The sequence below is a fragment of the Haloglomus irregulare genome, from assembly GCF_007421925.1.
Lineage (GTDB): Archaea > Halobacteriota > Halobacteria > Halobacteriales > Haloarculaceae > Haloglomus > Haloglomus irregulare.
Genome location: NZ_QMDX01000003.1, coordinates 111439 through 199975, shown reverse-complemented (window position 1 = coordinate 199975; position 88537 = coordinate 111439). Strand labels below are relative to the sequence as shown.

The following is an 88537-nucleotide window of genomic DNA, read 5'->3' as shown; positions in this document are numbered from 1 at the left end:
ACCGCGAACAGGTTGAGCGCGCCGCGGAACTGGACGAGCAGATCGAACGCACCGATGAGTTGATCGACGAGATCGTCTACGACCTGTATGACCTGACCGACGAGGAGATCGCCATCGTCGAGGCGACCGTCGGGGACTGACTGCATCCGCCCGAGCGCGACGGGCGGTTTCAGGCCCAGTCGGAGAGGAACTCGACGACATCGTCGAGCGCCGGATACGCGCGTTCCACCCGCTCGATGCTCCGGCGGACCGCCCGCGGTGACATGGTCTCCTCGGCGATGCAGACGCCGGCGTGGTCGGTCACGTCGGCGAAGTCCGTCCGGTCGTAGGTGAGGACGACACGATCCGATTCGTGCGCCGCGTCGAGGACGGCCGTGTCGCTGGCCCCCGTGTCGAGCAGGTCGCGGACGCGTTTCACGTCGTGGCCGGCGGCGGAAAGCGCCGAGACGTGAGCCGGTATCACGTTCTCGTCGGCGAGCAGTCGCATCTACGCCCGTTCTTTGAACTCCTCCGGGTCGACAGGGCGGTTCTCACGGATCCGATCGACCGCTTCGCGTGCGCTGGCCTCGATAGCCCGGATCTCGTCGGCGTTCTCGAACGCGTAGGCGAGCGCCGCGTGGACGTCCGCGACCGTCACCCCGTCGTAGCTGGCGGCGACCTCCTCCGGCGTCTCACCGTCCTCGTACCGTCGGTAGATGTGAACGACGCCGATGCGAGTCCCCTCCAGTCGCGGGTCACCATCCAGTACGTCGCCCTCGGAGACGACCGGTTTCATACCTACAGCTGGAGCGCCTCAACTGATAAGTTCGAGGGTGCGTGAGGCCGTATCCGGCGCCGAGGACGAATCGTGGCGACCGGGAGGAACGCAGTTCATGCGGCGAGCGCCTCCACGCGGGGGAAGACGGCTGGAGCGTGATGAACGACAACGCGACGAGCACCATCCCCTCGCTGGACCGGCGGGACGCTCACCCTGCCCGCACTCGCGGACGTGCGCGATGGCCTCCGCGAACAGGTTGAGCGCGCCGCGGAACTGGACGAGCAGATCGAACGCACCGATGAGTTGATCGACGAGATCGTCTACGACCTGTATGACCTGACCGACGAGGAGATCGCCATCGTCAAACCGGCCGTCGGGGACTGACTGCATCGCGCCAGCCGACGGGGGCGCCGCGGAAGAGCACGGCCCGTTCTCCGGCTGGACTCGACACCGCGCGACACGATTTTATCCGCGGGAGACGACGTCCCGGTATGACGGGTGGGAGAGGCGACACCGACGACGCCGAACCGGAGGAGATCGCCCGGGAGTTCGAGCGCCGGGTGATGCAGCTGGAGTCGACGGTGCGGGAGGCCCACGGGGAACTGTTCGAGAGGCTCCAGGAGCGCGACGAGGAGCTGGAGCTGCGGGAGCAGCGCATCGAGACGATGGAGCGCGAGCTCCGGACCGTCGAGGAGCGGGTGCAGGAGCTGGAGGACGAGCTGGAGGCGCTACAGGGGGGGTCCTGAGTCCGGGGCCTCACCAGCCCTTGCAGTCCGAGCAGACCAGCCCCGCCTCGTCCCGCCAGCGCCGTTCGACGGTCGCGCCGCACGCGGCACAGTCGGCACCCGCCGGCGACCATGCGTAGGTCGACCGCGCGGGCGTGACCGCATCGGCATCGGGCGACGGCCACCCCGGGTCCTCGGACGCCGTGGTGTCCTCGTCATCTGCCGGTTCGGCCGACCCGTCGGGTACGTCCGTGGGGGACTCGTCGGCGTCGCCCGGACTCTCCGTCGCGTCTGCGTCCGGCTCCGTGTCCTCCTCGGCCGCGTCCCCGCCTCCGAGGAACTCGTCGAGCGAGGCGTCACGGGTCATACCTGTCCGCGGGGCGCCGGCGAGTTAGCCCTGGCGGTGCGAGCGCCGGCAACGGACAGACTGAAGACGCGAGCGGCGAACGTTCCGGCATGGTAGAGTCCGGTATCTCGCCCGCGGAGGCGCTCGACCTCGTCGTGACGAACGTCCTGAGCGACCCCGTCACGCTCGTGCTCGTCCTGTTCGGCGCGGCGTTCGTCGGGGGAGCCTCGGCGGTGCTCGGCTACCTCTCGCTGGGCGCCGCCGTCGAACAGGTCGCGGCGCTCGTCCCGCGGCGCGGGTCGGCGTCGGGGCCGAACGAGGAGAACTGACCGCGGGTCGGTCACACCGGTTCGTTGCCGCGCCGCCGTCTCACGCCTCGATGCCCGCCTCCTGAGCCGCCCGGCCGGCCAGCTCGATGGCGGTGTCGAGGTCCGGGCCCAGCGGCGAGCCGACCACCAGCGAGTCGGCGTGGTCGAGCACCGCGGCCATCCGCTCGGCGACGGTCTCGGGCGTGCCGGCCATACAGAAGGCGTCCACCATGGCGGGCGTGACGCGGTCGAAGGCGGCGGTGAAGTCGCCCGCGGAGAGGTCGTCGCCGATGGCCGCGGCGCGGTCGGCGTCCAGCCCGTGCCGGTCGAGCACGGGCGGCGCGGCACCGGCGGCGATGAAGGCGACGGGCTGGCGGGCGAGCTCCCTGGCGGCGTCGGCATCGGCGGCGACCGAGACGCTGGCGTACGCCGCGAGGTCGGGGGCGTCGCGGTCGTCCGGACGGTCGGCGGCGCCCTCGTCGATGCGGTCGCGCGCCCACGCGAGGTCGTCCGGATGGGAGCCGTTGAACAGCAGCCCGGTGGCGTGCTTGCCGGCCATCCGACACATGTTGGGCCCCTCGCCGCCGACGTAGACCGGGATGTCCGCACCCTGCGGTGGTTCGAACTTCAGCTCGGCACCGCTGGCCTCGAAGGTGCCGTCGTGGTCGACCGTCCCGCCGGCCCAGAGGTCACGGGCGACCGAGAACGCCTCCAGCACGGAGCGCAAGCCCCGCTCGTCGGCGAGGCCGAGCGACTCGAGTGCGGAGGGGTCCCCCGGGCCGATACCGTAGACGGCGCGGCCGTCGCTGGCCTCGTCCAGGCTGGCGACACGGCTCGCGAGCGTCACCGGGTGGGTCTCGTACGGGTTGATGACGCCCGGGCCGACCCGGAGGTCGGTGGCGCGGGCCAGGCGGTCGCACGCGACGAACGGGTCGCGGTTGAAGAAGTGCGAGGAGACGAAGGCGGTGTCGAACCCGGCGTCCGCCGCGTGGACGCCGAGGTCGGCGATACGGCCGACAGGGTGTTCCGGCGTGAGTTCGATTCCGAGCATGGTTTCGTTGTAATCCGTGGTTTCGTTACGCTATCTCCGATGTTCGCTGTGAGATCGGGTGGTTCCGTGACTCAGGCGTCCGTCTCGTGGCTATCGCCGCCGAAGGTCCACTCGCGGAGCGCCTGCCTGACGACGTCGTCGTCGGCGCTCCGGAACAGGTTCTCCGAGCCGGCGTGGTCGCCGAACTCGAAGTCGCGGACGACGGCGACCGGCGTCCCGCCCGCGCCCTCGCCGGTGACGAGGTTGGCGGCCGCGGCGAGTTCGTCGACGACGGACTGGACCGTTGCCTCCAGCTCCCGGCCGTCGCGGTCGTGCTCGCCGCGCCAGTCCCGCGAGGCGGGGAGCCCGGCCCAGCCGACGGCGACCCCGCGTTGCCCGTAGCGGAACGGCCGCCCCGACGTGTCCGTGACGACGACGCGGTCGGCCGGCAGCGACTCGCACAGGGCGGCCGCGCTCGCGCTCGGGGCCTCCGGCAGCAGCAGGAGGTCCGCGTCCGGGACGTTCGAGCGGTCGATACCCGCGTTCACCGTGATGTGGCCGAACCGGGTCACTGCGAGGATGAACGGCGCCTCCAGCAGCAGTGCCTCGCTCTCGGCCAGCACCGCCTGCGCGAAGCGGGGGTCCTTCTCCTCGCCCTGGATGGCGCCGAGGCGGTCGGCGATGCGGCGGGCGCGCTCGCCCGCCGGGAAGTCGTCGAACGACGCGGTCCGGCCCTCGGCCTTGGAGACGACCGTGCTGGCGACACAGACCACGTCGTCCGGGCGGAGGTCGACCTGCTCGGCGACGAGCCGGGCGAGGTCGTCGCCCTCGCGGACCTCCGGCAGTCCCTCGACCGCGAACACCTCCATACCACGGGTCGGGGACGGACGCATATAAGGGGCGTCGATAGCGGCCAGTCGGTCACCCGTGGGGTGGCTGGACCCGGCTCGACACCACCCACCCCGGCTACGCGCCGGCCAGCTCCCGGACGCGCTCGATGTCCCAGGCGAAGCTCCGGCCGTCCTCGGTGGGCGTCTCCAGCACGAGCGGTACGTCCGCGATCGCGTCGTGGGTGACGAACGCCCGCATCCCCGTCTCGCCGATCTCCCCCTCGCCGATGTGGGCGTGCTCGTCCTTGTTGGTGCCACGGGCGTGTTTCGAATCGTTGAGGTGGACGCAGGCGAGCCGATCCAGCCCGACGGTGGCGTCGAACTCGGCGAGCGTCTCGTCCACGCCCTCGGGGGTCGAGAGGTCGTAGCCCGCGGCGAAGGCGTGGGCCGTGTCGAGACAGACCGCCAGGTCGTGGCGGGACTCGTCGCAGACGTGCGCGAGATGCTCGAACTCGTCGCCGAGCTTGGTACCCGAGCCCGCGTCGGACTCGACCAGTATCGTCACCTCGTCGGGGACCGCCAGTTCGTCCAGCGACGCGACCGCGTTCGCGAGGCCGCCCGCCACGCCGGCGCCGGTGTGGGCCCCGAGGTGGACGTTGACGTAGTCGATGCCGAGGCGGTCGGCGACCTCGAGTTCGGTCTGCATCGACGCGACGGACTTCTCGTGGAGGTCGTCCTTCGGCGTGCAGAGGTTGACGAGGTAGGAGGAGTGGATGACCCACGGCCCGACGTCGTGGTCGGCCGCGCGCTCGCGGAACGCGGCCGCGTCGCCGTCGTCGATGGACGGGTCGGCCCAGACCTGTGGGGAGTGGCTGAAGATCTGCCCGCAGTTGCCCTCGTACTCCAGCTGTTCGTCGACCGCGTTCTGGACGCCACCCGCGATGGAGGTGTGTGCGCCGACCCTGAGCATGGCTGATGGTGCGAGTGCGGAGCCGTAGTGTCTTCCGGTCGGGGGCGGCCGGCGGGCGCGACCGACGCCGGGTGCCGGGGCCACGATGGTGACCCACGGCGGCGAGCGACCGCCCTGTCACTCCGTGACCTGGTCGCTGAACCCCCACTCCTCGGCCCGCCGCTCGGCCTCCGCCCGGGCCTCGGTCTTGACCCGCTCGATGCGCTCGGTGTCGTCCAGGAACGCCTCGACGGCGCCGAGGTCACCCGCGTCCGGGTCGGTCCGGCAGTCGGGCGCCAGCCGGCGGGTCCGTTCGGCCAGCTCGGGGACGCCGGCGAGCCGCTCTGCGGGCACGCCCGGCGGCACCCGCCACGCGGCGACGTCGTGAGCCTCGGCCAGGCCCGACGCCCCGCAGGCGAGCAGTTCGACGCGCCACGGCGCCCGGACGAGGTCCGCCAGCGCGGACTCGCCGCCGCGGCCGGTGCGCTCGTGATAGGCGACGACGGGCACGCCGTCCGCGAAGGTGAGCAGGCCACGACCCCGAACGTCGAGCAGGAGCGCGTCGCCGGGGACGACCGTCGCGTAGCCGGTCAGGCGGCGGTCCAGCGCGTCCTCCAGCAGGTCGCCGGGGTCGGGAACGACGCGTGACCGGAGCAGTTCCCCGCGCGGGAGGCGGGGGCCGTCGCCGGGCGGGTCGCTCATGGCGGGTCCGGGATGACGGCGCTGCGGAACCGGTCGGCGACGCGGGCGGCCGCCCCCGGCTTCGGGTCGAGCCGTCCGGCCGCCGACCGGAACGCCCGGGCGGCGGACGAATCGGGCGCGTGTGCGAGCAGCGGTTCGCCGGCACGGCGCGCCTCGCGGGCGGGCTCCGAGGCCGGCACCTGCCCGAGGGTCGGGCCGTCGAAGTAGCGGCCCGTCTTCTCGACGACGGCGTCAGCGTCGCCGCGCACCTTGTTGAACAGCACGCCCGCCACGTCGGTCCCGTAGGCGGCCGCGTACTCGCCGACCTTCAGGCCGTCCGACAGCGCGGGGATGGTGGGTTCGAGGACCACGACGGTTCGGTCGGCCAGGACGACCGGGAGCACCGCGCTCTTCGAGCCGAGCGTCGCCGGGGAGTCCAGCAGGAGCACGTCCGTCCCGCGGGCGAGCGTGGCGACGGCCTCGCGCAGCCGCTCGGGGTCGGCCGCCTCGAAGGCCGCCAGCGAGGTACCACACGGGACCACCCGCATCCCGAACCGGTCGTACGTCGCGGCGGCGACGGGCGCCTCCCCCAGCAACACGTCGTGCAGCGTCGTGTCGGCGTCACCGAGCCCGGCGTGGAACAGCAGGTTCGCCATCCCGGTGTCCGCGTCGACGACCGTCACGTCGTGCTCCTCGGCCAGCGCCATCCCCAGCGCGAGCGTCGTCGTCTTGCCCGTGCCGCCCTTGCCACTCGCGACGGCGACCGCCTCGACCATTACGCTCGTTTGCAGGGTTCCCACTGATAAAATTTGGGAGCGCGACCGCCAGGCCGCGCGAACGCTCCGCGTGACGTGTTCACGTGACAATGCTTAAGAGCCGGGGGCCCACAGGGTAATGCAAGCCTTTATTTCACGCGTGCGATATCAAATCCTTTTATATAATTTCAATATAACATGCAATGATATTAGTGTGTGATGGATTCAGAAAACGCGAAGCGATCGGCTGCAGCGTACCTCAAGGAACACCCGCGGATGTCCGGCGTGCTGTTCACCGTCCTGCTGCTGCTGACGCAGGCAGGGAGCGTGGCCGCGAACGGCGCCTCCGGCGCGGGACCCTGATCAGACGAAATCCGGATCGTCGGTCCAGCGGAGATCCCCCTCGAAGCTGATCGGTGGCACTCCGTAGCTGAAGAACCTGGAGAGTTCCTCGCGTGAAAGCTCGTAACTGCCGATCATGCCGGAGGAGAGGGAGTAGGTGTTCTCGACACGGTCGAGGAACGGCATGAACTCCGTCCCGAGGCCGTGGGTCGGAGTGGGAAAGCCGTTGAGCGTCAGTTCGAAGCGGTTCTCGCCGAGCCGTTCGAGTTCGCACAGCAGCGCCGTCCCCGTGTTGGCCTGCATCACCGACATGCTCCCGTCACCGACCACGACGTAGCGCTGGCCGACGGGATGGTGGTCCCGGGCGAGGTCGAGCGCCGACCGGAACGGGAAACCGTGCTCCAGTAGCCGGGCCATCGTCCGGCCGAGGTCGACGGCGCCGGCGTTCGTCACCGTGCCGTGGCTGCCGACGCCGGCCACGGCACCCCCCTCGACGAGCGCCCGGGCCTGCTCGTACGAGCGGCAGGCGTTGAGGAAGAAGGTCTCGACCCCGGTCGTCGCCAGCGACCCGCAGTCCAACTTCCCGTCCTCGCAGACCAGTCCATCCGGTTCGGCGTGGCCGATGTAGTGGAAGTAGTCGTGGTCGGCGGCGAGCAGGGCGGCCAGTTCGTCGGTCGAGCGGTCGTGGTGGAGGCTGACGTCGAACGGGAGCCGGTCGCGCTGGCGGTAGACGGTCTCGACGTCCGTCTCCTCGTCCATGGCGGCCTCGTTGCAGACGACCGTGATGTCGATCTCCCCGTCGCCGGGGTCGCGACCGAGCCGGTTGTGGTATGCCGTCAGGAGGGCCTTGCTGGCCCGGAACGGCACTCCGTCGCCGACCCAGACCCGCTCCAGCGCGTCGGCCGGCCCCGGGGTGACGAACTCGGAGGCGTCGGGCACGTCGGCCCCGCCACGGGCCGGCAGCGCATCGGGGGACGGGCCCTGAGGGGGCGTGTCGCCGCGCCGGGTCCCCCCGTCCGGCACCGACTCGTCGGAGAGGAAGGAGTCGACCGCGTCGGCCTGTGCCGACCCGGCGTCGGTCGACGAGGGGGGCTCGCGCGTCGCCCGCCTCGTCCGGACGATGGCGAGGTCGTCGACCAGGAAGGGGAGCATCCTGACCGACGCGGCGGTCGGCCGGGCGGTCGCCGCGACTTTCCACTGTGGGAGGTGGGGCTCGATCGTCCCGTAGGGAACCGTCAGGTAGCGCCGGACGCGCTCGGGGTGGGTGGCGTCGTACAGCGCCGGGAGGTCGACGTCCAGGCGGTCGGCGAGCCGTTCGCGCTCAGCGAGCCGGCGGCCGGACCCGTACGCGCCGTCGTAGCGGACGAGACAGTCCATGAAGAACACCGTCCGTAGCGTCCGTTCGACGGCCCGCTCGAACCCCCCGTCGCCGGCCAGCGAGTGGGCGGTCCCGTCGGTGACCAGTCGGGGCTCCGCCGCGGGGCGGACGGGCGCCCCGAGGTAGTACGCCAGCGGCGCCCCGGCGAGGGCGGCAGCCGTCGTCTCCGGCAGTTCGAGCCGGAGGTCAGTCGCCGGCGGGGTGAGCCCGCTGGTGTCGAGTTCGTCGCCGAGTTCGACCGCGGGCGGGTGGCCCCGGAGGCTCGGGTAGGACCGTTCGGGCCGGGTCGTGCCCAGCGCCGCGCCGAACGTCGAGACCGTCGCCAGCAGGTCCGCCGGGTCCGTCGTCGTCGTCACCGTCGTCGCCGGCCGGGTGCGCCGGGAGCGCGCCCCCACGACGACCGTCGGGCGGCCCGCGAACTCGATGCGGGTCTCGGTGAGGTCGGCCTCGATGTCCACGGCCGACTCGACAAGGAGGTAGCATTTCACCGTCGACAGCAGTTCCAGCGTGTACTGCCCGTGGTCGAGCGTCGCCGATTCGAGATGCTCCACGCTCGCCGCCAGCGACCCCCGCTCGTCGCGGGCGTAGACGGGCACCTGCGAGGAGAGGGTGATGGCTCCCGTCTCGACGGCCGCCGCGGCGTCGACCGGGTAGGGGAACCGGTCGGCCGCGGCGGCCGTCGGCGTGACCGGGTCGGACGTGTCGAGCCGGTACTGATGGTTGTCGACGGGGTCGAGGACCCGCAGTCCCGGCGGGCCCTCGGTCGCGACGAACGAGACCCCGGCGCCGTCGTCGGGCGTCATCCGCCGCCCGCCCCGGTCCCGGGGCCATCACCCCGTGTCCCCGAACGCGTCAGCAGCAGGGCCGACGGTATCCACCGGCCGTGGCTCGGGCCGGCGACGGACACGCACGGTCGCCGGGCCGACGGGCGACCCCGCGGCTCGCCCTGCACGTCCAACCACATCTACTGGCACCGTTCGCCCGAGCCGGGTAAAAACGTTCGTCCACCTGTACGCACGGGGAGTCGGGTCCGGGACGGCCGCCCGACAGACGCCCGTCCAGTCGCGCCCGGGCGCATGGTCGGTCGGACTCCCACGGCCCACAGTATCGGACGTTCGTCTATATCAGCGGAACGCGGTGACAGTTCGTCGAATATCTCCCCGGCATCGACCCGTCGAGCCCGACGAATATCGGGTTCCGTTGCCGGCGACCGGCACGGTTGGTGCAAGGATTGCCGGGACTGACAGGAAAGAACATGAAGGTTTATACAGTACCGACGAGCATGATGGACTGAGGACAGCGCCCCTGTCCACATACCGACCATGACGGACCGCCACACCCACGAGATCGAACCGATGGTTCCGGAGATGCCGCGACAGTCCAGCGAGGAGACGCCCACGCTCGCCCAGGACGGCGGTCGTGTACTCACCCGTGACGAGGAGGCCGGCGCTCCCCTCGTCCCGAAGCTCAACTGAACGGCCCGTTCACCGCCGAGTTCTCCGACCGACTACACCCCGGAGCGGCGCGACCGTCGCGTCGACCCCGGGTCGCTTTTATCCGCCCACACCCTCGCGGGACGTGATGCGACGGTTCGGCGCCGACTACCTCCGGGAGACACGCCGCGGGATGTGGGCCGACTCGCGCGACGCCCTCGCCGACCTGCGGCTGTCCGAGGCCGGCAGCGTCCTCGACGTCGGCTGCGGGACCGGCGAGCTGACCGCCGTCCTCCGCGAGGAGTGTGCCGGGCGAGTGGTCGGACTGGACCGCGACCCCGGGCTGCTGGCCCACGTCGCCGGGCCCGTCCTTCGGGGCGACGCCCGGGCGCTCCCCCTCCCCGACGACGCCGTCGACGTGGTCGTCTGCCAGGCGCTGCTGGTGAACCTCCCGGACCCCGACGCCGTCGTCGCGGAGTTCGCCCGCGTCGCCCGCGAGCGCGTGGCCGTCATCGAACCCGACAACGCCGCCGTCACGGTCGACTCCACCGTCGACGCCGAGGCCGCGCTCGCCCGGCGGGCTCGACAGCGCTACCTCGACGGCGCCGCGACGGACGTGGCGCTGGGCGCCGGCGCCCGCGAGGCGTTCGCCGCCGCCGGCCTGACTGATATCAGTGTCCGCCGGTACGACCACGAGCGCGTCGTCGCGCCGCCGTACGCCGCGAGGGAGGTCGAGGCGGCGACCCGGAAGGCCAGTGGCGCCGACCTCCGCGAGCGCCGCGACACCATGAGCGGCAGCGAGGAGGAGCTCGACGCCCTCCGGGAGTCCTGGCGCGCGATGGGGCGGGACGTGCTCCGGCAGGTCCGGGCGGGCACGTACAAGCGCCGTGAGACCGTCCCCTTCCACGTCGTCGTCGGCGGGGCCGACACCGACCGTGGCTGACCGCAGCGGCCGGACGCTCCCGCAGTGACCACGGACGGGACCGGAAACCCCTAACCACCCGCGGGAGACGGTCCCACGAGACCCTCGATGGAGAAGGCGCTCTGGTATCTGATCGCCGGGACGCGTGGCGGAGCGAACCGTGCCCGCATCATCCGACTCCTCGACGAGCGCCCGCGGAACGCCAACCAGCTCGCCGACGAACTCGACGTCGACTACAACACGGCCCGACACCACCTGGACAAGCTCGCCGACCACGACGTCATCGAGTCCGGCGGCGGCGACTACGGCACGCTCTACTTCCTCACCGACCGCTTCGAGCGCAACCGCGAGACCTTCGAGGAGATCACCCAGCACCTATGACCGGCATGAACAACACCGTCGTCCTGGCGACCGCCCTCTCCGTACTGAACGGGCTCGCGCTCGCCGGCCTGCTGACCGTCTGGCTCCGCAACTACCGCGCCTTCCGCACGTCGATGACGTTCGGGCTGGTCGCGTTCGCCGCCGTCCTGCTCGTCGAGAACGCCGTCGCCGTCTACGTCTTCTTCTCGATGAACGCCCTGTTCGCGATGTCGCCCCCCGCCGAGACGGCCGTCCTCGCCATGCGGGGGCTGCAGCTCCTCGCGCTCGCGTTCCTGAGCTACGTCACGATGCAGTGACAACCGGGGAGACCGAGCGAACTCGGGGACGACACGGAGCTTCAAGTACCATCCCGGGTGGAGGACCCGACACGCCTATGCCCGGTGACGCCCGACGCGAGTCCGTGACCGACGGGGCCGACGTTTCGACCGACGGCGCCGGGACGAGTGGCGACGCGGGCGGGGACGCGACCCGTGACGAGCCCTGGCGGGACGTGTTCGGCCACGACGAGCCGTACGACGACCAGGTCGACGGTATCGAGACGGCCATCGGGACCGCCGAGAGCGGCGGCTTCCTCGCGCTGGAGGGGGCCTGCGGCACCGGGAAGACCCACATCGCGCTCACCGCGGGCATCCAGCTGGTCCGGGACCCCGACACGAAGTACGAGCGCGTGTTCGCGCTGACGAGCGTCAAGCAGCAGCTCCGCCAGTTCGAGGCGGACCTGCGGATCATCAACGACGACCTCCCCGAGGACTGGCGGCCGGTGTCGGGCCTGACGCTGGTGGGGAAGGCCGACGTCTGCGCGTACAACGTCGCGGGGACGGGCGGCATCGACGACCGGAACGTGTACGAGCGGTGCGAGGGGCTACGCGAGCGGACGCGGGTGCTGGCCGACGAGACGAGTCCGGGCGGCCTGGCGAGCCGGGCGCGCTCCCAGCAGGTCGGGCTGGCCGACTCCGGCGACAGGGGCGGGCCGGACTACCTCGAGGCGGCGGGCGGGATGGCCCCCTACCCCGAGGGGACGCCCGAGGACGGCGACGTGGAGTACTGCCCGTTCTACGCGCAGTTCCTGGACGACCTGCCCGAGGACGGCGAGGTGTCGGAGGCGGTCCCCTTCGACTGGACGGAGACGGGCCACATCGACGCCCAGGAGCTGACGCGGCTGTCCGTCGACGCGGGGACCTGCCCCCACTCCGTCATGGGGGCGCTGTTGCCCGAGGTCGAGGTCGTCGTCGGGAACTACTACCACGCGTTCGACCCGACGACGGTGGAGACGTTCACCGGCGCCCTGCTCGACGAGGAGACGTTCGTGGTCTGCGACGAGGCCCACATGCTGGAGCCGCGGGTGCGGGACCTCCTCAGCGACGGCATCGCGGACGTCTCGCTGCGGGACGCCGAGTCCGAACTGGCGCAGGTGGTCCAGCCACTGACGATGACCGACGAGACCGGGCGGGAGACGGGACCCGTCGAGGAGATCCGCACCGAACTGGCCGACGCGACCGTCGACCTGGACGACCTCCAGCGGACCCGGCAGTTCCTGCGGGACCTCCGCGAGGAGCTCGGCCGGCGCGTGGAGGCGTACCTCGACCGCGAACACCGGGGTTGGCGGGCGACCCTCGACGACCTACCCGACGGCGAGATCCCCCTGCGCGACCCGGAGGAACCACGGACGGACGACCTGACGCGGTGGGCCGAGGACGAGGGCTACACGGAGCGGGACTGGGTGCGGGCCGAGAGCGCGTGTGCCGTGGCGGCCCGCATCCTGAACGCCGTCGAGGAGGAGGACGGAGGGGCGCGGAGCGCCCCGGGGGAGTCGAGCGGCGAGCGGAGCGAGCCGCGAGACAGCAAGCGGACCGCGCCCGCGGTCGGCCGTGCGCTGGGGGCGTGGTGCCGGGCGGGCCACCTCGACCACTTCCGGGAGATCGAGCTGGAGCGGACCTGGGACGAGGCCCAGCCGAACGACGCCTGGCGGCGGGCATACAACGCCCGGTTCACGCTCCACAACTGCCTGCCGGGCGACGTCATCGCCGAGCGGCTGGCGGAGTTCGGCGGCGGCGTGCTGATGAGCGCGACGCTGGAGCCGCTGGAGGCGTTCGCGGAGGTGACCGGGCTGAACCACCTCGAAGACGAGGCGGACCGGCCCGTCGTCGCCCGGAGCTACGGACTCGACTTCCCGGTCGAGAACCGCGAGTCGTTCGCCGTCGCGGCGCCACCGTTCACCTTCGAGAACCGTGGCACACCGGGCGAGGAGACGGAGGCCCGGCGCATCCACGCGGGAGCGCTCCGGGAGGTGGCGACCGTCCCGGGCAACGTCCTCGTCGGGATGCCCAACTACGCCGAGGCGGAGTGGGCCGCCGACCACCTCCGCGGCGCCGTCGACAAGCCGGTGTTGCTGGACGAGTCCTCCGCGGACGACGTGACGGAGGCGCTCAAGCGGGAGTTCTTCGACGGGCCGGGGAAGGTGCTCGTGACCTCGCTGCGCGGCACCCTGACGGAGGGCGTCGACTACCGGGGGGACCGGCTGGCGGCGGCCGTCGTCTGTGGCGTCCCGCTGATCAACACTGCCAGTGCCCGGACCCGGGCGCTGCGGACCGCATACGACCGGCGGTTCGGCGACGGCTTCGAGTACGCCCTGACGGTCCCGGCGGTCCGGAAGGCCCGGCAGGCCGTCGGCCGGGTCATCCGCGGCCCCGAGGAGGTCGGCGTCCGGGTGCTGCTGGACGAGCGCTACGCCCGCGATGTCTGGAACGGCGTCCGCGAGTATCTCGGCCCGGACCGCGAGGAGTTCCAGCCCGTCTCGCCGGATATGCTGTCGCTCGGCCTCGACCGGTTCCGGGAGCGGATGGGCGACTGACCGGCGGCGCCGGCCCCGTCGCAGACCCACGACACCGGCGGGCGGATCCGGGCGTGGACGGGCGATATCGGGGTGTACGTTTTTGTCCTCCCATCCGGAACCGGTGAGCGTGTCCCTCGCTCGCCGCCGCCGCCGGCTGCTCGCGGCGCTCGTCGTCGGGCTCCTGCTCCTCTGCGGGGTGGTCCTGTTCAGCGTGCTGCAGACGGTCTTCTTCGCCATCACGGTCGCGTACGTCCTCTACCCGTTCCAGCAGCGGCTCGTGAAGCGGGGGCTCCCGGCCTACTGGGCCAGCGCGGTCATCACCGGAGCCGCCTTCGGGGCCGTGCTCGTCGTTATCGGGGCGCTCGCGCTGGTGCTGTACAACCAGCGGGAGTCGCTGTTCACGCTGCTCCGGACCATCCCGGAGACGGTGCCGATACCGCTCGGCGAGTTCACCTACACCCTCGACACCACGACGGCCCTGGCGACCGTCCGAACCGCGTTGCAGCGGCTCGCCGTCGACTTCGCGACCGCGGCGCCGGTCATCGCGCTGAAGCTGTTCCTCTTCGCCATCCTGCTGTTCGGACTGCTGGTCCGGCCCCGCTCCGTGGGGCGGACCGCCTTCTCCGTGACGCCGCCGGCCTATCACGACGTGCTGGTGGCGCTCGACCGACGGGTCCGCCAGACGCTGTACGGCATCTACGTCCTCCAGGCCGCGACCGCCGCCGGCACGTTCGCGGTCGCCCTGGTCGTGTTCACGGCGCTCGGCTACAGCGCCTCGTTCACGCTGGCGGTCATCGCCGGGGTGCTCCAGTTCGTCCCCGTCGTCGGGCCGGGGGTGCTGGTGGCCGTGCTGGCGGGCGCCGACCTCATCGGCGGGCTGACGACACGGGCCCTGCTCGTGGCGGTCCTCGGGGCCGTGCTCATCGGACTCGCGCCGGACGCCACCATCCGGCCGCGGCTGGCGAGCCGGGCGGCCCACCTTCCGACCTCGCTGTACTTCATCGGCTTCACCGGCGGGCTGCTGACGGTCGGGGCCATCGGCTTCATCGCTGGACCGCTGGTGGTGGCGCTGCTGGCCGAGGCGGTCGACCTGCTCTCGGAGAGCGCGGAGGGGCAACAGACGCGGTTGAGCGCCGTCGGCGCGGCCGATGATATGGGTCAGGACCCGCGGCCGAGCGCCGTCGCGGGGGCGGACGACGACGCCCCGGACGACTGAGCGGGCCCTCAGCCGGTCTCCAGTTCGTTGCCCTCGGCTTCCCATTCGGTCAGCGACCCCTCGTAGAACGCCAGGTTCGGGAAGCCGAGATGTCGCAGGACGGTGTAGGTGTGGCTGATGCGGCGGGCGGTGTTGCAGTAGAGCAGCACCCGCTCGCCGGGGTGGATACCCCGGTCGGCGAGCAGCGTCCGGAGTTCATCGCCGGGGCGGACCCCGCGGGTGTCGGCGTCGACCAGCTCCTGCCAGTCCAGCCGCACCGCGCCGGGGATGTGGCCCTCCTCGTACTCCCACTCCTCGCGCGTGTCGACGATAACGGTCCCGGGGTCGTCGAGCGCGGCCTCGACGGTCGCCAGCGACACCAGCGGCCCCCGCTCCTCGTAGGTCGCGCGGTAGTCCGTCGACTCGATAGCCGTCGCCTCGCCCGTCGTCTCATGCTCGAGGGTGTACGCCGAGAAGTCACCGTCGAGCAGGTGGAGCCGGCCGGGGTCGTGGCCGTACAACTCGGCCGTGACGAGCAGGCGTGCGGCGAACACCCCGTTCGTGTCGTCGTACGCGACGATGCGGTCGTCGTTTGCGACGCCGGCCTCGCTCATGCGGTCGGCAAAGGCCCGCGACCCGGGGAGCATCCCGGCCTCGGCCTCGCCGTGTTCGGTCGCGCGGAACGCGTCGAACGGGACGTTCACCGCCCCGGGGACGTGTCCGATGCCGTCGAACTCCCAGGCATCGCGGACGTCGATGACGGCCACGTCCGGGTCCTCGCGGTGCGCGGCCAGCCACTCCGTCCCGACCAGGACCGGTACCTCGTCGTGGGCCATGCGCCCCTCGCGGAGCCAGTCGACCTCGGGCTCGTCCTCCAGGCTCACGGCGGTCGGGTCCGCGTCGTCGCCGTCGTCGGTCATACAGTCCCCTCCCAGCCGACCGGGCATCAACCCCGCGGGGACGGCGAACGGGGCCCGGGGTACTGGATAGCGGCCAAAATTGCTGTTTTCGTGGCGGCTATTCCGACTACAATTCGACCCGTCGCCCGGAAACGGGGTAGGGAGCGTCAACTGGTCGGCACGTGGAGGTTCGGCCGATACCGATAGGCGGTAATTCCTTCCGGTAACAGGCATGTGCGGTCGGTGCTGCCGGTGGTCGTACGGTTATCTCGCCGGTCCGTCTATGTGTGGATGAATCATGGTCGAAGATAGCTACGCGAAGGACGTACTCGTCTCCGCCGACTGGGTGGAGGCACGTCTCGATGAGTTCCAGAGCGACGACCCCGAGCATCGGCTCGTGGAGGTCGACGTTGACACCGACGCCTACGACGAGGGCCACGCCCCCGGCGCCATCGGGTTCAACTGGGAGACCCAGCTCCAGGACCAGACCGAGCGCGACATCCTCTCGAAGGCGGACTTCGAGGACCTCCTCGGCTCCCATGGCATCTCCGAGGACTCCACGGTCGTCCTCTACGGTGACAACTCCAACTGGTTCGCGGCCTACACCTACTGGCAGTTCAAATACTACGGCCACGACGACGTCCGCCTGATGGACGGTGGCCGCGACTACTGGCTCGAGAACGACTATCCGCTCACCGATGAGGCGCCCGACTTCTCCGCCGTCGACTACGAGGCGGGTGGTCCGTTCGAGACCATCCGGGCCTACCGTGACGACGTGGAGAACGCCATCGAGAAGGGCATCCCGCTGGTCGACGTCCGCTCGCCCGAGGAGTTCTCCGGCGAGATCCTCGCGCCCCCGGGACTGCAGGAGACCGCCCAGCGCGGCGGCCACATCCCCGGTGCCGAGAACATCTCATGGGCCGCGACCACCAACGACGACGGGACGTTCAAGTCCAAGGACGAGCTCGAGGAGCTGTACAACTCCGAGGGGATCGACGACTCGCAGTCGGTCGTCGCCTACTGCCGGATCGGCGAGCGCTCCTCCGTTGCCTGGTTCGCGCTTCACGAACTGCTGGGCTATGACGACTGTGTTAACTACGACGGCTCCTGGACCGAGTGGGGCAACCTCGTTGGCGCCCCGGTCGAGACGGGCCAGGCGGACGACTGAGTAGCTCGTCGCTACCACCCGTTCTCTCTTCTGCGACGGTCGACAGCTCCAGCTGGATCCCGGAAGGAGGGGTAGACGGGAACGGTGACCCGATATCACCGATCGACCGGGCCTATCATCGTGTAACGACGCCCGGAGAGCCGCTCACTCCCCGTCCGGCCGCGTGTACCACCAGGCCCAGAGGACGAGGACGCCCTGGAGCGGGAGGCGGGCCCACAGCATCCAGTCGGCGGGCTCGTAGGGCACCCCCTGGACCTCCACGTCCCGAACGGCCATGCTGATGTTCGCCGGGAAGACGGCCGTCAGAAGCCCGATGAGCCCCCAGGCGGAGAGCCGGCGGGTCCGCGGAACCACGACGCCGAGGCCGAGCAGTATCTCGGCGACCCCGGAGAGGTAGACGAGGGCCATCGGTCGGGGGAACTCCGGGGGGACGACATCCGCGAACGGTCGCGGCGCCACGAAGTGCATGACCCCCGCGACGACGAAGACGGCACCGAGCAGGTAGTTGAGCGGGCGCTTGTACGCGGCGGGTCGGCCGGCGGTGGCATCGGGCATCCGGCCGGCACGTCGATGCGCGGCTCAAAGAGCGTTCCTCTCCGGGGCGCGGGCGCGGCGGGGGAATCCGCGGGTTTCTTGCGTTCGTGCGGTCTGGAGCGGATATGAGTGAGTCGGCCGACTCCGCCCCGGGCACGGACGGCCACGCGGACGGCAACGTGCTGTTCGTGGTGCTTGACACGGTGCGGAAGGACCATCTGACGCCGTACGGGTACGAGCGCCCGACGACGCCCGCCCTGGAGCGCTTCGCCGAGGAGGCCCGCGTCTACGAGCACGCCGTCGCGCAGGCGCCGTGGACGCTGCCCGTCCACGCCTCCATGTTCACCGGTCGCTACCCGAGCGAGCACGCGGCCACCCAGGAGGACCCCTACCTGGCCGACGGGATCGGCACGCTGGCCGAGGCCGTCCGCGCGAGCGGTCGGGCGACGGCCTGCTACTCGTCGAACGCCTGGATAACGCCGTACACCCGTCTCACCGCGGGGTTCGACCGGCAGGACAACTTCTTCGAGGTGATGCCCGGCGACGTGCTCTCGGACACGCTGGCGGACCTCTGGCAGCGGGTCAACGACAGCGACCGGCTCCGGGCGGTCGCGGACCGGCTCGTCGAACTGGGCAACACCGCCCACGAGTACCTCGCGGGCGGCGAGGGGGCCGACACCAAGACGCCCGCGGTCATCGACCGGACCATCGATTTCGTCGACGACGCCGACGGCTGGTTCGCGTTCATCAACCTGATGGACGCCCATCTCCCCGTCTATCCCCCCGAGGAGTACGCCGCGGAGTTCGCGCCCGGCGTCGACGCGACCGCGGTCTGTCAGAACTCCAAGGAGTACAACGCCGGCGCGCGCGACATCAGCGAGGCGGAGTTCGACGACATCCGCGGGCTGTACGACGCCGAGATACGGCATATGGACGCCCAGCTGGAGCGGCTGTTCGACCACCTCAAGCGGACGGACCAGTGGGCGGACACGACGGTCATCGTCTGTGCGGACCACGGGGAGCTCCACGGCGAGCACGGGCTGTACGGCCACGAGTTCTGCATCTACGACCCCCTGGTCAACGTCCCGCTCATGGTGAGGTCGCCGGGGCTGGAGCCGGGCCGCGAGGCGGGGACCGTCGAACTGCTGGACCTCTACCACACGGTGCTCGACGCGGCCGGCGCGGTCGGTGCGGCGGGCACGCCGAGCCACGGCGGGGAGTCGTTCGACCCGACCCGGTCGCTCCTGCGCCCGGAGGCTCGGGCGTTCGAGGGCGGCGACTACGGCTTCGTCGAGTACCACCGGCCCGTGGTGGAGCTGAACCAGCTGGAGACGAAGGCGGCCGAGGCCGGCATCGAGCTGGACCGGGGCTCACGGTACTACTCCCGGATGCGGGCGGCCCGACGGCCGGACGGGAAGTACATCCGCAACGAGCGCATCGATGACGAGGGCTACCGGCTGGACACGGACCCGGACGAGGCCGAGCCGGTCGGGACCGACGATCCGGTGGTCGCCGAGACGGCGGCGGTCCTCCGCGAGTTCGAGGCGTCGGTCGGGGGCGAGTGGGACGACGTGGCCGACGACGACGTGCTGGCGGGGATGAGCGACGATGCCAGGGCCCGCCTGCAGGACCTGGGCTACATGGAGTAGCCGGGACCGCGGCGTCGGCGCCCGGCGGACCTGAACGAACCGACGCCCGCGAGGCCGGTTCGGCTCGACGACGCGGTCGGGATGGACCGGTTCGTCGACACCCACGACCACGCGCTGGTGGTCCGCTTCGGGAGCGGCGAGCCGGTCCGGCGGTTCGCCGACGGCTTCGTCGGCACCGAGACCGTACTGGCGTTCGTGGACCACCCCGGGGCGCGGCCTGGACCCCCGGCGGTGGCAGGATTCGGCGGCAGCGTAACGGATTTCCGACTCGCGTGTGAGCGGTTCGCACGATGTCGACACGGCGGACGACGGTTCGGGGGACGATCCGGGGGATGGGCGAGCAAGCGAACCCGGCCTTCGCGGCCGGCGCGGTGGCCGTCCCGGTGCTGGCGCTCGCGTACGCCGCCACCGTGGGGTCGGTCCAGCAGCACACCTACGTCCACGTGATGGCGGGGGTGCTGTGGAATACGGTTCCTCCCGTGCATACTGAAGATTGGGACATGAGGTCCTCACGAGCCTGAAACACCGAGTTCCGGAACGACAGAGGAGAATCTGATGTCTCGTGGTTATCGGATTGCCTCGTCGGTCCTCCGTGGCTGACGGCCATCGGCGCGATTGACACATCGGCGCGATGGAACTAGAAAGTGGTGGGACTCCGGGAGCTACGTGCCCGAGTCGATCCGGACAGCGCCCCGGTCGGCTCCGCGCAGTCGACGGGACCACTCGTCGGGATCGATCACACCGACCGTGCCGACGCGAACGGGTGTCTCGCGGTCGCCCAGTGCCTCGGTTCGGTCGCAAAGATCCCGGGTCGCACGGCGTCGGGCCGACGGCGAGAGGGATCGGTCGACCAGCACCAGGATCCCCTCTTCACCTCCCTCGCCGGCACGGTAGATCGTCGTCTCGTCGGGCCCGAACACGTCGCTGACGACTTCTCGGACAGTTTCATTGTCTACTTTGACAAACGCTGACATGGTTTTGAAAACGGTGTGGTGAGAGTTGACAGTTACGCCGGGAGTCCAGCGTGACGCCGAGGGCGCTGACTATGCTCTTCGACCGGCAGGTCGGCTCGGCCCGCGAGGAAGCACGCGAAGCACGGGAAGTCTCCACTTAGGTCGTGACACGTGCAGTCTGGGTGATGATGGACCCGGTCGGCAAGCGGTCGGTCGTCAGCGATACTGTCTTGTCGCTGCGTGGTTGAGTCGGTCATGGTTGTCTGAGTCCAGGCAACCGGCTCGGCTGTCTTCAGCAGCCGGGCGTTTTCAGTCCGTCACGCCCCGAGGAGCCGTGTCTGCCTTCATTCAGTGGTATAGTCCGACACACCATAAAGCTATCGGCATTTTGTCATGTTGCAATCCGGGCGACGACGGGACCACCGTCCGGGACGATCCGGGTGTCGACGGGCCTCATGGCTGACCTGACGGTGATCGCCGGTCGTCGGACCCAGTACTTTCGGTCGGCCGACGATGGTCACATATCGGCGAACAGAGGGGACGTGTCGGACGAGACACGGTCGTCGTCGGGTCGGACCGGACCGTCTATAGACGGGGTTTTATATATGCGCCCGACCGGGGCAGCGGATCCGCCGGACGGCTTACGCGCGAGAACTTTCGGTTTTCTCAACCTAGGAACGGGGTCTGAGTCGACTCGACTCCCGGGTCGCAGTCTACCCGTACCGAACTCGTACTTATGTCGAAGCGCCTGATTATCGTATATGTTGGAAGCAGCGGGTGAGTCCGATCCCGCGATTCGTCCGTCAGACCGGTCGATAGCCGTCGAACGGACTCAAAGGCTGTTCTCAATCTGTGCGCGCGCGAGTCGCAATGGTCGATACTGACAAGGAGCGGACCAAGATTGAAGTAGACACGTCAGTGAAAGAAACGTTGGATCGGATCCGCCGAGAACGAGCGCCGGACCTGGATCTCAGTTACAGGCAGATGCTCGCACGCCTCGTCACCGAGGAGGCGGACCGGATCGGCGTCGAGCACGATCTCCGGACCGACGAGTAGTGTCATTCGGCGCGAGCGAGAGACGGTATTGCGAAGGTCTGGAGGAACCACATGGACGTTTGTCGCGGAACGCGAGGGCCCGGCGACTGGCATCGCCGGGTCCCGGAGCCGGCCGGACGCCATGTCCGGTCAATTGTCGCGCGAGTGAGGCGTCCCGGGCGACCCGGACTGAGTCGCTATGTCGAGCAATGTCGAGGTCTTTACCGACCAGCGTGGATATACGAAGATCAAAGACCCAGAGTCTGGGAGCATCGTATATCTACATCACTTGAACGCGATTGTCGACCATAGCATCAAAGAGATAGCTCGGGACGACGTGGAGGTCCATCACGACCTCGGCTTCCCGAGCGACGCGGGAGTCCGTGTCGACGCGCCCGACACACTCACACCCGTTCATCGAACGATTCACCGCCGTTTACACGCCGACGACGACGCGTCGGTCGATCCCGGCGACGCGTTCACCAAGACGGCGCCCGTCTCCGGAGACTGACAACTCACCAGGGGACTATGAGTGTCGCGTCCGAACCACACAGTAAGTACTCAGCGTCTCGAAAACAAGAGGTTGAGGCCTCTTGACAGCAGTGATGGATGCGGATATAGTTAGCAGTCGGTCGATGGTAAGCCTTCCGTGTCAGTCGGTCGAAACACGGGTCGGCAGCGACGGCGCCGGCCTCGTCCGGGATCATTATCGACTGTCAACCGACCCGAACGCCGTCGTCGCCGACGAGCTACGAGGCGTCACGGTCGGCGACGCCGAAGACGCCTACATCGGCCGACGGCGCGGGGAGGCGAACGGACCCTACTCGTCAGGAACGATGCGGGAGCGCGCCCGGCGGACATACGGCAGAGTACTCGCCGTCGACCGGGAGGCGCGCAGTCGGTTGTCGAATCCAGTTGCCGGGTTGGTGACGCTGGTCCTCCGTCCGACGGGATCCATCGACCGCGATCCCGTCGAGGCCGTCGACAGCGTCCGGGCGGGGATGTCAGCCTGTTCCCGGCGGATCGTGGAGCGAGTCGGGAGAGACAACGTGGCCGTCGTCGGTGTCCGCGAGTTCGATTCCGACGGCCTGCCACACGCTCACCTCTACATTGTCGGCGACGGGGACCATGTCGACAGTCTGGATTTGAAGGCCGGAGTTGATGCCTTTGTCCGGTCAACCCCTGGGACCGTCGCCGACGATCACGGCTTTCAGGAGGCCGTTCGCTGGGATCCGGATCCGGAGCGGACCGCCCGAAAGTCGACGGGAGACGACGACGAGTATGGTGCCGTCCATCCATTCGCTCGGTACTGCGCGACGGGGCTCCCGCATCTAGAAAAGCCGGGGGAGCTTGCGTCACACCGTATCCGACAGGGAGCGATGGAGTGGGCGTCAGGCTCATCGGCGACGTTGTTTTCTGGCGTCGCCCGGGACGCGAGTGTCGGGCCGGAACACGGAGAAGAGCCGGATGAGCCGGACGATGATGAATCCAGTCAACGGGAAGACGACGGATTCGTTGAACCGAGTGTTCCTGACACGATGTCAAATCTCGACCGGCGAGCTTGTCTTGTCTGCAGGCGTGCGGTCTGGGTTGGTCGTCGTTGCTGCCCATCGTGCCGATCCACCCTCGGTCTGGACTCGAAGCTCGGGCGTCTGGGCGCTCTCGATCAGGCCGTACGCCCAGCCCGTGACCTCGCCATCGGGACTGACGAATGGTCCGTTTCCAGCACCGGGAGTCGGGTAGAGTGGCAGCGTACGGTCGTACGTGACGACTCGCTCGTGGGCGCTTTGGAACTCAAGATCCGGTAGTACAGCGCCCTCATCGTCCCCGTAGACACGGATGTCGTTCACTCCGGCGATGTAGATTTTGTCCGGGTCCTTCTTTATCGTGCCATAATTCTGGGTATTGAACGCTGGGCCTTCATGCTCGTCGATATCGGAGTTCGTGATCGAGAGCCGGAACAGCGCAAGTTTCGCTCCACTGGGTGCTTCCCACTGCTCGCTCGTACGTCCCGCGATGAAGGTCGCTGCCTGGGTCGTGGCGAAATCAGTTATCGTTATCTCAAGCGGACCAATCGTCGCCGTCTCGCCGACCGAGCGGGGACCCTCCGGCGTGGTAGACGAGATCGGGTCACTGATGAACGGAGGTAGGTTGTCGGTCGCGAACGCCCAGCCTCCGACTCCACCAGCTCCCAGCAGTCCAAGTCCACCCAGAAGTTCCCGACGGCCGACCATACCGTCCAGACCGTCTGTCCGCACAAAGTAGTTATTCCTTGCTCGGCGTCACTCCCAGTCCAGTCGAGATGAGTCCGGAAACTTGGGTAAGCCGGACGATGTCGGGTCCGCTGAACCGGTCGAAATCGAGGGGCTGAGTGTGGGCCGACCGTGCCGACTCGACAAGTATTCTACCCCGGTCTGTCGCATGTCGATTCTCGATCTGCCTGATGATGTGGTGGACACGACCGACCGTGTGGCAGTCGTCGTAGTTGACGCATTGCGATTCGATGAGTCCGACCCGTTCCGCGAGATCTATCCAGACGGTCGCTGGTTCCGGTCCGTCGCTCCGTCGACCACGACACCGCAGTCCGTGACGAGCATATTCACTGGCGACCGACCCGAGACGCACGGCGTCGACGGAACCGGCATGTCCGCCAGCAGTCGGACGTTGCTGTCGGCGACGGACAGTGTCTCACTGTCTCACGGCACGGCGTTGCGGATCGGAGGACGGATCCTGACGGCACTGCTGTCAAACGAACAAGCGACGCTGGGATTCCATAACTTGATACTGGAGCTACGACGACCGGGCGCACGAGTCGAGAGCGACGGTGAAGACTGGATGCCGTCCACCGAGTTGGATCCACAAGCCGACGCCGATCCGGCAGTCGTCGGCGACCACGATCTCGCCTTCGTCCACGACATGATCGTGCACAACTGCGCGCCGATGGTGTCCGCACCGGCCGACTGGCTGCCGTCGTGGGATCCGAACGACGAGCCACGAGCGGACTACCGAACAGCAGTCCGTCTGTCGAGAAGCGCGCATCGGATCTTCCTCGATCGACTGCGGGACATCGGCGTCTTCGAGGACACGCTGTTCATCGTCGTCGCCGATCATGGCGAGTCGCTAACGACTCCGCACGACGGTCCGCCGGGACACGACGGAACCGTCCCGGCCGACAGCGTCGCACGTGTTCCCGTGGAGCTCTGTCACACGGCCGTCGACGGGACCCGCGTCGACACAGACATGAATCCACGGCTGCTCGATGTGACACCGACCATTCTCGGGATCATGAAACACGCCGGGCTCCAGTTGTCAATATTTTTCTCCTGTCTTATCCTCCCACTGTCGCACTATCGCTTGTCGAGCTTTGTTCATCGAGTCGGACTGACCGATGTTGTCGGTGTACCCGTCTATCGCCTTGATAATCAGCCCCAGTTCATCCGTGGTTAGTTCTGAAACCGTATCCACTGTCTCGAACCTTCTTTTGATGTCATTGACCGCTTGGCTGCGATCAGACACCGTCTCATACCAGGCCAGAGCTTCCTGCACAGCATAATTCATTTTATCGGCTTGCTCATCTCGAACTCCCTGGCTCCCGCTTGACAGAACCTCTTCGTCGGCACGTACTCCCTCCATGCCCCGCTGAACGCCATCGGCGATTACCTTGTACACTGAACCGATAACAGCAGCGTAAACTATTGTTATCGCAACAAGTACACTCAGCCCCGCCAACGCGTCTCCTGCGTTTATTCCGACTACAATGATTACTGCGACCGAGAGTGCGATTGTAATTCCAAAAGCTATTAACGAGAATCCGTAGCGAACTGCCTCAGATGTCGTGACTCGTGCCATGGATATTAATTGAAATCATCTGAAGTAGTTCTGATGGATAGAGTAACCGCTGTTTCCTGCAGGTATTCCCGTCTCTGTTCCATTTTTCTCCCTCCGCCATCTGGTTGTGGTTCCGTTCGAGAACCTGCTGCGACACGTCACAGCGATCCGAGATTACAGTCGGTTCAGTACCCTCCCTGCGGTACTCTGTGAGCCGTCCCGGCCGACGGCGTCACACGGTTCCCGTGGGACTCTGTCACACGGCCGTCGACGGGATCCGCGTCGACACCGACGCGAATCCACGGCTGCTCGACGTGGCGCCGACCATCGTCGGGATCATGCGCGACGCCGGTCTCGGAATCGACGGCGGGATCGGCGAGACCGATGGCGTCGATCTACGGGCGCATGACGGCCCACTGACAGGAGTGTGTCGGCAGTCGTACGCGAGCCCTCTTCGGGAGCCGGACGAGACTGTGAAGGCCGTTGTCCGGTCTGACGGGCTCGATCTCCGACCGGCGGAGTGACCACGCTCGCTCTTCCTCAGGTTGGGTTTCGGGAGTCGGCTCGATCCGAAACGGAGGGATCAGCCGATGAGGTTGTCCCGATGTCGCTCGTACTTTTCCTTCGCGTCGGCTCGATCGTAGACTTGTTTCAAGGTCGGGACGGAGGTGCCAACCCGATGCGACAGCGACTCCGGAGTCAGATTCGTGTCGGGATCAGACATCCGGTTGAACGCGTGAGTGATGGCACCGTGGCGCACGGCGTGGGGACCGCGCGAGTTTTCGCATTTGGACGCTACCTTGCGACTCAACCGTCCCTCCCGATCCCGGCAGAACGAACAGTAGCACTCTTCAGCGTACGTCGCCGGCGACGTAACCCAGCAGATCTCCCGGTACAGCGGAGATCCGTGTCCGTTCGCCGACTTCATCCGGGCCGACTGCTTCGTCTGTAGCAACCCGCGGAGGCCGAACTGGTCGGATTCGTCGGCTCGACCTCGCTCCTCCCGATAGGACTGGATCGCGTTGAACGTCTCCGAGCGGAGCGGGATATACCGATCGTCCGGCTCGCTATCGCCTCGCTTCTTCAGTGGTAGTCCGTCGCTGTCGGGTCCACCCAACTCGGGACGGTTCCGAAGCCGGAGGTGGTGTCCGTCGATGTCGTGCGGGCAGTCGCAGTGTTGGGCGTTGCCATCATAGTGTAGATGCCCGTCGTCGAGAGCTAGACAAGCAGACTTCCGGAGCCCGAGCCGGAAGGTCAGGATGAAGGCGACGTGTTCTCGGGTGCCTTTCCGCTCGCTCTCCAGCCACTCCATGATTTCGACACCACGGTCGGCATCGAGATACTCGTCACGCTGGAGATCCTCGGACGAGAGGTCCGGGTACAACTGCTGCCAGTCGTCGCCGTCGATCTCGTCGGTGACGTAGTCGCGGACCTGGCACCAGTCGATGAACTGCTTGGTGTTTTCCATGTTGCCATTGACCGTCACATCGTCTCCGGGGATGTAGGACTTGTAGGACGCGATGTCAGAGGTTCCGATATCGGAGAGGTGGTCATTCGGCGACTGACGGAACCACGATCGGAACGTGTCCCATGACTTGCGGTGATCCCGTTCGGAGCTGGATCGGTAGCCGGCATCGTCAAGGAAGTCATGGAATACGTCATCGTCCGGTCGTTGGGGCTCCAGATCCTCGCCGAGTTCGTCACGAACGGTCCCGGATACTCTGTCGGCTACTTTGTCCGCTACGGCGTCTACGACCCCTTCATTGAGGTCGTCAAGTGAGTCGCTTTCGTTGTCTGTACGAGTCTCGCTGTCGGGTTCAGTTGACATTGCGACGTAGCTCCGCGCCGACACCCGCCGGCCGGCCGGAGGACCAGGCACCGCCCCGGTCTATCGGAACTGGGGTCGGGAGACATATAACCACGTGGGAAGATTCGCCCCCATTTGTACCGGAATCATAGTATTTCAGGCTTGCCCAAACTATTTGTAGGGGAATCGCGATATGCCACAGGACGGCGGGGGTGCTGTGGACGGGTATCGACCTGTTCATGGCCGCGGTCCTGGGACCGGTCCTGGGTGGTCTGGACCCCGAGGCACGGGCCGACGTGTTCCGGCGGTTCACGCCGAAGATGACCTTCCTGATGCCGGTACTGGCCCTGGTGACCATCGTCGGCGGCATCACCCTGGCGCTGCGGCTGGGCTACTTCCCGAACGCCGACCCGTGGCTAGCGCTGCTGAACGTCGCCATCGTCGTGCCCGCCCTGCTGCTCATCGGGCACCAGTTCCGGGCGTTCGGCGACCGGCGCTGGCAGGCCGTCTTCGGGGTCGCCACGGCCGGGAGCGTCGCCTACCTCGCCACCACGCTCCCCGCGTTCGCCATGACGACGCCGGTCGTCGCGGTGTCGCTGGCTATCATCGTCGTGCTGAGCGTGCTCGGCTTCGGCGTCCTGCTGCCGGGGGAGGTGCTGATGTACAGGGAGATGACCTCGCCGGAGCCGGACACGGAGCGGATCGGCGCCATCGGGCTGCGCAACGCGAAGCTGGCGGGTGTCCAGGGTCTGTTCCAGTTGAGTATCATCGTCGTGATGGTGTACATGCGCTGGGGCGGGTTCTGAGCCGGGCCGGTCACTCCTCGGGCGACCGCCACCGCAGGTCCGGCGTCCACACCGCCGCGGCGGGACCGGGCGCTCCCGTCCGCCACCGGACCCACAGCGCGATGGCCGCGGTCCCGACGAGGATGGCGGCGACGCCCAGCAACCCCGCCTCCGGGCCGAACGGGCCACCGGTGACGAGGTCGGGCCCCGTCTCCCGGGTTTCGACGACCGCCACGCCCAGCCGGAGCCCGCTGACGGGGAAGCCGAACAGCACGCCCTGCGCGTAGTTCCAGGTGAAGTGCAGGCCGAGCGGGATGGCCAACTCGCCCGTGAGCGCGTAGCCCGCGGCCAGGAAGAGGCCCGCGAGACCGATGGTGGCCGTGCTGGCGGCGGTGGCGCTCGGGTTGCCGGCGTGCAGCAGGCCGAACAGTGCCGACGTGGCGAGCACCGCGCCCCCGAGCGCGACGGAACCGCCGACGGGGCCGACCCGGAGCCCCTCGGCGAGGTTCGTCAGGAGATAGCCCCGGACGGCGAGCTCCTCGGCGACAGAGACGGCGGCGAAGAGGACCAGATAGCCGGCGGCGAGCCCGACCGCGGAGGCGCCGGCGGCCGTGACGACGAGGCCGGTCACCCGGAACCAGGCCGCGCCGACGCCGACGAGGAAGACCCCCGTTATCAGCGCCAGACCGAGCGCCGCGCCGAAGGCACAGTCGAGCCACCAGTCGCGGTCGAGGTGGAGGCCGAAGTCCGCCAGCCGGCGACGGTCGATGGCGACCCCGGCGATGGCGACGACCGCCGTCACGCCGACGGCCGCGAGTACCGCACCTGCGACCTGCAGGACCGGCCCGGAGTCGATGCCCGGGAGGGGACCGCCCGACCCGCCGCCTGCGATGAGGCCGACGCCGAGGGCCGCGATCCCGGAGAGCAGGGCGGCGACAACGGCGGTCAGGACGAGTCGGAGGGGGAGCCGCGGCCGCCGCGCCGCGCGGTTCCAGACGACGCTGATGACGGTGGCGACGGCGCGGCTCAGCGGCGCGGGAAGCACGGTCGGATTGAGGCGTGGGGCCCGGAAGAGTGTCCGGGACTCAGGCGCCCTCGACCAGCCGCTCGATCTGCTCCGGCGGGACGGCACCGCGGGCCGCGTAGCCGTCGGAGGCGAACGTCGGGACGCCCGTCACGCCGGCGCCGTGGGCCGCCTCGAACGCGTCGTGCAGCTCCGCGCGCAGCGCCTCGTCGGCCAGCGCCTCGCCCACGGTCTCGGGGTCGAGGCCGGCGTCCGCGGCGATATCGGTCAGCACGGCCTCGTCGCCGATATCGCGGCCGTCCTCCCAGAGCGCGGCCAGCAGCGCCTCGTCGAACGCGAGCCACGTCTCGTACGGGTCGGCCTGCTGCACGCGGTAGGAGACGACCTGCGCGGGCAGGGAGTCGACCTCCGTCGCGATCTCCAGGGTCATCTCGACGTCGTAGCGCTCCTGTAGCCGGCGGACGTTCTCGCGGGCCTGCTCGAAGTACGACTCGTCCTTCCCGTCGTCGACCGAGTGGTCGATGGAGCCGTCGGGGCGGCGCTTGTTCGACCGGAGGTCGAACGGGTGCCAGTCGATCGCCAGGGGCTCCTCGCGCGTCGCCTGGTAGCGGCGGAGCGACTCGCGGCCGAGATAGCAGAACGGGCAGACGTAGTCCGAGTAGACGGTGATCTCGTCGGGCATACCATCACGGAACGGGGCGGGACACAAGAGTCCGGAGGGTCGGTGGCGCCGTCATGCACGACCACGGGTGGAGGTTCCGCGGACGGCGCGACCGCCGGGCGTCGGCGGGCATCGACGGGCACGACCGCGCCCGCAACGGGCGGTCCGATACGCTGGGCCGGGCGTCGGGGACGCACCACGAGCCGTTCCGCGGGCCGTGCAGGCCGGCGCCACGGCACGGAAGGGATACGCTCTCACGACGCCTCCCGGTGGCATGGAGGTCACCCCGTTCGGGATTCACCTGCACGACGAGGGGGGCGGGAACGACGGGCGCGGGGTCGAGACATCGCGTCGGGGCAGCCGCGGCGGCTGGATGGCACTCGCGGCGCTTGTCCCGGTCGCGGCCGTCGTGGCGGTCCTGGTAGGCCGGCGGGTCCGCGCCCGCCGGGCCGAGCGGGGGCCGTCGAGTACACCAACGCCATCGGCGAGTCCGAGTGGCCCTATAACCGGCGTATACGGTTCGTTGTGCGTAAGAATTCTCCGTTCGAGTCGAAACGGCATATCTCACCACCTGTTTCACCGATAGTGATATACTCCGGGTCGTGTTCGGACTGTTGCCGTCGGTGCTCGGACCGAGGGGTCGGGACAGGGTTAACCACGTCTCGGACCGAACTGACGGGTGATGACCGGTGACGAGGGGGCGCCCGCCATCCACACCGACGGGCTCGCCAGGCATTACGGCGACGTGACCGCGCTGGACGAGCTCTCGCTGACCGTCCCGCGAGGGGAGCTGTACGGGTTCCTGGGGCCGAACGGGGCCGGTAAGTCGACGACTATCAACATCCTGACCGGGCAGCTGGTGCCCGACGAGGGGTCGGCGCGGGTGGTCGGTATCGACCCGGTCGCCGAGCCCGTCCGGGCCAGGGGTGCGGTCGGTATCCTCCCGGAGAACGGCCGGCCGCCGTCCTTCCTCACGGTGCGGGAGTACTTCGACTTCGTCGCGGCGACGCGGAATCTGGACGACAGCGCCGTCGGGCCGCGCGTGGACGCCTGGGCCGACCGGCTGGAGTTCGAGCACAAGCTCGACACGCTGTGCACGGACCTCTCGCAGGGGGAGCGCCAGAAGGTGCTCATCACGCAGGCGTTCCTCCACGAGCCCGACGTCGTGTTCATCGACGAGCCGCTGACGAACCTCGACCCCATCATGCAGGAGCGGACCAAGCGGTTCTTCCGGGAGTACCGTGCGGACGGGAACACGCTGTTCCTGTCGACCCATTTCATCGGGACCGCCGAGGAGGTCTGCACGAGGGTCGGCATCATCAACCGCGGCCGGCTGCTCGCCGAACTCGACCCCCGGGAACTGGACGAGCAGGAGAGCCTGCTTGACCGGTTCTTCGCGGCCGTCGACGCCGACTCGACGGCGGGCGCCGAGGTCGGGGCCGGGCTGGCGACCGACGCCGCCGACCCCGCCGCGACCGCCGAGGAGGGGGGTGTCGAGGCCGAGACGGACGGGGGAGCGACGGGGGACCGGTAGATGGGCGTCCCGTACCGCTACCTGTTCGACCGGATGGTCCGGGAGGAGTGGCGGCTCCACACGGAGCTGTTCGGCGGCAAGCGGTTCGCCAGCTTCCCGCTGTTCGTCGCGCTCGTCGCGGCCGGGACGGCGACGTTCTTCGCGCTCGGGAACGCCGACGCAGACACCCTGCTCGGTGGGCTCCACCTCGTCGTCGCGCTGCTGGGACTCCAGGTCGGCACCGTCGGGCTCGTCGGTCGCGACGCGCTGGAGGACCTGCTCGGGGACACGACGCTCCTGCTGTACGCCGCCCGCACGCTTCCCGTCTCCTTCCGCCGGCTGATGGTCGCGTTCGTCTTCAAGGACGTGCTCTACTACGCGGTGCTGTTCATCCTGCCGCTGGCGGTGGGCGTGGCGCCGCTGGCGTACTTCGGGCTAGTGCCGTGGACCACCGTGCCGCTGGTCTTCGTCACCGCGGGCGGGATGTTCACGCTCGGCGTGGCGCTGTCGCTGTTCCTCGTCGGGGTCTACACCCGTTCGCGGCTCGCCGCGCTGGCGGTCACGGCCGTCGTCGTCGCCGGGCTGGTGCTCCGCGGTGCCGCCGTCGTGAGCGTGACGCCGTACCAGCTCGTCTCGCGGGTGACCCCCGCCGCCGTCCTCGGGAGCCTCCTGCTGCCGGTCGCCTTCACGGCGGCGGGCATCGCGCTGTTCGAGTTCGACCGGCGCACGCCCGCCCGGACCGCGCGTGACCGGTTCCGCTTCCTCCACGCCCGGCTGGGCGGTCTGGACCGCCAGGGCGCGCTCTCGAAGTCGCTGCTGGACGTGGCCCGCTCCTCGGGGGGGCTGTGGAAGGTCGTCTTCTCGCAGGGGCTGGTCTTCGGGGTGTTGGCGGTACTCCTGGCCTATCTCCCGGACGTGGTGCCGGTCCGGCCCCAGCCCGGGCTGACGGTCGCGACCATCCTCGCGCTGGGGACGTTCACCACGTACAACTGGCTCTGCCAGTTCGACGACGAGCAGTTCTACCTCCGGTATCCCGTCTCCCTGCCGACGGTCTTCCGGGCGAAGCTGGTCGGGTTCGGGCTGCTCGCGCTCCCGGTCGGGCTGGCGTATCTCGTGCTGGGCGGGGTCGTCTTCGGCTACGACACCGCCCTGGTCGGGCTGGCGGTCTTCCCGCCGCTCGCGATGTGCGTCTTCGGCGTCACCGCGTACGCGGCCGGGCTGGAACCGACGGAGCTCCTGTTCGACACCCCGACCTTCGCGCTGTTCACGCTCGCGATGATGGCCGTCCTCATGCCGCTGGTCATCCTCGCCATCGCGTACCCGCTCTACCCGGCGTGGCAGGCCGGCGGCGTCGCGGTCACCATTGGCCTCCTAGCGGGGCTCGTCGGTGTGGGCCTCTATACGCGGGCCGCACCGCGCTGGGAGCGGAAGGCGCTCTCCGGGACGGACTGACTCCACGCACCGTCCGCCCTCGTTGGAATCTCCGGGCGGTAACAGGTCTCAGCGGGCCTGCTGAATACAGGGCACGTATCGGGCACGGACGAGTCGGTTGGCAGGTGGTAGGGACGATGGGGTGTGTATGCCGCGCAAAGAAGTTGAGATCGGACAATCCGCGAATACACGCATGGTCTGGTTGCCGGTATCGCGAATCGATACTGCGCTCGCTGTATTCGCTCCTGCTCTGTTAGCTCCGGAGGCGTACGACTGGTACTACTACACGCACCGCTGTACACCGTCCTCGCAGTTCGCCGACGCTGTCTGTACACGTTCCCATCCCCGTTGTTCGTCGTCGGAGTAGTGGGTCTGCTTGTCCTGTGCTTTCGGTTCGCCGTTGACTCGCTCGCCGACTGATGCAGCTCGCTGTGGGTCTACCCTCTGTATCCAGCAAACCACATCTGTCGGCTCTCGGATGTTCCAACAGGGTCCTTCGTCCGGGGTCTCGGCCCCAGTCCCGTCGACCACCATCGCTATAGTCGTCACGCCCCCAGCCGCGCACATGAGCACGCGACGCCCAGCACCCGTCGAGCGGCCGGTGGTCCTCACGATCGCCGGCTCGGATTCGGGCGGCGGCGCCGGCATCCAGGCCGACCTGAAGACGATCGAGGCCTGCGGCGGCTTCGGCACCGCCGCCGTGACAGCGGTCACCGCGCAGAACACGACCGGCGTCCACGGCACCCACGTCCTGCCGGTCGAGGAGGTGGAGGCGCAACTGGACGCCGTCATCACGGATTTCGACGTGGCCGCGGTGAAGACGGGGATGCTCGCGACCGCCGAGATGGTCGAGACGGTCACGCGGTACGTTGCCGGCCTGGACTGTCCGGTCGTCGTCGACCCGGTGATGGTCGCCGCCTCGGGCGACCGCCTGCTGGACGAGGACGCCGAGGACGCCTACGAGGCCCTCATCGGCGAGGCGACGCTCGTGACGCCGAACGCCGACGAGGCCGAGGTCCTGACGGACGTGGATGTCGAGGACGAAGCCGGCGCACGGCTCGCCGGCCAGCGCCTGCTGACCTGGGGCGCGGAGGGGGCTCTCGTCAAGGGCGGCCACATCCCCGGCGACGAGGTGCTCGACACCCTGGTGACGGCGGACTACATCGAGGCCGCACGCCACCCGCGCGTCGACACCGAGGCGACACACGGCTCGGGGTGTGCGCTCTCCTCGGCCATCGCGACCCATCTCGCGAGCGACGAGCCGCTGAAGGAGGCCGTCGGCTTCGGCATCGACCTGCTGGAGCGGGCTGTCCGGCATCACCACGACGTGGGCGAGGGGCCAGGCGCCGTCCACCACCTCGTGGAGGCGCGCAACGCGGCCGCCCGCGAGCCGACGGCCGAGCGCGTGCAGGACGTGGTGGACTGGTTCGTCGAGCGCGACGTGTCGGCGGTCGTCCCGGAGGTCGGGATGAACGTCGTCGGGGCGACGCCGTACGCCGAGGCACCCGAGGAGTGTGCCGCCGTCGAAGGGCGGGTCACCCGGACGCTGTCGGGCATCCAGCCGAACCGGGGGGTGCGGTTCGGCGCGTCCAGCCACGTCGCCCGCTTCCTGCTCGCCGCCCGCGAGTACGACCCCGCCCTGCGCTGGGCGGTCAACTGCCGGTTCGCCGACGACGTGGAGACCGCGCTGGAGGGGCTCGACGGCCACATCGCGGAGTACGACCGCGACGCACAGCCGGAGGACGTGGCCGAGGTCGAGGCGTCGACGATGGGGTGGGGCGCGCGGCAGGCCTTCGGCGGCGACGGGGAGCGTCCCGTCGTGGTGCTGGACCGCGGGGCCCACGGGAAGGAGCCGATGGCGAAGTTCGTCGGCGAGGACGCGCGGCAGGTGGCCGAGCGGGTCGTGAGCGTCGTGGAGACGCTGGAGACGAGCGAGGAGTAGTGTCCCCGGCCGCCGGGCGGACGCGCGGGAATCGAGCGTGGGTAACTTCTGACACCCGTCCGTATCCGCCGGGCGTGTCCGACTTCACCGAACCGGCGATTGGCCGGCGCGCGGAAGCGACGGCGTATCGGTTCCTGGATACACTCTCCTACGTCCGGGTCCCCGGAAGCGCGACGGACGACCGGGTGTCCGTCGTCGAGATGCACCTGCGGGCGGGCCATGCACCACCGATGCACGTACACGACGGCGCGGACGAGACGATCCACGTGCTGGACGGGGGGGTGACGGTCCACACGGCGGACGATGCCCGCTCGCTGACTGCGGGGGACTCGGTGGTCCTCCCGCGAGGGGAGGAGCACAGTCTCGTCGCGGACGAGCAGTCGGTGATCCTCGCCTCGACCGCACCCGCCGGGTTCGGTGAGTTCGTGACCGCTGTCGGGGAGCCGACGGAGGAGGGAACGGTCCCGACGACGCCGCCGTCCGAGGACGCCATCGGTCAGGTGAACGCGCTCGCGGGAGACCACGGAATCGAAATCGTCGGGCCGCCACCGGCCGCCCGTGACGGCCGCCGGTCGACACACCTGACCGGCCAGAAGGAGCGGGCGCGACCACGGGGCGCGGGGTCTTGAGACGACTCGGGTCCCGGGGTCAGTCCGCGCTCGCGGCGCCGGCCACCAGTTCCGCCGGCGGGCCACCGGGCAGCTCGTCGCGGTCGTGGTCGGCCTCGAAGTCGAGGTCCGGACCGGCGGCGACGAACGCGGTCGGGTTGATATCGGTGTGGGTCGTGTAGTAGTGCTCCTTGATGTGGGCCATGTTCACCGTCTCGGCGATGCCCGGCGTCGTGTAGACGTCCCGGACGTACGGCCAGAGGTTGTCGTACTGGCTGATGAGCCGCCTGTTGCACTTGAAGTGGGTGTGGTAGACCTGGTCGAAGCGGACGAGGGTGGCGAACATCCTGAGGTCCGCCAGGGTGAGGCGCTCCCCGTCGGCCGCGAGATAGCGCTGGTCGGCCAGCACGTCGTCCCAGTGGCCGAGCGCGTCGAACAGCTCCGTGACGGCGGTCTCGTAGGCCTCCTGCGTGCCCGCGAAGCCGGCACGGTAGACGCCGTTGTTGATGGGGTCGTAGATGGCGTCGACGACCGCGTCCACCTCCTCGCGGATGTCCGCGGGGTAGAGGTCGGCGCCGTTGCCGACCTCCCGCATCTCGGTCGCCAGGGTCTCCATGATCTCGATCGACTCGTTGTTGACGATGGTGTCCGTCTCGGTGTCCCAGAGGACGGGCACCGTCACGCGCCCGGTGTAGTCCGGGTCGGCCTCGACGTAGGCCTCGCCGAGGTAGTCGAAGCCGTTGACGCTGTCGACCGTGCAGTCGTCCTCCTCGGGGGTGAACTGCCAGCCGCGCTCGTCACGGTACGGGTCGACGATGTCCATCGTGATGGCGTCCTCCAGCCCCATGAGCGAGCGGACCATCGCCGCGCCGTGGGCCCAGGGGCAGGCCCGCGAGACGTAGAGGTGGTAGCGGCCGGCCTCGGCGGGGAACTCGCCGCCGAGCGCGTCCCGGAAACTGGTCGAGTCGCGGTCGAACTCCCCGTCGTCGTCGTTCATCTCGTAGGCATCGGTGCGCCACTCTCCGTCGACGTACATGTTGACCATGGTATTCCAACCTACGTGGCCCGGACATATCAGCGTCACCGTGACACGGGTGTCACCACGTGCGCCGGCCGAAACCCGCGGCCTGCGGTGAACGCCGGGGCGACGGGGACGGCGGGGGGACTCACGGGTCGTGGTCGCCGATAGCTTCAAGACCATGTGTGTGTTTGTCACACAATGCCATGGGAGACACGAAGAGAGGTCGCGAGCGAAAGGGAGCCGTCAAACGCGAACAGCGGCGGAAACGGGAGGTCCGGCGAGCGCTCGAACACCAGGACGAGGAGGTCGACTTCGACGAGCTGTACGAGAACGAGGAGCTCGAGCTGTAGCGGGCGTCGCCCGCGTCTTCCGCCGGCCCGCCGCACGCACAGCGGCGGCCGCCTCGCTCAGTCGAACGAGACCGCGTGGAGCCGGCCGTCACCGTACGGGACGAGCACCTCCTCCCGGCCGTCGTCGTCGACGTCCGCGGCGACGGGCGGCGTGTAGAGCGCGCGGTCGCCGCCACGGTCGAACGTCGCGCGGACGGTCCCGTCGCCGGCGAGGACGCCGACGGTACCGTCACCGGTGGCCGCCACGAGTTCGGGACCGCCGTCGCCGTCGACATCGGCGGCGACCGCGGACGGGACCGACCGGAGTGAAGCCCCCGAGAGCCGGTCGCTGGTCCACTCGACCGCGCCGGTGGAGCCGTTCAGCGCCCGGACCCTGGCGTTGGCCCCCGTGACGTACACCTCGACGGCCCCGTCGTCGTCGCCGTCGAGCGCGGGGCCGACCGCCGCGGGACTGCCCGCGTCGGCGAAGCGCCACTCCGTCTCGCCGGTGGCGCCGTCCAGGGCGACGGTTGCCCCCTCGGCGGTCGTGGCGATGAACTCGACCGCGGGGTCGTCGTCGACGTCCGCGGCGGTGGCCCAGACGACCGCGTCGCCGGTGCCGGTGCCGAGGCTGCGGGTCCACTCGCGAGTGCCCCCGCCGGCGAACGCGACCACGCGGCCGTCGCCGAGTCCGACGACGAGTTCGGTGCGTCCGTCGGCGTCGACGTCCGCGACGACCGGGTCGACGAAGGTGTACGCGTCCAGCGAGCGCCGCCAGACCACCCCGTCCGGGCGGACGACGAACAGTTCCCCGCGGGCGTCCTGGGTGACGAGTTCCGGCGCCGCGTCGCCGGCGAGGTCCGCGACGACCGGCCGGGTGTAGCCGTAGTCCGTGAGCGAGACGGCGAACCGGCGCTCGCCGGTGCGGGCGTCGTAGGCGACCGTCTCGGACTCCGTCGTCGAGACGATGACCTCCGGGGTCGCGTCGCCAACGAAGTCCGCCACCGCCGGGTCCGCGACGGCGTGGATGGTGCAGTGCTCGGGCGGAACCGGCGCGGCCCAGCGCTCGCCGCCGCCCCCGTTCAGCGCGAGCAGGCGGCAGCCCTCCCGGTCGCCGCGCCCCCCGAGCGGATGGGCGACGACCGTTCCGTCGAGCCCCTCCGTCCCGGGGAGCCGCCCGACGCCCGGGGAGTGGTGGTTGCCCAGGATCTCGGAGTCGCCCGCGACCCAGTCCACGCTCGCCTCGAGGTCGTCACCGTCGCCACCGCCGTCACCGCCGAGGCCGGCCGGCAGCGTACAGCCGGCGAGGACGAGGAGGGCGGCGAGCGCGAGCGTCGAAAGCGCGTCGAGCCCCGAACCGGGGCGGAGTCGCATACCCGTGGGTCGGCACGGCACGGGCAAACCGCTGTCGCTCCGGGTGTGCACGCTGAACGGGCAGTCGAACACCTGAGCGAACCGATTTCGACGGTCGGACCAGAACGACTTTGCCCGTCTCCCCGTTACCATGTGGCGATGAACCGACGACGGTTCCTCCTGTCCGGCGGCGCGGCCGGGCTGCTGGGGTTGGCCGGATGCACCGGGATGGACGGCGGCGACGGTGGCACCGACCCGACCGACAGCCCGACCGACGCCGGCGGGTCGACGCCCGAGCGGGCCGAGCAGGAGTCGCTCCCGGAGGCGGTCTACATCCAGCGGTATCTCGAGTCGATGGCGATGCAGGGGACCGCACAGTCCGGCGAGTACGCCGCCGGCGTGATGTACAGCGCCCCGCACCTGTTCTGGAACATGAGCGGCTCCTCGCGCTCGGAGACGTCCATCGAGGACGGTGACAGCGTCCACCTGATGGCCGTCGTCTGGGACCCGGAGACGAACACGGTGCTGCCGGAGGTCGGCGTCTCCGTGGAGATCGTCCAGGACGGCGACCTGGTCAGTCAGGAGGTCATCTACCCGATGCTCTCCCAGCGGATGGGCTTTCACTGGGGCGGCAACTTCGGGCTCGACGGCGACGGGGAGTACACCGCCCGGGTGAACATCGGTGGCATGAACCTCCGTCGGAGCGGGGCGTTCGAGGGCCGCTTCGACGACCCCGCGACCATCGAGATCCCGTTCGCGTTCAACGAGGCGGAGCGCTCGAAGGTGACCGTCGAGGAGCTGGACAAGTACGGCCAGCGCGGCGCGGTGAATCCGATGGAGATGGGGATGATGCCGGAGGCGAACGCCCCCGGGAGGGCGGACCTCCCGGGCGAGGTGCTGGCCGAGACGACCAGCGGCGACGCGGTCTTCCTCTCGACCCGGCTCTCGGGCACGACCGCCGGTCGGTTCGACGCCGCCAACTACCTGGCGGTCTCGGCGCGGACGCCGTACAACGGGACCGTCCTGCCGTCGATGGCCGTCGAGGCGACCGTGATCCGCGACGGCGAGACCGTCCTCGACGGGGCACTCACCCGCGGGCTCGACCCGGAACTCGGCTACCACTACGGGACGGCCGTCGAGGGCGGGCTGTCCGCCGGGGACGAGGTCGAACTCCGGGTGCCGGCCCCGCCGCAGGTCGCCCGCCACGAGGGCTACGAGCGGGCGTTCATCGACATGCCGCCGATGCGGTTCACCGTCTGAGTCGGCGGCCCGCGAATTCCGGTCCGAGTTGGGAAACAGGCTTTATTCGATGCTCCCCAGCGTGACGGTAGTGAGACGACGCGCGTTCGCAGCGGCGGCCGCACTGGCCTGTATCGTGGCGCTGGCGGCGGCGCCGCTCCCGGTCAGCGCCCATATCAACGACGTGACGGCCGACCCACAGGCCTCGACGGACGGGACCGTGGTGGTCGAGACGGCGTACGTGGCCGACGACGCCTGGGTGGCCCTCTACGCCGACGACGACGGCGAGCGGGGGGAGCTACTCGCCGCAGACCGGTTGCGCGGCGCCGGCTTCCGGACGGACCTCGCCGTCACCATCGACGAGGAGCGGTGGGACGACTGGGGCGCGGGCGAGGCCCGTTCCGTCCACGTGGCCCTCCACAGCGACGACGGGAGCGGCGGGTTCGACCGCGAGGAGGACGCCGTGCTGACCGCCTTCGGGCGCGAGGCGACCGACCGCTTCACGCTCGAGCGCGGGCCCACAGCCTACGTCGGCTCGGCGGCGTTCAGCCCGGAGACCGTCGACGACGGCTCGGTACAGGTCCGGAACGTGCAGCTCCCCGCGGACGGCTACGTGGTCGCGCGGAACGTCACCGATCCCGGCGACGAGGACGAAACCGCCGCCGGACCCGTGGGCGCCACCGCGCTTGACGCCGGCAGCCACGGCGACGTCACCGTCCGGTTGGAGGACTCGTTCTCCGAGGACCTCGGGAGCCGCGCCCGGCTCGCCCTCACCCTGTACCGGAGCGACGGCGACGGCAGTTTCGGCCCCGGCGACGAGCCGGTCATGGCGGGCGGGGACGCGGTCACCACCTTCGTCTACGTCAACCGGACGGACACCGCCGACGGTGGCCGGTCCACGACCGCCGGCGATGCCGACGGGGAGGACGACACGGGCGTGACGACCGCGACCCCGGCCGACGACACGGACGACGACAGCCTCGTGACGACCGCGACGACCTCGCCGGCCGCGGGCGGGCCGTCACCGACGGCGGACGACGGGGGCGAGTCGACGAGCACCGACGGGCAACCCGGGTTCGGCGCGCTGGCGGCCGTGCTGGCCACCGTGCTCGGGGTCGGGGTCGCCACGCACCGCCGACGGAGCTAAACACGACCGATGAGTACGAGACGCCATGACGAACGGGCCGCTGCTGGTGGGGCTGCTGGCGCTCGCGGGGGTGGCGGCGGCCACGCTGCTGGGACTGGCGCTCGCGGGCTTCGCCCGCCGGCGGTCGCGGCCGTACCTGCTGGTGGCGCTGGCCCTGGCGACGCTGCTGGCCCGGGTCGGCGTCGCGGCGGCCGCGATGGGCGGCCTGCTGTCCGAGGCCGACCACCATCTCGCCGAACACGTACTGGACGTGCTGATGGCCGCGCTCGTCATCGCGGCCGTCTACACGGCGCGGTCCGCCCGCGGAACCGACGCGGCCGAGCGGACGCACGAACCCGCGCCGGATGGCGGCCGGGCACCCGGTGCGGGTGCGGACGCGACCGACGACGGGGTGAGCGAGCGTGACTGAGGCGGAGAACGCGACCCGACGGACCATCCACGACCGCATCCGCGAGCGCCCCGGCGTCCACGTCAACGCGCTGGTGCGGGACCTCGACCTCGCCCCGGGGCAGGTCCAGTACCACCTCCGGCGGCTCGACCGGGCCGGCCGCGTGGTCGGCGACGAGCTGTTCGGTCGGACCCACTACTACACCCCCGAGTTCGACGGCTGGGAGCGTGGCGCGCTCGCGCTGCTCCACCGCGAGACGAGCGCGGACATCGTCGCCGAACTGCTGGCGGCGGGGCCGCTCCCGGCCGGCGAGACCGCCGAGCGCGTCGGCATCGCCCGCTCGACCTGCTCCTGGCACACCGGCCGGCTGGCCGAGGCCGAGGTCGTGCGGACGACCCGTGACGGGAACCGGGTGCTCCTGTCCGTCGCCGAACCGGAGCGCACCGCTCGACTGCTGGGCCGCGTGGACCCGTCGCTCCCGGAGCGGCTCGTCGACCGGTTCACGCGGCTGTTCGACTCGATGGTCGCGGAGTGAGGTGACCGACCGTTCTGCCGTTCCCAGCCGGTGGAAAGCCGGATTGCGACGGTATGGCGAGTTCTCCGATTCGAACCGGAGGATTGCCGCGTAATCCCCGATGTAACTCGGTAATACCGCTCGTCTACTCGGCGTCGCGGACCGCTTCAAGCGCCTCGGCGGCCTCCCGCGTCGCCGCGAGGAACTCCCGCTTGCGCCCGGGGTCCTCCTCGGCGGCGGCCTGCTGGGCCAGCCGGTTCACGGTTCGCGTGAGGTGTTGGCGGGCGGGCAGTAGCCCCGACCCGCCCCCGGCGCTGGGCGCGGACTCGCTCGCGGTCGGCTGGGGCTGTGGTTGCGCCCGGGACTCGCCCGCCGGCTCGCCGGCGGGCGGCTGGCTCCCCTGCGGCGTATCAGCGGCCTGCCCTGTCGGGGGCGCGGTGTCGGCACCCTCTGCGGTCGGGGCTGCTCCATCGGCGGCCGCATCGTCGGTATCCGGTACACCGGGCGTATCCACCTCGATGGTGCTGTCGTCGGCGGCCGCGTCGACCTCGGCGTTCGTGCCGGGAGCGGGCGCCGAGTCGGTCGGGTCCTGTGCGGCGGCCTGCCCGGCGGTCGCCCGCTGGGCCTCGTCGGTCGTGACCTCGCGCTGGCAGGAGGGGCAGAACTCACGCCCCTCGTGGCGGAAGACGGGGTCGCCACACTCCGGGCAGTGGCGGTCGGTCATCGTCGCGCCCTTGAGCAGCAGTTCGCTCAGCCGCTCGGTCCGCTCCCGGTCGTCCTCCGCCTCGCCGAACTTCTCCTCCAACTTGCGTCGCTCCTCCTCGCGGTCGAAGTCGTCGCTCATAGCCGTGAGTTTCCCGCGAACGCGCAAAAGGGCTGTGGGGGAGCGATTCGGTACCGTTGCTACAGGCCGACTTCGTGCATACGCGCGAGCAGGGCGGGACTCCGTCCCGCTTGCAGTCGGACGTGGTCCGACGACGAAGCGAGCGCGAGGAAGCCCGAGCGGTACAAATCTTCAGAGCGCGTGTTCCGTATCGTACGACCCGAGGGTCTTCACCCAGCCCTTCTCGCAGATGGCCTCCACGTCCTCGAGAGCGGCCTGGGCGCGCTCCTCGTAGAGCCCGGCGTTGAAATCCATGTGGAAGACGTAGTCGCCGAGGCGCTCGCCGGAGGGACGCGATTCGATGCGGGTGAGGTTGATGTCGCGGTCGGCGAAGCACTCCAGTAGCTCCAGCAGCAGGCCGGGGTAGTCGTTGCCCGGGTAGACGACGATGCTGGTCTTGCCGCCGGCGTCGCTCCGCTCGGCCTGCGGGGCGATGACGACGAAACGGGTGGCGTTCGAGTTCCGGTCCTGGATGTCCTCGGCCAGGACGCGGAGCCCCTCGCCCGCGGTGTCGGGGTGACCCACCGCCGCGACGCCCGTGTCACCGCGGGCGCGCTCGACGCCGCGGGCGGTCGAGGCCACGGCCTCGAGGGTCGCCTTGGGGTACTCCCGCTCCAGGTAGCCACGGCACTGGGCCAGCGCCTGTGCGTGGCTGGCGACGGTTTCGAACTCGCCGGTCTGGGCGAGCAGGGCGTGGCGGATGGGGGTGACGATCTCCCGGACGACGGCCACGTTCCGGTCGGCCAGCGCGTCCAGCGACTCCGTCACGGAGCCCTCGATGGAGTTCTCGACGGGGATGACGCCGCGCTCGTACTCGCCGCTGGCGACCCCCTCGACGATGGCCGTCACGGACTCGGTGAACTCGATGTCGCCGTCGGCCGCGATGGCCCGTGTCGCGCGGTGCGAGTAGGTGCCGGTGGGGCCGAGCGTGAGCGCTTTCATCCCGCGTAGGTAGATGGGTGGTCGGCAAAAACGCGTCGGGTCCATGGGGGTCGGGACGCCGCGCCGGTACGACCCGGGGGACACAGCGGTCGGCGATCGACCGTCGGTGCGGGGTCAGTCGTCGTCGCTTGTCGCCTCAGCCGTGCCGGTCGGGCCGAGCGGCTCCTTCGGCCTGACCGGGGAGCCCTCGGAGAGCCCCTTGTCCGCCAGTGTCATGCTCCCCATCACCTCGATGATGAGCCGGTTGGCGAAGCCGCTCGTGATGCCGCCGTTGTACGAGGAGGAGTCGCTCACGTCGAACTGTGGAGCGACCTCGACCACGTCGAAGCCGAACTCGTCGGGGTCGAGCGCCTTGACCACCTCGCGGACCATGTAGATGGCCTCGCGGGGGACCAGCCCACCGGGTTCGGGCTCGCCGGTACCCGGGCAGTACGCGGGCTCCATCACGTCGACGTCGAAGGAGAGCCAGACGGCGTCGGTGCCGTCCTGTGCGCGTTCGACGGCGTCCTGAACGATATCGTCCAGGTCCATCGCCTCGACGTCCATCGACGTGTACCACTTCATACCGGCGTCGCGCATCCCCTCGTAGGTGTCCGGGGCAGGCCAGAAGCCGCGGGGGCCGATGAGCGTGTAGTTCTCCCCGGCCATGATCCCCTCGTCGAAGACGCGCTTGACCCACGCACCGTGGTCGTACTCGAAGCCGGTGAGGCCGTCCTCGCCGGTGTCGGCATGGCAGTCGAAGTGGATGAGCCCGATGTCCTCGTAGTCGTTGGCCTCGGCCCACCCCTTGATGTCCGGATAGCTGATAGAGTGGTCACCGCCGATGACGATGGGGGTCGCCTGCTCGCTGATCTCGTGGACGGCGTCCTTGATGTTCAGTTGGCTCTGCCGGGTGTCGCCGGGGGTGACCGCCGCATCGCCCGTATCCGCCACTTTGAAATGGTCGAACGGGTCGACTCCCGTCTCGATGTTGAAATGTTCGTATGGGGGTGACGGGACCGTGGAGGCAGCCCGGACCGCACGCGGCCCGTAGCGGGTGCCCGGCCGGATCGTCGTCGCAGTGTCCAGCGGCGCACCGATGATGCCGATATCCACGTCCTCCTCGGCCAACTCGTCACGGTCGGCCTCGGGCAGCTTCAGGAAGGTCGGGATGCCGCTGAAGATCGGTTCGTTCGACTCCTTGTACTTCTCACCGTATATCTCCTCACCGCGTCCTTCGTCTGTCATGTGTTTGGTTTGCTCGGTAGACGAGTGCGCTCTTTTCCGCCGAATACCTATGGATACTCAGTAGATAAAAGGCTTCCTTTGGAACTATAATACCCGACACAGGCTGCTCCTGCCCGCATGTACGTTTCATGTGCCATCAAGGTGTACTAGGACGTCTAAGGGATTCCCCCGGTCGGCGGGCCGCGGGCGGGAACCACCGCTGCCCGGGGACGGCGACGGGGAGATGCGGGGTCGGGACGACAGGTAGCGGCCACTGGGCCCGGCGACGGGACGGGGGTGGTGTACCGGCGGTCACTCGGTCGTCACGAGGTCGGGGTCGGCACGGAAGGCGAGGTGTGTCGCAACGGCGAGACTGTCGCGTGCGTGCCGGGCGCTCCGCTCAAGCAGCACCACTGTCCGCTGGATGTCGAGGAGTGGTTCCGGACGCTCGGCGGCGAGATGGTCGTTCAGTGCGTCGACCCGTTCGGTGACGCGGTCGAACCGCTCGCGAGCCTGCTCCGTCGCCTCGTAGCTCGGGGCCGTGACGGCGTCGATGGTAGCCGAGACCGCGCCGTCGAGCGAGTCGCCGAGGTCGGTCAGCATCGTCGCGGTCTCGCCGTCGGGGGCCGTCCCGTCGACATCGTCGACGAGCCGGGCGATCTCCCGGGCGATGTCTGCCATCAGGACGATGTCCTGTGCGACCGAGCGGTAGCCGATGAGCGGGAACCCGGTGCTCAGGCCGACGAGCTGGTTGAGCTGTGGGTTCCGGTACGTCGCGAACACGAGCCGGAGGAAGAGGTAGAACAGTTTCTCGACCTGTTCGTACCGGTCACCGACGGCGCGGGCACGGTCGGCGCTGCCGTCCACTATCGCCCGGACGGCGTCGGCGCGCATCGTCGCCTCCGTCCGGCTGATGCGGCCCAGGAGCGTCGAGAGGTCGAAGTCACCGGGCGCCACGGAACAGCGGACCGTGATGTGGCTCTCGTTCTCCTCGACGATTCCCAGTCCCATGAGGCGCCGTTCGGCGCTGATCACCGCGTTGTGATGTTCGACCCCGAGCGGGGTCGACGACTCGATGCGGATGAGTTGACGACCCAGCACGTACTGGCTGACGACGGCCCGTTCCAGCGCCGCCGGGCCGTCCAGCCGGTCCATGTCGATGCTCGCGTTCGTGTCCGCGATCGAGAGCTGTTCGGGGACGAGGAGGAGCGAGCCGCTGTTCTCGTCGCGCTGGACGATGACCTCGTCGCCCTTCTCGATGTCGTGTTGCCGGGCCCACTCCGCGGGGACGGTCACTGCGAGGGTCGAGGACCCGAGCTGCTGGACCTTCCGCTTCATTCGCACGGGGTCGCGCCTCACCGCCCGTCACCCCGGTCAGAATCGTGTAGATGACCGTCCATTCCCGTCGCTATCTCCATTACAAACCGGCGTGATATATCGGTACCGGTTGGGATAAAACGTGCTGACGGAACAGAGTTGGACGTTCAGAAGATTCTAGTCATCGGAGGGGCTCGGCTGGCCGGTGTCGGCCGTGACCGTGGGAGTGAGGTAGTCGTCCTTGGTGGCGTAGGCGACGCTCAGGAACACGGCCAGCCCCACGACGGGCGCGATGAACGTCACGAGTCCGTCCCAGCCCGCCGGGACGAGATTGTTCTCGAAGTAGAGCAGGTTGTTCGGGATCGCGTACGTGGTCGGGATGGTGACGAAGAAGAACAGTCGGGTGGCCGACCCGGAGATCATCCCCGCGAGCGCCGCGGGAGTGGTGGCGATATCGGGCTTGTAGATGCCGAACACCAGCGGAACGAGGAGTCCGGCGAACGTCACGTCGAACGCGAGCACCAGCAACATCCCGGTCGCGCTCACCTGTATGGCGAAGAAGGCGCCGAGGAGGGTGATCGGAATGGCCATCACACGGGTCGCAGCCAGCAGTTTGTCCGATCCCTCCGAGAGGAGGCCGGAGCCGTCGGCCCTCACACCCTCACTGGGCGAGTCCGGGTCACGGATGTCGAGGACGTTCCGGGCCAGCGCAGCGGAGGTCCCGAGGATGGCGCCGTCGCCGGTCGAGAGCGAGGCGGCGACGATACCGGCCAGGACGAGGATGGTCAGCCACGGCGGGACCGCCTCCTGCAGGAGGACGTAGAGGATGGCCTGGTCGCCGGCCTCGACCCCCAGCGAGTTCAGGATGCGCCCCGACGACAGCGCGACGATCGAGAAGGGGATGCCGATGATGAGGGTACCCGCCGAGCCCGCGAAGCAGGCCTTCTGTGCGGTCTCGGGGCTGTCGGCGGCGAACACCCGCTCCATGAAGTCGATGGCGACGATGTCGCCGAGGGCGAGCGCGAAGATGGTCGCGAGGTTGATCCACGACCCCGCGGAGTTATCGAACGGGTTGATCTGGACCAGCGCCGTCGGCCCCATCCCGTCGGGGATAGTGATGCCGTAGTTGACGCCGACGTAGACGATGAGGGCGATGGAACCCACCAGCGCTACGACGGCCTGGATGGCGTCCGTGTACGCGACGGCGAACAACCCGCCCGCGAGCGTGTAGGCGAAGATGATGGCCGAGATGATGAGAACCCCTTCGACGAACGTCGTGCCCATGAACGTCTGGAAGAGGAACCCACCGGCGACGAGGTTGCCCCCGAGCAGGAGCGAGAACGAGAGCACCATGATGAGAGCGGCGATTACCTCCGTGACACGGCCGTACTTCCGCCGGAAGAAGTCCGGGAGCGTCATCAGGCCCATCTTGTTCATCGGCTTCGCGAAGAACAGTCCAGTCAGGAACAGACACCCCGCGAGCCCGATGGGGAGCGCCGCTCCGGCCCAGAACCCGAAGTTCGCGGTGAGGTCCGTGTTCCCGAGCGTGGCGTTCGCGTCGAGCGACTGTGCCATCAGCGTCGCGGCTGCCAGCGGCAGTATCAGTCCACGACCGGCGACAATGTAGTTGACGCTGTCGCCCTGGATCCGCCTGGAGGCGTACAGCCCAACCCCCATGATCCCCGCGATGAAGACGGCCAGCCCGATGAGGACGAAGTTCACCGGAGACCACCCCCGTCAACGAATCCGTGGCGATTGCGGCTATCGGTTCGTGATACGCATGGTTTTTCGCCCGAGGCGTACGCCTTCGTCTGTATTTCGAGCACAGAACTGGAGAAATGACCATACTAAAAAAGGATTATGTTGGTACTGTTTATCATCTGGCCCCAAGTTCCTACACACAACCACTCATCGTACATTTACATGTGTGTATGAACAGTTATTCCGTACACTTCCCCATAGATACACCTAAACGAATATAAGGTCAGGATGGCGCCGGCGGTCCTCGGGGGTGACTGCTACCGAGCTGGGGTGGTCCGAAGAGGGGAGGAGACCTCAGTCGTCGGCGCCGTTGCCGTCCAGAACCGCCTCACCGTTCGTGCTGGCACCGTCACCGGGGAGCCCCGCTGCGAGGTTCTCGATGTCGTCCAGCCCGAGCATCTCGCGCTCCGCGGCGTCGAACTCGCGACCCTCCAGCGACGAGTCCACGTCGATGACACCGGTGTCGTTGCCGGAGAGGTGCTTCCCGTAGCGGCCCAGCAGCGAGGTGAGTTCCTGCGGGAGGATGAACTTCGTGGAGTCGCCCTCGCCGATGGTCTCGAGCGTCTCCATCCCGCGCTCGATGACCGCGCGCTCGCCCATCGAGTCGGCCGCACGGGCCCGCAGGACGGTGGCGAGGGAGTCACCCTGGGCCTCCAGCACCTGGGACTGTTTGGAACCCTCCGCGCGGATGATGCTGGCCTGCTTCTCGCCCTCCGCGCGCTCGACGGAGGAGCGGCGCTCCCCCTGTGCCTCGAGGATCATGGCACGGCGGCGACGCTCGGCGGCGGTCTGCTGCTCCATCGCGTCCTGGACGGCCCGGGATGGTTTGACCTCGCGGACCTCGACGGCCTCGACCCGGATGCCCCACTCATCGGTCGGGCCGGCGAGTTCGTCCTGGATGCGGTCGTTGATGCGCTCGCGCTGGCTCAGCGTCTCGTCCAGCTCCATGTCGCCGATGACTGCCCGGAGCGTGGTCTGGGCGAGGTTGAGCGTGGCGCGCCGGTAGTCGTCGACTTCCAGGAACGCGCGTTCGGCGTCCATCACGCGGATGTAGACGACCGCGTCCGCGCGCACGGGCGAGTTGTCGCGGGTGATGGCCTCCTGGCTGGGGACGTCCAGCGCCTCGGTCCGCATGTCGTACTGGTAGACCTTCGAGACGAACGGCGGGACGAAGTGGATGCCCGGGTCGAGCAGGCCCTTGTTCGCGCCGAAGACGGTGAGCGCGCGCTTCTCGTAGGCCTGGACGATCTGGACCGACGAGGAGACGGCGGCGATGACGATACCCAGGAGGACGAGGCCGATAATGAGCCCCGGCGTGAGGTCAAGCTGCCCGAAGAACAGCCCCAACAGCACCGCCGCGATGACGACGTAGTAGACCAGCCGCCCGGTGCCGGGCCCACGGTCGAGGCTCGCGGACTCGTCACCGGCCGCCGGCGTGCCATCGTCGCCGTCGTCGCCGTCCGAGAGCTCGCTGGTCAGCTTGCCGAGCTCGTAGAAGAGGCCGCCGGAGTCGCCGGAGCCCGAGGAGGACCGCGAGCGCGAGGACATACTACACTGTTGGGTCGCTCCGTGCATAAAATCACGGCCTGTGATTGCCAGCTTACAACGCCCGGTCGACCCGCTCGGCGGTGGCGGTTCCGACCCCCTCGACCGACGCGAGCTCCTCCCGGGAGGCCCCACGAACCCCCTCGACGCTGCCGAACCGTCGGAGGAGCCGCTTGCGGAGTTCGGGGCCGACACCCTCGACCTCGTCCAGCGGCGTGGACACCTCATCCCGAACCTGCTGGTGGTAGGCGACGGCGAACCGGTGGGCCTCGTCGCGGACTCGCTGGAGGACGTGGAGATGGGCCGCGTCGTCGTCCCACCGGTGGACGCCGTCGGGCGTCACGACCAGCTCCTCCTGCTTGGCGAGCGCGACGACCGGTACCGACCAGCCGGTTTCGGCGAGGGCGTCCCGGGCGGCGCCGAGCTGGCCCTCGCCGCCGTCGATGAGCAGGAGGTCGGGGGCCGGCCGGTCGTCACGGCCCTCGACGGCTCGCTCGGCCCGCCACGCCACGAGCCGGCGCATGTTGGCGTAGTCGTCGTTCTCGTCGGGGAGCCGTTTGCGCCGGTAGTCGCTCTTCTCGGCGTCGCCGTCGACGAACGTCACGTCCGACCCGACGACGGCCTTCCCGCTGGCGTGGCTCACGTCGAACCCCTCGATGCGGCGGGGGCGGCGGGGCAGGGAGAGCGCGTCGCGCAACGCCACGAGTTCGTCACGGCCGGCGTCGCGCCGTCGGGCGTTCTTCAGCGCGAGGTCGACGAGCGTCGCCTCCCGGCCCGCGCCCGGGACCCGGACGGCGACGCCCTCGCTCTCGAGCCAGCCGACCACGTCGGGGTCGTCCGGTCGCTCGGCCAGCAACACGGCGCCCGGGAGCTCGCGCTCGGCGTAGTACTGGGTGATGAACGCCGAGAGGACGGCCGCGACACGGTCCTCTCCGTCGGGCGCGGCCATCGAGTGGCGCTCCCGGTCGACCAGCTTCCCGTCGGCGCTGTGGAGCCGGGCCACGGTCGCGTCGCCGCCGGAGATGGCGACACCGAGCACGTCGACGGCCCGCTCCCCGCGGTCGCCCGCGTGGACGGCCTCGCCGCCGCCCGAATGGAACGCCTCGACCGCCGCCAGCCGGTCGCGGAGGTTGGCCGCGCGCTCGAACTCCTGGTCGGCCGCTGCCGTCTCCATCGCGTCCCGGAGCGGGTCCGACAGGACACCGGTCTCGCCCTCGAAGAACCGCTCCACCGCGTCGACGTCGGCCGCGTAGCCGGGGTCGTCGATCTCCCCCGTGCAGGGGGCTGTGCACAGCCCCATCTCGTAGTCCAGGCAGGGGCGGGCCCGGTCCTCGAACTTGTGGTCCGAGCAGCCCCGTAGCCCGTACGTCTCCCGGAGCGCCTTCACCACCGTCTCCACCCGCCCCATCTCCGTGTACGGGCCGTAGACCGTCGCGTCCGGGTCCGGGTCGCGGGTCACCTCGACCCGCGGGAACCGGTGGGCGGTCAGCTGGACGAGCGGATACGACTTGTCGTCCTTCAGCCGGACGTTGTAGCGTGGCTGGTGGCGCTTGATGAGGTTGGCCTCCAGCAGCAGTGCCTGCGTCTCCGTCTCCGTGACCGCCGTGTCCACGCGCGTCGCCCGCTCGACCATCCGCCGGATGCGCTCGCCACGCGGGTCCGCGTACGACCGTACCCGGTCCCGCAGGTCGACCGCCTTGCCGACGTAGAGGACCGTCCCCTCGGCGTCCTCGAACTGGTAGACCCCGGGACCGGTCGGGAGATCCGAGGCCCGCTCCCTGACCGCAGCCGCGTTCATACCAGCCATGTGAGGCCGGGACGGACATGTGGGTGTCGGCTGCGAGCGGACGGGGGCCGGCGACGGCCGTCCACGCCCGACCCGGAAATCACCGCACTGCGACCCCGTGCGGGGGTTTAACTACCTGCACGCCAACCGTCTGTATATGGATGTGCGGGACCCCATCGAGGCCGACGCCGACCGGCTCGCCGAGTTCACTGGGCAGCCGGCCGATGTGATGCGCAACCTGGTCCACGACCGGACGGTCCGCGTGGCCGTCGACACCGACTCGGCGGACGGCGACGGTGACGAACGGGTGCTCGGGTTCGTCAGCTACGACGCCCAGAACGGGGCCGTCCACATCACCCAGTTCGAGGGGACCCTCGGCGCCTGCGAGCAACTGCTGGAGGAGCCGCTCCGCTTCGCCCGCGGCGAGGAGATGGCCGTCGAACTGTTCCTCGCCGAGAACGAGGACGAGAAGCGCGACCTCGTCGAGGCCGCCAGCTTCCGGAACGAGGGTCGGGGCCCCTCCTTCGACGGCATGCCCACGGTCCGGTACCGCCACGAGCCGACGCGTGTGGAACAGTAGCAGCGAGCTTTTTTGACGGCTCGGGCTTCCTCGCGGCGCGCTCCGCGCGCCGCTGCGGGAGCCACTCGCCGCAAAAAACGTTCAGAAAAAATGCCGCCGTCTCACTCGGTCCTGCCGGCCTCACGGCCGGCAGGACGCTCGTTCGACGGCGGTGAACCGCTCGCTTCGCTCGCGGATGCGATAGTCTTATATACATACGTCTCAGCAATCAAAGAATCCAGCCTCTATACTTATACAGGGTATTTGAGTCCAAATAATTCATTTTCGATGCAATCGAGAGGAAAAAATATTCCATTATTTGACCCCTCCGACACTCTTGACCGGTGACAGTTCGACGAGACCGTACTGCATACAGCGCGCATAGTCAGCAGATTAATTCTGGAGGCTGAGTTATCCGATTTCTGGCTTTACAGGTAGGTGTTCCCACTTCGTATGACACGAAGCACAGAATGTCAATAGATTCTCCAAGGCATTCCGCTTCTCCGGGTCCTCAAACTTGTGCCACTTTGTGATATGATGAACATGTGGCAGTGTACCGTACTGATCTATATGCCGCTCCTTACTCATCCCGCAGGATTGACATTCATACCCATCCCGTTCAAGCGTGGCAGAACGTTGTTGCGGCCAATTGGGATCGTAATCTGGGGTGCCATGTGGGTTCTCAGCGCCATCCCGAAGCCATTCAAAGTAGCAATCTTGATCGCAAAACGTCTTGGTCCGAACCAGTGACGAAGGCCGTCGTTCCGTGTTGCCGCAGTTGAGACATTCCACCTCCTCACTGCTGTTATTTGGCGGCAACCCGGCTTCAGACACCGCATCCGTATAGTTGTCAAAACGTCTATAGTAGGTGTCGATACCGTGATTCGCGTGAGTCGTGATATCTTTTAACGTCGGCGTCCGACCAAGGTCGTCTGCCGTTTTCTGAAGATCTGCAACCAACTCTTCCTTCGTCACTACTCGGTCCTGGTCCGCACACTCGGATGAGCAGTAGATATTTTCCGATTGCTCAACGACTGCCCCGTTTCGCACTATTGCCTCACCGCAGTAACCACATTCAGCCTCGACAGCGTTTGACGGATTCTTCTTATAGAACGCACTACGACAGTCATCAGAACAGAATGTTCGGTCCTCTCTTTTATGATGAGAAACTCTCACTTCGGTGTCTTTCCCACACCAATCACACGTAGCATCGAAGACGGGTTCTTGCAAACAATCATACGAGCAGAATTGGAACTCGTGTTGTTCGAACTCCCACGGTGCCCGCGTTACCTCGTCTCCGCATCCTTTGCACTCGAACGTTTCTGAGACCCCAACTTGGTGTGTAATTGGGACATTCGCTTCTCTGAGTGCGGAGTTGAACCCTGGGAAGTAGCTCTGTACGGTAGTTGAGGACATCTCGGCGTGCTCATCAACAACTTCCTTCGTGACCTTCCCGTTTTCTTCGAACACCCGTTGCAGTTCCGCTATTATCGTCTCTTTGTCGAGTTGTCTATGTCGCTCTGAACGGTTCTTCTGGCTCTCGGTTGGAGATATTCCGGCTTCTTCAAGTGCGCAGGTCCACGAACCAAACCGGTTGCTGTAAGGCGTTGTCGAATATTCTCCATATTCCAGCATATCTCTTGTTGTCGGTGTTCCCTCACAGAGCTCCGCGACCCGCTGTAATTCAGAAATTAGCTTTCTAGTTGATATTCGGTTATGGGCCGACGAATCGCTCATTAGTGTCATAGTGGGCAGAAATTGGCATAGAAGTACCGGTAGATTAACTCTCTATATTCAGCACGGGGGTCCTGTCAACTACTGAGGATTCCGGCAGAACTAGAGTTCAGCAGATTCTCGACACGGATATCAATAAATGTCCTGCATCCGCGCGAGCGAAGCAAGCGCGGTTCTCCGCTGGCGAGCGGAGTCCTCGCGAGCGGAGCGAGCGAGGGCCGTGCCAGAGCTTGCTCTGGCTGAGCGAGCCAGCAGCTCTTTTTCTGAACGTTTTTTATTCGAGTGGTTCCCGCAGCGGAGCTGCCGCCAGGCGGCTCCGCGAGGAAACCCGAGAATAAAAAAGCTCGCTAGTTGAAGTCGTAGATGGTCATCGGGTCGGGCTCGTCGAGCCGGTGGAGGTCGACGACGGGGGCGTAGGCGGTGTCGGGGTCGATGTTGACGGACTCCTGGAACGCCGTCTGGGCCTGCCAGCAGCCCGTGTTGACCGCGAGCACGTTGCGGTACTTCCCGTAGCCGAACTTGTGGACGTGACCGGTGTGGAAGACATCGGGCACCTCGTCCATGACGAGGTAGTCCTGCTCCTCGGGGGCGATACGGGTGTGACCGCCGAACTGCGGGGCGACGTGGCGCTTCTTCAGCAGCTGGTACATCGGCTTGTGCGGCTCCTCGTAGGAGGCCTTCTCCTCGGGGAGTTCGGCGATGACCTCGTCCAGCGAGACGCCGTGGTACATGAGGACGTCGACACCCTCGATGGTCACGGTCGCGGGGTTGCCGACGATGCGGGGGTCGTGAGCGCTCATGATCTCCCGAAGCTCGTCGTCGAACCCCGGCTGTGGCTCCGCGAGGCGGACGGCGTCGTGGTTCCCGGGAATCATGATGATCTCCATATCGCCGGGGACCTCCTTCAGGTACTCCGCGAACGCCTCGTACTGGTCGTAGATGTCGACGACGTCCAGCTCCTCGTCCTGGTCCGGATAGACGCCGACGCCCTCGACCATGTCGCCGGCGATACAGAGGTACTCGACCTCGTGGGCCGCCTCGGTGTGGAGCCAGTCGGCGAACCGGGACCACGCGTCAGCGAGGAACTCCTGACTGCCGACGTGGACGTCGGAGACGAGCGCGGCCTGGACGGGGCGGTCGGCCGTGTTCGGGCGGTACGTCCGGGGAACGTCGGGGAAGTGCAGGTCGTCGACGAACAGGATGGAGCCGTCGTCACTGACCGACCCCTCGACGGCGATGACCTCGTCGAGTAGGAGCTCGTCGACGTGCTCGGCGATCTCCTTGTCCTTCATCACCAGGCAGGGGAAGGTGCCCCGTGTGTCCTCCAGATCGATCATCCAGTGGCCGCTCTTCGTGGAGTCGATCTCGGCGACCATCCCGACGAGGCCGGCCTCCCCGCCGCCGCCCGCGCTCGATAGCGTGTCGGTCGCGCGGTGGTTGACCCGGCCCTTCAGATGGCGCGAGAGACGTTCGTAACGGTCGCGGAACACGGAGACGAAGTCCTGGTACCGTCCGGTCCCGGTCGACCGCCCGGTGATGTCGCCGGTGACGTCCACGGAGCGCAGCGATGGGTCGCGCTCCCCCCCGCCGGACCCCTCCGTTTCAACTGGAGCACTCCCCGGGATTTCCGCGTCAGATTCCGCCTTTCCGGGGCTATCTGTGGAGGTTGCATCCGAAACGGAGGGGTCCGGGGGTGGGGCGGTCGATGGGTCCGGGCCCTCCCTCCCCGTGGCATCCGAACCGGTCGTGCTCACGGCCGTCGCAGCCCCACCGGGACCGGCCGTGTGCTCCGAGGCCTCGTCCGCGGGCGAGGTGGCCCCGGTGGCGTCCGCAGTGTCGGCGGGGGCGGCACTGTCGGTGTCTCCGGGGGTAGTCGACGGATCCGTACCCGCGGGGCCGGAGCCACGCGCGGCCGCGCCGGCGGTGGCGTCGATGGCCGGGCGGACGTCCGCAGCGGTGAGCCGGGTGTTCCCGGGCGGGGCCGCTTCGACGGCGTGGTCGATGGCTGCCGCCGGGTCCGGAGCGTTCGCCAGCAGCGTGACCGCCTCCCGATCGGCGTTGAACCCGCGGCTGGCGAGCGCGCGAGCGACGGCGACCGGCTCCTCAAGTGGCACACCTGGGACTCGCCGGCGGAGGGCAAAAGCGCTGTGGGCCGTGGGCGGCGTGTGGTCCCACATCAAGGGCGAGGCGGACCACCACTGCCGGGAACAGAACGGCCGACTCCCCCACGCTACTTCGCTCATCCAGGCGGGTTCGCCCGTGGGGGCTGGGGCTTGTCCGTGAACTCGGCCTCGAACCCGTCCGGGTGGGCGGTGAATCCGCATTCAACGCACCGCTTCGACGTGTACGCCGACCCGACCTGCTGCACCGAAATGCCGACCGCTTCGGGCTTGTACTCCAGTTGCTCGTGGAGCGTTCGGAACGCCCACCTGTGCCCCCAGGACGCGTCAGTTCGTTCGCGGATGTGGGTCAGGTCCTCGAACGCGATAACGTCACACTCGTATCGAAGCGCTTCGTCGACGATGGCGTCCGACGCCCGGTGGACTACTCACGGACGTATCGTAGCTCACGGCCACTCGACTGTTCGAGCGTCCGGTGGGGGCTTCGCGTCCCGGTCTGGTGGAGTCCGGCGCGTACTTCTCGAGCGCACGGCGGTCGTGGGTCAACTCCCGGCCACTGGAAAGAAGGCGGTGCTGGTGACGGCGAGGTTTTCGAGACCGAGGTCAACCCCGAGGACCGTTCCGTCCTCGGCGGTGTTCTGCCCGTTATCGTTCTCGTGTCGGCGGAAGCCGATATCCGGAGAGAACTCGCCATCACGGGCGGTTAGCGTGCTTTCCGTGGCACCCAACTCGTCGGAGTCGAGATATTGCCGCTGGGAGCCGTCGTCGGCGTCGGGCAGAGCAAGGTCACATCGGACACGGCTCTCCGTGGTGGAGAGCGACACCGTACCGGCCTCGAGCGGCGCCATTGTCCGGGTATCGTACGTCACGATGGGTGCGGTGACGTTGGCTTGCTCGTCTTCCTATCATTCGACCGGCGTTCGACACAGCCAGTGATAGCTTGAGCGGCCTGGTGAGTAGCGAGGATCGCGTGCTGACTCCCGAGGGCGGTCCGTTCACGCACGTCGTCGTAAGCGAGGGGTGTACGTCGCTTTTCGCGGTGCACTTACCCCACCTCGTATCCGTGGCGATCTGGCACCCACACTTCCACTCGGAGATCGTTTCCTCGAGCAACTGGCGTTGCTCACCGTCCACCGAGGGGCGAGTGATTGCCGTCCGACGGACGTAGTCCTCTGTCACGGTCTCAACTCATAGCGATGGGTAGCTATACGGAGTGTTTACTGCCGATAGGGACGCGCTTCTGCCCGCCCTACTCGCTACCCCCGGTCGCTTCTTGCCGAGGGGGACTCCGCGCTACCGCATAATTGAAACGCCACCGGGCGGAACCATGGACGATGAGTGACCCGGGCGCGGGCGAGGACGGCGCCCCCGAGAGCGGCGTCGATGACCCCGGCACGGCCGACCGGTCGGCCACTGCCGATGGACCAGGGGCGAACGCCCCGCCCGGCGAGGACGACCGGGGGCCGAGCGACCGCGGGCCGGGCCCCGCACCCGGGGAGGGCGGCACGGAACTCGGAGGCGACTCGGGGCCCGAGACGGCCGCCGAGTGGGTGCGCTGGTGCCTCCGGACCGACAGGGAGGCCGTCGTCTTCGTCCGCGAGGTCGTCTCCAGCGTCGGGCTCGTGGTGCTGGTCGGGCTGGTACTGTTCGGCGTCAGCGGCCTCTGGCCGCCCATGGTCGCCGTCGAGTCCGGGTCGATGAACCCCAACATGCAGCAGGGGGACCTCGTCTTCGTCATGGAGGAGGGCCGGTTCGCGCCCGACGCCGCCTACGCCGAAACCGGGGTCGTCACCTACCGGACCGGCCAGCAGGCTGGCTATCGGAAGTTCGAACTCCCCGGGGACGTCATCGTCTACCAACCGAACGGGAACGAGCGGACCACCCCCATCATCCATCGCGCGCATTTCTGGGTGAACGAGAGCGAGAACTGGGTCGCCAACGGGAAGGCCGACCCCGACCATCTGGGAGGCGCCAGCAGCTGTGGGGAGTTGCGGGCCTGCCCCGCCCCGAGGTCCGGCTTCGTCACCAAGGGCGACAACAACGCCCGTTACGACCAGGTCTCGGGGCTCTCCGGGCCCGTCGAACCGTCCTGGGTCATCGGGACGGCCGAGTTCCGCATCCCGTGGCTCGGCAACATCCGCCTCCTGGCCGGGCAGAGTGCCGTCGAACCGGGCGCCGTGAGTGCCGGCGCCGAGGTGGCGACGGTGCCAACGGACACGACGGGGAACGCGACAGCCGCCGCACCGTAGACTCCGGATACCGGCTCTGCTTCCTTCAAAAATACCATATTCACCGACAGACGCTCGATGGGATAACTAACAGCGACTCTCTGAGTTCTATCGCTGTTTCTCCGTCAATATGCTGCGACTCCCTCGAAGAGCCGAGGCCGGCGATCGGTTCAGTTGTCGAACCGCGTCTGGACCAGCGGTTGTGTGTCCTCGACCTCGCCGATGCGCGAATCCGAGAGGAGCACGGCCTCGGTCTCCTCGATGGGGACCGAGAGCGAGATCTCCTTCGTGCGGCCGTAGCGGCCCTTCGAGACGACGACCGCGTTGACGATGCCCAGCATGTCGAGTTCGGAGATGAGGTCCGTGACGCGGCGCTGGGTGAGGACGTCGGCGTCGATCTCCTGGCAGAGGCGCTTGTAGATGTTGAACACCTCGCCGGTGTTGATGTTGTGGACCCCGTTCTTCTCCAGGAGGGTGGTGGCGTAGAGGACGAGTTTGGACTGGGTGGGGAGGGTCCGGACCACCTCGACGACGCGGTCGAGCTCGATCTTCTCCTGGGCCTGGCGGACGTGCCCCTCGTTGACCATCTCCGTGCGGTCGCGTTCGGCGAGCTCGCCCGCCGTCCGGAGCAGGTCGAGCGCGCGCCGGGCGTCACCGTGCTCCTGGGCGGCGAACGCCGCACAGAGCGGGATGACGTCCTCGGTCAGGGAGTCGGGTTTGAACGCCACGTCCGCCCGCTGCTGGAGGATGTCCCGGAGCTGTGTGGCGTCGTACGGCGGGAAGACGATCTCCTCCTCGCCGAGACTCGACTTGACGCGGGGGTCGAGGAAGTCGGTGAACTTCAGGTCGTTCGAGATGCCCATGATGGAGATGCGGGAGTTCTCCAGCTCGGAGTTCATGCGCGAGAGGTTGTACAGCGTATCGTCGCCGGACTTCTCGACCAGCTTGTCGATCTCGTCCAGCATGATGACGACCACGCGCTCGTGGTAGTCGACGGCGTCGAAGAAGGCCGAGTAGACGCGGTCGGTCGGCCACCCGGTCATCGGGACGGGCTCGAACGACTCCTGGTCCACCTCGAGCTCGGCGATGCGCTCCTCCAGGGCCTCCCTGTCCGCGAACTCCGTGTCGGCGACCGGGCCGTCGGCGCCGGAACCGCTCCCGATGCGCTCCGCGAGGTCGCCGAGTTCGTCGAGTCGGTCGGCGACGACCTCCTCGTTCTTCTCGATGAACTTGTTGGCGAGCTGGGCCAGGACGCGGTACTGCGTGTCCGTCACCTCGCAGTTGATATACTCGACCTCGCAGGGGACCTCGTACTTCCGGCTCGTCGATTCGAGTTCCTCGCTCACGAACTTCGCGCTCGCGGTTTTTCCCGTTCCAGTCTTCCCGTAGATGAGGATGTTCGAGGGCGTGTCCCCGCGGAGCGCCGTGACGAGGATGGTCGCCATGTTGTTGATCTGCTCCTCGCGATGTGGGAGCCGGTGGGGCGTGTACGAGGGACGGAGCACCTCCTTGTTCTCGAAGATGGGCTCGCCCGAGAGGAGGTCGTCGAACAGTCCGCGTGAGGCCTCGTCCGGGTCCCCCCCCTCGTCGTCGAGGACGACCTCGTCGAGGTCGAGGTCGATCTCCCCGAGCGACTCGTCACTGCCCTCCGGACTGGGGTCGGGGATGACGCCAGGGTCGGCGTCGGCACCCCCGGCGTCGGTGTCGGCATCGGCATTCGTTCCGTCGGCACTCGGTTCCCCGGCCGCCCGGTGGCCACCGTCGACCGTGGTCGGGTCGGTGCCGGTCGAACCGACCGACGTGTCCGACGGCTCGGCGGCCGTTTTCGCGCCGGACGGAGGATCGGCCGGCGGTTCGGACACCGCCGCATCCTCGGTCTCGGTTGCGACGGCGCGTCCCTCCTCCGGGACCGTCCCCGGCCCGTCGGGGGCGTCCTCCTGAGAGGAACCGTCGCCCGTTCCCTCGTCGTCGTGGTCGTCGCTCTCGGCCCGCTCACCCGCGTGTTCGGAATGGTCGTCTGTGTTTGTCATACTGAGTCCTTGCGTGTACCGTGGTCCAGCATCTGGTCCGGCGTACAGCGTCCCCTCCGTTTCCTCGCCCGAGACCGGTGGCCGATATCGCCCCCGGTTTCGGGTGGAAGTCACCCCCGCGCACCGACGTCCGAACCACTGAGGCCCGTCAGCGGCCCGGAACCGTGCGGACGAGATATGGCGGGGTTCCAGTTGATGCAGGAGAACGGGTGGTTGTGAATATCTTAAGCGTTGCGGTGAGCCGCCCCGAGTGGGAGGCGTGGCCGGCGGGACGGTCGGTGGTCGTAGTGGTGGGGGCGGTGGACGGAACCCCCCAACCCCTTCGTTTCGAGTGGAGCACGCAATAGCAGGGGTGGGGGGTGGTAGAGCTGCGTACTGTGTATGGAAATCTTTATGAAAACACCCATTCAACGATACCCGAACGACTAGCAGGAAGCGGTTTGGAGGGACCACTCCCGACCAAACCGCGCTAGATAGGTCTAGATACTCTCCGGACGCCTCTCGACCCACCATTACGCATCGGCCGACCACCGCGTCCTACCTCTGACACCCGCCTGCTCTCTGCTCCACCCGAAACGAAGGGGTTGGGGGGTGCTTCGGAACCCCCGCTCCGATGAGGTCCTCGCCCCTGCCGGACCGCCCGTGCCCGCTGAGCGGCTCCCACCTGCCCCTCCGACCTCGTAGTCAGAGCACTCCCGTCGGGGCCCCTCCCGAATACCTCCTCCCGAACGACACGGGTTCCAGTGGCCCCTCGCCGCCGGTAACATATCAGACTCGAACAACTGTTTTCGGATGACATACGTCGGACGGCCGTATTCGGCCCCGATACGGCCGATAGGGACACTCAACTGTCCGATTGTATATATGTGTCTGACGCAGAGTTAAGTGGGTACGGTTCGGGGGTACCGTCAGAGCGCCTTGGTCCATTGAGGCCAGGGTGCGGGAGGATAGGATGGGTCTGCTCACAAGCATCAGATCGAGCATTTCGAAGCTCTTCGCGGCCAGCGAGCCGAGGCGAATCGGGATCTACGGTCCCCCCAACGCGGGGAAGACCACCCTCGCCAACCGCATCGCCCGTGATTGGACGGGGGACGCGGTCGGTCCGGAGAGTCATGTACCGCACGAGACGCGACGGGCGCGTCGGAAGGAGAACGTCGAGATCAAGCGCAACGGTAGCTCCGTCAACATCGACATCGTGGACACGCCCGGCGTGACCACGAAGGTCGACTACACGGAGTTCCTGGAGCACGATATGGCGGAGGACGACGCCATCCGGCGGTCGCGGGAGGCGACCGAGGGCGTCGCCGAGGCCATGCACTGGCTTCGAGAGGACGTCGACGGCGTCATCTACGTGCTGGACGCCACGACGGACCCGTTCACGCAGGTCAACACGATGCTGATCGGCATCATCGAGAGCCAGGACCTGCCCGTGCTGATATTCGCGAACAAGATCGACCTGGAGGACGCCTCCGTCCAGCGGATCCGGAACGCGTTCCCCCAGCACGAGACCGTCCCGCTGTCGGCCCTTGAGGGTGACAACATGGACGAGGTCTACGACAAGATCGCGGAGTACTTCGGGTGATAGGATGGCAGAACTGACAACCGGCGACGACGGGAACGCACCCCTCGACGGCGTCCAGATCGACCTCATCAGCACCGAGCGGATGGAGGGGCTCCGGACGATGGAGAAGATCCACCTCATCCTGGACGGGGTCAGGGACGGCAACATCGTCATCCTCGAACGCGGGCTCGACCCCGACGAGGAGTCGAAGCTCATCGAGGTGACGATGGGTGAGATCCAGCCCGACGGTGACGGGTTCACCGGCATCGAGATCGAGACCTACCCCGGCGGCACCCGGAACGAGTCCGGGCTGCTGGGGCGGGTCCTCGGCAGGGGGGAGCAGTCGAAGCTCACCGTCATCGGCCCGGCGAACCGCATCGAGACGCTGCACAAGGACGAGAACCTCATCCGGACGCTCATCCGCCGCCGATAGCTCCGGACCGGCCCGACCTCGGCCCGACGCCGAGCACGGCCCCAGAAACCGCCACGACCGACCACGACACCACCACACGCCACACCGATGCCACACCAGTGTACCAACTGTGGGCGCGTCTTCGACGACGGCTCGAAGGAGATGCTGAGCGGCTGTCCTGGCTGTGGCGGGAACACCTTCCAGTTCCACCCCGAAGGAACGGACGTCCCGTCGGAGCCGCCGGACGCCGAGCCGCCGGACCCGGAGGGGTCCGGCACCGCCAACACGGTCGGTCGTGCCGCCACCAGGGTCCGGGACTTCGTCTCGACCGACGACCCCGTAACGCCCGATTCGGCGTCCGGCCCACCGGAATCCCCCCCGGGGACGCCCGGCCGGTCCGACGCCCCCTCGACCGGTGATGACGCCGGCACCGCGTCCGCCTCGACCACGGGGCCGGCGACCGACACCGGTTCGAACGCGGGCGACACCGGCCCCGACCCGAACACCCCTTGGCCCAGTGAGCGCGACGACGGGGGCGAGGACCTCCCGACCGACGAGGACGGCATCATTGACGCCGACGCCCGGGAGGCCGCGCGTGCGCCCGACACCGCCGGGATGGAGACGGGCGGCGGCTCCGACGCGACGGGGACGGACAATGGCGGTCCGCTCGACGGGTCCGCGCCGGACGGTCCGGCCCCCGCTGCGGGGAGTAGTTCGGGTTCGGACGCGTCGGGCGCGCCGAACGCGCCGGCCTCCGAGGCCCCGGGCGAGGGGCGCGTCGCGAGCACCCCCGACGAGGACCAGCCCGACATCTCGGAGCTCCGCGAGCAGCTGAACGACCAGTTCGAGTCGATCAAGATCCTCGAACCGGGCCAGTACGAGCTGAACCTGATGGAGCTGTACGACCGCGAGGAGTACATCATCGCCCTCCAGGAGAACGGTCGCTACGTCATCCAGGTTCCCGAGCAGTGGCTCGGCGACCAGCCGGGCGACGCCTGAACCTGAACGCCCCCCCATCCCGACGCGCTTCGACGACCGTCCCCATCCCCCGCACCCGCCCACCCCTGAACCCCTGACCTCGCGGCTCGGCCACGAACCCGAAGACCGAGGGGGGTACGGGTCGAAGCTCATCCAGTGCCGTCGCGTGACCCTCGACCAGTGGCGCTGGTCGCCGTGCTCGTGCTCGGGAGCGTCGCGGCCCGGGTCGGCACGCTGCTTGAGGGGGTCGGCCGCCGGCTCCGCGCCGCGGCGATGCGGTTCCCGGCGCTGCTCGCCCGTCTGGGCGTCGTCGACCGCGACCGTGGAGACCGGGCCTTCGGCCTCGCGCTGCCGGTGATGATCACCGGTGGGCTCCGGGTCGCGCTTCGGGTCTCCGATTTCGTCTTCGTTGGCCTCGCGACCGGCGCGGTCGGCATCGCGGCGCTCGAACTCGGCTTCCAGTACTACTTCATCGCCTTCGGTCTCTCGCTCGGGCTCACCTCGGGGACCATCAGCGTCGTCTCCCGGCTGACGGGCGCCGGCGAACCCGCCCGCGCCGACCTCGCGGTGAAGCAGTCGCTCTGGCTCGCGCTCGCCATCGCGCTCCCCCTGACCGTCGTCTCGTGGGCGTACGCCCGGCCGCTGCTCGACCTGCTCACGCTGGACCCGGAGACCGCCCGCCTCGGGGCGGCGTATCTCAAGCTCGTGATGCTGTCGATGGCCCCCCGGTTCTGGTCGATGACGGCCGCCCGCGCGCTCGCTGGGGTCGGCGACACGCGGACCCCGATGTACGTCCGGCTGCTGACGCTCCCGACGAACGTCGCGTTGAACGCGGTGCTGGTGTTCGGGCTCGGCCCGGCGCCGGCCCTGGGGGTGGTCGGCGCCGCGGTCGCGACGGTGGTCGCCAACACCGCGGGTGCGCTCGTCTTCGCCGGCGTCTTCCTCTCGGGGCGATGGCCCATCCGGCTCCGCGTCGGCGGCCCACAGTTCGACCTCGGGCTCGCCGCCGAGATCGTCCGCGTCGCCTCGCCGCTCGCCGGGACCCGGCTCGCCCGGACCGTCGGCCGGTTCCCGTTCCTGTTCGTGCTCGGCGTCCTCGGCACGCCGTACGTCGCCGCCTTCGCGGTCGGCCGACGGGTGGTTCTCTTCGCGCTGATGCCGGCCTGGGGGTACGCGACCGCCGCGAGCACGCTCGTGGGGCAGGCAGTCGGCAGCGGCGACGAGGAGACGGCCAGCCGCGACGGCTGGGCGACGGTCCGGGTCGCGCTCGCCACGCAACTGCTCGTCGCGGTCGTCATCGCCGCGTTCGCCGCGCCCATCGCGACGCGCTTCGGGACCGAGGAGGTCGCCCTCACGGCGGAGTTCGTCCGCGTGTTCGCGCTCGGGGTCGCGGGGTTCGCCGTCTCACGCACCACCCGCGGCGCGCTCCGGGGGGCCGGCGACACCCGGTGGCCGCTCTACGGCACCGTCCTCGGGACCTATCTCCTCCGGCTCCCCATCGCCTTCCTCGCGCTCCCGGTCGGCTACGCGGTCACGCTCGGCCCGTTCTCGGCCGCTCCCGGGCAGGGGCTCGGCGCGCTCGCCATCTACGCCGCCGTCCTCGTCGACTTCTACGCCAAAGCCGCGGTCAACGCCACCCGCTTTGCCACCGGCCGATGGAAGGCCGTCGCCCGGAGCGCGAACGTCGGCGTCGGCGGTGATTGACGGACGCGGCGGATTTCGAACAAGCGTGCGTTCCAGGGCCCGAAACCCGGCCATAACCGACGAACGGTCGGAACAACCCCGGAACACTCCGTGTCAGGCGTCCCGACCCTCCGCCCGCCGCTCCCCCTCGACCACCGCCTCGGCCTCGATCTCCACCACGAGGTCGGGGTGGACGAGGGCCGACACCTCCACCATCGTCGCGGCGGGGCGCACGTCGCCGAACGTCTCGCCGTGTGTCCGACCGATGGCCTCCCAGTCGTCGACGTCCGTCACGAACAGCCGGGTCCGGACGACGTCCTCGATGTCCGCGCCCGCATCCGCCAGCGCCTCGGCCACCAGCCCCAGCGCGTGACGGGTCTGTGCGTACGCGTCGCCCGGCGCGACCGGGTCACCGTCCGCGTCGGTCGCGGTCGTCCCGGCGATGTGGACCCGTCCGTCCGCGCGAACGGCCCGCGAGTAGCCGACGGTCGCCTCCCACTCCGTGCCCGACGAGACGCGTCTCCGGGTCATATGCTTCCCGTGCGGCTCGACCGTCCTCAACCCTCGGCCGGAGCCCCGTATCGCCCCCCGACGGGCTGCACCCCTCCGTTTCCCGTGGAGAACGGCCCATCCATACTCGGCGACAGGGCGGACCGAGCGTATCGCCCCGCTGAGTGCGAACTGAAAGCGTTTAAATCGGGTCCGACCACATCTCCACCAATGAGCGACGCGACGAAGATAGTCCTGAGCACGATCGGCGCCTCGGCGTTCCTGGCCGTCGTAGCTATCATTTACCTGACGGTCGTCGGTATCTGACGTGTTCGAACCACGTGATCTCCCGGACGAGGTGGCGGCGGTCCGTCGAGCCCATACACCCGACGCTGTCGTGCTCGACGGCGGACAGGACTTCGAGACGCTGGAGCCGGCGGTCGCCGAGCAGCTCGGGCTCCTCGCCGACGGGCTGGAGCCGTTCTCGGCGCCCGAGTCGTGGCTCCCGGCGGACGTCCCGGAGGTCCTCCGTCGGACGGCGGGCGACGAGCTCACCGTCGGCCTCCCGGGCGACGGCGGCGTGGTATGGACCCGGCAGACGACGCCGCCGACGGTCATCGTCAAGCCGCGCCTGGAGGGCTCCCCGGCCTCGTTCGTCGACTTCCTCGTCGCCGAGGCGCTCGTCCAGGCCGACCTCGCGCCGGCCGAATCCTTCCTCGCGTTCTTCGGCGAGGGGTATCCCGACCTGGCGGCCGCCACGCCGCTGTCGCCCGCCGATACCTACCAGCTCGGGGCCGCGCTGTACGACGCCTACGTCGGTCGGTTGACCCGACCGGTCTTCGAGGCGTGGGGCGTCGGGGGCTCGGACGAGCACCCACACTGTCCGGACCTCCACGCGGCGTGGGTCGACGCCGGCGAGCGGCTCCAGCCCCGCCTCGATGACCTCGCCGGCGAGGTCGCCCGCGGCGAGACGGGGTTCGCGGCGGCCGCGGAGCTGGCCTGTGCGGCCCTCAAACACGGCCGCGACCTGCCGGACCCCTTCGCGGCGCTCGATACCGGCGCCTACGAGCGCAACGGTGCCGCGTTCGCCGTCCAGTGGGCAGAGAGGACGTTCGAGGCGCTGGCGGACGAGGGGACGGGGTAGGACGGACCGCCCTCCCGACTCAGATCTCGTCGCCGGGGTCGTTATTCTCCCGGACGCGCTCGGCCTCGGCCCGGTAGCGCTCGCGGTCGTCGGCGGCGACGGTCGCGAGGTCGTCCGGGTCCACGTCCCGCGCGGCGGTGACCGGTGTCCGGTCCAGCACCGCCGAGGAGAGTTCCCTGGTCACCGCGCGCTCGCCGTCCGGCGTCGCGTACACCAGCGTGATGAGGTTCCGGCTGTCGTAGGAGCGCTTGACCAGCCACGTCCGAACCTGGCCGTCCCCGCCGTCACCGCCGGTCCCGGTGTCGCCCATGCGACGGGCTGGGCACTCGGCGGTCTTCAACCCCCCCGTTTCCGGTGGAACCGTCGGCCGGCGTCCACTCGCTCGTCCACCGGAGCGGGCGCCCCGCCGCGTTCAATCCCTCCGGGGGTCGAACGGGGTCCACTCCCGGGGGCCCGGAACGCCACGGACGCGGAGTTCGGGCCGGTCCCCGTTCTGCCCCTCGCGGACCTGGATGCGCCCGTCGCAGAAGTGCGAGATGGTGCGGACCGTCCGCTCGTCCTGTGTCTCCGGGTCCAGCAGGAACGCCCCGAACCCGTCGATGGAGGCGTTCCGCCCGGCCAGCGTGTGGACGAACCGCGCGGTCCGCCGGACGTCCCCGAACGAGAGCAGCGTCGACACCGAGGCGACGGCCAGCCGGAGCCGGTCGACGCCGTCGGCGTCGAAGTCGGCACACAGCTTCGAGTAGCGCATCCCGATACCGGTCAGGTCGTCGGGGCCGGAGACGGTCTGGATGCGGGCCGTCCGCCGTGTCGCCTCGCTCCGGTCGTTCCCGACGCAGTCGACGAGCCCGATGCGGCCCTCCCGTGGCGTGGCGCCGACGTCCTCGCAGTCCTCGAGAACGGCGTCCCCGTCGTCGTCGGTGGTCACGACGATGGCGCCCTCGTCGTCGGCCAGCGACCCGACCACCATCCGCAGCGTCAGCGCCTGTGCGCCGACGTGTGGCGGCCCCGCGACGATGACGTTCCGCCCGGCGGGAATCGGCTCCAGCGGGAGCCCGTCGAACCGGTACGGGTCGGCGCCCCGGTCATCTGGCTCCCTGTTGGGTGGTCCGGTGTAAAAACTCCGTCCCCGCGCGTCCCGCGAACGGGTGGATTGATACGCCCGACTCGCCTACGGGCGCACGATGGACGCCCCGCTCTGGACGGAAACCCACGCCCCGGAGCTCGCGGACCTGCCCCAGCCCGGCGTCCGTGACTACCTCACCGAGGCCGTCGAGGAGCCCATCAACCTCGTCCTCCACGGCCCGGAGGGGGTCGGCAAGACCGCCGCCGCCCGAGCGCTGGCCCGCGCGGCGCATACGGACCCGGATAACGACCTCGTCGAGATCAACGTCGCGGACTTCTTCGGCCGCACGAAGACCGAGATCAAGAACGACCCGCGGTTCGCGCCCTTCCTCCAGGGTCGCTCCCGGATGAGCAAGCGCGACATGATCAACCACGTCCTCAAGGAGTCCGCGGCCCACCAGCCCGTCTCCGGCGAGTACAAGACCGTGCTGCTGGACAACGCCGAGGCCATCCGCGAGGACTTCCAGCAGGCGCTGCGCCGCGTGATGGAGCAGTACGCCCGGACCACGCAGTTCGTCATCGCGACCCGGCAGCCCTCGAAGCTCATCCCGCCCATCGAGTCGCGGTGTTTCCCGGTCCCGATGCGGGCCCCGACACACGACGAGACGGCGACGGTCCTCCGCTCGATTCTCGACGCCGAGGACGTGGAGTACGACGCCGAGGGGCTGGACTTCGTCGCCAGCTACGGCGACGGTGACCTCCGTCGGGCGGTTCTCGGCGCCCAGCTGGTCGCCACCGACGCCGACGCGGTGACCATGGCGGCCGCCTACGAGGCCCTCGGCGAGGTGGGCGTCGACGCCCAGCTGGAGGAGATGCTGGCGGCCGCCTCCTCCGGCGACTTCAGCACCGCCCGCTCCACGCTCGACGACCTGCTGGAGGACGAGGGGCTCTCCGGCGACGAACTGCTCGCGGACCTGCTCCGGGTCGCCCGCGAGAGCAACCGCAACTGGGACGTCGCGCGACTGCACGAGCTGGCCGGCGAGGTGGATATGGACCTCGTCGAGGGCTCGTCGGACCGCGTCCACCTCTCGCATCTACTCGCGGAACTCGGCCGCGAGACGGCGTCCTCGTGACTCCCACGTTCACCGATTACTCCGAGCGTTTCCGTCGAAGGGCCGACGTACGTCACAGAAGCGCACCTCCACGGACCGAACCGGTTCGTTCCGGAGACACGGTGCTCACCGCCCGTCGAGCAACTCCGCCAGCCCGCCGAGGTCGGGGACCGACCGACCGCCGGACGGAACCGCCTCCTCCCCTGCGACCAGCACGCCGGGGATGCCGACGTCCAGTGCGCCTCCGATGGCGGCGGGGTCGCGCCCGGCGAACCAGAACCGGCCGTCGCCCAGCGCGTCCTCGACGGTCTCGAAGGCCCGGGCGTGCGGGAGTTCGTAGCCGGTCGCCGCGGAGGTGAACGCCCGGGTCACGCGGCCATCGAGGCCCACCACTCCGAGGAGCCGGTCGACCTCCGGTGGGCCGTTCAGGTAGACGACGGGCCGCCAGCCGGCAGCCTCGAGCCGGTCCAGCGCGGCCGGGGCGCCGTCGATGGCGGCCCACGCGTCGGGGTCGAGATACGCCGCCCGGACCTCGCGGGCGATGGCGTCTGCCTGCCGTCGGGGCACGTCGACGGCGGCGAGCGCGTCCGCGAAGGCCGACTCGTGGTGGCGCCACCAGTCCGGCCAGTCGGGATGCATCCGGTCGGGGTCGTGCCAGGGGAGATCCAGACCCGGCCGGACCGCCTCGGGCGTCGCGGACCGACCGGTATCGCTGGCCACGAGGGCGTCACACAGCGCCCCGGCCCAGCCGTCGTCCGGGGGGCCGTGCTCCCCCGCGGCCGTCGCGCCGCGGCGGCTCGCGAGGGTCTCGAAGGCGAGGAGGGCGTAGCGGTTACGCACACGACGGGGTACCGCCGCGCGATGCAAAAGCGACCGGATTCGACGGCCAACAGCCGTCGAGCGGGAGTTCGGCTACCCCCAGCACCACCGTCACGGCCGCCGTCACCAGTGGCGCGGTTTGCCGAGGTTCTGCATCTCCGTCTCGCAGTCCGCACAGCAGACCGACCCCCCGGCCTCGACGCGCAGACCACACCGGGGGCACTCGTACTCCTGCAGACGGTCGTCGTCCAACGCCGGGTCGGTTGACAGCATCGTTGTGTGATTACGATTCGAGCCTTGTGAATCTGGTCCCGGGCGGTCTGCCGGTGGACTAACGGTCAGTTTGGTCGGTAGCCACACTCCCCCGTCAGCGGTCGTTCGCCGCCCGGCGGTCGTCGGGCCCCCCGGCGTCGCCCGGTTCCGTCCCCGGCCCGGCGTCGTCGGCCTGCAGGACGAGGATGTAGCGTGTCAGCGACCGGTGGACGCGGCGGTCGAAGCGGTCGACCACGGTCCAGCCGGCGGCCTCGGCCGCCCCGGTCCACGCCCGGTCCCCGACGACGACCGCCCGGCGGGCCACGCGGCGAGCCTCGGCGAGTGCGTCGCCGACGACCGCCGAGAGTTCGTCGCTGGCCCACGACTGGCGGCCGTAGGGCGCGTCGAAGACCACCGCGTCCACGGGACCGTCCCCGTCCGGGCCGCCGGCCACCGGGAGCCGGCGGGCGTCGCCCCGACAGGTCGCGAACCCCCCGGGCGGTTCCACGGCCTCCGGGCCGCCCGGGCCACCCGACGCCCCGCCCCCGCCCCCGAGATAGTGGCCGAGGTTCCGCCGGGCCCCTCGGACCATCTTCCACTGGGCGTCGACGCCGACGACGTCGGCCCCGACAAGTCCGGCCTCGGCGAGCAGGCCGCCGGTGCCGCACATCGGGTCCAGCAGCGTCCGGCCAGGGCGGGCGCCGGCGATGTTGGCGAGCGCCCGCGCCAGCAGCGGGTCCATGCTCCCGGGCTGGAAGAACGGCTTGTCCGTCGGCTGGCGCTCGCCGAAGTCCCGGACGCTCTCGGCGGTCAGCCAGCCCAGCGCGCAGACGCCCGGCTCGTTCGCGCCGAGCCCGCCGGCGGCCGTCCCGTCCTCGGCCAGTCGTACCTCGCGCTCGTCCGCGATGCCGACCGTGGCGGTGCCGTCGTCGGCGTCGTCGTGGCCCGGCGGTACGGCGAACAGGGCTCGCAGCTCGTGGTCCGGGTCCTCCAGGTCGACGCTGAAGCCCCGGTCGACCAGTACCGCGCCGAGTTCCCGCTCGGCCCGGGCCGTGTCGACGCCGGTCAGGCTCCGCACGTCGCGGGCCCGGACCCGGACGGAGCCCTCGGCGCCCTCAGGTACCGCCCATCCCCCCGTCGAGGGGCCGCCCGGGCCCTCCAGCGCGGCGGCGTCCAGCAGTGTGACGGCGTCCTCGACACGGGGCGCCGTCCGGCCGAGGAGCGCGGCGACGCGCTGGGTGTAGGCCAGCCCACGAACCCGGTCGGTGACGCCGCGGGCCGTCGCGAGCCCCGTGCCCAGCGGGTCGACGGCGGAGCAGGCGCTCTCGGCCTCCCGGCGCGCGAACCGGTCGTCCTGGCCACCCAGTTCGAGGACGTACACGGGCGTCATCGGGGGCGCACCGGGCATGAGGGTGCCGGTCCGGGTGCCCCGAGCGCCGCCCCGCGCCAGACAAGCACCCCTATTTCAAGCGGCAATCGATGCCGGTTTATAAACAGAACGGACGCCAGTGGGCCGATGTCTCCGGTTCTCGACCTGTCAGTCACCACCACCCATATTTATAAAGGTTAAATACGTGTCTTAAGATACATGAGCGACCCCAAGGAAACCATCAACATCGAGAACGTGGTAGCCTCGACGGGTATCGGCCAGGAGCTCGATCTCCAGAGCGTGGCCATGGACCTCGAGGGGGCAGACTACGACCCCGAACAGTTCCCGGGCCTGGTCTACCGCACCCAGGAGCCAAAGAGCGCGGCCCTCATCTTCCGGTCGGGGAAGATCGTCTGCACGGGCGCCAAGAGCACCGACGACGTCCACGAGTCGCTGCGCATCGTCTTCGATAAACTCCGCGACCTCAACATCGAGGTCGACGAGGACCCGGAGATCGTCGTCCAGAACATCGTCACCTCCGCGGACCTGGGTCGCAACCTCAACCTGAACGCCATCGCCATCGGGCTGGGCCTGGAGAACATCGAGTACGAACCGGAGCAGTTCCCGGGCCTGGTCTACCGGCTCGACGAGCCCGACGTCGTCGCGCTGCTGTTCGGGTCCGGTAAGCTCGTCATCACGGGCGGCAAGGAGCCCGACGACGCCCGCAAGGCCGTCGACAAGATCGTCTCGGAACTCGACAAGCTCGGCCTGCTCGACGGCTGACGCCGGTCTCCCTCCCGTTCCCCGTTCCACGCCCGATAGCGCAGGCTACATGCGACCGCGGCGCCCACGTCACCCATGGCCGGCTTCCCGCTCGCCCCGTTGCAGGCCCCCGTCGCCAACCCGCCCCCCCCGCTCCAGTCGGTCACCGGTGGCGGCCCGCTCGCGCTGGTCGTCACCTTCCTGCTGGCGAGCCTGTTCTACGCGTTCACCCTCCATCTCGCCGCGACCTTCTTCATCGGTGAGGTCCCCTCGCAGAAGGCGGCCTACGTCGGGCCGGTCCCCGCCGCGGTCTCCATCCTCCTCCAGCAGTACGGCCTCAGCAGCTCGCTGCTGGTCGGGGTGGTCATCGTCGCGACGCTGGTGGCGGAACTGCTCGCCGTCAGTGCCGTCTACCGGCTGAAGTTCCGGTCGGCGGCCCCGCTGGTCGTCCTCCACTTCGGCTTCGCCGCGGTGATGGGCGTCGCGCTGGCGAACGTCTTCGGCGTGCTTTAGCCGGCGCCGACGGTCGCCCTACCGCTCCGTCTCGACGTCGGCGTCGGGCTCGACGGCGCCGGGTTCGGTCCCGAGCAGGTCCCGGAGCCGTCGGGTCACGGCCGGGAGGACGCGCTCGTCCAGCGAGTATGGCCCCGAGCCGGTCACGAGCACCGCCGAACTCAGCCCGAACAGGGTGACGTGCGCCAGGACCGGGTCGTTCGGGAGGCCGAACAGGGTCGTCGTCAGAACCACGAACCCGAGCGCGGCGGCGGCGCGACTGAACAGCCCGAGCACCAGCAGCAGACCGACCCCGAACTCGACGAGACCGGCGCCGAACACCCACAGCTCCGGCGCCAACGGGAGCACCGACGTGAGCCCGAGGTCGACGGCGAGCGTCGCCGCGCGGCCGGGCTGGAACCACTTCTCGGCGACACCGAGCAGCATGAAGTTCAACCCGAGGCCGACCCGGATGGCCACGGGGGCGAGTCGGCGGTCGACGCCGAGGCGCCGGAGTGCCACCAGCGGCCGGGGGCGGCCCGACGCGACCCGGTTGACGATGGTCCCGTCCGTGACCGCCAGCCGCCGGAGGAGGCCGTCTGCGCTTGGCTGCCCGGCCCCGAGCAGCACCAGCCCCAGGAAGCCGGCGAGATACTCGCTGGCGAGCAGCAGTTCGGACCCGAAGACGGCCAACCCGCCGAGGTACGCCACGAGCCCCGCGACGGCGACGACTCGCGTCGCCAGCCCGAACAGGAGCAGGAACCCGAGCACGACCTGGAGGAGCCGGGCTTCGACGGGGACGCTCGGGGTGAAGTAGTACCCGGTGAACGCAGCCCCGACCAGCGGCAACCCGGTCGAGAGCCGGAGCATCCACGGGAGATACGGCGTGTACGAGGCCAGCGTCCGCCGCGCCACCTCGATGTCGGGGATGCGCGACCCGCCGACCAGATAGCCGGCGGCTGCCGCCAGCGCGACCGCCGTTCCAAGCCCCACGAGCAGCAGGGTCAGCGGGTCCGTCAGTACGTCGGCGAGGAAGGCGACACCGTCGCCGATGGGTTCACCATCGGTGACGTAGTCCACGTGGGCCGGAACCGGCTCGAGGACCGCCCCGGTCGAAGAGGAGTCCATAGTGGTGCCACGCACCGAACGAACCTAAAGGGCCCTGTCGCCGCAGTTCTCTCGCCGAACCCTTACCGCAGCGCGTCCAGCCGGAACTCGAACCCGGCGACGGGGAGTTCGAGATCGTGTTCTACCAGCACGCGCGGGTGGAGTTCGCCGATGACGCCCACCTCGTCGCCGTCGATGACGATGCTCGCGGTGCGGCCGTCGATGAACGACGGGTGGTCCGTCGGCGGCGTCGACAGGTCGACGTCGAAGACCCGGCAGAGCGCCTGGAGCTTCCCCTTGGCGTCCTCGTAGGAGGCGTCGGTCCGGGCGAGCACGCCGGCCACGGTGCGACGCTCGGCGACGCGGGTGTTCGCCCCGTCGTCCCGATGCGCCGCGAGTCCGATCTCCGCGAGGTCCTGCGGGTACGCCCGGTGCGTGTTGCGCTCGAGCACCATGGTCAGGGAGGGGAGCGCCCACGACCGGACCATCGTGTAGTCCTCGCTGTACGGTTCCGTGATGGTGACCGGCGGCCGTGCACCCAGCGGGGCGTCCGGGTCCGGCGTGACCTCGTCGTCGTGGGCCGACGGCGTGTCGAGCCCCATCCGCTCGTAGTTCTCGGCCTCGCTCGTCATGTGGAAGTTCAGCATGTCCTCGAACCCGAGGCCGACGAGGGCGTCCCGGGCGGCGTCCTCGATGCGGGACCGCTCGTGGCGACCACCGATGGTCCCGACGTCGGGGTAGCGCGGCTCGAGATCGTTGAACCCGTACGCCCGGCCCACGTCGTCGACGACGTCCAGCGGGTGGAGTACGTCGACGCGGTAGGGCGGGACCGCGACCTCGTAGGTCAGGGTTCCGTCCTCCTCGGCGACGGCGTCGAGGCCGGCGCGTTCCAGCAGGTCCACGACCTCACCGGGGTCGAACGAGACGCCGAGCAGCGACTCGATGCGGTCGTGGCCGACGGTCTTGCGGTCGGTCGAGAGGTCCGGACGGTCCAGCGTCCGGTCGGGGTAGTCGATGTCGACGCGCTCGACCCGGCCGCCGCGCGCGTCCAGCGCGTAGCAGACGATGTTCAGCATCCGGTCGATGGTCCACTGGTCGGTCCCCGTCATCTCGATGAACAGGTCCCGGGAGGCGGTCTCGACCTCGGTCCGCGTCCCGTTGATCACCGGCGGGAAGGAGAACAGTCCCACGTCGTCGTAGATGGCGGGGTAACGCTCGTAGTCGGCGACGAGGCCGGCGTACGTCTCGCCGGTCGGGTGGTCGGTGAGGACCTCCCCCGGGGTGAGTTCGCGGTCCGAGTCCAGCGGGACGAACGTCTCGCCGTCGGGCTCGATACCGGTGTAGCGGATGGACTTCCTGCCGCCACTGGCCCCCGTGGCCGACGCGCCCTTCAGCATCGTCAGGTCGTGGACGCCGATGGCGCCCTTGGCGCGCTTGCGGCCCATCGTGGCGTGGAGCTTCTCCTGGAGCTGGATGAGCGACTCCAGCCCCGCCTCGTCCAGGTCGAGCCCCCGAACGACGGCGCCGGTGACGTACGGGCGCTCGTCCGGGACCGACCCCTCGACCTCGATGGTCCAGTCGGCGTCGTTCGTGTCCGGGATGTAGACGCCGCGGTCGTCGCCGTACTGGTAGCGCAGCGACCGGGCGACCCCCTCGACGGAGAGCCGGTCCAGCCGGTCGGGGGCGAACTCCAGCTGGAGCAGGCCGTCCTCGGTCTCGCCCTCGAACTCCAGGCCGAGCGCGAACAGGTCCTCTTTCAGCGCCTCGTCGTCCTTCTCGTCGTGGCCGGTCAGGCGGCGCAGCTCGTCGGGGTCCACGTCGACGACGGGCATCAGTGGACCACCTCCGCGGTCCGCAGCCGGTCCAGGTCACACAGCGTCCCGTGGACGTCCCGGATGTCCTCGAAGCCGTACATGAGCATCAGCAGCCGCTCCAGGGCCAGTCCCCAGGCCATCACGTCGCACTCGACCCCGAGCGGGCCCAGCACCTCCTCGCGGAAGATGCCGGAGTTCCCGATCTCGACCATCTCGCCCGTCTCCGGATGGGTGCCGAACAGCTCGAAACTCGGCTCAGTGTACGGGTTGTAGTGGGGCTTGAACTGGATGTCCGTGATGCCGAACCGTTCGTAGAACTCCGTGAACGTCCCCATCAGGTCCCGTACCGAGAGCTCCTCGGCCATCACCCAGCCCTCGATCTGGAAGAACTCCAGCAGGTGGGTCGGGTCGAGCGTGTCGTTGCGGTACACCTTCTCGACGGAGAACCAGCGCTGGGGCGGGTCGAGGTCGCCGACCTGCTCGCCCGAGAGGTAGCGCATCGACAGCGAGGTGGTGTGGCCCCGGAGGTCGACCCCCTTCGCCACGTCCTCTGTCCAGGGGGAGTGGTAGCCGTCGCCGTCCGCGCCGACGCCCTCGCGGTGGGCCGACTCGACCGCCGCCACGAGGTCGTCGGGCAGCTCCCGCATCGGCGGCACGTCCAGCGCGAACTGGTCCCAGTGGGTCCGGGCGGGGTGGTCCTGTGGCATGAACAGGCAGTCGTTGATCCAGAACTCCGCGTCGGCGTGGGGGCCCTCCATCTCGGAGAAGCCCATCCCGACGAGGACGTCCTTCACGCGGTCGGCCGTCTGCCGGAGGACGTGCTTGCGGCCGCCGTAGTCGGTCTCGGCGTCGGCCTCGACGTTGTAGTCGGCGAACTCGACGTCCGCCCATTCGCCCGACGTGAGGAGTTCGGGCGTGAGCGCGCCGACCGTCTCGGCCGTCTCGATACCCTCCATCAGTGCCGTCACGCCCTCGTCGGTGAGCGTCACCGACCGGACGGTGGTCTCCGTCCGGCTGGCGAGCCCCCGGTCCTCGAGTCGGTCGAGGACGGTCCCGTCGAGGTAGCCCGCGTTGCCGTCGGCGATGGCGGCAAGCGCGCCGGCCTCCGGGTCGTCCTCGGGGTCGACGTCCGGGCCGCCCGCCAGGTCGACGCGGACGGCGCCCTCCTCGATGTCGCCGAACCCCTTCCGCGCGAAGTTCGACAGCGCGATGTCGACCTCGGGGCCCTCCAGCCCGGCGGCGCCGACGAGCTCGCCGATGCTGACGGCCTCGTCCTCGGCGCCGGCGTCGACAGCCGCGCGGTAGAGCCGCAGTTCGGGCAGTCCGGCCTCGCGGTAGCGATCGCCCTCGTCGGTGAGGTCGACCGCCTCGGCGCTGTACGCCTCGACCTCGACGAGGCCGTCGGCGGCGAGTTCGAACGCGGCGTTGGTGACCGCGGTCGGGTCCGCGTCGAGTTCCGTAGCGAGCGATTCGACCGTCTTCGTCCCGGTCGCGCTGGCGGCCTCCAGCAGCGCGACCTCTGTCTCCGGGCGTCGCATGTGATGTGTATTGTCGGTGGGTGCGCGTGGCCGGCGACGGGTCGCCAGCGTGGTCGTCAGCGATGCGTGCGTCGGCCGGACAACTAACGGTTCCGGACCCCCGCGACGGTTTCGCGGCCAACCCCTCTGTTTCGTCTCCAGATAGCGAGGGGTCGGTCGGTCCACCGCCGCGTCAGGCGAGGAAGAACGGGTCGGACGCGGCTGGCGGTCGTGGGGCGGCGCGTCGTCGCCTCCGTCCGACTGACATACGCTCGCGTGTGGGTGAGTGACACTTCAACGTTGTGGGCGCCAGAGCGTCCCGAACGCCCGAACGGCCCCCGAGCCTATCGAAATACCGAGATATATGTGAAACAGTTCGCGGACAGTCGTGGTTCATGATATACGTGGGGTTCTCGGATTCTATACCCGACGTCCCTCGGAAACTCCTGGCCGGTCGTGGAGCCCCCCGGCCGCGGTGGTCCCATCCCGTCGTCCTCGCGGGGGGAGCCGTGGGCCCCCCGACCGCGAGGGCCCGGGGCACGTGCCGTCGCCGCGGTCCGAGAGCGGACGGGTCGTCCGGATATCTGAAAGATTGATAGGTACGTCCGCGTAACGGGCCTTCAGTGTCATCCTACGTGGACGAGGACACGGCCGCAGCAATCGACAGCGGCCGTGCGACCGCGGGCGCGATGCTCCGGCAGGTCCAGAAGCACCTCCAGAAGGTGTTCATCCTGTTCGTCATCGGGCTCATGGGGACCATCTACCTGCTGCGGAACTTCGTCTGGGCGCGGCTGAAGGCGGACCTCAACGTCCAGGAGGACATCGTCGTGGTCGCGGTCACGCCGTTCGACGTCATCCTCCTCCAGGTGAAGATCGGCCTCCTCGTCGGCGTCATCGTCGCGCTGCCGTTGCTGCTCTACTACTCCCGGGACGCGCTGAAGGAGCGTGGCATCTGGCCGCGCGGCATCCCGCGCTGGAAGGTCGGGACGGTCGCCGGTTTCAGCGGCCTGCTGTTCACCGGCGGCGTCGCGTACGGGTACGGCGTCTTCTTCCCGACGGCGTTCCAGTTCCTCGCCCAGAACGCCGTCGATTCGGGGTTCACGCCCACCTACTCCATCGTGAAATGGGCGCAGTTCATCATCCTCCTCTCGCTGTCGTTCGGCCTCGCCGCTCAACTGCCGCTCGCGATGAGCGCGCTGTCGTACTCCGGGGTCGTCCCGTACACGACGTTCCGTGACTACTGGCGACACGCGGTCGTGGGACTGTACGCGGTCGGGGCGCTGTTCACGCCGCCGGACCCGCTCACACAGCTGCTGTGGGCGACGCCGCTCATCGTGCTGTACGCCGTCAGCCTGCAGATATCGAAGTTCGTCGTGACGGCGAAGCTCTCCAGCGAACGGCTCGGGGCGCGCAACGTCGCCCGTGCCAACTGGAACACCGTCGCGGGCGCGGCGGCCGTCGCGGGCGCGGCGACGTACTTCGGCTACCGGGCGGTGCTGGGCGGCGCGGCCGACTCGGTGGTCCCGCAGGTCAACGCCGGGCTGACCGTGCTGGACCGGTACGTCGCCACGGGACGGCTCCGCCCCCCCTCGCAGTGGACGCCCGACCCGGTGTTCGGGCTGGACCCGGCAGTCGCGCTCGCGCTGGGGGCCGCGGTGGTCGCGCTGGGCGCGGCTCTCGGGGCGCTCGCCTACCACCTCGTCGCCGCGGTCGACGAGATCATCGCGGCAGAGGGCGGGCTGAAGGCGGTCGAGCGCGGCCGCACCCCCTCGGTGACTAGCGACTCCGGCGCCGCGCCCGCCTCGACCGGCGCGCCCGGGGAGATCGACCTCTCGGAGCTCGACGCCGGTGGCATCCGCGCGGCCCCCATCGAGGCGTTCGCGGACATGGCAGAGGACGAGGCCGTCTCGCTGGCCAGCGAGGCGATGGGCGAGGACGACCCGGACCGCGCGGAGGCCATCCTCGACCGGTTCGACGAGGCCCAGGAGCTGGCCGAGGCCGACCCCGTCGAGGCCGGCGCCACGGCCGCGGCCGCCAACGACGTGGGCCAACCCGCCGGGACGGGCCCGGGCGCCGACGAACCCGGCGTCAACGCGGGCGCCGAGGAGGCCGGCGTCGGCACCCGGACCGCCGCGGGCGTCGCCAACGCCTTCACCGAGGACGAGACCGACGAGGAGGACATCGGCGGCTACCTCTACGACATCCAGTTCATCGTCGAGTCGCTCACCTCGAAGGCGTTCCTCATCGTCGGGCTGTTCATGATCGTCCTGGCGGCCTCGTTCAGCGCGCTCTACCTCGGCGGTATCGGGATGCTGAAACAGGAGTTCGTCTCCCGGGTCCCCTCACAGGTCATCGACCCGGAGAGCATCAACATCGTCGCGCTCCACCCGGTCGAGGTGCTGGTCTTCGAGATCAAGGTGTCGGTCATCTTCGCGGTGGTCGCGACGCTGCCGGTGCTGCTGTACTACGCCTGGCCGGCGATGCGGGAGCGGGGCCTCGCCGCCGGCAACCGGAACGTCCTGCTGCTGTGGGGCGGGCTCACGACGCTGGGGCTCGTGGTCGGCAGCGCCGTCGGCTTCCTCTACGTCGCGCCGAACGTCATCTCCTGGCTGGTCGCGGACGCGCTCGGCGCGAACATGGTCATCGCCTACCAGATCAACTCCTTCGGCTGGCTCGTCTTCTTCACCACCGTCGGGGTCGGGCTGCTGTTCGACATCCCCGTCACGATGTACCTGTTCCACCGGGGCGGGCTGGTCCCGTACCGCACGCAACTGGGGCGCTGGCGGGAGGTGAGCGTCCTCGTGCTCGGCGGGGCCGCGATATTCACGCCGAAGAGCGTCTTCTCGATGTTCATCGTCGGCATCCCCGTCCTGCTGGCGTACCTCGCCGGACTGGCGCTGCTGTACGCCGTGACGCTGGGCGGTCGCCGCGGCGGACCGAAGCCGCCCGTGGCCGAACCCAGCGACTGAGGTCTCGAACGACGGCTTCGCCACCGGCCGTCACTCCACGCCGCACTCGCTCCTCGCTACCGCTTCGACCGGCGTCACGCCTCGCCCGGAGGGTCGTCGACGCGCCTCGGGGACGTCCCCGGCGAACGGCGAAGCTATACCACGACCCTGGCCCAACGGCGGGTATGCCCAAGATCTCGGTCGAGATGCCACAGGAACTGCTGGACGACCTGGACGAGCACGTCGGTGACGACGGGAAGTTCGTCAACCGGAGCGATGCCATCCGCGCCTCCGTGCGGAAGACGCTCGACCTGCTGGACGAGATCGACGCCCGCCACGGCCGGCTGGACGGGGCGGAGTGAGCCCGGCGACTACTCGCCGGCGTCGGGATCCGGCGCCGCCGCGTCGGCGGTCTCCGCGGCCCCGTCGTCCGTCCCCTCGGGGCCGTGGTCGATCACCTCGGCGAAGCCGAAGCGGGGCTTCACCTCGTCGACGCGAACCCGGACCCGGTCCCCGACCACGGTGTCCGGGACGAACAGCGTGTAGCCGTCGACGCGGGCGATACCGTCGCCCTCTGCGCCCACGTCCGTCACCTCGACGACGGCCTCGTCGCCGCCCCGGACCGGTGCCGTGATGCGGTTCTTCGCGACGAGGTAGAGCTCCGAGGAACTGTCCCGGGAGGCCCGCGGCCGGACGTCGCGGACGTACTCGAACTCCGCGTCGATCGCCTCGCGGAGGTCGTCCAGGTCGCGGCCGTCGAACACCTTCACGACGAGGTCGCCACCCGCCGGGAGCACCGTCAACGCGGTCTCGAACGCCTGCCGCGCCAGATGGACGGAGCGGGCGTGGTCGAGGTCGTACTCGCCGGTCATGTTCGGTGCCATGTCCGAGAGGACGACGTCGGCCCCTCCCTCGCCGACCAGGTCGGCGACCCGCTCGCGGGTGTCGGCCTCGGTCATGTCCCCGCGGACGGTCTCGATGTGTGCGGCACCGTCGCCGCTGCCGGCCTCGTCCGCCGAGAGGTCCCGTACGCTCTGCAGGTCGATACCGACCACCTTGCCGCTCGCGCCGACCCGCTGGGCGGCCACCTGCAGCCAGCCACCCGGCGCCGCCCCGAGGTCGACCGCGATGTCGCCCTGCGAGAGGAGTCCACACTCCTCGTCCAGCTGCTGGAGCTTGTAGGCCGCCCGGGACCGGTAGCCCTCCTGCTTGGCGCGGTTGTAGAACTCGTCCTTACCCGTCATGCGTGCCTCGCTCGTGTCAGCGTGGGTCTCGCGGTGGTTGCAGGCGAGATGGCGTTCACGTCCGGACGGAGCGCACCGAGGGGGAAATGCACGTCGGATGCGGGCCGTTCGGCGCTCCCCCGCCGCTCACCGCGGATACCGGACGGCGCTCGGCCCCCGCGTCGTGGCGGTGTGCCGACGCGCCGGTCACGGCCAACAGTCAGCTGGGAGCACTCATACCGGTTGATACTGTGGGGAACGACGCACGTCGCGGCAGTGACGGCCCGAGGGTCCAGGAGACCGGCTCTGGGGAGCGACAGCTCCGCGAGGGACCCCTCGAGATCAGTCCGGTGCCGGTCGCCATCCTCGCGGACCGACAGGTCGTGTGCGCGAACGACCGGGCGAAACAGGAGTCGGGGTTCAGGGAGGACGAGCTCCTCGGCCCGAGCCCCGCCGACTCGGCGCTCTCGGCGATCGACGCAGACGGAAACCGCATCGACGACGAGGGCATCACCGTCGAAACCCTCGAGCGCGGCGAGCCGGTGTGGAACCGTGTCTGCGGGTCGACATGCCGGACGGGCGATCGATCTGGCTCTCGACCAGTGGGACGCCGCTGCTTGATAACCGCGGCGAGGTCCGGCACATCGTGCCGGCCTTCGAGAACGTTACCGAGCGCAAGCAGCGTGAGCGGCGGTTCGATGCCGTGTTCAACCATACGTTCCCGTTCACGGGGCTGATGAAGCCGGACGGGACGCTTACCGAGGCCAACGACACCGGCCCGGAGTTCGCCGGCGCGGAACGCGAGGCGGTCGTCGGGACCTATCTCGTCGGGCGCCCGTGGGTCACCGACGAGAGCCGCGACCGCGTCTACGACGCCGCCGACCGCGCCCGCGAGGGGGAGCTGGTCCGGTTCGGGATGGAGACCGGCAGTGCCCGGCGAAACGGGACAGTGCCCATCGACCGCTCGCTCAAACCGTTCCACGACGAGGCCGGCGAGGTGGTGCTGCCACCCGAGGCCGACGGCTTCCACGCCGCCGATGAGGGCCCCGGTATCCCGCCCGAGGAGCGGCGGGAGCTGTTCGAGCACGGCTCGACGGATGGCAGCGGCCCCCGGGCCTCACCATCGTCCGGAACGTGGCCGACGACCACGGCTAGGAGATCCGGGTGACCGAGAGCGAGACGGGCGGGGCCAGATTCGAGATCAGCGATCTGCCGGACACGCTCACCGACCTCCGGCGCCGCGCGGCCGGCATCGACCCCGTCTGAGAGCCGTCGACGTGCCGGGCGACGATCTCGGACTTCCGAGCGTTGTATTTGGATCGGTATTATCGAACGGATTTGTAGCAGGAACGCCTCTCGAGTCCAATTTTTGACTCGTGGTCGGCGTTTATACTGGTCAGCAAGGCGAATACCCCGACCCACCGTGGTCGGGGATGAAGCTGACAACTCGGGACACAACAATTAACTGACAATACGGATAATCAAGTGATAGCGATGGAGTACAGTCACCGCTACCGCGCTTACCCGACACAAGAGGTAGCGGAGCGACTGGAACACCATCTTGACGTTCATCGCCAACTCTACAACCACGTCCGCTGGGACTACGAACAAGCCCCGGAAGACGACAAGCCGAGTGAGTACGACCAGAATAACCGACTCACCGACTGGAAACAACGGTGGCCGGTGTTCGGCGAATTACACTCGAAAGCCGCGCAAGCCACTGTCGCTCGCTTCCACCGCAATCTCTCGAACCTTCGCAAGAAGAAAGAGAAAGGGTACAACGTTGGTCGGCTCAAACGGCAAGCACTCAGCGACTACCGAAGCGTGACGTACAACCAGTCCGGTTTCGACCTCGATGAAAAGAGGGGCCACGACAAGTACGCATACGTCCGCTTCAGCAAAATCGGCTGGGTGAAAATCCGGTACTCGCGTCCGATTCCCGACCACGTCACCATCAAAGAAGTCACCTTCAAGAAGGAGACAACCGGCGAATGGTTCGTTTCCTTCGGATTGGAAACTGACGACACCAACCTGCCCGAGAACCCCGACGTAGACTCGCTCAATACGAGCAACAGCGTTGGGATTGACCTCGGTATCCAGAACTACATCCACACGAGTGATGGGAAGACCGTAGATTGGCTCGACCTCGAAGACGACTACAAGCGTCTTCGCCGCGAGCAACGCAAGCTCTCGCGGAAGCAGAAAGGGTCGAACAACTACGAGAAACAGCGTCGGAAAGTGGCGAAGGTCAAGCGTCACATCAAGCGGAAGGTGTTGGACTACCAGCACAAGATTACGACGTGTCTCGTCCGCGAGTACGACGCCGTGTTCGTGGAAGACCTGAACGTCCAGAGTATGATTCGGGGCGACGGGAACGCCCGGAACAAGCAGGACGCAGCGTGGAGACAATTCATCACGCTCCTCGAATACAAAGCCGACCTGTACGGTTGTCACGTCGTACAGGTCGAAGCACGAGGCACCACGAAAGAGTGTGCGTCGTGTGGTGTCGAGACGGCGAAACCCATCTGGGTGCGGGAACACTCCTGTCCGAGTTGTGGGTTCGAGACGGATAGAGATGCGAACGCGGCGATGAACGTTCTCAAGCGTGGTTTTTCTGAGTTAGGGCTGGGATGGCCCGAATCAACGCCTGTGGAGACTGTGACCGCTACGGACACACCTGATTTTCAGCGCGTGTCTGCAAGTCACGTCCTCGAAACAGGAAGCCTACCCTCGTGAGAGCAGGATTCCCCGCGCCACCGTGCGCGGGGTAACATTCAAGAGCTTAGACCTCTCGCACTGTGGTAGTGGTCGCCGGTCGTGGCGACCGCACACGGGATGAAACGCCACACGAGCCGCCGCCAGTTCGTGTCTGGGGCAGTATGTGGGAGCATCGTCGGGGGGCTCGCGGGTAGGGCCGCCGGAGCCCGCGCTCAGGAGCGCTCGCCGATCGTCTGGAGCGCCAGTGTCGGCGGCACGGTCACCGCCTACGCCGTGACGGCTACCGACGTCTACATCGGGACCGACCGGAACCGAGTCCGGCACGTCGACAGGGCCAGTGGCGAACCCGTCGCCACCGTCGACCTTGAGGCGGGCGTCCATCCGGGCGGCATCGCCGTCACCGATGAGCATCTCGTGGTCGCGACCCGGGACGACCGACTCGCCGTCTACCGGACGGCAGACCTCGCCGGCGACGACGCGACCCCGACCTACCGGACACAGCTGCCCAGACCCGTCGGCATGGACACCCGCGACGGCCTCGTCGCGCTCGGGACCCGCGACGGGCTGTTCGTCCTCGACCCCGCGGCCGGAGCGTTCCGCTGGCAGCTGTTCACCGATGAGCTCGACGTGGACTTTCTGGCCCCGCCACTCGTCTGGAGCGACGGGGGGATCGTCCTCACCGGCGACACCTCCGTGCTGTTCGTCGATCCGGAGACGGGTGAGCTGTCGGTCCGGGTCCCGTTCGAGGCGCCGAACCACGTCGACGTCCTGAGCCACCTCCCGGCGGCCATCACGACCGCCGGGCCGTACGTTGCCTACACCGGGAGCGACACACACGGCTGCTGTCCGAGCTGGGCGACGTTCGTGGTCGACACGGAGACGCGGGAGTTCGTCTACCGTGACTTCGCCCGGACCTCGGACGCCACCCCACAGCGGGCGGGTGCCGTCACCGAATCCGCCGTGGTCCATCAGCGCGGGCACGGCACGGTCCGCAGGCGGTCCCTCGACGGCACCGACGAGTTTCAGCTCGACTACGACCCCCGACTGGACGGCATCGCCGCCACGACCGACCGGACGTTCGTCGCGGACGGGTCGGGCCTGGAGGCGACGAACACGGGGCAGAATCTGGAACGGGGTCCGACCGAGCTCGTCGCGGTCGACAACGAGGGGTACGGTATCGCGTGGAGCCACACCTTCGACACGCCGATCACCCGGCTACGGGCCGACGGCGAGTTCCTGTTCGGCGTCGACCGGGCCGAGGGGCGGCTCGTCGCGATGGCACAGTCCGGCGACGGGGTGGCTCTCCGCCCGGCAGCGACGGACTCCGAGACGCCGTCCCAGCCGACGGCGACCGCGTCCGGCGGGACGGCCGACGACGGGTCGGGAACCTCCAACCCGGGTGCGGCCAGCACCGGTCCAGCGACTGCAACCACCCCCAGCCGTGGCTTCCTGACGAACGGTGACGACCAGGTGCTGGAGGGCGTCGGTCTCACCGGGCTGAGCATCGTCATCACAATCGGGGGAATACTGGTGACGCTGTACGACATGGTGCGGGGGGGCAACTGATGGCCCGCGGCGTCCCGCGGCTGTGGGGGGTCGCCCTCGGCGCGCCGACGATGGTCGCCGGTGGCGTGTTGCTCGTCGACGATACCGGCGGCGTTCCGGGAACGGTCGGCTACCCGTTCGTCCTGCTCGGGCTGATGGCCGTCCTTGTCGGTGCGTACGTCCACCGGGTAGCCCCGGGGCAACTGGACCTGACACCGGTCGAGACGTTCAACCCGAGCCAGCTCGGCGCCTACCTGCTCGGTGCCGCGGCGATGGTGCCCCTGGCCGTCACGCTGTACCTCCTGGTTGCGACCCGGCTCCCGTACGTCTGGCCGACGCTCGCCTTCGTCGCGTTCGTGGTCCTGCTGGTGAAGGCGCTCGTCCGGTACTGGCAGAACTCACTGACGACCTACTACGTCACCGAGGACGCCCGCATCGTCAGCGAGTACCGGTTCCTCTCGCTCCGTCGATCGAGCGTCCGGACGGACTCGGTCCAGAGCGTCGTCCGGGAGCAGTCCGTCCTCGAGACCCTCACCGGACTCGGGAGCGTCACCGTCCGGTCGGCATCCGGCGACGTGTCGTTCCGTGACCTCTCGGGCCCCAGCGAGGCAGAACGGGTCCTGAACGAAATCATCCGGAGCTGACGACTACCGAGGTCGACCCTGCCGGAAATCCGCGCCCGCGCAGGGCTAGGGGTGACTTTTTACCGGGGGGCGACCAACCGAGCAGCATGTTCAAGGCCATCGTGAGCGCCGACACGCTGGAGTCGGCGCTCGACTCCGTCAGCGTGCTCGTCGACGAGTGCAAGATTAACCTCAACGAGGACGGCCTGGCCATCCGCGCCGTCGACCCCGCCAACGTCGGGATGGTCGATCTCTCGCTTGCCGCCGACGCCTTCGAGTCCTACGAGACCGACGGCGGCATCATCGGGGTCAACCTCGCGCGGCTGGAGGAGTTCGTCGGGATGGCCGACTCCGGCCAGCTGGTCCAGCTCGAACTCGACGAGGAGACCCGCAAGCTCCACATCCAGATCGAGGGGCTGGAGGGGACGCTCGCGCTCATCGACCCCGACTCCATCCGCCAGGAGCCCGACCTCCCGGATCTCGACCTCTCGGCCGAGATCGTCGTCGAGGGCCGGGATATCGACCGCGCCGTGACGGCCGCCGACATGGTGAGCGACCACATCGCGCTGGGCGTCGACACCGACGAGGAGGTCTTCTACGTCGACGCGGAGGGTGACACCGACGACGTCCATCTCACGCTGACCCGCGAGGACCTCATCTCCCTGGAGGCCGGCGAGGCCCGCTCGCTGTTCTCGCTCGACTACCTCAAGGACATGGACAAGGCCATTCCGAAGGATACGGAGGTCCGCATCGAACTCGGCGAGGAGTTCCCCGTCAAGATGCACTTCGAGATCGCGGAAGGGAAAGGTAAAATTACTTACATGTTAGCGCCGCGTATCCAGAGCGACTGAATCGAAGGATGAGTGGCATCTGTCCGTCTTGCGGTGAGGAGTTCGACAAGCCGGGGCTTCACTGGTCACACGGCACCTGCCCGTACCCAGAGATTTCTCCGATTCAGGAGGCGGTGTTCGAGGGGCTACTAATGGGGGACGGCTCCATCCCGAAGCAGAGCGGCGCCGGCCGCGCATCCTCCCGCACTCCTCGTGGACGCGCCCAGGACCGCACGCGGGAGAGTCCGATCCATCTCCGGTGATCGCAGGGACGGAACTGTGGGAACACGTTTCTCCCTCGATCCGGAGATGGAGGATAACTCCGGACGTACTCGTGATATCGAACCGGTTCGAGGCGTACACGGGGGATATATCGTGTACTCAGTCGATATCTGCCAGCCGCGTCTCCCCGGCCCGCGTCCCGGCGCCTTTGCTCACGCGGAGGTCGGTCTCCGTGACGCCCGCCGGGAGCAGCACGTCGGCCCGGGAGCCAAAGGAGATGTGGCCGAGCCGCTCGCCCCGGGCCAGGTCGTCGCCGGCCTCGACGTAGGGGTGGATGCGCCGGGCGAAGGCGCCGGCGATGAGCGTGACACGGTAGTCGCGGGCGCCCGCGATGTCGACGTGGACGCGCTCGTTGTGCTCGGACTCCTTCGAGAACGCCAGCCGGTTGCCCCCGGGGACGTGTTCGACGGCTGCGACGGTCCCGTCGAGCGGCACCCGGTTGACGTGGACGTCCAGCGCGGACATGTAGACCCCGACGCGGACCCGAGCGTCGCCGTCGTGCTCCTCCGTCCGGACGACGGAGACGACGCCGTCCGCCGGGGCGACGACGCCGTCGCCGGGCGACGACCGCTCGGGGTCCCGGTGGAAGGCGAGCACGGCCGCCGCGCCGACGAGCCCCAGCGCGACCGCGGCCCGGCGGCCGAGTCGGCGGGCGATGGCGAGGCCAGTCAGCAACGCGGCGACCGCGTAGCGGACGCCGCCGGGGGCGATGTCCATGCCCGACTGTGGGGCCGTCGGCCACATCACCGTTCCGACCGCCGCCCCGGACCCCTCCACTTCACCTGGAGATAGCCCCTCCCGAGGTCAACGTTTCCCACGGGAGCCGTCGAGATGGACCTGTGGGGTCGTTCCAGCCGGTTCCGCTCCGCGTCTCGTCGCCCGGCCCCGGCGAGCTGGACCCGAAACGGTGGGTGCCGGTGGGGCCCGGCGACGGTGCCGGGGGAACGGCCCGCGCCGGCCGTGTGGGGGCGTGACGGGATACTGCAAGGCCTTAGTACGCGGCCCGTCTCGGCCCGGTATGAACGTCGCAGACGCTATGACCTCCCGCTCGGAGGTCGTGACGGTGTCCATCCCCGGTACGCGGGAGGACGCCCTCGAGCAGCTCCAGGGCGGCACCTTCTCGTCGATCCCGGTCGTCAAGGAGACCGACGACGGCGAGGAGTTTCGCGGGCTCGTGACCCGCGAGGCGCTCATCGAGCGGCCGGACGAGGACCAGCTCGCGCTGCTGGTCAACGAGGTCCCGACCGTCACCAGCGACGCCACGCTGGTCGACGTGGCGCGGCTCGCCCGGGAGACGGGCGGGAGCCGCGTCCCCGTCGTCGACGACGCCCGGCTCGTCGGTATCGTCACCGTCACGGACATCGTCCGTGCACTCGCGAACGACGAACTCGCCGGCGCGGACGCCATCGTCGGCGACCTCGCGACGCGCGAGGTCAACACGACCTACCGGGGGACGCCGCTGACGGTCGGCCAGGCGGAGTTGGACTACGCCGAGGTCCCGTACGCCGTGGTGCTGGACGAGGACGGCGACCCCGAGGGTATGCTGACCGAGGTCGACATCATCGAGGTGGCCCGGGTCGAGGAGGGCGAGGAGAACACCGGCGAGTCCATCGCCGACGAGGACGACGACTGGAAGTGGGAGGGGATCAAGGCGACCGGCAACCGCTACATGCCGACCCGGAACGTCGAGCTCCCGGCCGAGCCCGTCGCCCGGTTCATGACCGAGGACCTCGTGACGGTCACGCGCAAGCGAACGGTCAAGGACGCCGCCCGCCTGCTGATCTCGAACGACATCGAACAGCTCCCGCTGATGACGGCCGACGACCTGGTCGGTATCGTCCGTGACACGGACCTGCTCGCGGCGGTGGTGGCGGATGAGTGAGGAGCCCGCCCGGATCCCCGCCGACGAGGAGCTGGAGACGGTCGCGGAGCTGTCCAAGCGCCGGGGCTTCTTTTTCCCCGCGTCGCGGGCCTACGGCGGCGTCGCCGGCTTCTACACCTACGGCCCGGAGGGCGCCTCGCTGAAGCGCAACATCGAGGACTCATGGCGCGACCTGTTCGTCACCCAGGAGGGCCACATGGAGATCTCCGCGCCGGACGTGATGCCCGAGCCCGTCTTCGAGGCGTCGGGCCATCTCGACGGCTTCGACGACATGATAATCGAGTGCCCGGCGTGTGACAGCTCCCATCGGGCGGACCACCTCGTCGAGGACGCCACCCGGATCGAGGAGGCCGAGTCCCTCCCCATCCCGGAGGTGGAGGCGCTCATCGCGGAGTACGACCTCGACTGCCCGGTCTGCGGCGAGGCGCTGACCGACGTGCCCGTCGAGGAGTTCAACCTGATGTTCGAGACGAACATCGGCCCCGGTACGTCCTCGCCGGGCTACCTCCGCCCGGAGACCGCACAGGGCATCTTCGTGGAGTTCCCGCAGCTCAAACAGTACGCCCGCAACCAGCTCCCCTTCGGCGTCGCGCAGGTCGGCACCGCCTGGCGCAACGAGATCTCCCCCCGCCGCGCGCTGGTCCGGGTCCGGGAGTTCACGCAGGCCGAGCTGGAGCACTTCATCGACCCGGAGACTGACGAGCCGCCGCTGGAGCGGGTCGCGGACGTCGAACTCACGCTCTACCCGGCCGACGAGCAGGAGGCCGAGGACGGGGGTGAGGCGAGCGACGCGAGCCGAACGTCGTCGGACGGGTCCGACGGAACGTACCTGACGATGACGGTCCGGGAGGCCGTCGAGGAGAACGTCATCGCCTCCGACTGGGTCGCCTACTACCTGGGCCTCGCCCGGGACTGGTACGACCGGGTCGGCCTCGATATGGACCGGTTCCGCTACCGCCAGCATCTCTCGGGCGAGCTGGCCCACTACGCCGCGGACTGCTGGGACGCCGAGGCCGAACTCGGCGGCGACTGGGTGGAGATCACCGGCTTCGCCTACCGCTCGGACTACGACCTCTCGAAGCACGGCACCCACTCCGACGAGGAGT

General features: G+C 69.0%; 88 protein-coding genes and 1 pseudogene (1 of these 89 cut by a window edge). 48 read left to right on the top strand and 41 right to left on the bottom strand.

Annotated features, from left to right (window positions below):
- Positions 1-140, top strand: a 140-nt coding sequence (locus DP107_RS21385) for a restriction endonuclease (protein ID WP_144261615.1), incomplete at its 5' end; no start/stop codon positions are given.
- Between the two features lie 29 nt (positions 141-169).
- On the opposite strand, the gene DP107_RS07075 is transcribed toward DP107_RS21385, so the two are convergent.
- Positions 170-487, bottom strand: a complete 318-nt coding sequence (locus DP107_RS07075) for a DUF5615 family PIN-like protein (RefSeq protein ID WP_144261450.1) — start codon at positions 485-487, stop codon at positions 170-172.
- Complete coding sequence (locus tag DP107_RS07070) at positions 488-775, bottom strand: DUF433 domain-containing protein (protein ID WP_144261449.1); 288 nt, start codon at positions 773-775, stop codon at positions 488-490. It abuts the gene before it with no gap.
- A 213-nt stretch (positions 776-988) separates the two neighbouring features.
- Here DP107_RS07070 and DP107_RS07065 point away from each other — a divergent pair, with 213 nt between their 5' ends.
- Positions 989-1141 carry a restriction endonuclease gene (locus DP107_RS07065; RefSeq protein WP_185977212.1) on the top strand — a complete coding sequence of 51 codons (153 nt, stop codon included), beginning with the start codon at positions 989-991 and terminating at the stop codon, positions 1139-1141.
- Positions 1142-1248: 107 nt separating this feature from the next.
- Positions 1249-1503, top strand: a complete 255-nt coding sequence (locus DP107_RS07060; RefSeq protein WP_144261448.1) for a hypothetical protein — start codon at positions 1249-1251, stop codon at positions 1501-1503.
- Positions 1504-1513: 10 nt separating this feature from the next.
- On the opposite strand, the gene DP107_RS07055 is transcribed toward DP107_RS07060, so the two are convergent.
- Positions 1514-1849, bottom strand: coding sequence for a DUF7573 domain-containing protein (locus DP107_RS07055; RefSeq protein WP_144261447.1), 336 nt, complete (start codon positions 1847-1849; stop codon positions 1514-1516).
- Positions 1850-1938: 89 nt separating this feature from the next.
- Here DP107_RS07055 and DP107_RS07050 point away from each other — a divergent pair, with 89 nt between their 5' ends.
- Positions 1939-2157, top strand: a complete 219-nt coding sequence (locus DP107_RS07050; protein WP_144261446.1) for a hypothetical protein — start codon at positions 1939-1941, stop codon at positions 2155-2157.
- 40 nt (positions 2158-2197) lie between these two features.
- Here DP107_RS07050 and DP107_RS07045 read toward each other — a convergent pair whose 3' ends face one another.
- The 5 genes from DP107_RS07045 to DP107_RS07025 all read right to left on the bottom strand — a co-directional run bounded on the left by DP107_RS07045 (position 2198) and on the right by DP107_RS07025 (position 6402).
- Complete coding sequence (locus DP107_RS07045) at positions 2198-3187, bottom strand: 5,10-methylenetetrahydromethanopterin reductase (RefSeq protein WP_144261445.1); 990 nt, start codon at positions 3185-3187, stop codon at positions 2198-2200.
- A 71-nt stretch (positions 3188-3258) separates the two neighbouring features.
- Positions 3259-4035, bottom strand: coding sequence for a coenzyme F420-0:L-glutamate ligase (locus DP107_RS07040; protein ID WP_144261444.1), 777 nt, complete (start codon positions 4033-4035; stop codon positions 3259-3261).
- Between the two features lie 97 nt (positions 4036-4132).
- Positions 4133-4966, bottom strand: a complete 834-nt coding sequence (locus DP107_RS07035) for a deoxyribonuclease IV (protein ID WP_144261443.1) — start codon at positions 4964-4966, stop codon at positions 4133-4135.
- A gap of 117 nt (positions 4967-5083) precedes the next feature.
- Positions 5084-5647, bottom strand: coding sequence for a hypothetical protein (locus DP107_RS07030; protein WP_144261442.1), 564 nt, complete (start codon positions 5645-5647; stop codon positions 5084-5086).
- Positions 5644-6402, bottom strand: a complete 759-nt coding sequence (locus DP107_RS07025; RefSeq protein WP_144261441.1) for a nucleotide-binding protein — start codon at positions 6400-6402, stop codon at positions 5644-5646. The genes DP107_RS07030 and DP107_RS07025 overlap by 4 nt, the downstream gene beginning before the upstream one ends.
- 198 nt (positions 6403-6600) lie before the next feature.
- Here DP107_RS07025 and DP107_RS19915 point away from each other — a divergent pair, with 198 nt between their 5' ends.
- Positions 6601-6744, top strand: a complete 144-nt coding sequence (locus tag DP107_RS19915; protein WP_238330806.1) for a DUF7503 family protein — start codon at positions 6601-6603, stop codon at positions 6742-6744.
- On the opposite strand, the gene DP107_RS07020 is transcribed toward DP107_RS19915, so the two are convergent.
- Entirely contained in the window at positions 6745-8904 is a 2160-nt protein-coding gene (locus DP107_RS07020) for a hypothetical protein (RefSeq protein ID WP_144261440.1), read from the bottom strand.
- Between the two features lie 519 nt (positions 8905-9423).
- Here DP107_RS07020 and DP107_RS19910 point away from each other — a divergent pair.
- From DP107_RS19910 to DP107_RS06995, 6 genes are all read left to right on the top strand, one after another.
- Complete coding sequence (locus DP107_RS19910; RefSeq protein ID WP_185977211.1) at positions 9424-9576, top strand: hypothetical protein; 153 nt, start codon at positions 9424-9426, stop codon at positions 9574-9576.
- Positions 9577-9682: 106 nt separating this feature from the next.
- Positions 9683-10477, top strand: coding sequence for a class I SAM-dependent methyltransferase (locus tag DP107_RS07015; RefSeq protein WP_144261439.1), 795 nt, complete (start codon positions 9683-9685; stop codon positions 10475-10477).
- 87 nt (positions 10478-10564) lie between these two features.
- Positions 10565-10837, top strand: coding sequence for a winged helix-turn-helix domain-containing protein (locus tag DP107_RS07010; RefSeq protein ID WP_144261438.1), 273 nt, complete (start codon positions 10565-10567; stop codon positions 10835-10837).
- Positions 10834-11133: a hypothetical protein gene (locus DP107_RS07005; protein ID WP_202877362.1), complete on the top strand. Its 300-nt coding sequence runs from the start codon at positions 10834-10836 to the stop codon at positions 11131-11133. The genes DP107_RS07010 and DP107_RS07005 overlap by 4 nt, the downstream gene beginning before the upstream one ends.
- Before the next feature lie 77 nt (positions 11134-11210).
- A complete protein-coding gene (locus tag DP107_RS07000) occupies positions 11211-13688 on the top strand; it encodes an ATP-dependent DNA helicase (protein WP_144261437.1) in 2478 nt (825 codons plus the stop codon).
- A 109-nt stretch (positions 13689-13797) separates the two neighbouring features.
- Positions 13798-14886, top strand: coding sequence for an AI-2E family transporter (locus DP107_RS06995; RefSeq protein WP_238330805.1), 1089 nt, complete (start codon positions 13798-13800; stop codon positions 14884-14886).
- Between the two features lie 8 nt (positions 14887-14894).
- Here the strand turns inward: DP107_RS06995 and DP107_RS06990 are convergent, their stop codons facing one another.
- A complete protein-coding gene (locus tag DP107_RS06990; RefSeq protein WP_144261613.1) occupies positions 14895-15701 on the bottom strand; it encodes a sulfurtransferase in 807 nt (268 codons plus the stop codon).
- Positions 15702-16062: 361 nt separating this feature from the next.
- Here DP107_RS06990 and DP107_RS06985 point away from each other — a divergent pair, with 361 nt between their 5' ends.
- Positions 16063-16932: a sulfurtransferase gene (locus tag DP107_RS06985; RefSeq protein WP_144261435.1), complete on the top strand. Its 870-nt coding sequence runs from the start codon at positions 16063-16065 to the stop codon at positions 16930-16932.
- A 144-nt stretch (positions 16933-17076) separates the two neighbouring features.
- Here the strand turns inward: DP107_RS06985 and DP107_RS06980 are convergent, their stop codons facing one another.
- Positions 17077-17487: a DoxX family protein gene (locus DP107_RS06980; protein WP_144261434.1), complete on the bottom strand. Its 411-nt coding sequence runs from the start codon at positions 17485-17487 to the stop codon at positions 17077-17079.
- 104 nt (positions 17488-17591) lie between these two features.
- Here DP107_RS06980 and DP107_RS06975 point away from each other — a divergent pair, with 104 nt between their 5' ends.
- Positions 17592-19115: a sulfatase gene (locus DP107_RS06975; protein ID WP_144261433.1), complete on the top strand. Its 1524-nt coding sequence runs from the start codon at positions 17592-17594 to the stop codon at positions 19113-19115.
- Positions 19116-19405: 290 nt separating this feature from the next.
- Complete coding sequence (locus tag DP107_RS06970) at positions 19406-19636, top strand: hypothetical protein (protein WP_144261432.1); 231 nt, start codon at positions 19406-19408, stop codon at positions 19634-19636.
- A gap of 141 nt (positions 19637-19777) precedes the next feature.
- Here the strand turns inward: DP107_RS06970 and DP107_RS06965 are convergent, their stop codons facing one another.
- Positions 19778-20035 (bottom strand): hypothetical protein, encoded by a 258-nt coding sequence (locus DP107_RS06965; protein WP_144261431.1) that lies wholly within the window; start codon positions 20033-20035, stop codon positions 19778-19780.
- Positions 20036-20938: 903 nt separating this feature from the next.
- On the opposite strand from DP107_RS06965, the gene DP107_RS06960 reads away from it, so the two are divergent.
- Together DP107_RS06960 and DP107_RS06955 are read left to right on the top strand one after the other, a co-directional pair.
- On the top strand, positions 20939-21124 hold the full coding sequence (locus tag DP107_RS06960; RefSeq protein WP_144261430.1) for a hypothetical protein: 186 nt from the start codon (positions 20939-20941) through the stop codon (positions 21122-21124).
- A 178-nt stretch (positions 21125-21302) separates the two neighbouring features.
- Positions 21303-21614 (top strand): hypothetical protein, encoded by a 312-nt coding sequence (locus DP107_RS06955; RefSeq protein ID WP_144261429.1) that lies wholly within the window; start codon positions 21303-21305, stop codon positions 21612-21614.
- A gap of 493 nt (positions 21615-22107) precedes the next feature.
- Here the strand turns inward: DP107_RS06955 and DP107_RS21100 are convergent, their stop codons facing one another.
- Both DP107_RS21100 and DP107_RS06950 read right to left on the bottom strand, forming a co-directional pair.
- Positions 22108-22233, bottom strand: a complete 126-nt coding sequence (locus DP107_RS21100) for a hypothetical protein (protein ID WP_272949828.1) — start codon at positions 22231-22233, stop codon at positions 22108-22110.
- Between the two features lie 411 nt (positions 22234-22644).
- Entirely contained in the window at positions 22645-23337 is a 693-nt protein-coding gene (locus DP107_RS06950; protein WP_144261428.1) for a hypothetical protein, read from the bottom strand.
- Positions 23338-23524: 187 nt separating this feature from the next.
- Here DP107_RS06950 and DP107_RS06945 point away from each other — a divergent pair, with 187 nt between their 5' ends.
- Together DP107_RS06945 and DP107_RS06940 are read left to right on the top strand one after the other, a co-directional pair.
- Entirely contained in the window at positions 23525-24550 is a 1026-nt protein-coding gene (locus DP107_RS06945; RefSeq protein ID WP_144261427.1) for an alkaline phosphatase family protein, read from the top strand.
- Positions 24551-25176: 626 nt separating this feature from the next.
- On the top strand, positions 25177-25455 hold the full coding sequence (locus DP107_RS06940) for a hypothetical protein (protein WP_144261426.1): 279 nt from the start codon (positions 25177-25179) through the stop codon (positions 25453-25455).
- Between the two features lie 59 nt (positions 25456-25514).
- On the opposite strand, the gene DP107_RS06935 is transcribed toward DP107_RS06940, so the two are convergent.
- Positions 25515-26417, bottom strand: coding sequence for a site-specific integrase (locus tag DP107_RS06935; protein ID WP_144261425.1), 903 nt, complete (start codon positions 26415-26417; stop codon positions 25515-25517).
- A 114-nt stretch (positions 26418-26531) separates the two neighbouring features.
- Here DP107_RS06935 and DP107_RS20700 point away from each other — a divergent pair, with 114 nt between their 5' ends.
- Positions 26532-26711 carry a hypothetical protein gene (locus DP107_RS20700; protein WP_238330804.1) on the top strand — a complete coding sequence of 60 codons (180 nt, stop codon included), beginning with the start codon at positions 26532-26534 and terminating at the stop codon, positions 26709-26711.
- Between the two features lie 200 nt (positions 26712-26911).
- Positions 26912-27544 (top strand): hypothetical protein, encoded by a 633-nt coding sequence (locus DP107_RS06930; protein ID WP_394348532.1) that lies wholly within the window; start codon positions 26912-26914, stop codon positions 27542-27544.
- A 10-nt stretch (positions 27545-27554) separates the two neighbouring features.
- Here the strand turns inward: DP107_RS06930 and DP107_RS06925 are convergent, their stop codons facing one another.
- Positions 27555-28568: a CPBP family intramembrane glutamic endopeptidase gene (locus DP107_RS06925; protein WP_238330803.1), complete on the bottom strand. Its 1014-nt coding sequence runs from the start codon at positions 28566-28568 to the stop codon at positions 27555-27557.
- A 40-nt stretch (positions 28569-28608) separates the two neighbouring features.
- Positions 28609-29229 (bottom strand): DsbA family oxidoreductase, encoded by a 621-nt coding sequence (locus tag DP107_RS06920; protein ID WP_144261423.1) that lies wholly within the window; start codon positions 29227-29229, stop codon positions 28609-28611.
- 661 nt (positions 29230-29890) lie between these two features.
- Between DP107_RS06920 and DP107_RS06915 the strand changes: the two genes are divergently transcribed.
- The 4 genes from DP107_RS06915 (at position 29891) to DP107_RS06900 (ending at position 34723) form a co-directional block, all read left to right on the top strand.
- Positions 29891-30742, top strand: a complete 852-nt coding sequence (locus DP107_RS06915; protein WP_144261422.1) for an ABC transporter ATP-binding protein — start codon at positions 29891-29893, stop codon at positions 30740-30742.
- Positions 30743-32173 (top strand): hypothetical protein, encoded by a 1431-nt coding sequence (locus DP107_RS06910; protein WP_144261421.1) that lies wholly within the window; start codon positions 30743-30745, stop codon positions 32171-32173.
- Positions 32174-32717: 544 nt separating this feature from the next.
- Positions 32718-34094 (top strand): bifunctional hydroxymethylpyrimidine kinase/phosphomethylpyrimidine kinase, encoded by a 1377-nt coding sequence (gene thiD / locus DP107_RS06905; RefSeq protein ID WP_144261420.1) that lies wholly within the window; start codon positions 32718-32720, stop codon positions 34092-34094.
- A gap of 74 nt (positions 34095-34168) precedes the next feature.
- The gene (locus DP107_RS06900; RefSeq protein WP_144261419.1) at positions 34169-34723 is read left to right on the top strand and encodes a cupin domain-containing protein; all 555 of its coding nucleotides are present in this window, start codon (positions 34169-34171) and stop codon (positions 34721-34723) included.
- Between the two features lie 19 nt (positions 34724-34742).
- Here DP107_RS06900 and DP107_RS06895 read toward each other — a convergent pair whose 3' ends face one another.
- Positions 34743-35747 (bottom strand): glutathione S-transferase family protein, encoded by a 1005-nt coding sequence (locus DP107_RS06895; protein WP_144261418.1) that lies wholly within the window; start codon positions 35745-35747, stop codon positions 34743-34745.
- 179 nt (positions 35748-35926) lie between these two features.
- On the opposite strand from DP107_RS06895, the gene DP107_RS19905 reads away from it, so the two are divergent.
- Positions 35927-36073, top strand: a complete 147-nt coding sequence (locus DP107_RS19905) for a hypothetical protein (RefSeq protein ID WP_185977209.1) — start codon at positions 35927-35929, stop codon at positions 36071-36073.
- Positions 36074-36130: 57 nt separating this feature from the next.
- On the opposite strand, the gene DP107_RS06890 is transcribed toward DP107_RS19905, so the two are convergent.
- Positions 36131-37426, bottom strand: a complete 1296-nt coding sequence (locus DP107_RS06890; protein WP_185977208.1) for an outer membrane protein assembly factor BamB family protein — start codon at positions 37424-37426, stop codon at positions 36131-36133.
- Between the two features lie 138 nt (positions 37427-37564).
- Here DP107_RS06890 and DP107_RS06885 point away from each other — a divergent pair, with 138 nt between their 5' ends.
- The 4 genes from DP107_RS06885 (at position 37565) to DP107_RS06870 (ending at position 40714) form a co-directional block, all read left to right on the top strand.
- Complete coding sequence (locus DP107_RS06885; RefSeq protein WP_144261416.1) at positions 37565-38665, top strand: DUF7350 domain-containing protein; 1101 nt, start codon at positions 37565-37567, stop codon at positions 38663-38665.
- A gap of 70 nt (positions 38666-38735) precedes the next feature.
- Positions 38736-39791: a DUF7282 domain-containing protein gene (locus DP107_RS06880; RefSeq protein WP_144261415.1), complete on the top strand. Its 1056-nt coding sequence runs from the start codon at positions 38736-38738 to the stop codon at positions 39789-39791.
- A 25-nt stretch (positions 39792-39816) separates the two neighbouring features.
- Positions 39817-40200: a DUF7471 family protein gene (locus DP107_RS06875; RefSeq protein WP_202877361.1), complete on the top strand. Its 384-nt coding sequence runs from the start codon at positions 39817-39819 to the stop codon at positions 40198-40200.
- The gene (locus tag DP107_RS06870; protein WP_144261414.1) at positions 40193-40714 is read left to right on the top strand and encodes a winged helix-turn-helix transcriptional regulator; all 522 of its coding nucleotides are present in this window, start codon (positions 40193-40195) and stop codon (positions 40712-40714) included. Before DP107_RS06875 ends, DP107_RS06870 begins: the two co-directional genes overlap by 8 nt.
- 124 nt (positions 40715-40838) lie before the next feature.
- Here the strand turns inward: DP107_RS06870 and DP107_RS06865 are convergent, their stop codons facing one another.
- The 7 genes from DP107_RS06865 to DP107_RS06835 form a co-directional block, all read right to left on the bottom strand.
- Positions 40839-41537 (bottom strand): Sjogren's syndrome/scleroderma autoantigen 1 family protein, encoded by a 699-nt coding sequence (locus DP107_RS06865; RefSeq protein ID WP_144261413.1) that lies wholly within the window; start codon positions 41535-41537, stop codon positions 40839-40841.
- Positions 41538-41708: 171 nt separating this feature from the next.
- The gene (gene pheA, locus DP107_RS06860; protein ID WP_144261412.1) at positions 41709-42518 is read right to left on the bottom strand and encodes a prephenate dehydratase; all 810 of its coding nucleotides are present in this window, start codon (positions 42516-42518) and stop codon (positions 41709-41711) included.
- Between the two features lie 114 nt (positions 42519-42632).
- Positions 42633-43745: an agmatinase family protein gene (locus tag DP107_RS06855; protein ID WP_144261411.1), complete on the bottom strand. Its 1113-nt coding sequence runs from the start codon at positions 43743-43745 to the stop codon at positions 42633-42635.
- Between the two features lie 291 nt (positions 43746-44036).
- On the bottom strand, positions 44037-45062 hold the full coding sequence (locus tag DP107_RS06850) for a phosphate signaling complex PhoU family protein (RefSeq protein ID WP_144261611.1): 1026 nt from the start codon (positions 45060-45062) through the stop codon (positions 44037-44039).
- Positions 45063-45218: 156 nt separating this feature from the next.
- Positions 45219-46763 (bottom strand): sodium:solute symporter family protein, encoded by a 1545-nt coding sequence (locus DP107_RS06845; RefSeq protein ID WP_144261410.1) that lies wholly within the window; start codon positions 46761-46763, stop codon positions 45219-45221.
- A 333-nt stretch (positions 46764-47096) separates the two neighbouring features.
- Positions 47097-48350, bottom strand: coding sequence for an SPFH domain-containing protein (locus tag DP107_RS06840; protein ID WP_144261409.1), 1254 nt, complete (start codon positions 48348-48350; stop codon positions 47097-47099).
- Between the two features lie 52 nt (positions 48351-48402).
- A complete protein-coding gene (locus DP107_RS06835; protein WP_144261408.1) occupies positions 48403-50145 on the bottom strand; it encodes an excinuclease ABC subunit C in 1743 nt (580 codons plus the stop codon).
- A 145-nt stretch (positions 50146-50290) separates the two neighbouring features.
- On the opposite strand from DP107_RS06835, the gene DP107_RS06830 reads away from it, so the two are divergent.
- The gene (locus tag DP107_RS06830) at positions 50291-50713 is read left to right on the top strand and encodes a hypothetical protein (protein ID WP_144261407.1); all 423 of its coding nucleotides are present in this window, start codon (positions 50291-50293) and stop codon (positions 50711-50713) included.
- 390 nt (positions 50714-51103) lie between these two features.
- Here DP107_RS06830 and DP107_RS06825 read toward each other — a convergent pair whose 3' ends face one another.
- The 3 genes and pseudogenes from DP107_RS06825 to DP107_RS21240 all read right to left on the bottom strand — a co-directional run bounded on the left by DP107_RS06825 (position 51104) and on the right by DP107_RS21240 (position 55725).
- A complete protein-coding gene (locus tag DP107_RS06825; RefSeq protein ID WP_185977207.1) occupies positions 51104-52429 on the bottom strand; it encodes a homing endonuclease associated repeat-containing protein in 1326 nt (441 codons plus the stop codon).
- Positions 52430-52773: 344 nt separating this feature from the next.
- Positions 52774-54540 (bottom strand): DNA-directed DNA polymerase II small subunit, encoded by a 1767-nt coding sequence (locus DP107_RS06820; RefSeq protein ID WP_238330801.1) that lies wholly within the window; start codon positions 54538-54540, stop codon positions 52774-52776.
- Between the two features lie 125 nt (positions 54541-54665).
- Positions 54666-55725, bottom strand: a pseudogene (locus DP107_RS21240) (RNA-guided endonuclease InsQ/TnpB family protein).
- 155 nt (positions 55726-55880) lie between these two features.
- Here DP107_RS21240 and DP107_RS06810 point away from each other — a divergent pair.
- Complete coding sequence (locus tag DP107_RS06810; protein WP_144261404.1) at positions 55881-56795, top strand: S24/S26 family peptidase; 915 nt, start codon at positions 55881-55883, stop codon at positions 56793-56795.
- A 149-nt stretch (positions 56796-56944) separates the two neighbouring features.
- On the opposite strand, the gene DP107_RS06805 is transcribed toward DP107_RS06810, so the two are convergent.
- A complete protein-coding gene (locus tag DP107_RS06805) occupies positions 56945-58804 on the bottom strand; it encodes a Cdc6/Cdc18 family protein (RefSeq protein ID WP_238330799.1) in 1860 nt (619 codons plus the stop codon).
- 952 nt (positions 58805-59756) lie between these two features.
- Between DP107_RS06805 and DP107_RS06800 the strand changes: the two genes are divergently transcribed.
- The 4 genes from DP107_RS06800 to DP107_RS06785 all read left to right on the top strand — a co-directional run bounded on the left by DP107_RS06800 (position 59757) and on the right by DP107_RS06785 (position 63459).
- Complete coding sequence (locus DP107_RS06800) at positions 59757-60386, top strand: Era-like GTP-binding protein (RefSeq protein ID WP_144261403.1); 630 nt, start codon at positions 59757-59759, stop codon at positions 60384-60386.
- Positions 60387-60390: 4 nt separating this feature from the next.
- Entirely contained in the window at positions 60391-60798 is a 408-nt protein-coding gene (locus DP107_RS06795; RefSeq protein WP_144261402.1) for a DUF2073 domain-containing protein, read from the top strand.
- An 87-nt stretch (positions 60799-60885) separates the two neighbouring features.
- The gene (locus DP107_RS06790) at positions 60886-61776 is read left to right on the top strand and encodes a Zn-ribbon domain-containing protein (protein ID WP_144261401.1); all 891 of its coding nucleotides are present in this window, start codon (positions 60886-60888) and stop codon (positions 61774-61776) included.
- A 252-nt stretch (positions 61777-62028) separates the two neighbouring features.
- Complete coding sequence (locus tag DP107_RS06785) at positions 62029-63459, top strand: MATE family efflux transporter (RefSeq protein WP_144261609.1); 1431 nt, start codon at positions 62029-62031, stop codon at positions 63457-63459.
- 93 nt (positions 63460-63552) lie between these two features.
- On the opposite strand, the gene DP107_RS06780 is transcribed toward DP107_RS06785, so the two are convergent.
- Entirely contained in the window at positions 63553-63969 is a 417-nt protein-coding gene (locus tag DP107_RS06780; protein WP_144261400.1) for a RidA family protein, read from the bottom strand.
- Positions 63970-64255: 286 nt separating this feature from the next.
- Between DP107_RS06780 and DP107_RS06775 the strand changes: the two genes are divergently transcribed.
- Positions 64256-65071 (top strand): DUF7089 family protein, encoded by an 816-nt coding sequence (locus DP107_RS06775; protein ID WP_144261399.1) that lies wholly within the window; start codon positions 64256-64258, stop codon positions 65069-65071.
- A 19-nt stretch (positions 65072-65090) separates the two neighbouring features.
- Here DP107_RS06775 and DP107_RS06770 read toward each other — a convergent pair whose 3' ends face one another.
- Complete coding sequence (locus DP107_RS06770; RefSeq protein WP_144261398.1) at positions 65091-65381, bottom strand: hypothetical protein; 291 nt, start codon at positions 65379-65381, stop codon at positions 65091-65093.
- Positions 65382-65483: 102 nt separating this feature from the next.
- Positions 65484-66089: a DUF7504 family protein gene (locus DP107_RS06765; protein WP_449405191.1), complete on the bottom strand. Its 606-nt coding sequence runs from the start codon at positions 66087-66089 to the stop codon at positions 65484-65486.
- Between the two features lie 166 nt (positions 66090-66255).
- Here DP107_RS06765 and DP107_RS06760 point away from each other — a divergent pair, with 166 nt between their 5' ends.
- Complete coding sequence (locus DP107_RS06760) at positions 66256-67269, top strand: AAA family ATPase (protein ID WP_144261396.1); 1014 nt, start codon at positions 66256-66258, stop codon at positions 67267-67269.
- Positions 67270-67374: 105 nt separating this feature from the next.
- Here the strand turns inward: DP107_RS06760 and DP107_RS06755 are convergent, their stop codons facing one another.
- From DP107_RS06755 to DP107_RS06745, 3 genes are all read right to left on the bottom strand, one after another.
- On the bottom strand, positions 67375-68088 hold the full coding sequence (locus DP107_RS06755; protein WP_144261395.1) for an HAD family hydrolase: 714 nt from the start codon (positions 68086-68088) through the stop codon (positions 67375-67377).
- Positions 68089-68190: 102 nt separating this feature from the next.
- Positions 68191-68340 carry a rubrerythrin-like domain-containing protein gene (locus DP107_RS06750; protein ID WP_144261394.1) on the bottom strand — a complete coding sequence of 50 codons (150 nt, stop codon included), beginning with the start codon at positions 68338-68340 and terminating at the stop codon, positions 68191-68193.
- Between the two features lie 94 nt (positions 68341-68434).
- Positions 68435-69700: a TIGR01177 family methyltransferase gene (locus DP107_RS06745; RefSeq protein ID WP_144261393.1), complete on the bottom strand. Its 1266-nt coding sequence runs from the start codon at positions 69698-69700 to the stop codon at positions 68435-68437.
- Between the two features lie 207 nt (positions 69701-69907).
- Between DP107_RS06745 and DP107_RS06740 the strand changes: the two genes are divergently transcribed.
- Positions 69908-70471 (top strand): TATA-box-binding protein, encoded by a 564-nt coding sequence (locus DP107_RS06740; RefSeq protein ID WP_144261392.1) that lies wholly within the window; start codon positions 69908-69910, stop codon positions 70469-70471.
- A gap of 75 nt (positions 70472-70546) precedes the next feature.
- Complete coding sequence (locus DP107_RS06735) at positions 70547-70963, top strand: DUF7473 family protein (RefSeq protein WP_238330798.1); 417 nt, start codon at positions 70547-70549, stop codon at positions 70961-70963.
- Positions 70964-70981: 18 nt separating this feature from the next.
- On the opposite strand, the gene DP107_RS06730 is transcribed toward DP107_RS06735, so the two are convergent.
- The 3 genes from DP107_RS06730 to pheS all read right to left on the bottom strand — a co-directional run bounded on the left by DP107_RS06730 (position 70982) and on the right by pheS (position 75401).
- Positions 70982-72070 (bottom strand): DoxX family protein, encoded by a 1089-nt coding sequence (locus DP107_RS06730; RefSeq protein WP_144261391.1) that lies wholly within the window; start codon positions 72068-72070, stop codon positions 70982-70984.
- Between the two features lie 62 nt (positions 72071-72132).
- Positions 72133-73881 carry a phenylalanine--tRNA ligase subunit beta gene (pheT, locus tag DP107_RS06725; protein WP_144261390.1) on the bottom strand — a complete coding sequence of 583 codons (1749 nt, stop codon included), beginning with the start codon at positions 73879-73881 and terminating at the stop codon, positions 72133-72135.
- Positions 73881-75401 (bottom strand): phenylalanine--tRNA ligase subunit alpha, encoded by a 1521-nt coding sequence (gene pheS / locus DP107_RS06720; protein WP_144261389.1) that lies wholly within the window; start codon positions 75399-75401, stop codon positions 73881-73883. The genes pheT and pheS overlap by 1 nt, the downstream gene beginning before the upstream one ends.
- 602 nt (positions 75402-76003) lie before the next feature.
- On the opposite strand from pheS, the gene DP107_RS06715 reads away from it, so the two are divergent.
- On the top strand, positions 76004-78349 hold the full coding sequence (locus DP107_RS06715) for a twin-arginine translocase subunit TatC (protein WP_144261388.1): 2346 nt from the start codon (positions 76004-76006) through the stop codon (positions 78347-78349).
- 164 nt (positions 78350-78513) lie between these two features.
- Positions 78514-78690: a ribbon-helix-helix domain-containing protein gene (locus DP107_RS06710; protein WP_144261387.1), complete on the top strand. Its 177-nt coding sequence runs from the start codon at positions 78514-78516 to the stop codon at positions 78688-78690.
- A gap of 9 nt (positions 78691-78699) precedes the next feature.
- Here the strand turns inward: DP107_RS06710 and DP107_RS06705 are convergent, their stop codons facing one another.
- The gene (locus tag DP107_RS06705) at positions 78700-79572 is read right to left on the bottom strand and encodes a 23S rRNA (uridine(2552)-2'-O)-methyltransferase (protein WP_144261386.1); all 873 of its coding nucleotides are present in this window, start codon (positions 79570-79572) and stop codon (positions 78700-78702) included.
- A 523-nt stretch (positions 79573-80095) separates the two neighbouring features.
- Here DP107_RS06705 and DP107_RS06700 point away from each other — a divergent pair.
- The 5 genes from DP107_RS06700 to DP107_RS06680 all read left to right on the top strand — a co-directional run bounded on the left by DP107_RS06700 (position 80096) and on the right by DP107_RS06680 (position 85288).
- Positions 80096-80719 carry a PAS domain-containing protein gene (locus tag DP107_RS06700; RefSeq protein WP_185977205.1) on the top strand — a complete coding sequence of 208 codons (624 nt, stop codon included), beginning with the start codon at positions 80096-80098 and terminating at the stop codon, positions 80717-80719.
- A 326-nt stretch (positions 80720-81045) separates the two neighbouring features.
- Positions 81046-82287 (top strand): RNA-guided endonuclease InsQ/TnpB family protein, encoded by a 1242-nt coding sequence (locus DP107_RS06695; RefSeq protein WP_144261384.1) that lies wholly within the window; start codon positions 81046-81048, stop codon positions 82285-82287.
- Between the two features lie 81 nt (positions 82288-82368).
- Positions 82369-83835, top strand: a complete 1467-nt coding sequence (locus tag DP107_RS06690) for an outer membrane protein assembly factor BamB family protein (RefSeq protein WP_144261383.1) — start codon at positions 82369-82371, stop codon at positions 83833-83835.
- Positions 83835-84458, top strand: a complete 624-nt coding sequence (locus DP107_RS06685; protein ID WP_144261382.1) for a PH domain-containing protein — start codon at positions 83835-83837, stop codon at positions 84456-84458. The genes DP107_RS06690 and DP107_RS06685 overlap by 1 nt, the downstream gene beginning before the upstream one ends.
- A gap of 86 nt (positions 84459-84544) precedes the next feature.
- Positions 84545-85288 carry a DNA polymerase sliding clamp gene (locus DP107_RS06680; RefSeq protein WP_144261381.1) on the top strand — a complete coding sequence of 248 codons (744 nt, stop codon included), beginning with the start codon at positions 84545-84547 and terminating at the stop codon, positions 85286-85288.
- Between the two features lie 360 nt (positions 85289-85648).
- On the opposite strand, the gene DP107_RS06675 is transcribed toward DP107_RS06680, so the two are convergent.
- The gene (locus tag DP107_RS06675; RefSeq protein ID WP_144261380.1) at positions 85649-86266 is read right to left on the bottom strand and encodes a protein sorting system archaetidylserine decarboxylase; all 618 of its coding nucleotides are present in this window, start codon (positions 86264-86266) and stop codon (positions 85649-85651) included.
- Between the two features lie 301 nt (positions 86267-86567).
- On the opposite strand from DP107_RS06675, the gene DP107_RS06670 reads away from it, so the two are divergent.
- The gene (locus DP107_RS06670; protein ID WP_144261379.1) at positions 86568-87431 is read left to right on the top strand and encodes a CBS domain-containing protein; all 864 of its coding nucleotides are present in this window, start codon (positions 86568-86570) and stop codon (positions 87429-87431) included.
- Positions 87424-88537, top strand: the 5' portion of a protein-coding gene (glyS, locus tag DP107_RS06665; protein WP_144261378.1) for a glycine--tRNA ligase. The gene runs 701 nt beyond the window's last position; only the first 1114 of its 1815 coding nucleotides appear in the window; its start codon is at positions 87424-87426; its stop codon lies off the right edge, out of view. The genes DP107_RS06670 and glyS overlap by 8 nt, the downstream gene beginning before the upstream one ends.

What these genes read in the sequence shown, in the direction of transcription:
- DP107_RS07075 (WP_144261450.1), bottom strand. Translation starts at nt 487, where the DNA reads ATGCGACTGCTCGCCGACGAGAACGTGATACCGGCTCACGTCTCGGCG.
- DP107_RS07070 (WP_144261449.1), bottom strand. Translation starts at nt 775, where the DNA reads ATGAAACCGGTCGTCTCCGAGGGCGACGTACTGGATGGTGACCCGCGA.
- DP107_RS07060 (WP_144261448.1), top strand. Translation starts at nt 1,249, where the DNA reads ATGACGGGTGGGAGAGGCGACACCGACGACGCCGAACCGGAGGAGATC.
- DP107_RS07055 (WP_144261447.1), bottom strand. Translation starts at nt 1,849, where the DNA reads ATGACCCGTGACGCCTCGCTCGACGAGTTCCTCGGAGGCGGGGACGCG.
- DP107_RS07050 (WP_144261446.1), top strand. Translation starts at nt 1,939, where the DNA reads ATGGTAGAGTCCGGTATCTCGCCCGCGGAGGCGCTCGACCTCGTCGTG.
- DP107_RS07045 (WP_144261445.1), bottom strand. Translation starts at nt 3,187, where the DNA reads ATGCTCGGAATCGAACTCACGCCGGAACACCCTGTCGGCCGTATCGCC.
- DP107_RS07040 (WP_144261444.1), bottom strand. Translation starts at nt 4,035, where the DNA reads ATGGAGGTGTTCGCGGTCGAGGGACTGCCGGAGGTCCGCGAGGGCGAC.
- DP107_RS07035 (WP_144261443.1), bottom strand. Translation starts at nt 4,966, where the DNA reads ATGCTCAGGGTCGGCGCACACACCTCCATCGCGGGTGGCGTCCAGAAC.
- DP107_RS07030 (WP_144261442.1), bottom strand. Translation starts at nt 5,647, where the DNA reads ATGAGCGACCCGCCCGGCGACGGCCCCCGCCTCCCGCGCGGGGAACTG.
- DP107_RS07025 (WP_144261441.1), bottom strand. Translation starts at nt 6,402, where the DNA reads ATGGTCGAGGCGGTCGCCGTCGCGAGTGGCAAGGGCGGCACGGGCAAG.
- DP107_RS19915 (WP_238330806.1), top strand. Translation starts at nt 6,601, where the DNA reads ATGGATTCAGAAAACGCGAAGCGATCGGCTGCAGCGTACCTCAAGGAA.
- DP107_RS07020 (WP_144261440.1), bottom strand. Translation starts at nt 8,904, where the DNA reads ATGACGCCCGACGACGGCGCCGGGGTCTCGTTCGTCGCGACCGAGGGC.
- DP107_RS19910 (WP_185977211.1), top strand. Translation starts at nt 9,424, where the DNA reads ATGACGGACCGCCACACCCACGAGATCGAACCGATGGTTCCGGAGATG.
- DP107_RS07015 (WP_144261439.1), top strand. Translation starts at nt 9,683, where the DNA reads ATGCGACGGTTCGGCGCCGACTACCTCCGGGAGACACGCCGCGGGATG.
- DP107_RS07010 (WP_144261438.1), top strand. Translation starts at nt 10,565, where the DNA reads ATGGAGAAGGCGCTCTGGTATCTGATCGCCGGGACGCGTGGCGGAGCG.
- DP107_RS07005 (WP_202877362.1), top strand. Translation starts at nt 10,834, where the DNA reads ATGACCGGCATGAACAACACCGTCGTCCTGGCGACCGCCCTCTCCGTA.
- DP107_RS07000 (WP_144261437.1), top strand. Translation starts at nt 11,211, where the DNA reads ATGCCCGGTGACGCCCGACGCGAGTCCGTGACCGACGGGGCCGACGTT.
- DP107_RS06990 (WP_144261613.1), bottom strand. Translation starts at nt 15,701, where the DNA reads ATGGCCCACGACGAGGTACCGGTCCTGGTCGGGACGGAGTGGCTGGCC.
- DP107_RS06985 (WP_144261435.1), top strand. Translation starts at nt 16,063, where the DNA reads ATGGTCGAAGATAGCTACGCGAAGGACGTACTCGTCTCCGCCGACTGG.
- DP107_RS06980 (WP_144261434.1), bottom strand. Translation starts at nt 17,487, where the DNA reads ATGCCCGATGCCACCGCCGGCCGACCCGCCGCGTACAAGCGCCCGCTC.
- DP107_RS06975 (WP_144261433.1), top strand. Translation starts at nt 17,592, where the DNA reads ATGAGTGAGTCGGCCGACTCCGCCCCGGGCACGGACGGCCACGCGGAC.
- DP107_RS06970 (WP_144261432.1), top strand. Translation starts at nt 19,406, where the DNA reads ATGTCGACACGGCGGACGACGGTTCGGGGGACGATCCGGGGGATGGGC.
- DP107_RS06960 (WP_144261430.1), top strand. Translation starts at nt 20,939, where the DNA reads ATGGTCGATACTGACAAGGAGCGGACCAAGATTGAAGTAGACACGTCA.
- DP107_RS06955 (WP_144261429.1), top strand. Translation starts at nt 21,303, where the DNA reads ATGTCGAGCAATGTCGAGGTCTTTACCGACCAGCGTGGATATACGAAG.
- DP107_RS21100 (WP_272949828.1), bottom strand. Translation starts at nt 22,233, where the DNA reads ATGGTCCCCGTCGCCGACAATGTAGAGGTGAGCGTGTGGCAGGCCGTC.
- DP107_RS06950 (WP_144261428.1), bottom strand. Translation starts at nt 23,337, where the DNA reads ATGGTCGGCCGTCGGGAACTTCTGGGTGGACTTGGACTGCTGGGAGCT.
- DP107_RS06945 (WP_144261427.1), top strand. Translation starts at nt 23,525, where the DNA reads ATGTCGATTCTCGATCTGCCTGATGATGTGGTGGACACGACCGACCGT.
- DP107_RS06920 (WP_144261423.1), bottom strand. Translation starts at nt 29,229, where the DNA reads ATGCCCGACGAGATCACCGTCTACTCGGACTACGTCTGCCCGTTCTGC.
- DP107_RS06915 (WP_144261422.1), top strand. Translation starts at nt 29,891, where the DNA reads ATGACCGGTGACGAGGGGGCGCCCGCCATCCACACCGACGGGCTCGCC.
- DP107_RS06910 (WP_144261421.1), top strand. Translation starts at nt 30,743, where the DNA reads ATGGGCGTCCCGTACCGCTACCTGTTCGACCGGATGGTCCGGGAGGAG.
- thiD (WP_144261420.1), top strand. Translation starts at nt 32,718, where the DNA reads ATGAGCACGCGACGCCCAGCACCCGTCGAGCGGCCGGTGGTCCTCACG.
- DP107_RS06895 (WP_144261418.1), bottom strand. Translation starts at nt 35,747, where the DNA reads ATGGTCAACATGTACGTCGACGGAGAGTGGCGCACCGATGCCTACGAG.
- DP107_RS19905 (WP_185977209.1), top strand. Translation starts at nt 35,927, where the DNA reads ATGGGAGACACGAAGAGAGGTCGCGAGCGAAAGGGAGCCGTCAAACGC.
- DP107_RS06890 (WP_185977208.1), bottom strand. Translation starts at nt 37,426, where the DNA reads ATGCGACTCCGCCCCGGTTCGGGGCTCGACGCGCTTTCGACGCTCGCG.
- DP107_RS06885 (WP_144261416.1), top strand. Translation starts at nt 37,565, where the DNA reads ATGAACCGACGACGGTTCCTCCTGTCCGGCGGCGCGGCCGGGCTGCTG.
- DP107_RS06875 (WP_202877361.1), top strand. Translation starts at nt 39,817, where the DNA reads ATGACGAACGGGCCGCTGCTGGTGGGGCTGCTGGCGCTCGCGGGGGTG.
- DP107_RS06865 (WP_144261413.1), bottom strand. Translation starts at nt 41,537, where the DNA reads ATGAGCGACGACTTCGACCGCGAGGAGGAGCGACGCAAGTTGGAGGAG.
- pheA (WP_144261412.1), bottom strand. Translation starts at nt 42,518, where the DNA reads ATGAAAGCGCTCACGCTCGGCCCCACCGGCACCTACTCGCACCGCGCG.
- DP107_RS06855 (WP_144261411.1), bottom strand. Translation starts at nt 43,745, where the DNA reads ATGACAGACGAAGGACGCGGTGAGGAGATATACGGTGAGAAGTACAAG.
- DP107_RS06850 (WP_144261611.1), bottom strand. Translation starts at nt 45,062, where the DNA reads ATGAAGCGGAAGGTCCAGCAGCTCGGGTCCTCGACCCTCGCAGTGACC.
- DP107_RS06840 (WP_144261409.1), bottom strand. Translation starts at nt 48,350, where the DNA reads ATGTCCTCGCGCTCGCGGTCCTCCTCGGGCTCCGGCGACTCCGGCGGC.
- DP107_RS06835 (WP_144261408.1), bottom strand. Translation starts at nt 50,145, where the DNA reads ATGAACGCGGCTGCGGTCAGGGAGCGGGCCTCGGATCTCCCGACCGGT.
- DP107_RS06830 (WP_144261407.1), top strand. Translation starts at nt 50,291, where the DNA reads ATGGATGTGCGGGACCCCATCGAGGCCGACGCCGACCGGCTCGCCGAG.
- DP107_RS06825 (WP_185977207.1), bottom strand. Translation starts at nt 52,429, where the DNA reads ATGAGCGATTCGTCGGCCCATAACCGAATATCAACTAGAAAGCTAATT.
- DP107_RS06810 (WP_144261404.1), top strand. Translation starts at nt 55,881, where the DNA reads ATGAGTGACCCGGGCGCGGGCGAGGACGGCGCCCCCGAGAGCGGCGTC.
- DP107_RS06805 (WP_238330799.1), bottom strand. Translation starts at nt 58,804, where the DNA reads ATGACAAACACAGACGACCATTCCGAACACGCGGGTGAGCGGGCCGAG.
- DP107_RS06800 (WP_144261403.1), top strand. Translation starts at nt 59,757, where the DNA reads ATGGGTCTGCTCACAAGCATCAGATCGAGCATTTCGAAGCTCTTCGCG.
- DP107_RS06795 (WP_144261402.1), top strand. Translation starts at nt 60,391, where the DNA reads ATGGCAGAACTGACAACCGGCGACGACGGGAACGCACCCCTCGACGGC.
- DP107_RS06790 (WP_144261401.1), top strand. Translation starts at nt 60,886, where the DNA reads ATGCCACACCAGTGTACCAACTGTGGGCGCGTCTTCGACGACGGCTCG.
- DP107_RS06785 (WP_144261609.1), top strand. Translation starts at nt 62,029, where the DNA reads ATGCGGTTCCCGGCGCTGCTCGCCCGTCTGGGCGTCGTCGACCGCGAC.
- DP107_RS06780 (WP_144261400.1), bottom strand. Translation starts at nt 63,969, where the DNA reads ATGACCCGGAGACGCGTCTCGTCGGGCACGGAGTGGGAGGCGACCGTC.
- DP107_RS06770 (WP_144261398.1), bottom strand. Translation starts at nt 65,381, where the DNA reads ATGGGCGACACCGGGACCGGCGGTGACGGCGGGGACGGCCAGGTTCGG.
- DP107_RS06760 (WP_144261396.1), top strand. Translation starts at nt 66,256, where the DNA reads ATGGACGCCCCGCTCTGGACGGAAACCCACGCCCCGGAGCTCGCGGAC.
- DP107_RS06750 (WP_144261394.1), bottom strand. Translation starts at nt 68,340, where the DNA reads ATGCTGTCAACCGACCCGGCGTTGGACGACGACCGTCTGCAGGAGTAC.
- DP107_RS06740 (WP_144261392.1), top strand. Translation starts at nt 69,908, where the DNA reads ATGAGCGACCCCAAGGAAACCATCAACATCGAGAACGTGGTAGCCTCG.
- DP107_RS06735 (WP_238330798.1), top strand. Translation starts at nt 70,547, where the DNA reads ATGGCCGGCTTCCCGCTCGCCCCGTTGCAGGCCCCCGTCGCCAACCCG.
- DP107_RS06730 (WP_144261391.1), bottom strand. Translation starts at nt 72,070, where the DNA reads ATGGACTCCTCTTCGACCGGGGCGGTCCTCGAGCCGGTTCCGGCCCAC.
- pheT (WP_144261390.1), bottom strand. Translation starts at nt 73,881, where the DNA reads ATGCCCGTCGTCGACGTGGACCCCGACGAGCTGCGCCGCCTGACCGGC.
- pheS (WP_144261389.1), bottom strand. Translation starts at nt 75,401, where the DNA reads ATGCGACGCCCGGAGACAGAGGTCGCGCTGCTGGAGGCCGCCAGCGCG.
- DP107_RS06710 (WP_144261387.1), top strand. Translation starts at nt 78,514, where the DNA reads ATGCCCAAGATCTCGGTCGAGATGCCACAGGAACTGCTGGACGACCTG.
- DP107_RS06705 (WP_144261386.1), bottom strand. Translation starts at nt 79,572, where the DNA reads ATGACGGGTAAGGACGAGTTCTACAACCGCGCCAAGCAGGAGGGCTAC.
- DP107_RS06695 (WP_144261384.1), top strand. Translation starts at nt 81,046, where the DNA reads ATGGAGTACAGTCACCGCTACCGCGCTTACCCGACACAAGAGGTAGCG.
- DP107_RS06685 (WP_144261382.1), top strand. Translation starts at nt 83,835, where the DNA reads ATGGCCCGCGGCGTCCCGCGGCTGTGGGGGGTCGCCCTCGGCGCGCCG.
- DP107_RS06680 (WP_144261381.1), top strand. Translation starts at nt 84,545, where the DNA reads ATGTTCAAGGCCATCGTGAGCGCCGACACGCTGGAGTCGGCGCTCGAC.
- DP107_RS06675 (WP_144261380.1), bottom strand. Translation starts at nt 86,266, where the DNA reads ATGGACATCGCCCCCGGCGGCGTCCGCTACGCGGTCGCCGCGTTGCTG.
- DP107_RS06670 (WP_144261379.1), top strand. Translation starts at nt 86,568, where the DNA reads ATGAACGTCGCAGACGCTATGACCTCCCGCTCGGAGGTCGTGACGGTG.